This is a genomic window from Paraburkholderia fungorum (assembly GCF_900099835.1).
Lineage (GTDB): Bacteria > Pseudomonadota > Gammaproteobacteria > Burkholderiales > Burkholderiaceae > Paraburkholderia > Paraburkholderia fungorum_A.
The window spans coordinates 1325849-1428910 of sequence record NZ_FNKP01000003.1 but is presented as its reverse complement, the minus strand read 5'-3'; the positions used below and the strand labels follow the sequence as shown (position 1 = coordinate 1428910).

Below are 103062 nucleotides of genomic sequence, written 5' to 3'. Positions count from 1 at the left end.
TTGCCGAGCGCCTTAAGGCGAAGCGCGGGGGGCGTCATCGTGTTGTCCGCGCTCGCCGGCGAGAGGCCGTTCACGTCACTCGGCTGCATGTTGATCCACGCTCGCCCGGTCGATCACCTGGACGCCCGTATCGGTGTGCGAGTCAGGCATCTTCGCGCCGGTGAAGATCTGGTTCAGCACGACCACGGCGTCATGACCCTGACGCTGCGGGTTCTGTGAGATCGTCGCCGTCAATGCACCGCCCTTGATCAGATCTTTGGTTTGCGGCAACAGGTCCGAGCCGACCACCGGAATCTTGCCCGCCAGGCCGTTGCGTTGCAGATACTGGCCGATGGCCGGGAAGCTGCAGCAATCCAGCGAAACGATGCCGGTGACATCCTGATGCGCGAGCATCGCGTTTTCGATCGCAGCGTAGATCTGCTGCGGCTCGTTACTCGTATTCACCAGTCCGACGATGGCGATGTTCGGATATTTTGCGAGCGACTGGCGCAGCCCCTTCTCGCGATCCTTCGACCATTCGGCCGCTGCATCGACGGTGAACACCAGCACCTTGCCCTTCTGACCCATGTGCTTGACCAGCGTGTCGCCCATCACCACGCCCGAATAGGCGAGGTCCTGTCCGACGAAACTCAGCCGATGCGAGGCAGGATTGTCCGTATTGAACGTGACGACCGGGATGCCTGCGGCAATCGCCTTGTTGATCACAGGCGCGAGCGCATCGGTCGACGACGACGATACCGCGATACCGTCCACGCCCTTGGTGATCCAGTTCTCCAGTTCCGCGACCTGCTTCTCGGCGCCGCCGCCGACCGGTCCCGTGAAGACCGCGTTGACGTTGAGTTCCTTCGCCGCCAACCCGACGCCCTTGCGCATCGGAGCCGCGACCGACAGCGCCGGATCGTGATACGAAACCACGAAGGTCGGCTTGGTTTTGGCCGCCGCCTGCGCCTTGATGGCGGGCGCAAGCTGGAAGTTCGCGTCGGGCGTCGCCGCGCTCGCGCCGGCCGACATCAGGGTCATCGCTGCTGAAAGCAGCACTGCGCACTTCGATACGAATGTCATGGTGTCTCCTCGTTGGATCAGGATTTCATTTCTTTGATGAAGTGACGCCGCCGATCAGAGCAGCGACCAATACGACGACGCCGATCAGCGTCGTTTGCCAGAAAGGTGTGACGCCGAGCAGGATCAGGCCGTCACGCACGACCCCGATCAGCAGCACGCCGAGCAGCGTTCCTACAACCGACCCTTCGCCGCCGCCGAGCCGGGTTCCGCCGATGATCACGGCGGCGATGACGTCGAGTTCGAGGCCGGAACCCGTGACGGCCTGGACGTTCTCGAGAAAGCCGAGGTTGATCGTGCCCGCGAAGGCCGCGAGCAGCCCGGCCAATGCGAAGGCGAGGATCTTGGTCCGCGCCACTGGCACGCCGACGATCTTCGCGGCGCGCGCATTGCCGCCCACCGCAAAAATATGGAACCCGAAGGTGGTGCGGTGGAGCAGTGCGTAGCCAATCGCCGCAATGACGATCAGCACCAGCACCTGATTCGACAGATGGCCGATCAGGCTGCCTTGCGCGAGCGCCTTGATGATCGGCGAGATCGACTGATCGGTCGGCAGCGACACCGACATGCCGTTGCTCATCACGAGCGTCGCGCCGCGGATCAGATACAGCGTGCCGAGCGTCGTGATGAACGACGGAATGCGTCCGACCACCGTGATGGCCCCGTTGAGCATGCCGAACACCACGCCCAGCAATAAGGTCACAACAATCGCCACCGGCTCGGGCACACCGTGGACGAGCATCATGCCGGCCGCCATGCCGGAAAAGCCGTACAGGGAGCCAACCGAAAGATCGACTTCGGAGATGATCAGCACATAGGTCGCGCCGATTGCCAGCACGCCCAGCAGGGAGATCTGCCTGAGCAGGTTGAGAATGTTGATGCTGGTCAGAAAGACGGGACTGGCGAACGCGAACAGCACGCACAGGCAGATCACTGCTGCCAGTACACCCGCCTCCCGGGATGCCAGAAAGCTCCTGAACGCGCTCGATATGGGCGAGCGGGCTACTCCATTGCTGGTCGCGTACATCATGTCTCCTGTTTTTTTGGAATCTGTTTCCGGCGGACCGGTATGTCTGTCTGTGTGCGCGCAGCACTGCGACAGCAGGTCGTGCCAATGCCGTCATCTCCTGCCGTCCGCAAAAATGGCAGCGCAAACATTCAATGCAAATGTTATCGCAAACAATTTGCCGTGGTCAACGGTTTGTTGAATTCTGAGCCGCGTGGCGAAGGCGCCCGACGGGTTCGTTGGGCGTGAACGTTTTTGGGCTGCCGGTAAGAGCCGGTGAAGGCTCCGCCCTCTCTCCCTCACTCATCAAAAAGCCCCCCACCAGGGAAAACCTTGCCCTATTTCGCATCGCAACTTCGTTGACTAACTTTCGAGTCGAAACTAAACTCCTTCGAAACGAAAGTAACGCAACCGAAGAGCGGAGACATGCTGGCAAGCAAGAGTTCACTGAAAAGACGGCTGCAGATTGTCGAGATGGTGCGCAAGCGCGGCGAAGTGACCGTTGAAGAACTGAGCCAGGCGTTCGACGTGTCCAGCGTGACGATCCGCAGCGATCTGACGTATCTCGAAGAGCAGCGCTATCTGGTGCGCTCGTTCGGCAAGGCGCGTTACCTCGCGCAGCGTGCCGACGAAAGCGTGCTGACGCCGCTCTCCGATTTCGCAACGCGCAAGGCAGGAGAGATGTCGGTCGCGAGGCTTGCTTCGGATTCGGTCGGCGACTATGCGTCGGTGATGCTCGGCGCAGGCGACATCGTCCACAAGCTGCTGCCCCTGCTGTCGGATCGCGCCAACCTCGCGCTGCTGCTCAACGACATCGCGATGGCACAAACGGCTCAACGCTTCATCCATTGCGAGTTGCAATTGACCGGCGGCCATCTCGACCAGAACAACACCGTGCTGACCGGGCCGGACGCCGAACGCTCGGTCAAGACACGTTCGCTCGATCTTTGCATTCTTGAAGCGACCGGTCTCGACGTAGACGGCAATCTGCTCTGCGCGGACCCGGGCCTCGCGCGCGTCTTCCAGGCCGCAGTCGCTACTGCGACCCGCTGCATCGTGGTCGCGTGGCAACCGCGCCTGTCCGAACGCGACGGCCACGTGTTCTGCAATCTCGCGGACCTCGACGGCGTCGTGATCGATGACGGCATCGACCCACCGACCATGGACCTGTTTCCCAACAAGCAACTCGACTTGTATCGACGAGAAAACGGAATTCTCGAATTCCGTCGAGCCACGCACTAATCCAATCAAAGGAAGAGACATGACAAAGCGCACTTCATTCACGGCAATGCTGTCCGCCATCGCAGGCGCCACGTTGATCGCGGCTTCGCCCGCGGCTCATGCGGCCGACGTGAAAATCGGCGTGTCGCTGCTGACCCAGCAGCATCCGTTTTACGTCGCGCTGGCTGACGCGATGAAGCAGGAAGCGGCCAAGGATCACGCGCAACTCGATATTTCGATTGCGAACCAGGATCTGAGCAAGCAGATTGCCGACGTCCAGGACTTCGTGACGCGCAAGGTCGATGTGATCGTGCTCTCGCCCGTCGATTCGAAGGGCGTCAAGGCCGCCGTGCTGACTGCCGAACACGCAGGCATCCCGGTGATCACCGTCGATATTCAGGCGCAAGGCGTTGAAGTCGCCTCGCACATCGCGACGGACAACTACGCCGGCGGCCAGAGCGCGGGGCAGTTGATGTGCAAGGTGCTGGGCGGCAAGGGCAAGGTCGGCATCATCGACTATCCGACCATCCAGTCGGTGATCGATCGGGTGAACGGCTTCAAGAAGGCGCTCGGCGGCTGTCCGGGGGTGCAGGTCGTGGCGGTGCAGCCGGGCATCACGCGCGCAGACGCGCTGAGCGCCGCGCAGAACATGTTGCAGGCGCATCCCGATCTCGACGGCATTTTCGGTTTCGGAGACGATGCGGCGATGGCCGCGGCGGTAGCCGGCAAGTCGGCGGGCAATCACGTCAAGATCATCGGCTTCGACGGCATGCCCGAAGCACGCGCCGCCGTCGACAAGAATCCGAACTTCGTCGGTGTGATCCGTCAGTATCCGGAAAGGATGGGAGCGCTCGCGGTCGATACCGCAGTCAAGGTCGCGGGTAAGCAGACGGTCGCGAAGACGATTCCGGTGACGCCCGGCGTCTACCTGCATGAAAACGCCAAAGAAGCCGCAAAATGAGCGTTCGCGCTGACGCAAACCGGCCCGGTCCGGGCCGGCCATCATCGCCGAGCGGCGTGGCGGACGCGATCCCTGGCGCCGCTAGCCTGCGTCCCGAAGCGGTCGCACCGCTGCTCGAACTGCGCGGAATCGCGAAGTCGTTCGGGCCGGTCGAGGCGATCAAGGATGTGTCGCTCAAGCTCCGGCGCGGCCGCGTGCACACACTGCTCGGCGAGAACGGCGCGGGCAAGTCCACGCTGATGAAAATCCTCGCGGGTGTCTACCAGCCGACGCGCGGCGAACTGCTGCTCGACGGCCAACCCGTTGTGTTCAGCCGCCCCGCCGACGCACAGCATGCGGGCGTGTCGATCATCTATCAGGAACTCAGCCTCGCCGCGAACCTGAGCGTCGCGGAGAACATCTTCGCGGGCCACGAGCCGCGGCGTTTCGGCGTCGTCGATTTCCGTGAATTGACGCGCCGCACGCATGAACTGCTCGTCGAACTCGGCATCCCGATCGACCCGGCTGCGTCCGTGTCGAAGCTGTCGATGGCGCAGCGGCAACTGGTCGAAATCGCCAAGGCGCTCAGCCGCGATGCCGATCTCGTGATCATGGACGAACCGACCTCGTCGCTATCCGATCGCGACGCCGATCTGCTGTTCGACATCGTGATGAAGCTGAAGGCGCGCGGCAAGGCGATCGTCTACATCTCGCACCGGATGGACGAAATCATGCGCATCTCCGACGATATTTCGGTCATGCGCGACGGTCGCTACATCGCCACCGAAAACAAAACCGACACGACCATCGGCGCGCTGATCACGTTGATGGTCGGCCGCGAAATGAGCGACGTCTATCCGCGCCGGGCCACGCCCTACCTGCGCGGCGGGAAAGCGCTGCTCGACGTGCGCGGACTGACGCTCGACACGAAATTCAACGACATCTCGTTCGACGTGCATCCGGGCGAAATAGTCGGCTTCTTCGGCCTGATCGGCGCGGGCCGCTCCGACGTGATGAACGCGCTGTTCGGCATCGGGCGCCCGTCTGGCGAGATCGTGATGGACGGCAAACGTCTGAAGTTGCGCTCGCCGGAAAACGCCATCTCCGCCGGCATCGCCTTCGTCACCGAAGACCGCAAACATCAAGGTCTCGTGTTGATGCACTCGATCGCGCAAAACGTGACGATGGCGAGTTTCGAGCGCAAAGGCTCACGTTTCGGCATCCTGCGCAGCCGCTTCGAAAACGACGAAACGGCCAGTGCGATCACGCAGATGAATATCAAGGCGCACGGTCCGTATCAACGCGTCGGAGACCTCAGCGGCGGCAATCAGCAAAAAGTCGTGTTCTCGAAATGGCTCGCGCTGAAGCCGAAACTGCTGATCCTCGACGAGCCGACACGCGGCGTCGATGTCGGCGCCAAATTCGAAATCTATCGCGTGATTCGTGAACTTGCCGCAGCGGGCACCGCCATCGTGCTGGTGTCGTCCGAATTGCCCGAGGCACTCGCGATGAGCGACCGCCTCGTGGTCATGCGCGAAAAGCGGATCGTCAAACAGTTCGACACGGCCGGGCTCACGCCCGAAACCGTCATGTCGTATGCAACGGGAGCCATGCAGTCATGAAATCCACTTCTCTTCAGGCGGAGCCGCAAACCGGCAAGGATGGCGACGGCAAGCGAAGCCCGTCGGCGGGCCGCGGCGCGCTGTCGCGACTCCTGCGCCAATACGGCGGCATCGTCTGCGGTCTGATCGCGCTGTGCGTGCTGTTTGCATTGCTATCGTCGAATTTCCTCGCGCTGAACAATCTGCTGAACATCGTGATGCAGGTGTCGATCATCGCGATTCTCGGCTTCGGCATGACCTATGTGCTGCTGCTCGGCGACATCGACCTGTCGGTCGGCGCGGTGATGGCGCTGGTCGGCGGGATCGCCGCGTTCGCCATGCAGCACGGCTTGCATCCGGCGCTCGCGGTGCTCGCCGCGATGCTGGCAGGGCTGGTGCTCGGCTGGATCAACGGCGCGTTGTCCGCGATGCTGACCATCCCGTCGTTCATCGTGACGGTCGCGACGATGGGCGTGTTCCGCGGCTTCGCATATATCACGTCGAACGGTCTGCCGATTTCCGTCGACGACGACCGCTTCGCCGCGCTCGGCAACGGCACACTGCTCGGCATCGCGTTTCCGATCTGGGTGCTCGCGGCGTTACTGCTGATCAATCACTTCGTTCTGTCGCGCACCGTGTTCGGACGCAAAGCCTATCTGGCAGGCGGCAACCGCGAAGCCGCGCTGTATTCGGGCATTAACGTCAGCCGCCTGCGGATCGGCATTTTCATGATTTCGGGGCTGATGGCGAGCATCGGCGGCGTGCTGATGACGTCCCGCCTCTACTCCGCGCAACCGAACGCCGGGATGGGCTACGAACTCGACGCGATTGCTGCGGCCGTGCTCGGCGGCACCAGCCTGAGCGGCGGCTACGGAACCATCATGGGCACGCTGATCGGTGCGTTGATCATCGGCGTGATCAATAACGGCATGAACCTGCTGAGCGTCCCCTATTTCTACCAACTCATCGTGAAAGGCGTCGTGATTCTCGTCGCCGTCTGCATCGATGTTCAAACGAAGAAGCGCCATGCCTGATCTGAAAAAAACTTCCGCTAGAACGGACGGTGCCATCCTGACAATGGGCGAGATTCTCGTCGAAATCATGGCGACCGAACGTGGCCAGTCGTTTCGCCAGCCAGGCACGCTGATCGGACCGTATGCGAGCGGCGCGCCGGCCATTTTCATCGACCAGGTCGCGCACATGGGCAGCCGCTGCGCGATGATCGGCTGTGTCGGTGCCGACGATTTCGGTACGCTGAACGTCGAACGCCTGCGCCACGACGGTGTCGACGTGTCCGGCATTGCCGTGATCAAGGACGCGACGACCGGCAGCGCGTTCGTCACCTATCGGGAAGACGGTGAACGCGACTTCATCTTCAACATCACGAACAGCGCGTCGGCACGCTTTTCGGTGGCGAATATCCGCGACGAACAGTTGAAAGACTGCAGCCATTTTCATGTGATGGGCTCGTCGCTGTTCTCGTTCAGGATCATCGAAGCGATGAAAAAGATGATCGAGACGGTCAAGGGACAAGGCGGGACAGTCAGCTTCGATCCGAACATCCGCAAGGAAATGCTAAGGATTCCCGAGATGCGCGAGGCACTCGATTTCATCCTCGACTACACCGACGTGTTCCTGCCGAGCGGCCACGAAGTGACGCTGCTGGCAAGCGCGAGTTCGGAGCGCGCGGCGATCGACGAATTGCTCGAGCGCGGCGTGCGGGAAGTCGTCGTCAAGCGCGGCAAGGACGGTTGCAGCTATTACGACGGCACACGCGAGATTCACCTGCCCGCATTCGTGGTCGACGAAATCGATCCGACCGGTGCGGGCGACTGCTTCGGCGCGACCTATATCGCGTGCTGGTCGCAGGGAATGAGCATCGAACAGTCGTTGCGCTACGCGTGCGCGAGCGGCGCGCGTGCAGTCACCGTACGCGGTCCGATGGAAGGCACCGCGACTCTGGCGGAACTCGATGAATTCATCGCGAAAACGGAGATTCACCATGTCTGACATCGTCTCCCGTCTGTCGAACGGACATCCGGCCGCTGCATCGTTGAAGGGCATTTATTCGATCTGTTCTGCGCACCCCTGGGTGCTCGCGGCCGCGATGGAACAGGCACGCGAGGACGGCACACCGCTGCTCGTCGAATCGACGTCGAACCAGGTTGACCAGTTCGGCGGCTATACCGGCATGAAGCCCGCCGACTTCGTTCGCTTTGTCCACAGCATCGCCGACGACACCGGCTTTGCGCGCGAGCACCTGATTCTCGGCGGCGACCACCTCGGCCCTAACGCGTGGCGCCACCTTCCTGCCGACGAAGCGATGACGCGCGCCGATACGTTGATCGACGCGTACGTGTCCGCCGGTTTCACGAAGATTCACCTCGATACCAGCATGGCCTGCGGCGGCGATCCAGAACGGCTGTCCGACAGCGTGGTCGCCGAACGGGCGTCGCGTTTGTGTGCGGTCGCCGAGGCCGCCGCAGCGCGGTTGGGCAATGGCCGCCCGCCGGTCTACGTGGTCGGCACCGAAGTGCCGGTGCCGGGCGGTGCGAGCGAAACGCTCAATACCGTCGATGTGACCAGCCGCCTCGCGGCGCTCGAAACAGTCGCGGTACACCGCGACGCGTGGCGCGCGCGCCAGCTCGACGACGCATGGCAACGCGTGATTGCGCTAGTGGTGCAGCCAGGCGTCGAATTCGATCATACGAAGGTGATCGACTACCGGCCGGAACTCGCGACCGGTTTGTCGGAGGCGCTGAAGGACCTGCCCGGCATGGTCTTCGAAGCACATTCGACCGATTATCAGAAACCCGAAGCGCTCGATGCATTGGTACGAGACGGCTTCGCGATCCTGAAAGTGGGCCCGGGCGTCACCTTCGCGCTGCGCGAGGCGCTGTATGCGCTCGCCGATATCGAAGCCGCGCTGTTGCCCGATCTGCTGCCTGACAGCGAGCGCTCGGGGCTGCGTGACGTGGTTGAAGCGGTGATGCTGCGTCGTCCGGGAAACTGGGAAAAGTACTATCACGGCGACGCGCGTACGACGCGCCTGCTGCGCACGTATAGCTACAGCGATCGCGTGCGTTACTACTGGGCCGATCCTGAAATCGATGCAGCCGCGCACAAGCTGCTGAGCAATCTAGCCAGCGTGACGATCCCTGAAAACCTGCTGAGCCAGTTCCTGCCGACCCAGTATTGGGAAGTGCGACGCGGTGCTATCGACGGCTCGCCCGAGAGCATTGTGCGCAGTAAGGTGCGCGAAGTAATCCGCGCGTATGCGAAGGCTTGCGGCGTAAAGCCGGTGTGACATCGCGGAAGAGCGGGCACCGTCTTCGGTCACCGCGAGAGGGTTTGTTTTGTCCTTTGGACGGTGCAACCACTGCACCGTCCGCACGGTGGCGGACCCTCCCTTACTTCTGCCGAACGGGTGTGTGGCGAAGCGGTGAAAAGCGGGGTCGGCCAATGACAGTTAGTTGCGTATCAGTATGCTTCGCCCCGATCGTATGAATCCCTTCGAAGCCGGCGGACTACTGCTCAACTGAAGCCATCGCCAACCCCGGCGCTCCAATCCGCCCGCTCAGGCTCTTCAATCCAAACGTCGCTGCAAGCGTCAATGCGGCGCACGCCACCATGAAGTAGCCCGGCGCAGCGGCATCGCCCGTGCGTGCAATCAGCCATGTACCGACAAGCGGTGCGGTCCCGCTAAAGATTGTGAAGCTCAGATTGAATGCCAGCGCTACACCGCTAAAGCGCACGCGCGTCGGAAACATATCGGCGATGATGCAAGCAAAAGTGCCGTTGATTAAAGCCGCGCCCAGCCCACCGAGAAACATCAGCGCAATCAGATCGATCCGGTGGCCGGCAGCCGCGTGATAAAACGGCATGGTCAGCACAATCAGCAACAATGCACCGGCACGCATCAGATGACGCCGCGCCACGCTATCCCCGAGCCGTCCAACCAGCAGAATTCCGATTGACGCCGTCGCCAGCGCAACGTTCTGACCCAGCGCGACCTGCCGCGGATCGTAGTGCAACACCTTGTCGAGATAGGCCGGCATGTGGGCGAACAGCAAGCCGTTATAAGCCGCCGTCGCCGCCGTCGTCAAAACGCCGATCAACACCGGACGCCAATAGTCGCGCATCAGTTCGGCAAAGGGATGCTTTGCGGCCATGCCTTTCATCTGCGCGAATTCCGGCGTCTCTTCGAGCTTTCGACGCAACCAGAACCCCAGCAAGCCGATCATCCCGCCGAAGATAAACGCAATCCGCCAACCGTAGGCGGCTACATCGTCGGGGGTGAGAAGCGCGTGGACGCCGAGGTTCACAGCCGCTGCCAGCAGCACGCCAGAGTTCACGCAAAAGAACACGATCCCGCAGACAAAGCCGGCCCGGCGCGGCACGGTTTCGACCACGTAGGTAATCGAGCCCGGCAATTCGCCGCCGAGACAGAAGCCCTGAATCAGCCGCAGCAGCACCATCGCCACGGTCGCCGCAATGCCCCAACTGGCGTAGGTGGGAACGAGGCCCATGCCGATCGTCGACAGCGACACGACGATCACCGAGACGATGAACACGCGCCGCCGTCCGTAGCGATCGCCGAACCAGCTCAGCACGGCGCCGCCAATCGGCCGCGACAGATAACCGATAGCGAACACGGCGAACGACAGCAACAACGCCATGGTCGGATCGAGCATCGAAAAAAACGCGCGCCCGATGAACTGCGCAAACACGCCGTAGACGACAAAGTCGTAAAACTCCAGCGCGCCGCCCAGACTCGCGAGAATGATCAGCCGCCACTGGCTCGTGCTCAGGCGGTCGAAAGGGACGCTGCGCGCCGTGGTGGTTTCGAGGGTTGGCATCATGTCTCCTGACGCATGGCTTATAGGAGCGGCCCGGCGCGCACGCCATGCCGTGCGGCGGCTGGTACAGGTTTAACTAGCCGGTTGCAGCGATACCGTATCGGGTCACTACGCTTCGAGCGGCACGCGCACGATCTGCGAAATATCCTCGTCGCCGAGCCCCTGCTCCACCGCTCGCGCGAGCCACAGCCGCACCAGCGACGCAACCGGCAGACTCACGCGCGAGTCATCCGCGAGCGCTTCGACTGCGTCGAGATCCTTGAGCATCGTGCGGATGGTCCCGGATGCGCGAACGGGCGGCTCGATCATTCTCGGCATCAGCGTTTGCAGCAGCACCGAGTCGGCCCATCCGCCCTGCAATGCGGCAGGTATCCGCGTAACGTCGATGCCCGCGTGTTGCGCAAGGCGTGTCGCCTCGGCGAGAGCCGCGATGGTCGTCATCACGATGGTCTGGTTGGCGAGCTTGGTGGCCTGTCCCGCGCCGCTGTCGCCCATCCGGGTCACACGAGCTGCGTACGCGGCGATCACCGGTGTCGCTGCGTCGAACGCGTTTGCCGAGCCGCCCGCCATCACGGCCAGCGTGCCGGCGGCCGCGCCTGCCGTGCCGCCGGAAACCGGCGCGTCGATCCAGTGGCCGCCTGTGCGCGCGTGCCAGCGTTGGGCCAACGCAATCGTCTGCGACGGCGACAGTGTGGAATGGTCGACCAGCGTGGTGCCGTCGCGTGCGCCGGTGGCGAGTCCGTCAGCGCCGAACACGACGGCTTCGACCGCGTCGGCGTTGGCGAGACATAGCATCACCATGTCGGCGGCCCTGGCGACTTCGGCGGGTGTGCGGCAGGCGACGCACCGTGGCGCAGCCCCGACGTCGGCTGACGATTCCTCCGCCAGCGCCGTCGCCTTCTCATGCGAGCGATTCCACACACGCACGCTGTGCCCCGCGTCGATGAGACGGCGTGTCATCGGCAGCCCCATCAGACCGAGACCGCAAAAGCCGATCGGGCGCGCGCTCACGCGACGGCTCCGTCGTCGCCGTGAGTCGGCGCATCGTAGGGCCAGTCGAGCGCGCCGGAATGCGTGACTGCGCCGAGATGCGCGGGCCGCACCAGCGCTTCGTATTTCTCCAGCACGCCCGCGAGTCGACGCTTCGGGCGCGCGGGCAACTCCGCGCGGCGTTGCGCGAGCTGCTCGTCGGAGAGATCGACACGCAAGCTGCCGCTGCGCGCATCGATGTGAATCAGATCGCCGTCGCGCAGCAACGCAATCGGTCCGCCCATCGCGGCTTCCGGTCCCACATAGCCGATGCACATGCCGCGCGTCGCGCCGGAAAACCGGCCATCGGTCAGCAGCGCGACTTTCTCGCCCATGCCCTGCCCATAGATCGCCGCCGTCACGCTGAGCATCTCGCGCATGCCGGGGCCGCCTTTCGGCCCTTCGTTGCGAATCACGAGCACTTCGCCCTCGCGATAGTCGCGGGCAGCGACCACCGCCATGCAGTCTTCTTCGCATTCGAAGATCCGCGCCTTGCCCGAGAAGGTCAGCCATTTGAGTCCGGCGATTTTCAGACACGCGCCATCCGGTGCGAGATTGCCGCGCAGGATCACGAGGCCGCCGTTCTCGCCGAGCGGTTCGTCGCACGACCGCACCACGGTCCCGTCCGGGCCGGCGTAGTCACGTAACGCCTGCTCCAGTGTGATGCCTTCGAGAGTGGGAACGTCGCCGTGCAGAAAGCCGCCTGCCAGCAACGCATTGAGCACCGCCGGCACACCGCCCGCGTGATGCAGGTCCTGCGCAAGATAGCGGCCACCAGGCTGCAGATCGCCGATCAATGGAATGCGTGCGAACACGCGCTGCACATCGTCGAGCGTGAAGCGGATGCCGGCTTCATGAGCGATCGCCGGAATGTGCAGCGCGGCGTTGGTCGAACCGCCGGTCGCGGCGACTGCGGCACAGGCGTTTTCCAGGCTTTTGAGCGTCACCAGATCGCGTGGCAGCGGGCCACCCTCCTTCAGCGTGCGCATCACCGTTTCGCCCGCGCGCCGCGCAATCGCGATCCGCTCGCTATAGACGGCCGGCACCATCGCCGAGCCAAGCGGCGCGAGGCCGAGCGTCTCGGCGACCATCGCCATGGTATTCGCGGTGAACTGCCCGGGACACGAACCGGCAGTGGGTGTGCACTGCTTCTCGATTGCATCGAGTTGCGCGCGGGTCATGTCGCCGCGTTGCGCGGTGCCGACCGCCTCGATGGTGGTGAGGATGGTTGCCTGGCGTTGCAGCCCCGTGCCCGCGCCGCCCGGGATCTGCCCCGGCGCGACGCCCGGCAGCATCGCGCCGCCGAACAGAAACACGCCGGGCACGTTGACGCGAACCATGCCCATCAGGATGCCGGGCAAGGTCTTGTCGCAACCCGCAACTCCGACCAGCGCATCGTACGCATGCGCGCGCACGAACAACTCGACGCTGTCCGCGACGACCTCACGCGACACGAGGCTCATGCGCATCCCCGCATGATTCATCGAGGTGCCGTCGGATACCGAGATGGCGGAGCCGCGAATCGGCACGCCGCCGCCCGCAGCGACGCCGAGCCGCGCATTGTCGGACACCTGGTTCAACGACATCGAACATGGCGTGTTCTCGCCGAACGTATCGACGATCGCCACAAACGGCTTCTGCATCGACTCGTCGTCGAGCCCGGTCGCGCGCAGAAACGCACGGTGCGGCGCGCGCGTCACGCCGTCGGTCACCATGCGGGAACGGTGTTTATGGAGATTGGTCATGGATGGGGTTTTCGTTTTCATTTAAGGGGACTCGCTCGCGGCCGAGGTCGCTGTGGCGACGGCTGGCGATGACTCGCGGCAAGCTCTGATCGTCATGCGCGCGGGCTGCATTTATCCGCCGTTCAGCAGCAGGCCGTTTTCCGCCGCTATCACCTGGCCGGTGATAGCCGGTGCCTGGGTCGCGAGAAACCATGCAAGCGCAGCGATTTCGGCGGGCTGCGACACACGTTTGAGCGGCGCCTGTTCGGTCATCCGGGACAGCACGCCGTCGTAGGCGTCGGCGTCGAGCACGCGCAGCAGCAGGCCGTCGTCGACGAGGCCGGGCGCGATCGCATTGACGCGAATGCGCGGCGCGAGATTGCGCGCGAGCGACAACGTCAGCGTATTCACCGCGCCTTTCGACGCCGCATAGGCAATCGACGACCCGGTTCCGTTCAGCCCCGCCAGCGACGACACATTGACGACGCTGGTGCTGCGCTCGGTGCTCGCCGATTCGCGCAACAGCGGAACGGCCGCGCGGGTCATCTGGTAAAGACCGATCAGATTCACGCGATAAACGCGCTCGAATTCGATGTCGTCGATCTGATCGAACGCGTTGTGCGGGATCACGCGCGTGGTGCCGGCGCAATTGATCAACGTATCGATTCTCTGCCAGCGGCTCGCGACCGCATCGACCGCGCGGAGGCAATCCGCGTCGTTGCCCACGTCGGCGTCGAACACCAGGGTCTGCGCGCCCGCGTCGCGACATGCGGCCTCGACGCCCGCTGCCGCATCACGTGTGCTGTCGTCGAAATTGCCGATTGCGACCGACCACCCCGCCTGCGCGAAGCGCAACGCGCAAGCCGCGCCGATGCCGGAAGCCGCCCCCGTGATCACGCAGACAGGCGTGCTCGATTGTGTCATTTGAACGTCCCTTCAGAGCGTTGAGAAGTGCGATGAAACGGAATAACCATCACGATCGCTGCGCCGATCAGCAGCGCGGCGGCGATCGCCAGCATGCCGGGAAGCAGCTTGCCGCCGCTCAGATCCGCCAGCCAGCCGACGATGAACGGACTGACGAAGCCCGCCAGATTGCCGGTGCAATTGATGACCGCAAGACCCGCAGCGGCACCCGCGCCGCCGAGCAGCGCAGTGGGAATGCCCCAGAACACGGGCGCGATCGAGTTGATACCGATGGCCGCGACCACCAGGGCGAGCACCGCGACGGCCACGTTGGCGGCAAACAGCACCGACGCGAGCAGGCCGAGCGCGCCGATCACGCAACAGAGCGCGACATGCACGCGCCGCTCGTTGCTGCGATCGGCATGGCGTGCGATCCAGATCATCGCGACGACGCTGATCAGCGACGGCACCGCCGACAGCAAGCCGATATTGCCGATGCTCGCCACGCCGCTCGCCTTGATGATGGTGGGCACCCAGAAGGCCAGCCCGTAGTTGCCCATCGCGATGCAGAAATACAGCAGGCCCAGCAACCAGACCTTGGGATTCGCGAATGCGCCGCGCGCGGTGGTTTCGCTGCGGGTCGCCGCGTCGCGCGCGAGGTCGGCGGCAATGCGGGATTTCTCTTCCGCATTCAGCCAGCGGACGTCGGCTATGTTGTCGGTCAGCACGAAGAAAGCTGCGATACCGACGACCAGAGAACCAAGCCCTTCGATCAGAAACAGCCAGCGCCAGCCCGCGATCCCGTAGACACCGGCGAAATGCGCCATCAACCAGCCCGACAGCGGTCCGCCAATCGCGCCCGACACGGGGATCGCCGCCATGAACAGCGCAATGATTTGCGAGCGACGCTGCGCCGGAAACCAGTTCGACAGATACAGCACGACGCCGGGAAAGAACCCGGCTTCAGCGACGCCCAGCAGAAAGCGCAGCACGTAAAACGACGTGGCGCCGCTGACGAACACCGTGAGACTCGACACGATGGCCCAGCTGACCATGATCCGCGCGATCCAGCGACGCGCGCCGACCCGATGGAGGATCAGATTGCTGGGCACTTCGAAGATGAAATAGCCGAGGAAAAAAATCCCGGCGCCCGCACCGTAGACCGTCTCGCTCAGCGACAGGTCGCTCAGCATTTGCAGCTTCGCGAAACTGACGTTCACGCGGTCGATATACGCGACCACGAACGCCAGAAAAAGGAAAGGCACGATGCGCCGCGTGGGCTTTGTGTAAAGCGCGGCGTGCGCCGGCCCGTCGAGTTCATGACCGAAGGCAACGCCGTTGCCGTATGAATCAGCGTTCATCTCTGTGTCCTGTTCGTGCCGCTGGCACGAAGTCTCCTGAGCATCTCGCGTTGCACCGGAGCCGATGCAGCGGACGCTATCTTGTGGGTATGCAAAGCCTGCGCCGCCTGGTTCCGGCGGCGGCCGGATCGGGCGGCGCTCAAGCGGCTTACCATCCCGGCGATTAAAGATTAACGACGTGGCGGTCATTGCCGCAAATCACGAATTCGGCGAAAGTTATAACTCCACGGTTATGTCATCCGCCGATTTTGGGGAAAACCCTGTGATGTCCAGCAACGATCCGATTGAGCGATTCTTCCGCAACGGACTGAAATTGCCGCATCTGCGGATACTCGTGAGCCTCGCGGATCTCGGCCAGGTCACGCGGGTAGCGGCGGCCTTTCACGTCACACAGCCGGCCATTTCGAAGCAGATCGCGGAGATCGAAGACGCGCTCGGCGTGACGGTGGTCAGCCGGGTCGGCAACGCGCTCGAGTTGACCGGCATCGGTCAGGTGATCGTGTCGTGCGGAAGAGAAGTGTTGCGCCAGATCGAACTGGCACGGCGCGACGTCAGCGCGCTCGCGTCCGGTACGGCGGGACATGTCCGGGTCGGCGCGGTCGTCACGATTCCCGAGCCACTGATTGCGCACTCGGTGCAGCTGTTTATCCGGCGCGCGCCGTCCGCATCGCTATCGTTTGCCGAAACCACGCTCGACCGTCTGATGCGGATGATGGACGACGGCGACCTCGACATCGCGCTCGGTCGCAACCGGATTGCCCCCGGCAACGGGGTTCAGTCGACACTCACGCAGGAGGTCCTGCATCGCGAGCCGTTCGTGTTCGTGGCAGGCACCCATCATCCGTTGGGCGACCCCGATCGCCCGGCCACGTGGGCCGATTTGAAGGGATGCCGCTGGATCACGCCGATGCAAAGTTCGCCGGCGTACGCCACGCTGGTCGAGACGCTTGCGTCGCACGATCTCTCGCCTGACCGGGGCGCGGTTGAATCGAGTTCGCTCGCGTTGAACGTCGCGCTGATTCGCAGCGGCGACTTCATTTCGATCCTGCCGATGTCGGTAGCACGGCCCCAGGTGATACGCGGCAACATGCGCGTGTTGCCGCTACCGCCGCTGCAACCGCTCGGCGAGGTCGTCGCCTATTGGCGCGCGGACTCGACCACCCCGGCGGCGGAACTGTTCAGTGCGTGTCTGAGGGAAGTGTCCAGCGACCTGCTCGGGGAGCAGGTGCCCGACGGGTACGGCGACGAGGGGTATGCGTGAGCACGGCCACCAGGCTATATCGCAGGGGAGTCGATCCGCGCAGGCGTCAACTACGCGTGGCCTTTTTACGGCCCCGTCCGGAGCCGCCGTTCCGAAAGGCTAAGGTGCCAGGCCCAGCTCGGCATCAATAGCCGCCACCAGGCGAGGATCGTCAGACACGATATCGGGCGAAAAGCGACCGACAACCCGACCATCACGGCTCACCAGAAATTTCTCGAAATTCCACAGCACATCAGGCGCCGTATTGGGTTCGATACCGTAACTCTTCAGTCTTTCGCGGAACGGACCATCACCTGTCGCGGCAGGCTGACTGTTCGTCAGCGAGCTGTACAACGGATGCTGGTCACCACCGACCACGGAAATCTTCGAGAACAGAGGGAAGGTCACGTCGTAGCTCGTGCTACAGAACGCCCGGATTTCTTCGTCGCTGCCCGGCTCCTGTTCCTTGAAATTGTTGGCCGGAAAGCCGAGCACCTCAAGACCTTGTGTACGCTTGTCCTGATAGAGCTTCTCCAGCCCTTCGTACTGCGGCGTCAGCCCGCACCTGGAAGCAACGTTCACTACCAGCAGTACCTTTCCCTCAAACTGTTTCAACGTCAGTGCCGTACCTTCGATCGACGTCAAAGGTATGTCGTACAGGTTTTGACTCATAGCTCACATTCTCGGTTGATCAAGGGGAACATCTTCATTGACGCTTCGCGCAAATCGACGGGATGATGAAGTCGGCATGTCACGTCAACACTACTTCGATCGAAACGCCCCTCACGATACCTCGCTTTCCAAAAACCGGCAGAACTCGCGATCAGATCGACGTATCGCGTCAATTTCTCTCCGGTACGTACGATCGCCGCCTGTTCAATTGGCAACCCGCTCGAAAAATGTACGACTTCAGGGAAGCCTGTTGTGATTGACCTGCTCGACCGCGATGCGCAATCTCGCCCCCCTAAAGAAAACTTCATTTTTCGGCTAGATAGATCCGCCTGCTACTTCGCTACGCTATGGCTTGCCGTCTCGCAGCGGGCCGGTTGACCGAAACGTCGTGCGCATCGGCACATTGATGAGCCGCGCGCAAAGATGGATACGACGCGTGCCCGATGCCGATCCGCACGAACGACGCGCCTGAAAGATGATGGATCTTGGGCCACAACGCCCGGACCTTCGCATATCTCCTCACATTGCCCTCACGCCCGCGCTCAAGCCGCGTGACGGGCTTCAGCGACTGCCGTCCATCCGTCCTGGTCAAAGACAGGATGCACTCTCGCCGCGCGACGGGGCGGCTCAATATCCAGACACATGAAAAGGAATGTCAGACAATGAATATGCGCAAGACAATTATTTCGATGTCGATTTTGCTGGGCATCCAGGCGCTCGCGGTATCCGCACCCGCATCGGCTGCGACCAGCGCGCCGGCTGCAGCAGTCACCCAGCAGCACGCTGTGCCGGTCACCATCCGTCACGTCGTGATTGGCGAAGGCGCACCGAAGATCATCGTTCCAACCACGGCTTCGACAGCAGACGAAGTGCTAGCTCAGGCTCGGGCGATTGGTAGCAACCCCGCTGTCGATATCATCGAATATCGCATTGATTACCTGAATTTCGACACCGATGCCGCGCAAGTGGCCGCACTGGGAAAGCAGGTCCTCGCCGCGGCCAACGGCAAGCCGCTTATCCTGACCTTCCGCACCAAATCGGAAGGCGGCTCGAAGGAAATCACCGATAAGGAATACGGAGACCTGTACCTGGCTCTGATCAAGGCGCACTTCATCGATATTCTCGACGTGGAAATGTTCCGCCAACCCTCCGTCGTGCGCGAAGTAGTCGACGCCGCGCACGCGGCTGGAATCAAGGTCGTGATGTCCAGCCACGACTTCAGGAAGACACCTTCGACAGAGGAGATCGTGTCCCGCCTGCGCAAGCAGGACAAGATGGGCGCGGACATCCTGAAGATCGCTGTGATGCCGCATAACGTTGCCGATGTGCTCAAGCTGCTCACCGCAACGGAGCAGATTCGGGACCGCTATTCCCGCAAGCCGCTATTGACGATGTCGATGGGCGGATTGGGTGCGGTATCGCGCTTCTCTGGCCAGGTGTTCGGCTCCGATCTCACTTTCGGCATGATCGGTGAAGCCTCGGCGCCGGGCCAGGTGGATGCCAAAGCGCTGCGTCAGGTACTCGACACCATCAACGGCGCGGTCAGCGGCAAGTAACCATGTGGCGAGCCGCTCGGGGTCGGCTTTGGCCCGATGAGATATCTGCTTCGGCCACGCATATCTACTGCACACTGGATTAGCAGAACCAGCCGCCAGGTTTCAGCGGCGGCCAATCGCTTCTTCCGCGTACTGTCCGTCGATATGCGATCGTCAAAGATGGACGCGTCCCACTCTGACCATTTGCGGCAATGCCAATGGATTACTGGTCGTAGTACTCGTGACGTGCTGCGTGATGTTGAACAATTGTCCGCGCAGCCGGATATCCTGTGACGATGCCCCCACGAGGATCTCAAAGGGCGCTGCGTCTGAGACCCATGCGGTGCGGCTGGTATCGTAGTACGCCAGCGACCGCTGATTCAGATACACGGTGACGCGCTGCGTTTCCCCGGGCTGAAGAAATACTTTTGCAAAACCTTTGAGTTCTTTAATAGGGCGAGGCACTGGAGCACCCTGCTCGCCAACATAAACCTGGGCTGCCTCGGACCCGGCAACCTGGCCCGTATTGGTCACGTTAAACGACACCGCAATACGGTTATCGGCTGATGCGACTTGCGGAGAGATCCTCAGCCCCGAGTAAGAAAACGTCGTGTAGGACAATCCGAAACCGAATGGAAAGAGTGGCGTGCGATTGTTCTTCTCGAATCCACGATATCCAACGAAAATGTCCTCGGTGTAGGTCATCGCATCGAAGTCGAGAGAATTTGAGTACTGCGGGTAGTTCGGATAAGTCGGGTTGTCAGTGATACTGCGCTCGATAGTGATAGGCAACTTACCGGAGGGGTTCACGTCGCCAAAGAGAATTTCGGCCAACGCCTGTCCTCCGTTCTCTCCTGGGTACCACGCATGAAGTGCGCCGCCGACCTGCCCTATCCACGAATGCATGTCGAGACCTGTGCCACCGTGCACTACCGCAATAGTCTTCGGATTGACGTTAGAAAGGTTGGATATCAACTCGTCCTGAAACTCTGGAAGCGTGAACGGATGGTCAAAGCCCTCACCTTCATATTCGTAGCTGTTCCCGACAGCGACAATAACCGCGTCATAGCTGCTTAGGTTGGGAGGGGGCACGAGAGAAGCCCAACTCAATTGCGCTCCGAGGAACCCTCCAAATACGCCAACGTACCCAGACCGTGGAGAGTAATCGAATTGCACCGTGTACTTCTGGCCCGCTTGCAGCAAGACCCGAGCGCTTGACGGAATAGTGGGCGGAATTGAATTTCCAGGCAGTGGATTGCCGTCTCCATTGGAGAGAACTAGCTGCCCATTGACGTAAAGACGAACTGCGCCGTCTGCTCTTGCCTTGAAAACGTGCGCTCCCGTGACTGTCGGTGTTACGACACCGATCCAACGCGCAGACGCGGGGGTTGACGTGCTTCCTCCGCTGCCATACGTGGTGGCGGGTCCGGTAGCAGTCCCCGTTGCACTGCCTGTCACGCTGCCCGTACCTGTGCCGCTTCCTGGCCCGGTCGTGGTAGTACTTCCGCTGCCTGTCGATGCACCGGCCGTCACCAGATTGATGTTCGGTTCGATGCGAGTCAGCACGGGACTTCCGCTCCAGGTCGCATTGCTGAAATACTGCGCCTGAACGCCTGCTGTCCCACTGGTGGTAGTCCATACGCTGCGCGACGGGTCCAGCGTCATGGCATCGATCAGGTCGACCCGCGCACCGCCGGCAATCTGTTGCAGACCGCTTAGCTCGCTGATATAGACGGGCGAGATAATGTTTGCACTGCCATATCCAGTAGGCGGTTGACCCGTCGCCAGCTCGCCAATCACGGCAACACTTTTGACGCTGCTGCGGCTGAGAGGCAGCAGGTTTCCGGAGTTCTTGAGTAACACGATTCCTTCTCGCGCCACGTCGAGCGCAGCGCGTTCGGCAAACGGAGGATGCGACACGTTTGTCGCTGCGGGCACGCCATTGTTGAACCCGTAGGCAACCACGCGACCGAGGATGCGGCTTACCTTGTCATCTATAAGGCTTTGCGTTATCTGGCCGCTCGAGATATAGGGACTCAATGCCTCTGGCGCGAAAAGCGATGCTGACGGACGCTCCATGTCCACGCCGGCAAGCGCGGCGGGCAGCGTATGTTTCAATGCGGCGTAGTCGGACTCGACGAATCCTCTAAAGCCCCATTCGTTTTTGAGCACCTGTTGAATGACGTGGCTATTCTCGCAGACCGGATCGGCACCGTTAAGCCCCTGGAACCCGCACATCACGACGGCTACGTTCGCATTTTTCACGGACGATTCGAATGGGACCAGATAGATTTCGCGCAGCGCGCGCTCACTGACGGTCTCCATCAAACTGAAGCGGTTGACCTCCTGTTCATTGGCGAGGTAGTGCTTTGCGTCTGCCCAGACTCCTTGCGACTGAATGCCGTTGATTTCCGCTGCGGCCAGCACTGCGCCGAGATAAGGATCCTCTCCCGAGACATACTCGAACGAACGGCCCGCATAAGGTGTGCGATACATATCCATGCCAGGACCGGCTATTTGCTGGAAGCCGCTCAAGCGCGTCTCCAGCCCGAGGGCGACGCCCACTTCCTTAGCGCGATCAGAGTTAAACGTCGATGCAAGCGCAGGACCGGCCGGATAGGCAACCCCCGGCGGCGTCGCTAACCGCACGCCAAGTCCCGCGTCACTCGCCTTGATTTGCGGCAGGCCCAAGCTCGGTACGGGCTTCACATCCCAGGCGCCAGTACCGCTGATGTAGTCCACTTTCTGCGCCGATGACATCTGGCTGAGTAGCGACTGGACAATGACACTCACCTGAGCTTCGGTCGATGGCGTAAGTGGTGGCGCGGAGTAAGCAACGACAACACCAGCACCAAGAAGGATCGCAACTGCATATCGAATACTCATGGCGCCACCCGCTTCGGTTGCGGTCGCTTCAGATCATCGACGTGTCGAGATCGTGTCGACCAATGTCCAACTGACAATAGTCCCAAACGCAGAAATGGAAAGATTCGTAACACATGGTTACACAGACGAACTATCATTTTCTTGTACGTCTGTAACACTCCGAACTAATGCATTCGACGGAATTAAATTCAGCAGATAAAGAACTCCGAAGGAATGCTATGTTTAGTTAATTGTGTTTGTTTTTTATAACCATCAAGTGCAGTGAGGTGGCAGCTATGATTGCCAATCGTCTCCTGAAAATATTGAGTTGTGGCTCGGCAGGTGTGATGGTTGCAGTGGGCAGCGCAGTGTTTGTCACAGGCTGCGACGGAAGCGGAAGTTCCACGCCACAAGCGGTTGCGAACACGAGTGCTCAGTCCGCGCAGGCGACCTCCGACGACGGCGCCGCGGAGACGCCCTCCCAGGCTCAATTGACGTCACCCGTGAGTCAAGCCCCGGTCGCTCGTCAAACTCAGGTCACCGTTCCCGTGCAGAATCAGATGCCGCCACGACGGCAGGTGCAAAATTAAAAGGTGCTGCATCGAGCTATCCGAAACTTTATCGGCAATCTTCTCCTCGGCAGAAGGCGGTTCGTCATTCCATGCTCCGAATGGAAGCGGTTCTCGTATTGCATGCAGATCGCCCTTTTCGTTTCATGATGAAATGGATCACGGATACTACTTAGGATGACGTGGCAACGATAAAGTCTGAGAATTAGTCTTCAATTAAATAAGCCACTGAGAATTAATCCTGTTCGCGGCAGCAGACATCTTCCCTCCTCCGCTATCGCCAAGATGATCTGGTAAGTCTGGACCGATCAAGTATCTCCGCATGAGACAAAACTCGCGACTCACCCGATTTCCGTAACGAAGCTCTCGCAACTGCGCAGGAAGGCAAGATCGCGCTGGACTTGCATATCAATCTTCCGCCTCCACGCGACGCCGACAGCGCCTCCTTCATTCGCACAAAAGATGGGCTGCTCGCGCATCTTGGCGTGACGCCGAACGGTACGCGGCCGGTACCCAACGACGCCCAAGCGAAGGTCCCCGCATAGCAGCCTGTACGGTGCTCGTAGCGCGTGCCTGCTCTCCAGCGTCGCCGCGGTATCGTCGAAGTCGCAGATTTCCTCGTCGATCAGTTGCCCCGCTGCATCACACAAACCCGCTTGCGGCTTCACTCACGAAAGCGCCCCCTCTACCGCCTGTTGCGCGTCCCGGAAACGGGTCGGCGGCACCTCGTGATATCGCCGCCACACGCGTCGGAAATCGCGCACCGACGCGAAGCCCGACTGTTCCGCCACCTGCTCGATCGTCAGATTCGGGCTGCCCAGCAACTGCTGCGCGCGGGCGACACGCAGGCTCTGCTGATAGGAAAGTATCGAAATGCCCGCATGCTCGCTGAAGAGGCGGCTCAGATGCCGCGAACTGACATAGGCGGCATCGGCGAGTTCGGCCACGCTCCAGGTTCGCGTCAAGTCTCGCGCGATGATGTCCTGCGCGCGATGCACGGCCGGATGCATGTGATTGCGATGCGCGAGCCACGGCGACAACTGCGTCTCGTTGCCTGCGCGCCGCTGATAAACAACCTGACGGCGCGCAACCTCGGCGGCGACTTCCGCGCTGGCGTAATGCTCGATCAGATGCAGCGCCAGATCGATTCCCGCCGTGATACCGGCGCTCGTCAGCACAGCGTCGTCGTCGACGAACAGACAGTCGTCCTGCACGCGCGCCGATGGCTCCTCGCGCCGCAGCGAATCGACCAGCGCGAAGTGCGTCGTGCAGCGGCGCCCGGCAAGATGGCCCGCACGCGCGAGCAGAAACGCACCCGAGCAGATGCTGGCCATCCGCGTGTCCTCGCGCGGCGCCGTGCGCAGCCAGTGTGTGACCGCATCGAACGGCGCGCTGATGCCCGGCTCCGGCGATTCCGTCGTGCCGACCACCATCACGAGACTGCGCGGGGGCAAACCAGCGGGCAGCGCTTCGAGCCCGTCGATGAACGTGCCGATCGACGTCGCGACCCGCGCGAGCGGACCGCAGTGATGAAGCTCGAACGGCGCGCCGCAATCGACGGCCATCCGCAGCGCTTCAGCCGGCCCAGCGTAGTCGAGCATCAGCACGGGCGGCGTCAGCACAAACCACACGGAAATCGACGCTTTCATGCCGACCGCTGCGCTTGCCACGTGTCCAGAACATTCGCGACGCTAGCGATGCGCGCAAAGCGATCCTGCAGCACCAGTTCCGTATGTGCCTTGATCTCGGCGGGCGAATATTCGCGGCCGGTGCCGGCGTGAATCATCGGGAACGTCAAGGTGGCATCGGTGACGTAGTCGACCGAGTAGCCGATGTCGGAGGCAACACGCGTCGTGGTCTCGCAGCACTGTTCGGTGCGGATACCCGTGATCACGAGATGATCGATCTGGCGACGGCGAAGCCACAGGTCAAGTCCGGTATCGGTGAATGCGTTGTGCGTGTGCTTTTCGAAGACGACGTCGGGACCGTCGGGCAGCCAGTCCAGCGGCCTCACGAAGCCGGAGTCCTTTTTGAACGGGCCGGCCTTACCGAGATGAAATACGTGGACGACCGCGACGCCCGCCTCTCGCGCGCCACGTTCGAGGTCCAGCACAGCGGCTTTGAAAGCGGGCAGATCGACATCCGACCAGTTGGGCATCTGGCGAAACGATTCCTGCACGTCGATAACGATGAGAGCGGACCGGCGCGGTGTAGCTTCGGACATTTTTGACCTCCTCCATGTAAGAAGCTTTGATCTTATCGGCCCTACAGTATCAGTACGAGAGCATTTACGGTCACGTTGAGGACAAAATCGGCCAAACACCGGTGCCGAGGATTGCAATACTGCAAGACGAAGACACGGACGTAGACCTCTGAAGTGAACGCGAAACCCCGCATCCTCCGCCGATCTGCGTCGCTCGACAAACAAACATAATCGATAACGACAGCAGCGGCAGGCTGACGAAACGCGGGCGTGATCTGCATTCGCGGCGGGCAGAAAGAAATGGAAATCAAACTTTCGACAGATGCTCATCAGATATCGATCGAAGAAACTGTTCGTTCGCCATTAACTCGCAACTGGATACGATTCGAACTTTGGTGGAGCGAAACCAGTGGCAATACACATTCTCGATGGCGGCATGGGCCGCGAATTACTGCGAATCGGCGCGCCGTTTCAACAGCCGGAGTGGTCCGCACTTGCATTAATCGAAGCGCCGCATTACGTGCGCACCGCGCATGATTCGTTCGTCAGTGCCGGCGCGGACGTCATCACGACCAACTCGTATGCGGTCGTGCCGTTCCACATCGGCGACACGCGTTTTGCAGAAGAGGGGCAACGGCTCGCTGCACTCGCCGGTCAGTTGGCGCGCGATGCCGCCAACGCGGTCAGCCGGCCGGTACAGGTGGCGGGATCGCTGCCGCCGGTGTTCGGCTCGTATCGCCCCGATCTGTTCGACGCCAAAGCAGCCGAACCGCTGCTGCGCAAGCTGGTCGACGGCCTGTCGCCGTATGTCGATCTCTGGCTCGGCGAAACGCTTGGTTCGACGGCCGAAGCGCGCGCCGCGCACAAGGCCCTGAACGGCGATCCGCGTCCGCTCTGGCTGTCGTTCACACTGGACGACACCGTCGACATCGATGCGATCGTCGACGGCAGGCAGGCTCCGACGCTACGTTCCGGCGAAAGCATCGACACCGCATTCGACGTCGCCGCATCGCTCGGCGCGAGCGCCTTCCTGTTCAATTGCAGCCAGGCGGAAATCATGGAAGCAGCGGTACGCCGCGCTCGCGCAGCGCGCGATGCGAGCGGCGCGAGCCATGCTGCAATCGCGCTTGGCGTCTACGCGAACACGTTCGAACCGGAGCGTCAGCGCGGCGCCGCGAACGCAGGTTTGAGCGCGCTGCGCGAAGACCTGAAACCCGACGGTTATGCGGCCTTTGCGCGCCGCTGGGCCAATGCGGGCGCGTCGATCATCGGCGGATGCTGTGGCATCGGGCCCGAGCATATTGCAGTGCTGTCCTCGGCCGTACGCCGCGAATTCGGCTGATTCAAAACGCGCCGCAGCCTCTTCTTCCACTTTCCAATCAAGCACACCATGCATCCTGCTCACCCGGGCGACACGCCGATGTCCGCCGAAAAACGCGCGCGCCGCCGTTTCCTGCAACGCGCCGGCTCGACCGCCGCCGCATTGTCCGCGACCTCGCTGCTGGCACCGCGCGCGTTCGCGGCCGACACACCGAAACGTGGCGGCCACCTGATACTCGGACTCGATTCGGCGTCGAGCAGCGACCGGATCGATCCCGCGTTCTATTTCGAAGAGTTCATGTACAACATCGGCCGGCAGCTATTCAATACGCTGACCGACCTGAACGACGACGGCTCGTTGCGCCCGGGCCTCGCGCAAAGCTGGGATAGCCGCGACAACGCGCAAACGTGGATCATCAGGCTGCGCAGCGGCGTGCAATTCCATAACGGCAAAACGCTCGAACCCGCCGACGTGGTCTACTCGCTCAATCATCATCGAGGCAAGGATTCGCAGTCGGCCGCGAAAGCCTATCTGGACCCGGTGAAGGACATCGCGATCACGGGTCCGCTCGAGCTCACGTTCAAGCTCGATTCGCCGAATGTCGATTTCCCCTATCTGCTCGGCGACGTGCATTTCGGCATCACGCCGAACGGCGCGGATTTCGACAAGGGCATCGGCACCGGCGCCTTCATCCTCGAAAAATTCCAGCCGGGCGTGCGGGTGCTGACCAAACGCAATCCGAACTACTGGGACACGAATCGCGGCTTCGTCGATTCCGTCGAAACGGTCGCCTATAACGACAGCGCCGCGCGCGTTGCAGCGCTGCTGAGCGGCTCGGTGCATCTGATCAATCGTGTCGAGCCGCGCCTCGCCAAACGCATCGACTCGGTGCCGTCGGTTCATCTTTATCGTGCCCGCGACACCAACAACATCCTGTTCCCGATGCTCGCGGACCAGGCTCCGTTCAATAACAACGACGTTCGTACGGCACTCAAATACGCGATCGATCGCGAGCAGTTGCGCACGTCGCTGCTCGGCGGCTACGGCTCGGTCGCCAACGACAACCCACTGTTTCCGTCGAACCGCTTCTACACGACGGACGTGCCGAAGCACGGCTACGATCCCGACAAGGCGAAGTTCTACTGGAACAAATCCGGCGCGACGCAGCCGATCGTGCTGAGCGCAGCCGACGGCGCAACATTCGGCGGAGCGGTATCCGCGGCCGAGCTTTACCAGAGTTCCGCGAGCAAGGCGCAGATTCCGTTCAAGGTGAACCGCGTGCCCGCCGACGGCTACTGGACCCAGGTGTGGATGAAGGCCCCGTTCTGCGCATCGTCGTGGGCCAACCGTCCGACTGCGGACGCGTATCTGTCGATGATCTGCGTGTCGGGCGCGCCGTGGAACGAATCGCACTGGAAGGACCCGGCGTTCGACAAACTCGTTGCAGCCGCCCGCTCCGAAAGTAACGACGCGCGACGCAAGCAGATTTATCACGACATTCAGGTGCTGTATGCGCAACAGGGTGCGTCGGTGATCCCGTTGTATCAGGACTCGCTGCGGGCAACGCGCTCGAGCCTGAAGGGCTTCGCCGACATCCCCGGCGAAGTGGGTTCGCGCGCCGCCGAGAAAGTATGGTTCGCCAGTTGAGCGACAGCCTCGCAACGCCCGCGCAAAACGCGCGCCGATCGCCGCTGCTGCGGCTCTTTGCACGCCGCGTCATGCAGGGCATCGCGACGTTGTTCGTCGCGGTGACGTTGATCTTCGCGGGCACGAATCTGCTGCCCGGCAATATCGCCGCGACGATCCTCGGACAAAGCGCGACGCCTTCCGCCGTCGCCGCGATGCAGCGCGAACTGGGCCTCGACGAGCCGCTGCTGTCGCGCTACGGCCGCTGGCTCGGCGGCCTCGCTCACGGCGACTTCGGCGACAGTTACACCACGCGCGTGCCAGTCGTTCAGGCGATTGCGCCGCGCCTCGGCTACACATTGCTGCTCGCTGCGAGCGCTGCGGCGATCGCGGTGCCGCTGTCGCTCGTGCTCGGCATGCTGGCCGTTCTCAATCGCGGCGGCTGGCTCGATCGCGCGATTCTCGCGGGATCGCGGCTGTCGGTTGCACTTCCGGAATTCTTCGTCGGCTATCTGCTGATCGCACTGTTTTCGGTGCTGCTGCCGTGGTTGCCGAGCAGTGCTGCCGATGCGGGCTCCGGCACACTCAGCGGCTGGTTGACGAGCCTCGCGCTACCTTGCGCGACACTCGTGCTCGCGATTCTCGGCCATATGACCAGCATGACACGCGCGGCCTTGAGCGACGTGATGGCGACGCCGTTCGTCGAAATGGCGCAACTCAAGGGCCTCGCGCCGCATCGTGTGATCTTCCGGCATGCGCTGCCGAACGCGGTCGCGCCGATTGTCAGCATCATCGCGCTGAATCTCGCTTATCTGACCGTGGGCGCCGTGGTCGTCGAGACCATCTTCGTTTATCCGGGGCTGGGGCAGTACATGGTCGATAGCGTCGTCAAGCGCGACGTTCCCGCCGTGCAGGCCTGCGGCGTGATCTTCGGCGCGCTGTATGTCGGGCTCAATCTGCTGGCCGATCTGGTCGCGATCGCCGCCAATCCGCGCCTGAGGTATCCGCGATGAAGCGCACGCCTTATCTGTCGCTCGCGTTCCTGCTGCTGTGCGCGTTGCTCGCGCTGGGCGCGCCGTGGCTCGCGCGGCATGGCGTGAACGAAATCGTCGGCGGCAATTGGGACGGACCGTCGGCGCTCGCGTGGTTCGGCACCGATAACATCGGCCGCGATGCATGGTCGCGGCTCGTTTATGGCGCGCGCAACACGATCGGGCTTGGGCTGCTATCGACGCTGCTCGCGTTCGCGAGCGGCGGCCTGCTCGGGATGCTGGCCGGCGTCGCCGGCGGCTGGCTCGACACCGGTCTGTCTTGCAGCAACGACGTGTTGATGTCGATTCCCTCGCTAATCTTCGCGCTGGTGGTGCTCGCGGTCACGCCGCCCGGCGCGCTCACCGTATGCCTCGTGGTCGCCGCGCTCGAAGGGATCCGGATCTTTCGAGTCACACGGGCGCTTGCCGCGGACGTGGCCGTGCTCGATTACATCGAAGTCGCGCGCTTGCGGGGCGAAGGCATCGCCGTTCTGATCTTTCGCGAGGTGCTGCCGAATATCGCGCGGCCGCTGGTCGCGGAGTTCGGCTTGCGCCTCGTGTTTGCGATCCTGCTGATCTCGACGCTGTCGTTTCTCGGACTCGGCTTGCAGCCGCCCGCCACCGATTGGGGCAGCCTCGCGAAAGAAAACAAGGACGGCGTGCTGTTCGGCGTCTGGGCCGCGATGATTCCCGGCGCGTCGATCGGCTTGTTGAGCCTGAGCATCAATGCAGTGCTCGACTGGCTCGCGCATCGAGGAAAAGCAGCATGAGTGCATTCGTTCTGGAAGCAAGGCAACTCACGATCGACGCGCCTGCACAGATTCAGACTGACGAGGCGGGCAGATCGACGACCGTCACGCGCCGGGTTCTCGACAACGTGTCCTTCGCGCTTGCGCGCAACAGCGTGCTCGGTGTGATCGGCGAATCGGGCGCGGGCAAATCGACGCTCGGACTCGCCGCGCTAGGCCATTTGCGCGGCGGCCTCGCGGTGTCGGCGGGACAGATCGAACTGTGCGGCGAGAACGTGCTTGCGCTGTCCGCGCGAAGCAAGGCTGCGTTGCGCGGACAGCGGATCGCGTATGTCGCGCAATCGGCGGCGGCAGCTTTTACGCCGTCGACGCGCCTGCTCGATCAGGTGATCGAAACCGCCGTCGTGCGCCGGTTGATGACGCGCAGGCAAGCTGTCGCGCGAGCCATCGAACTGTTTGCGCTGCTCGGCTTGCCTGATCCTCAGCGCTTCGGCGAGCGCTATCCGCATCAGGTTTCGGGCGGGCAGTTGCAAAGGGCAATGACCGCGATGGCGCTCTGCCCCGCGCCGGACGTGATCGTATTCGACGAGCCGACCACGGCGCTCGATGCGGACACCCGCGATCAGGTGCTGGCGACGATCGCGCACGCGTTGCGGGCGACTGAAACGGCGGCGATCTATATCAGCCACGATCTGCCGGTCGTCGCGCGAATTGCTGATCGACTGCTGGTCTTGCGCGACGGACGCACTGTCGAATATGGACCAGCGCAGGAGATCGTCGATACCCCGCGCGAAGCGTACACACGGCGTCTGCTCGACGCAGCGCGTCTGGGCCGTCGAGCGCCGAAGCCGGCAGCGGACCAGCCACCGGCGCTGGCCGTCGACGGCGTCAGCGCACGTTATCGAAGCGGAGCGCAAGTGCTCGATAACGTCTCGTTCGAGATTCCAGCCGGCCACACGCTGGCGGTCGTCGGCCGCTCGGGGTCCGGCAAGTCGAGTCTTGCGCGCGTCGTCACAGGCCTGTTGAGTACCGAACGTGGGCATATAAGCGTCGACGGTCAACGCTTGCCCGCGGACTTCCGCGAACGTAGCCGCGAACAGTTGCGCGTCGTGCAACTGATTCATCAATTGCCGGACGTAGCGTTGAATCCCGCGCACACGATTCGTGAAGCGATTGGCCGGCCGCTGACGTTTTACTTCGGTTTGCGCGGCGTCGAACGCGAGCGCCGGATCGTCGCGCTTGCCGGGCAGGTTGAATTGAGCGCGGACCTTCTGGACCGCTATCCGCATCAGCTGTCGGGCGGCCAGAAACAACGAGTCTGCATTGCGCGTGCGTTTGCGGCAGAGCCGAAGGTGCTGGTCTGCGATGAACCGACGTCGGCGCTGGACCCGCTGATTGCGCAAAGTGTGCTGCGCCTCTTTTCGACTTTGCAACGAACGTCGGGTATCGCGATGCTGTTCATCACGCACGATCCGCAAACCGTGCAGGCAATGGCGGATGCGGTGCTGTCGATTGAAGGCGGACGGGCGGCTTATGCGAAATTACGGAAGGAGAAGTTGGAGAGTGCGGTGTAGCTTTCGACGCTGCGGATGTGAGCAGCTCGCCGCGCATTGCTTGCAATGCAAGCGTCCAAAGCACGGCTCATGGAATCCCTCTGATCAACTGACTCTCCCGCGGCGATTTTCCCCGGATCAATGGGAATAAAAATAGGCAATAGAGTTAGAGCCAACGTATATTCGGCTTAGAACCGGCCGAGTGCCAATACACACAAGAGATGCGCTTCGCCCGGCTGCCCAGTGCACGTCTGGCTGAATGCACGCGCGCTACTGACCGCGCCGCCGAAATAACACTATTAAATCCCCATGCAGAGTACTGACGGCATATCACCTGAACGGGAGAATGTCGTACACTCACTTTAATTAAATACTTCAGGCTAAGTTCTTACCTACTCTTACTGTCAGAGAGAGGCTTGCCTGATTTGCAGATCTTGCTGCGGTTCCCGCTCACAGTAAAACAAATGAAAGCGAGGGTATAGCTATGGGGAACGGAATGGACTTGCGTCGAGAGGTGCGTACCCCGATGTTGTTCCCTCCGCTACTTCTGAATAAAGATGGCCGGGGCCTCGCCCGTGTGGCGGATCTGAGTCCACATGGCGCACTTCTTTATGCAAGGAGCGGCGTTTTTTCGCATGGCGAGACGGTATCAGGGTGGTTGCATTCGCCTCCAATCGACGACGATGAGATAGTCCTTGCCGTCGGTGTCAACGTTCGCTGGGTCTCGGTAGATCGGGAAAGAGGATGGACTCGTGTGGGCTGCGAGTTGCATCGCCTGGATCAACGCTCGCTAACCGGACTCTGGCGGCTGATCGAGAAGGCTTCACCCTAGTTGACTGGCAACCTCGTATTCGCCCCGTAACCAGTTGCATTTTTTCTGCTGCGGTTTCGAACCGCACAGATCAGTAACGATCTGGCTAGCGGCGTCGAGCGTCTGAACGCGGCAGATTACGCCCCGATGCCGATTCATTCGGCTCTCGACTCGCGTGCGACCCACGACAGACCTTCAGCGTTCTCATAACCGTACAGTCACGAACTGGTCCGGCAAAACCGCAGTGATCGCAATGTGAGAGGACGCAAGAATCCGTCGCTACTACCGGCTTATAGCAGGCGGCTCATCTGTCTCGCCAAGATGTCGTTCGTAATAGACCAGATCATGCCAGGCGCCATGGAGGTACATGCTCCTTCTGGCCTTTCCAAATGCCACGAACTCGTTTCGCTCCAATACGCGCATCGATGCGAAGTTCTGTGGCCGGACAATTGCCTCTACTCGCGACAACTTTAATTCGCTCGCAGCGATCTCCATCGCCAGCTTCACCGCTTGAGATGCGTAGCCTAGTCCTGCAAAGCGCTTGCCGATGCGGTATCCAAGCGTTGCTTTGTTGAAATAAGGCCTCGTCACGGTAGTGAGGTTCACTCTACCGATAATCGTGCCCTCCAGGCGGATGAAGTATTGGTAAGCTCGATCGCCTTCCGCATCTGCCATAGCTGATCCAATCGCTTCGCGCACCGCAATGGCGTCGTAGTACTCGTTGGGACGAGCATTTATCCATTCTTCGAAGTAAGAGCGATTCTCCATCTCGAACGCGAGTAGCTCATGCGCATCGCTCAATGCTGGATGGCAGATTTGTATCATTGGCACCTGAGAGTTGTAGTGTCTCGTTGATTGTATCGCCGGTTGAATTCCGAACGCGAACGGCACGCGAAAAAGGACATCGGCCTATAGATTCGGAGCGGCCTTTGAGGCGTAGAAGCCCTTAGAGGCACTCCTCCGCATCGCGCTGACAGATCTTGCAGAAAAAGAATCTCTTACTGTGAAAACCTGATCATGCTGGAGCGAGTCAACGTAACGTTTTTGCTCACGCCAGCAGGAGCATTGGCGAGAATCCACGCGGTCGAGAGTTCGCCGAACGGGTCTTTGCTCGACATGCCGTCAACTGGGACCACTACCTTGAAGCCGCGCACCGCCGCTTCGCTGGCGGTGTACAACACTGCGCCATGTGCCATCGTGCCGGTAACGATCACGGTTTGAATACCCTTGTTCTTCAGAGCCGTTTCAAGCTCGGTGTTGAAGAACTTGTCCACGCCGGATTGCACGACCGTCTCACCACCATTGGCTGCGATAACTGGCGGCACAGCCGCCAGTGTGCCCGTGCTGGTGAGGCTGTAGACGATCATCAGGTTCGCCTCGCGCGACTTGCTCAACAGATTGGCGATATAAGGCAGTGAGGCATCACAGGTGGGACGCTCTTTGCTGTTGCAGGTGCTGGTGTCGAAATCGAGCAGCAATAGCGCGGTATGACCTGGATCGGTAACGGTGACAGTCTTCAACTCTGGAGGCGGGGGCATCGGGACTGACTTCCACGACGCGATGATGTCGGCTTGTGCCACACCGCAAAAGGGTAAAGCAAGCAGCAGTGCACACAGTGCTCTTCGAACGTTATGCATAAACTCTCCGATATAACCTGCGTGATGTGGGCATCCACGGCGCGTCGGCTTCAGGGCGCGCCGCCGTCGTGCCGTCGTGGCCGAATAATTCTATCGTACGCATTAGTTTGGGGTATTTAGATTACACACGACTAGGTTCAGCTTATTGACCTATTGACATGGACCCGCCGGTCGCTGATGACCAACTGTCTGACGATCTGAACGTTAGGTGTTCAGCATTTTTTTTCTCTATGGGGCAAGCGCCGCAGGCGGCTGTCCACACCCTTGCGTTGTGGACAGCTCAGTTGTGCACATGGGGAACTTCAACCGTTAGTCGTCGGGACAACTGTTCGAATTGGTCCTGAACGAGAGAGTTACCGGCCCCCAAATAAACGACAAGATCCGCATCCTGCCGCGCTAGTGATTAGCAGAATAGATGCGAAATTTAACGCGCTCCGTTCAATCGATGCGCGCCACGCACAATGGGTCGACGAAGCGCTGGTGCGGATCGACGAAGAGGTGTTCCACCCTGCGTGGGACGGGTTCATCCAACTGTCGGAGATTCGCAATTGAGCGCCGACCCCAGCAGCCTGAAACTCATGGTGGATTCTTCCTCCAAAATTCCGTGCGATGCTGGACACAAGCGAATCCGTCCGAAAGCGAGAGTAGACCGCGTCGAATTCCGCGATACGCCCATGAATCTGGGCTCGCAGCAGGTGGCCTATTGGATCGGCTGTCTCGATCTCCCACCTTGTCCCCGTCGCCGCGAAACTGAATATAGCCATCTGATTCACGACGTCGAAAGAATCGACGCAACCGAGGAAGTTATTTCAGGAGATACAGCAGCAAGCGTTGGCCACTGATACAGGGCCACAGCGCCACGCATTGGCGCCTGCCTCGTCGCACAGACTGTGCGCCCCCGGAACCAGAAAGTAATCGAGACCACGAGCGTGCCAGTTGCAAGCGTCGCATCGGGCAGGCGGCCGACACCGCGCATAGTATCTGTCATGAGATCGCATGTAACCGCATCTGCATCGCCTGGAGCAGCCTTAGTGAAGTCCTTGTAGATCAGCGAGACATTTGCGAGATTCCACGTCCTCACGCGCGCCACCAGGTACGGAAGCGGCGACACTTCAATTCCATGAACTTCGGCCGCCGGGAATGCTCGCGCCAAGGCTACGACCAAGGTTCCCCACCCACTCCCGAGGTCGTATATCTTTGCGCGATCCTTTAGCCCGGCTTGTCGCAGCAGGGCGATCACATCCGCGGCTTCACTAGTGCTCGACGGCAATGATGGCACGCCTGTATAGGCTTGAAACACCAGCAGCGAAGCCGCTGAAATCACTACAAAAAGGATGGCGAACAGAGAGAGCCATGTCGACATGTTAGATGTTCCAAAACTCGTCACCGACAGCACACCGTCGGAACAAAAGAATGCAAATCGCGATGTCGGCTAGCCGGATTGGCGTCTATCAACGACGAAATAATCACTGTTTGGCGACACCCGCGCGGGGACGGCCCTTGACCGGGCGTCGTCGGAAATCGCGCCTGCCTTGGCTTCGCCGACCCGCATAGTTGAAGGAACGGTCACGCCGTTCCTGGCAGCAGTGACTTCCGCCAGGATCGACAACGCTATTTCGGGAGGCGTTCGGCTTCCGATATAGAGGCCCGCAGGCCCTCGCAGACGTGCAAGCTGGGGCTCAGTTACGTCAAACTCCTTCAGCCTTTCACGGCGAGCCGCGTTGTTGCGCCGCGAACCAAGGGCCCCTACGTAAAACGCCGGTGTCTTTAGCGCCTCCATCAACGCGAGATCATCAAGCTTGGGATCGTGCGTGAGTGTCATCACGGCCGAGCGCGTGTCGGGCCTCATACTCTGAACTGTATCGTCGGGCATGGTGTGAACGAGCGTGGTTCCGGGTACATCCCAAGTAGACGTATATTCCACACGCGGGTTGCACACGGTAATCTGGTAATCGAGGCCGGTCGCGATCTGGCAAAGATAGCGTGACAGCTGACCGGCCCCGATCACCAGCATCCGGTGCTGTGGCCCATGCACAGTCGACAGATGGTGTCCATCAAAAGAAAGACTATCCTTTGCCGTCGCCGCTCGAAGCTTTACGACGCCCGTAGTCATCGATAAGGTGCGCAGCAGAAGTTGCCCGTTCTGGATCGCAGTCCGCACGTTTTCGATCTTGCTGTTGGAACCCAACGGCTCCAGCACGAGTTCTATGGTCCCACCACACGGCAGGCCAAACCGATGGGCTTCCTCAGCGCTAAGCCCGTAACGGACCAGTTCTGGAGCTTTCCATTGCGACGCGTCAGATGCAGCGAGGCGCACGATGAGGTCGTCCTCGATGCAGCCTCCTGACACGGAACCGACAACGATGCCATCGTCACGCACAGCAAGCATGGCGCCCTCGGGACGAGGCGACGAACCCCACGTTTTCACTACGGTGACGAGCATCACGCGGTGGCCCGTTTTCAGCCACCGGGCGGCGGCCTCAAGCACCTCCAGATCGACTGTCTGCATCATTCACGCCTCTACGGTTCTTGATACGGCTCGTCGATCGCGATGCGACGCGATGCCGACGCCGCGCTCCGATGGCCTATTCACACCGAGACTCAGACGGATGTGGCAGGAATGCCATCCATCAACTTGTCCAGGGTAATCGGCAAGCTGCGGATCCGCTTTCCCGTCGCATGAAAAACGGCATTCGCGACAGCTGCTGCCAGCCCCGTCACGCCAATCTCCCCGATACCGCGTGCACCGAATTCACTCAGGTGATAGTCCGGGTAATCGAGCAGGATCACATCGATTTCAGGCTGGTCCGCATGAACCGGCACGACGTACTCGGCATAGTTGTTATTGGCCGGCAGCCCGCTGCGCGGATCAAATTCCGCAGCCTCGAACATCGCCATGCCGATACCCATCACGATGCCGCCTTCGACCTGATTGCGCGCCGCCAATGGATTCACAACCTTGCCCACATCGATCGCACTCACCACCCGCGCGACCCGCAGGCGGGAGATCCCCGGGTCCCAGCGCACCTCGACGAAATGCACCCCGAACGAGCGAAACGAATATTTCGACATGTCCGCGCCGTCGCTGTGGAAATATCCCTCCGCCCGTGCGAGCCGCTGGCTCGTGAGAATATCGGCGAACGTCACTGATTTTCCGTTCGCGGACAACGTTCCGTTGCTGACCTGCAGCGCATCCGGCTTTGTTCCCGCGAATGCAGCAGAGTCGGCAGTCGCATACTGCCTGATGCGTTTGAGCGCTTCGCGCGTGGCGCCAGCAATTGCAGACATTGCACTGGCAGTCGCCCACGAACCGCCCGACACCGGCCCAGCAGGAAACGAAGAACTGCCAAGCTCCACTTCCACTTTGTCGAGCGGCAATCCCGTCAACTCGCTGACGGTTTGCGCAACGATCGTGTACGTACCTGTGCCGATATCCTGAAGCCCACATTGCGCAAGCGCCGTGCCGTCCGAGCGGAGTGTCACGCGCGCTTCGGTCGCCCCCCACTTCGCCTCCGTACAAGTCTTTGTGCGCAACCGTACAAGTTCCCACAATTTCGACTGCGTACGCTTCGTGACAAGCGGTGCAGCACGGCGTACATGGGGTCGCCGTCCGCGCGCGCCGCACTGGACAGGAGTTCCCGGATGCTGACCACGATCATCGCAACAATGCGCCGGTGGCGCGAACTGGCCGCCGCTGCGGCGTGCCTGCTGGCCATCGTCTTGCCGGAACACGCGCATGCAGCCTCAGCTGCCGTACCCGCCGAATGCAAAGCGCTGCAGGCGAAATATCCGCAGTTCAAGGGCAAGACGCTGACCAATGCGATCAACCCGCACACGCCCGGCTACGAAGCGCTGGACCCGAACGATCCGAGCAAATACGTCGGTTTCGATATCGACCTCGGTGAAACGATCGGCTCGTGCCTCGGCTTTACGATGGCGTACAAGCCGGTGACTTTCGCCGCGCTGCTCACGACGCTGCAAAGCGGGCAAGCCGACATCGTGATCTCCGATATCTATGCAACCGAAGACCGCGCGAAGGCCGCCGACTTCATCACCTACTCGAAGGTGTTCGACGGCGTGCTCGTCGCAAAGGGCAACCCGAAGAAGATCAGCGGGATCAATGCATCGCTGTGCGGCACAACGGCAGCCGAAAACACCGGCTACGTGGAGGTGCCGCTGATCCAGGCGCTCGCGCCAAGCTGCAAGGCACAGGGTAAGCCGGAAGCTACCGTGCAGCTATACGACAACAACGCGAACTGCATTCAGGCGATTCTCGCGGGCCGCGCCGACACCTACATCAACGACGTGAACACGGTCGATCAGGCGGTGAAGGCGTATCCGGACAAGCTCGAGAAGGCTACCGCGGTGACGCTGCCGTACTTCGTCGGCATCGGAGTGCCGAAGGATAAGCCCGAGTTTCGCGCCGCCGTCATGGCCGCACTGGTCGCGATCCAGAAAGCCGGCACTGAGAAGGAATTGCTGAAGAAGTGGTCGCTTGGCGTCGAGAACGAGGCGACACCGCAGCTGATCGTCTCGAAGTAATCAGTATCGGAACGCGCGCCTGCGATGGAACTCTTCCTGCATTACCTGACCATGCCCTATCTGCTGAAGGGTATTGGTTTCACGATTTCGGTGACGTTATTGGGACTGGCCGGCGGCCTCGTGGTCGGGCTGGTGCTCGCGGCGATGCAGTTGTCGCGCGTCGGCCCGCTCGCCGCCGTCGCGCGCGCCTACACGGTGATCTTTCGCGGCACCCCGCTGATCCTGCAACTCGTGTTCGCATACGACGCGCTGCCGCACATCGGGCTGAAGCTGTCGGCGATCGGCGCGGCGGGTCTCGCGCTGGCTGCGAACGAAGGGCCGTTCATCGCCGAAATCCTGCGGGCGGGCGTACTCGGTGTGGAGCGTGGCCAGGTGCTCGCGGGTCAGGCGCTCGGCATGGGTCCGCTCGTGCTGATGCGCCGGATCATCGCCCCGCAGGCAATCCGTTCGATCGTGCCCGCACTCGGCAACGAGTCGGTGAGCGCGCTGAAGAATTCGTCACTGGCGTCAGTGATCGCGGTCGACGAACTGACGCTGCGCAGCACACAACTCGCATCGTCGACTTTCGATTTCTTCTCGATCTTCTTCTCGTCCGGGCTGATGTATCTGGTGCTGACCGGCCTGATCGCGGCACTGCAGCTCGCCGCCGAGCGGGCGCTCGATCTCGATCGCAGTGCTGCGGCCAGTCCGGCTCGCGGTGGTCGCTCGCGCTGGTCGCCGTGGCGGCGCGGCGCAGTCGTGCCGGTGAGCGGCGCACCGGAGCCGGCTGCCACACAGGCTGAGATCGCCGCGACGCTCGACACGCTCGAGCCGCCGCCACGGCATCTCGTGCGCAGCGAAGAAGATCGCGCGGCGCGCTACGAGTCGTTCGCGACGCAACGCGCGGCAGTACAGGTGACGGGCCTTGCGAAACGCTACGGCGCGCAAACCGTGCTCGCCGGTTTCGATCTGTCGGTGCGTGCGGGCGAAGTGGTCGTCGTGCTGGGTCCGAGTGGCTCGGGCAAAAGTACGCTGCTGCGCTGTATCAACCATCTCGAGTCATGGGACGAAGGCAGGATTCGCATCGACGACAAGCGCATCGGTTATCGCGTCGACGGCAATCCGATGACTCCAGGCGAGCTTGCCGCCGAACGCGCGAGCGCGGGTGTCGGCATGGTGTTCCAGCATTTCAACCTGTTCGCGCATCTGAGCGCGCTGGAGAACGTCGCGGGACCGCTGCGCTGGGTGCATGGCGTCGCGCCCGCCGAAGCGGAACGCCGCGCACGCGAACTGCTGGCGCGCGTCGGTTTGAGCCATCGCGCGGAGGCATTGCCTCGCCATCTGTCGGGCGGGCAGCAGCAGCGTGTCGCGATTGCGCGCGCGCTCGCACCGAACCCGCGCGTGCTGTTACTCGACGAACCGACGTCCGCGCTCGATCCCGAACTGGTCGGCGAAGTGCTCGACGTGATACAGCGGCTCGCGGTCGAAGACGGCCTGACGATGATCATCTCCACGCATCAACTGCGCTTCGCCGATCAGGTCGCCGATCGCGTCGTCTTCATGAGCGGCGGCAAGGTGGTCGAAGAAGGCCCCGCGCACACGATGCTCACAGCACCGAAGCACCCGTTGACGCGGCGATTCCTGTCGGTGATGGGCGCCGACAATCGACTCGAACTCGCGTCATAGCACGAACTCAACACTGAAAAGGTGCACATCACATGAAGCATCACACGCTTGCCGTGTCGCCGGATACGGTGCACTGGGGCTATTTCAGCAAGGCCGTTGTCCCGGCGCTGACGCTGCGCTCGGGCGATCGCGCGACCATCGAAACGCTCACGCATCACGCGAACGACGACCACGAGCGGATGATCGCAGGCGACCCCGGCGCGGAAAGTGTGTTCCATTGGACCCGCGAACATAAGGCGGTGCCCCGCCGTGGCGCGGGACCGGACACCGGTCCGTTCAAGCTCGGCTCGGGCGAAGGCGTGGGCGTGCATCTGCTGACCGGACCGGTCGCGATCGAAGGCGCCGAACCCGGAGACGTGCTCGAAGTGCGGATTCTCGACGTACGCCCCCGTCCGAGTTGCAACGCGTGCTACCGTGGCCGCTGCTTCGGCTCGAATGTGGCTGCATCGTGGGGCTTCCAGTATCACGATCTGATCGAGGAACCGAAGCCGCGCGAAGTCGTGACTATTTTCGAACTGGACACCAGCGGCGAGCCGTATGCGCGCGCGGTGTACAACTATGTGTGGACGCCGCAGACCGATCCGGATGGCGTCGTGCATCCGACGATCGACTATCCTGGCGTGCGCGTCGACCATACGCTCGTGAAAAAGCGCGAATCGGTCTTGCCCAACGTGAAGGTGCCCGCGCGCCTGCACTTTGGCACGATGGGCGTCGCGCCGGCCGAGTCCGAGTTCGTCAGCTCGATTCCGCCAAGCTACACGGGCGGCAATATCGACGACTGGCGCGTCGGCAAGGGCGCGCGCATGTATTACCCGGTGGCCGTGGCAGGCGCGTATTTCTCAGTCGGCGATCCGCACGCTGCTCAAGGCGACAGCGAACTGGGCGGCACGGCGATCGAAACCTCGCTGACCGGCGATTTCGAGTTCGTTCTGCACAAAGCCGCCGATCTGGGCGGCACGATTCTGGAAGGTCTCACGCATCCAATGCTCGAAACCGACGAGCAATGGTCGATGTACGGCTTCACGTTCCCCAACTACCTCGCCGAGCTGGGACCGAACGCACAACTCGAGGTCGCGCAGCATGCCAGTCTCGACAAGGCAATGCGCGACGCCTTCCGCAAGCTGCGCCGCTTCCTGATGACGGTCCACAAATTGAGCGAAGACGAGGCGATTGCACTCATGTCGGTCGCCGCGGACTTCGGCGTGACGCAGGTCGTGGACGGCAACTGGGGCGTGCATGGATCGATCCGCAAGGCGATGTTCGGCGGATAAGCGCCGTGTACGTTGTGCGGCACGCAACACGCGGCGCAGCCGCAGCGCGCCGCGATGGTGCGCGCGCGCCTCGACAACGTGCAGGGCCGTCACCCACCTTCCGGTGTGCAGTGCGAGATGCGCCGCCACACGAATACGAATGCAATGACGCGATGGTGGCGCAAAGCTTGCTTTGAGCTTACCCCGACGATACAGAACGCATGCGCACAGGCGCGTGCGATATCACGGGGACCGGGTTGGACCAGCCACGCTTTACGACCGAGTCGTATCCAGAAGCCGAACAGCATCGCGCGTGGCGCGAAGCGTTGGCGCGCCTCGGCCTCGCGACGACGGCGACGACGCGCAACCGGCATGGTCTGCGTGGCACGCTGAAAACGCAGACTTCGATTGGCGGCTACGAGTTCACGCTCGTGACGTCCATTGCGCAAACCATCGAACTGAACGCGCATGCATGCGACAGTCTCTTTGTGATGCTCAATCTCGAAGGCGTAGCAGGGTTGCAGACGGATCGCGGCACGCTGTCGCTTGCGGTTCACGATCTCGTCTATCTGCCGTCGCGCGAACGTGTGTCGGTCAGCTTCGAGACAGATTTTCGCGCGTTCGTCGTGCGGGTGCCGCGTGCGGCGGCCGGCGCTCGCCTGCTCGCGCCCGCATCGGTGCGATTCGGACGCATCGCGGGCGACAGCGGGATCGGGCATGTCTTCGCTGGCTTTCTCACATCGATCGCCGGGAGTTTAGATACGCTTTCCATGAGCGAATTGCGTCCGCTCGAACTCGCGCTCGCGGAGTTTCTGCTGGCGAGTCATTCTTCGCATCAGGGCGATGAAAGTTTGCGTGCGCTGACGCCCGCGCAATCGGCAATCTTCGTACGCGTCTGTCGACAGATCGATTCGCGTCTCGGCGCATCCGATCTCAGCCTGGCGACGATCGCGCGCGAAGAGCGCGTGTCCGTGCGCTACCTGCAGAAACTGTTCGAGACCGTGGGGCAAAACTTTTCTTCCTATATCCGGCTGCGACGACTCGAGCGCTGCCGGGCGGAACTGGTGGATCCGCTGTACGAAAAGATGTCGATCTCCAACATCTGCTTTCGCTGGGGGTTCAACGATCCCGCGCATTTCAGCCGTGCATTCCGCGAGCAGTATCAGATGACACCGCGCGCGTTCCGCCATGAAGCAAGCCTCGAACTCGCGCGCAATCTCGTCCGCAAGGTATCGCGTGGATCGCCGCTCAATGCGCAAAGCGTGCTGACGCCTCATGCGCGTAGCGCGGAGGTTCTGCCCGAAGCGGTGACGTCCGGCGCGCCGTATGCCGACGACGAAACCGGTGCGCCCGACGCTGCGCGACCCCGCACGCGCAGCGCATCGGCGCGTGGACGGCCACGTCATCACCTGCTACGCGTCAACGCGAATACCGTGCACTGGGGCTACTTTTCGCACGATCTGAAACCCGTGCTGGAAGTGGACAGTGGTGACACGGTGACGATCGAAACACTCACACAACATGCAGCGGACGACTGGTCGCGGATGATTGCCGGCGATCCGGGTGCGGAGAGCGTCTTTCACTGGACCGCCGATCGCAAGAATGTCAATCGCCGCGGTGCCGGTCCGATCGACGCATCGATCTACGGACGCGGCGCGGGCGAAGGTTTCGGCGTGCATATCTGCACCGGCCCGATAGCCGTGCGGGGCGCAGAACCGGGCGATGTGCTCGAAGTCCGCATTCTCGACGTGTATCCGCGGCGCTGTGCGAATCCACATTTCGCGGGCAAGGTGTTCGGTAGCAACGCCGCAGCGTGGTGGGGCTTTCACTATCGGGAACTGTTGACGGAACCGAAGCCTCGTGAGGTCGTCACGATCTACGAACTCGACGAGGAGGACCGTTCACGCACTTTCGCACGTGCGGTCTATAACTACCGCTGGGTGCCGCAGCGCGATCCGTTCGGTGTCATGCACGAGACGATCGACTACCCGGGCGTGCCCGTCGATCACGCGACGGTGAACAAACAGTTTGGCATTCTGAAGGACGTGCGCATTCCAGTGCGCCCGCATTTCGGGCTGATCGCGGTCGCGCCGCAGCAGAATGGACTGATCGATTCGATTCCGCCATCGGCGTTCGGCGGCAACCTGGACAACTGGCGCGTGGCGCGCGGGGCAAGCGTGTTTCTGCCGGTGGGCGTGGCGGGCGCGCTGCTATCGGTCGGCGATCCGCACGCGTCGCAAGGCGATTCGGAGTTATGTGGAACAGCCATCGAATGCTCGTTGACTGGCGACTTCCAGCTGATTCTTCACAAAAAGGATGCACTCGAAGGTAAGCCGTATGCAGATCTCTCCTTCCCGCTTGTCGAAACGGCCGACGAGTGGGTGCTGCACGGATTCAGCCACGAGAACTACCTCGCGGAGTTCGGGGCGCAGGCCCAAAGCAAGGTCTACGAAAAGTCGACGCTCGATCAGGCGATGCGCGACGCGTTCATCAAGACGCGCCGCTTTCTGATGACCACCAAAGGCCTTACCGAAGACGAAGCGATCTCGCTGATTTCGGTGGCCATCGACTTCGGCGTCACGCAGGTGGTGGACGGCAACTGGGGAGTGCATGCAATCGTGCGCAAGGAGCTTTTCGAATAGCACCCGCGCGACCCGCAATTGCGATATCCAGATTGCCGCTAGCCCTATCCTCTCAATGCGATCAACTCAAGTGGCGTCCACACGACGGCGGGCGATAAAGTCGATTTCGACGAGAGCGTCGTAAGCCAGGCCAGTTACGCCGACGCAGGTACGCGCGGGCAGTCGGCCCGGCGCGAAATAGCGTTGATATGCCGCATTGAAGGCGGCATAGTCTTCGCTGAAACGCGTGAGATAAGCCCGCGCGACCAAGACGTCGCCGAAATCGAGGCCGAGTCCCGCGAGAACGGTCTGCAGGTTGGCCATGACATTGGCCGTCTGGGCTTCGATCCCTTCGGGCAACACGCCCGGCGCGCCGGGACTGTCGGGCATCTGCCCCGTCACGAACACAAAACCGTCGGCTTCCGTCGCGTGGCTGAACGGCGCAACCGGCGTGGGACCACCGGCGATCATATGAAAAGCAATAGATGAATTGGACATCGACAAGCTCCAGAGGGGAAGAGGTCTACCCTTTGCAAGCTCTATGCCAATTCCGTCGAGAGGATGAACGGTTGTATAAGCTCTTGGCGATTACAGACTACCCGTCATCCAATTTTTCACGAGGGCCCACGTGCGCTTCATAGCCGAGCGCCATTTGATCGGATTGGGGAGCAGCCCGTCCCGTCGCATCCAACGCCCGGCTCCTGGCCGAGTCTGGGCCGTTGGCGAATGCTCCATATCGACCCACTAGCGACGGTGGCCTTTGCCGAAAACGGACATCCCACACTGAAACCGCGCGAAAGCTTCAACAATATCCAGTTCGAAGGGCAGTTTCCCAATCAGGCCGCCCGTTCAGTGCGGCTACATTCGCAGCCTCATTCCAGTCATATTCGACGGCACGAAACACGACGTCCCATCCCGGCCCCTTCCTCGTGACGAGGGCATAACGAGCGTGTGGGGACCCCATTTCCATACGATGTGGAAACGGGAGACTGTCTTCGTACGCTTGCAGCCCAACGCTGCCGGGATTTACGATCAGGCGCCCGTCATCGAGTCTCATCGATCTTTGCAGATGCGTGTGCCCACAGAGAATCAGTGTTGCGTTGGTGTCGCCAGCGCGGCTTTCGACCTCATCTACCGTTGCCACCCGGCAACCGTTTTCTGTCACAGTATCGAGGAAGTAGCTCAAATCGCTTTCCGGCGTGCCGTGCACAAGCAACACGTCTTCGCCAAGTTTCAGTGTTGTGGGCAAGTCGCGTATCCAGGCCAGTTGATCGTCCCGCAGAGAGCGGCGGGCAAAGCTGTCCGACAAGCCCATTCGAGACGGATCGCTGGAAAGGAGTTGTCTTTCATGGTTCCCCCTGATCGTGGGCAGCCCAAGAAGCTTCAACCGATCGGCCGTTTGACATGGATAGAGGGCGCCGGAAAAAATATCGCCGAGATTGACGATCACGTCAGCTCCCTCCCGATGGGCGTCATCCAACACAGCATCTAATGCCGCCAGGTTGCCGTGAATGTCGGAAAGGGCTGCGATTTTCATAGGGCTGAACGATTCATTGAGTCCGTGATCAATGCATTGTCGGCGATTCAGGATGACGTGTCGACTGGCTGGAACTGGCCGAACCCGGAAATCCGCTCCGCTTGATGCCGTATGGATCGAGTTGCCTTGCGAACTTCCGCACGCGACCCGTCGTCATAGAGAAGGATAGTCGCCGTTGTCAGCAATGCACGCCGATGCCGTATCGGTGCGCAAGCAGTTCGCCATCCCGACCGGCTCTCGCATCCAGCGTTTGCTTCAGTCTGATCAAGTTACGTCCGCAGGTCGCCAAGGCATTCCGCTACGCGATAGATCGCCGCTTCAAGCGTATCGGCCTCGACGACCGCGCACCATCTGCCATCACACACCCGAGGATGCGCGGCCAAAGGAGTCAGCAGGTGATCCGACGTGAGCAGAAGCGCGCGCTCCCAAGCTCGTAGACACTCAACAGTTAGCGCCTTCGGGAACGTCCCTTTTTCCCACTGCATTAGCGTGGGACGAAATGCATCACACGCCCGCGCGACTGCCGATACCGAAAGACGTAGCTCCTCGCGCAATCGACTCGCATGAAGACCAGGGGAAATGCCACGCCCCCTCCAAACGAAGGACACCGTCGAAATTGAGGCCCAGCTTGGGACCAACCCGCCACCGAAGTCGGACCGCAGTCGCTCGCAGAGAATGTTGTGGCTGTATCGAACCGGCTGGTCGCGCAACGTCAGGCGGCACGGTGCCTGTCCGCCGATAAAGTCAGCCAGTTCTCTGGCCGTCTGCTGGGACTTGTGGGCGTACCACTACAAGGTACAGACCGACTTCAGCCGTCCTGGCAAGCCCATCGACAACAGCTTGATCCAACTGTTCAATCTCTCGTTGCGCGACGAATGCCTGAACACTGGATCGAGTCTCTGACGGCGGCGAAACGCAAGATTGACGCATGACGGCGGACCTGCAATGAAAGTCGGCCTCACATCGCACTCAATGACCTGACACCGGGCGAATTCGCCCGGTAGCACAGCCTTCGGTCTATAACCGAAGGCTCATGAAGGACACGACACTAACATTGCAATAGGCCTGGGAAACTGAAGCGAATCAGCCCCAAACGGCCTAGCCGCCCCCAAGCTGTCCAACTTTGCGGGATCAGTTCATCCCGGCCAAGGAAAACGGGGGCCACTTCTAGCGGAGAACCCCCTTGCGATTAGCGCGACATCATGTTCATCGCGACGTTATGCATCACCCACAGCGTCCCGCCGATCAGGATCACCGCAGTCAATACCGTAAAGCCGAATGCCGTAACGTTCCATCGCTGTGCGGACGAACTATTCATGTGCAGGAAGAACACCAGGTGTACGACGATCTGAACGAGCGCGAGGCCGGCGATCGCGAGCAGCGCATGATTGCCAGTCAGCACGCCGTTCGTCGCGAGGACGAACGCGGCGGCCGTCAGGATCACCGACAGCACGAAACCGACGATATAGCTGCCGACGCTGCCGTGGCTCTCGCCTGCATGAGAAGCAAGGTGTTGTGCCATTTAGATCACACTCGCAAGATAGACAAAGGTGAACACGCAGATCCAGATGACGTCCAGAAAATGCCAGAACATGCTCAGGCAGGTTAGACGTCGCAGCTCGCGCTCGCCGAGCGCCGGCGCGCGGATGGCCTGCACGGCCAACACCACCATCCAGATCAGGCCGAACGTCACGTGCAGCCCGTGTGTCGCGACCAGCGTAAAGAACGACGACAGAAACGCACTGCGTCCAGGACCCGCGCCTTCTCCGATCAGATGCGCGAATTCGCGCAGTTCCATCACGAGAAACGACGCTCCCAGCAGGAACGTCACGAGCAGCCAACCGAGCAACGCGCCCTTCTTGCCCTTGTGCGCGCCGAGCATCGCAAAGCCATACGTGATGCTGCTCAACAGCAGCGCCGCGGTTTCGAGCGCGACGCCGGGGATATCGAACAGATCCTTCCCGGTGGGACCGCCCGCAAACTGATGGCTCATCACCGCGAACACCGCGAACAGCGACGCGAACACAATGCAATCGGTCATCAGGTAGACCCAGAAACCGAACACCGACTGCGAGGGGACGTGGTCCGCGTCATGATGATGCGGATCGGCAACTAAAGTAGTTTGTAGCATCACGCGTTCTCCAGTTCGGTCTCGGTGCGTGCGGCATGCCGCTCTTCGATCTGCCGGACCTCTTCGGCCGAAATGTAGTAGCCGTCGTTCTCGCGGAAGCTATACCCGATCAGCGTCGCGAATACCCCTACAATGCCGACGATCGCGAGCCACCAGATATGCCACACCGCTGCAAACCCGAGCACGAGGCTGAACACCGCAATAAAGAAGCCCGCGCTGGTATTCGACGGCATATGGATGTCGCGGTACACCGGCGCCTTCTGCCGATGCGTGCCGCGCTCCTTCATGTCGGCGAACGCGTCGAGAGTATGCACTTGCGGAATGATCGCGAAGTTGTACGGCGGCGGCGGCGAGCTGGTCGACCATTCGAGGGTGCGGCCGTCCCACGGATCGCCGCTGAAGGCGCGATTTTCCGGCTTGTTGCGATCGCGGATACTAACGATCAGTTGCAGCACCTGAAACACGACGCCGATTGCGATCAGCGCGGCACCCAACGCGGCGACGATCATGAAGGGCTGCCATGCGGGATTGTCATAGTGATTCAGACGACGCGTGGCCCCCATGAAACCCAGCACGTACAGCGGCATGAACGCAAAGTAGAAGCCGACGAACCAGAACCAGAACGCACGCTTGCCGAGTTTTTCGTTGAGCTTGAAACCGAATACTTTCGGGAACCAGAACACGAAACCGGCCAGATAGCCGAACACCACGCCGCCGATGATCACGTTATGGAAGTGAGCAACGAGGAACAGCGAGTTGTGCAGTACGAAGTCCGCACCGGGAATCGCCATCATCACGCCGGTCATGCCGCCGATCACGAAGGTGACCATGAAGCCGATCGTCCACAAGACAGGCGCGGTGAATTGCAGACGGCCCTTGTAGATCGTGAACAGCCAGTTGAACACCTTCACACCAGTCGGGATGGCGATCACCATCGTCGCTATACCGAAGAACGCATTGACGTCGGCGCCCGAGCCCATCGTGAAGAAGTGGTGCAGCCAGACCAGCAGCGACAGAACCATGATCGCGCACGACGCATAGACCATCGTCTTGTAGCCGAACAACGGCTTCTTCGCGAACGTCGCTACCACTTCCGAATAGATGCCGAACGCGGGCAGCACGAGGATGTACACCTCGGGGTGGCCCCAGGCCCAGATCAGGTTCAGGTACAGCATCGCGTTGCCGCCGGCGTCATTCGTGAAGAAGTGCATGCCGAGGTAACGGTCGAGACCGAGCAGCGCCAGCGTCAGCGCGAGGATTGGGAACGTGGCCATGATCAGCACGTTCGAGCACAGCGCGGTCCACGTGAACACGGGTAGCTTCATCCACGTCATGCCCGGCGCGCGCAGCTTGACGATGGTGACGAAGAAGTTGATGCCGGTGAGCAGCGTGCCGACCCCCGAGAGCTGCAGACTCCACAGGTAGTAGTCCATGCCGACGCCCGGACTGAACTGCAACTCCGACAGCGGCGGATACGCGAGCCAGCCGACCTGCGCGAATTCGCCGATCACAAGCGAGATGTTGATCAGGACCGCGCTGATCGCCGTCATCCAGAAGCTCAAAGAATTGAGGAACGGGAATGCGACGTCGCGCGTGCCGATCTGCAACGGCACTATCAGATTGAACAGACCGACCATGAACGCCATCGCCATGAAGAAGATCATGATGACGCCGTGCGCCGTGAAGATCTGGTCATAGTGATGCGGCGGCAGATAGCCGGGCGAGTCCATCGCCAGCGCGAGCTGCGTGCGCATCATCACCGCGTCGGCGAACCCGCGCACCAGCATGATGAGCGCCACCACGATGTACATGACGCCGATGCGCTTGTGATCGACTGATGTGAGCCATTCGGCCCACAGGTAACGCCATTTGCCGAAATAGGTAATCAGACCCAGTACCGACAAGCCGACCACGGCGATCACTGCCGCCGTGATCATGATGATCGGCTCGTGATACGGAATCGAGTCGAGTGAAAGTTTTCCGAACATACCTTACCCCTTCACTGCGCAAATGGCGTCTTTGGGATCCATGACGTGGCCATTGTTGTAGCGAGCGATGATGTTATGAAACAGCTTCGGGTCGACCGACGAGAAATAGCCGACCGTCGCCTTCTCTTCCGGCTCCGACATGACGCTGTAGCGATTCATGTCGAGGTTGTCCTTCGATGCACGAACCTGCGCTACCCAGGCGGCGAAATCGGCCGGTGACTTCGCCAGCGCGCGGAACTTCATGTCGGAAAAGCCCTTGCCGCTGAAATTCGCCGACATGCCGGCAAAGTCGCCGGGCTCGTTTGCGTCCAGATGCAGACGCGTTTGCATCCCTGCCATCGCGTAGACCTGCGTGCCGAGTTGCGGAATGAAGAACGAATTCATCACAGAGTCCGACGTGATCGTGAAATTGACCGGCGTGTCGACCGGGAACGCGAGCTGGTTGACGGTCGCAATGCCCAGGTCCGGGTAAATGAACAGCCATTTCCAATCGAGCGCCACGACCTCGACGTTGATCGGTTTCACTTCGGATGCGAGCGGCTTGTACGGATCCAGCTCGTGTGTCGTTTTCCACGTCAGAATGGCGAGGAACAGAATGATCAGGCTCGGAATCGTCCAGATCACCACTTCGATGAGGGTCGAGTGCGCCCATTTGGGCCGGTACTCGGCCTCTGTATTGCTCGCCCGGTAACGCCACGCAAACAGCAACGTGAGCAGGATCACCGGAATCACCACGATCAGCATTGCCCACGTGGACGTTGCGATCAACTGCTTCTCGGCCATGCCTATACTGCCCTTCGGATCGAGCAGTTCCAGCTTGCACCCCGATAACATCATCAACGGTGCGAAGCGAATCAGGCTCGATGCCCTATGAAGGATCCGCTTCTTCATTTCCCTGGCCTCCACATCGCTCTCCTTCTTTAGATCAGGTGGTCAAACCCCAACAACGACCGAATCTTAGGGGCTCGGCTAAGGAATCGACTTTGCGGATAATCAAGGAATCAGGGTCAAGCGAATCGGCTGCGACATTGCGCCGCAGCACACTTGATAAAGGCCCAGGAAATCAACAAGGCGAAGAGCGGGCCGAGCCCGACAGCGATATGGAGAAGTGGCGACGCACAGGAACAACAGTTAAATACTGTTTCGCAGTGTCAGGGAAACAATGCGTGCGCTTCGTTTGCGCAGGCGCAAACTCTCGCGAAAATGGCTCTTTCGTTGTAGGGCGTTACGGCAGTATCGTGCGCATTTCATTTACAACGAGAACGCGACCGGGCATCGACCGTCGATCCATCCAGATGTCCGCTCCGATTGCGGCGCCCGTTCGGGCCGCGCTGCCGCTCCGCGCGGCGCTGCGGAGAAACTCCGGCGGGACCACGGCGGCGGCTCGCTGCGTTGGCGATCCATGAACACCACCACGCTCGATGCCCGCAGCGGCACGCCACTGTCCCAATACGTCGCGCTGACCAAGCCGCGTGTCACCTGCCTCGCGGTGTTTTGCGCTGTGATCGGCATGTTCCTCGCGACGCCCGGCTTGGTGCCATGGCCAGTTCTGCTCGGCGGCACCGTAGGCATCTGGCTGCTGTCGGCCGCGGCATTCGCGCTGAACTGCCTGATCGAACAGAAGATCGACGCGAAGATGGCGCGCACCGCACGGCGTCCCTCGGCGCGCGGCGAAATCTCGCGGCTGCGCATCCTGACGTTCGCGTTCGTGCTTGGCGCGCTCGGTGTCTGGACCCTCTGCACGTTCACCAATGCATTGACGATGTGGCTCACGCTTGCCACCTTCATCGGCTATGCGGTGATCTACACGATCTTCCTGAAACCAGCGACGCCGCAGAACATCGTGATAGGCGGCGCCTCGGGCGCGATGCCGCCGGCGCTCGGCTGGGCCGCCGTCACCGGTCACGTGCCCGGCGACGCGTGGATCCTCGTGCTGATCATTTTCGTGTGGACGCCCCCGCATTTCTGGGCGCTGGCGCTGTACCGGCGCAAGGAATACGCGAAATCCGGGCTGCCGATGCTGCCGAATACGCACGGCGAGGCGTACACGCGTCTGCACATTCTGCTGTATTCAATCGTGCTGTTCCCCGTTACGCTGCTGCCGTTCATCTCGGGGATGAGCGACGTGCTGTATCTGGTAGTCGCGGTGTCGCTCGGCGCGGTGTTCGTCGGCTATGCGTGGAAGCTCTACACGCGCTATTCCGATGCGTTCGCGCGCAAGGCGTTCCAGCATTCGATCATCTACCTCGCGCTGCTGTTTGCCGCGCTGCTGGTCGACCACTACGCGCGAATCAGGATCGCAGACTGGCTGGTGTAGGCGGAGTAAGCGCGATCGCACCAGTAGTGCGGACGCAAAAGAGCTTTGCCGTAGTAAGGCTCGAGGGGCACTCGATATTGATATGCGAAGTATTGCTTATGCTGCAAGGTAATAGAATTGATCGGCGGCGGACGAGTGGTTTTTTCGGGGGCGCACTGCATCTGCCCTCTGGCGATCATATGCATCAGTTCGATGCGGACCAGCAAGATCCGCGCACAGCGGAACCTCTTGAAGCCCAACATGGGCCGCGTGCGTCGCTTGATTGCCAGATGGTCCTGCTCGACTACGTTGTTGAGATATCTGACGGGCGGATATTGATGGGCTTCACGATCGGCACTGATTGCTTCGGGAGCCGCGAGATTGGCACCGCTTTTGTCAATGGTTACCGTTTCGGACACTCAATTACGAGTGATCGCCTTCTCAAAGTAACGCCAGGTCGCAGGGCGCTCCGATGGGCGCGCAGCAGAAAGTCAACGGTATTAGTGTCCTTGTCGACGACACGGAAAAGATGCGGCCATTCCCCCTTGACCCGGAAGTACGTCTCGTCCAGGCGCCAGCTCTTGCCAACCAGTCGTTTGCGTAGGCGAAACGCTTTCTCCAGTACCGGCAGCTTGATGGCCCTGATCGACCGAGACTCAGTGCTTCGCCATCATCTCCTTCAGATCATGCAGGTTCAGCAGATAGGTAAACTATCAGCGCACGCAAGTCAGGATCACATCGAGCGGAGATAGAACGCACTGGCAGCGACGATACCTAGCCGGAACCCGATGGCAAACCCTGTCGTCCGCGCGATCGGGTTTGCCGTGAAAACACGACTCACCATACGACTATAAAGATAATCCTGAACCGATAGACACAACTTTGCTTGCCGTTTAGACACACCTTTCCTTGCGTGAGCGCACCAAAATCCATCGCAAGTTCTCAAAATTCCGCGCTATTAGGATAAGTATTCTTGGCAATATAGCTGTTATATATGCTCAAACCACATGTGGAAGCGATCATGCAGCGAGATTTTCCGATAATTCGACACCTCTTATCACTTGGCTCAACGGAAATTGAACTTCGACCGAGTCGTACGGGGAAATGAAACTTGTGCGCGATGTTGTTGAAAAATTAGCCCCTAACTTTTTTGTTAGCTTATGCAAAAATGAACCTGCGTCGCACGCATTCACCTGTCAATCGTAAGACGTCATCGGGAAGCTTCCGTGAAGACCTGGCAGCGATTTTCATACGACACCCGCCGGACCCTGTCTGGACCGGCAACGGTGAGGTCTCTCCTTTGCGCATCGCAAGGAATCCAAAATGAATCCCGGCATTATTGCCCCTCCGCGAGGCGTTCCTGACCAAGTCGAACGCACTACACCCCCAGCGTAAGGCTCCTTGGAATGACGCCGCCCATTTTGAAAACGTGGCTTGCAGAGCCCGGTCACCCTGAATTGCTGACTGCCGAGCAGATAAATGAGAAACGGAACACTCATCTCCCGACACTTCGCAGCAAGTAAGCGACTGGAAGCATGACGGCTGCATCTACAGTGTAAAAATAAACAACCACGAGTACTTCCCGGCTTATCAATTCGATTCGTGTTGTGAGCCGCTACTCGTCGTTCGCGAGATTCTTGCTGAGCTCGCTCCGCTCGCCGATTCCGGAAAGATTGCCGCATGGTTTCACTTCCCAAATGGCTGGATCAGCGATGATGAAGGACTTCCGGTTTCGCCAAAGGATGCGCTGAACCGCCCTGGCGACGTTACTACCGCGGCGAGGCGGAATCGAACCACCTACATAGCGTGAGAAGTAATCGAATCGCCGGTCAATCTCACGCCAGACGAATACAGAGTCACGCGGCCCGACGGCTTGGAGAGAAAAATGTGATGTCCCACGGCCGCGCGCTGAAATCCGATATCAGCGTTGCCTGTTGAGAAAATCGAAACAGTCGCGCGCAATACCGGGGCAGCGATAATGGAGGATTATCACCGCTCCTCTCTCACATCTGTCATAAGCCGAGTGGTCGACCTCTTCCGATCGCCTTGGTGGTAACGGATGGCCGCTTATGCACGGGGCGAATGAGTCATATCGACCCACGTCAGCCGTTCGGTGCTGAGCAATTCAAACGGCTGGTTCCGAAGTACAGCAGCCGCCCGTTCCATCTCATTTCTCTCATGAATGTTGGCGTACCGAGTTCAACCTCAAATTGCGCTTCGACGCTTCACTTCGTAACGGCAAGTCTGGGGATAAACAGGCTTGCGCTTTCAGCGAATAACCATGAATCATCTCTCGCCCAGATGGCTCCGGACGGGTTTAGGTAGGGTTACATGCTGAGCCTACTCATCCAGGGATGGATCCTTCATGCAAGCCAAGTACTTGCTGTGGGACTCCTGGAGGTTCACAGTTTCCGGATGTGGGCCGTGCAGTACCGAATAAAACGGGCGCAGTTCGCGTTCGTAACATGTCTCCGCTTTCTTCCTCGAGATACCGACCATGTTGTATACGCAGGAACCGTTTCTTTTTCGTAGCATATCGGGAATCGTGTTCTCGTCGGCTGCATAAAGCTGGTCCAGAAATGTGCGAAAAAGAGCGCTCTTCAAAAGCTCGTCGGGCAGTAGTTGCTTCTGCGCATCCAACGTCATTCCCCCCGCCCGCTCCCTTGCCAATTCAAACTCCAGTTCGGCGCCGCCCATACACGTGGCTAGTTGCGAATAAAGTGGGTCGAGGTAATACGGATGGCTCGCGGGCGTGTTTTCAGCGAAAACTTGCAGAGGCATAAGCGCCGGACAGATTGCCGCCACAAACAAGATTGACAATCCGGTTACGATTCTCGCAACTCGCATATGACACTGTCGGTTGCATAGCAGATGCATTTGGATGTCCAATTTTCTTTCTAACTGCTAGATAACGGCCCGGGGTAACGAAACTTAATAGATCGACTGCTTCGGCGGAGGACACGACGATCGCAACCGTCGAGGGAAGGTCTGTAATCAGAGTGAAGCAGACGCTCGAACGTCTGCGTGAGAGCGTGGGCAACGTCCGCTCCTGGCCGATTGATGTATCCCCCTCGTGCACATCGAGCTGGAGTTGAGCAATCGCGATGTCAGTCCTTATCGACGAAGGCTTCGACCTGGCAATCCGAACAGGGGATCTGGGCGATGCCGATCTGATTGCGAAACCGTTGACCGTGTATCGGCATCGAGCGAATGACTGCAGAGCCTACAAACCCGCATTGGTGTCCACGTGTTCCACGAGAAAATCCAGAAACGCACGCACGCGCAACGGCATATAGCCACCCTGGCCGACATAGACCGCATGAATATCCTCAACGTCGCCAGGATTGCAGTCTTCAAGAACCGGCAGCAGCGAGCCGTCAGTAATATCGCGCTGTACCTGAAACGCCGCCACACGAGCCAGGCCCAGACCAGCCAGAGCCAGCCGACGTAAAGCTTCGCCATCACTGGCGTGCGCGTTACCGGACACGGGCACCTGGATGTCCTTTCCCTCATGCCTCAGCGGCCATCCCGAACTGGCTCGCACATAGTTTGCGCCAAGGCGATTGTGCGCGAGCAATTGTTCCGGTGTAACAGGCATACCGTGGCGCTCGAAGTAGCCCGGTGCACCGACGATCAGCATGCGAGTGTCGCCCAGCTTGCGCGCGACGAGGTTCGAACTCTTGAGCGGACCGGCGCGAACGGCGACATCGGTACGCTGCTCGATGATGTCGATCACTTCGTCGGTCAGCACGATGTCGAGCGTCACGTCGGGATGCAACTCCAGGAATTTTGGCGTCAGCGGCAGCAGGAAGTGATGGCCGAAAGGTACATTGGCATTCACGCGCAGGCGGCCGTGAGGGGCAGTGTGATCGCTCGCACAGCGCTCGGCTTCTTCCAGATCGGACAGGATACGCACGCCGCGTTCATAGAATGCGCAGCCCTCGGGCGTCAGTTGCAACTGGCGGGTGGAGCGGTTCACGAGGCGCGCGCCAAGACGTTGCTCCAGACGTGCGATTAGTTTGCTGACCGCGGAAGGCGTCATCCCGCAAGCCCGTGCGGCGGCGGAGAAGCCTCCCGATTCGATGACCCGTACAAACACTTCCAGTTCGCCAGATCGGTTGATTTCCAGTCGAGCCATTGCATTCCCTCAGTGAATTGAATTCACAGATCCTTGTCCTCTCGCTAGTCTATGCCAGTCTGTTCTTTGAATTCATCATTAACCGACACATGGCTATTGAATTCACTGACATGACGATACTCATAAAATCGCCCGCCAAGGCTTCGGCTGCGCTGGTCGTCGCACTGGCAACTGGCTGTGCCACGATCACCGCCCCTGCGGTGGCGCAACCATCGACTTGGGTTGCGACCTGGCAAGCCAGCCCGCAGCCTGTCTGGGGATCGGACTTCCTGTTTCCTGCCAATATCCCGGAGGTATTGCGGGACCAGACTTTGCGCCAGGTGGCTCGCATCAGCGTGGGCGGTCAACGCTTGCGCATCGTGCTCAGCAACGCCTATGGCAGTCAGCCGGTGGCCGTTGGTCGGGCCACGGTTGCGTGGGCCGGGAAGCAGGATGCAGTAACGGACGGCAACGTGCGGACGGTGACGTTCGGCGGCCGGGAGACGGCGAGCATTGCGCCAGGCGCGTCGTTAGTCAGCGATCCGGTGGCGCTGCCAGTGTCAGCGTTGGCGCAGGCGATGGTGAGCCTCTATCTCCCGGATACAACCCCGATGACTACGTTCCACTGGGACGGCCGGCAGACCGCCTGGATCGTGCCGGGAGATCAGAGTTCAGCCTTGGCGCTGACGAAGACAGGCGGAGTTATGCAGAGCACCACGGCTCGGCCACTACTGACGGGAATCGACGTCGAGACGGAAAGTGCTGCGCGGGCCGTGATTGTGATCGGCGATTCGATTACGGACGGCGCAGCGGCTAGCCTGAACCAGGATAGTCGCTGGCCAGATTTCCTTGCCGCTCGTCTGGCGCCCTACGGTGTCGCTGTTGTCAACGCCGGCATCTCCGGTGCTCGCCTGCTTTCCGACGGTATGGGCGTCAACGCTCTGGCGCGGCTGAACCGGGACGTCCTGACGCAACCTGGGGCCAGCAGTGTCATCGTCATGTTGGGAATCAACGATATTGCGTGGCCAGGCACCGCGTTCGCGCGCACGGCCCGCAGGCCTGCGCTGGATGATCTGACCGCGGGGTATCGCCAGTTGATTGAGCAGGCGCATCGACGTGGCCTTCGTGTGATCGGCGCAACGCTCACACCGTTCGAAGGAGCACTGCCTGGCACGCCGCTGGACAACTACTACGACACCGATAAGGACGCACTGCGCCAGCGCGTAAACGACTGGATTCGCCATAGCGGAGTATTCGATGCGGTGATCGATTTTGATGCGGCGTTGCGCGATCCCGTTCATCCGGCGCGACTGGCCGAGCGTTACGATTCCGGCGACCACCTGCATCCCGGCGATGCAGGCAACCGGAAGATGGCTGAGTTTGTCGATTTGGGCGCTTTGGTGCCACGATGAGTCGCCCCCTGCGGACTTAAGCCGTGCTAAAGCGTTCCGCAAGTTCGTCAGCGGCGTGCGCAAATCGCTCAACCAGGAAGTCGATCAACAGCCGCACTCGGGGCACCGTGTACCGCGTACGATGTAGAACCGCATAGACGCCCTGTTCGGGAAGAATAAAGTTGGGCAGCAGAACCTTGAGCGATCCGTCGCGCAAGTCGGCGGCAGCGTCCCAAATCGTCTTGCGCGTAATCCCGTGCCCGGCCAGCGCCCAGCGGCGTACAAGCGCGCCATCGTTAGTTTCCCAGGCGCGATCCATTGCGACCGAATATGTCCACCGCTGCTCGCCGCGCGCGAAATGAAACTCGTTGAGTGGCCCATTGTTGGTGACGAGCACGATGAATTCGTGCCCCGCAAGATCGTCGGGTGTGCCCGGCTCACCGTTGCGCGCAAGGTAGTCTGGCGATGCGCACAGGACGCGCCAATTCGGCGCAAGCTGGCGTGCGATCAGGCCGGACGACGTGTCCGGGACGCCGAAGCGGATTGCCAGGTCAATATCGTCTTGAACCAGGTTGGACAGGGAGTCGGTCAAGGTCAGTGCTATCCGGACCTGTGGATGTGTACACGTGAACTCATCCAGCCAGTCGCTAAGCAGGTTGCGCCCGAAGTCAGTAGACGCCGAAATCCGCAGTTTCCCCTGCACGGACGTTCGACCGATCTCGAGTGCAACTTCGGCATCGGCAAGTGCCTGCAATGCGATCTGGCAATGCTGGAGGTAGACGCGGCCCTCGTCGGTTAGACGCAATTGCCGCGTTGTGCGGTCAAATAGTCTGGTCCGCAGCACGGCTTCCAGTTTGCCCAGTCGCGCACTTGCCGCAGCGGGCGACAGGCCGAGCTTGCGCCCCGCGGCAGAAAGGCTGCCAAGCGTCGAAGCTTCCACAAAGAGCTGCAAGTCACCGAGTCGGTCCGTTGCCATATTTAATCTGGATTTGAATATATTTCAAAAACAAGGCCAATTATCAAATCTAGCAGATTCCCGCATCCTACGAGCCTCTGAGATCGTTCTTTGAGGTCATAGTGAATCCTGTCGATACCCGTCCTGCTGTAGCCCGCGCGCCTCTCGAACCCACCGATGCCTTACCTCTGGCTGGCTTGCTCGCATTAACGGCAGCAAGTGCTATTGCCACGGCCAACGAAAGCGTGCCTGCCGGCTTACTTCCGCAACTTGCTGAGGGTTTCGGCGTAACTGAGGCGTGGGCTGGGCAGCTCGTGACGGCGTGTGCGCTCGGCTCCGGCCTCGCCGCGATCCCGCTCAGTGCAGCTTTGCGCGGCTGGCCACGGAGGCGCGTGCTGATGCTCGTGCTTGCTGGATTTTTCGTTTGCAATGCAGTCACTGCTGTATCGACTTCGTTCGCGCTGACATTGGTAGTGCGCTTTGCCGTCGGGCTTGCGACCGGTCTTGCATGGAGTCTGCTCGCGACCTACGCGCGCCGCATGGTCGCGCCGAAACAACAGGGGCGAGCGCTGGCGATTGCCATGATGGGAATACCTGTCGCGCTCTCGTTGGGTGTGCCACTGAGTGCGTTTCTCGGGCCGCTGCTTGGCTGGCGCTTCATCTTCGCGGGCATGACTGCAGGGAGTGTCGTGCTGATGGCGTGGTCGCGCCGGATTCTGCCTGATTTTAGCGGGCAGAACTATCGGCAACCTCTACAGCTTCGCCGGACGCTGGGCATCCCAGGCGTGCGTCCTGTCCTGTTCGTGCTCATGACGTGGATAGTGCCGCATTACATCCTCTTCACTTACATCGCGCCGTTTCTCGCGTCCCGCTTACCTGGCACCCGACTCGACACGATGCTGCTGCTATTCGGCGTTGCCTCCTTGATCGGCATCGGAGTTGTCGGTGCGCTTGTCGACCGGTGGTTGCGCGCGCTGGTGCTCCTCGGGCTCGGCACTTTTGCCGCAGTTGCATTTACGTTCGGCCTTTGTGGAAGTTCCGCCGTCGCGATCAGCCTCGGTGTCGCCGCATGGGGATTTTGCTTCGGCGGCCAGCCGACTCTGCTGCAGACCGCACTCGCCGACGCAGCCGGAGATTCGGCCGATGTCGCGCAAGCGATGCTCGTTACCGTATTCAATCTGAGCTACGCGGGTAGCGGTGCCCTCGGCGGGGTATTACTCGCCACCGCTGGCATAAGCGTGATTCCATGGGTTACGTTCGGCGTGTTGCTGCTCGGCCTCGCGATTGCATGGAGCGCAAAGACACACGGGTTTGTGGCGAGACCCAAGCGACTCAAACCCTGACACCTCCTGATTGGCGTACCAACTGGGCCACTTCTCCGATATGTTCCTTTACGCAATGCTCGCCTCGCGCGGACCACTGTTCACCTGACATCGGGCCGCTTAATACGCCGATAAAACTCACTCCAGCGGCCCGCGCTGCATCGGCATCGACGCAATGGTCACCAACATACATAGCCGATGCTGCTGGCACGCGCAGATGGGTCAATGCCAGGGCAATCGCGTCGGGGTGTGGTTTGTGGCGCTGCACGTCCTCGCCCCCGACGATCACATCGACAAGCGGCCGCAACCGCGCGGCATCCAGGATCGACTCGATGCGATAGCGGAATTTATTCGACACGATTGCCACTTTTATGCCGTGGCCCCGCAACTGCTCGAACAGTCCAGGAACTTCACGATAGATCTTTGTCGATGGCACCATGACTTCATCGGCACGCTTGACAAATAGACGTGCAAATTCTTCAGCACGCTCTATTTCTGCGTTTGCTGTCAACGTCTGAAACATCCCCTGCAAGGATAGGCCAATGACCGAGTGGATACTCGAACGCTCGACTTCCGTGACGCCCATCATTCGAAACGCGTAGTGAGTACATTCCACGATTCCCACGGATGAGTCGGCCAACGTCATATCGAAGTCAAACATGACGGCTTTGAATTGTTGGCTCTCCATTCAGAGGCTCCTGTTTTTTAGGTTGAATAGCTACTCATCAGACAGAATTTCGTGCGTAACGTTATCGACCACGACGGGGCTTTCAAAATAAGAGACCGAAGGATCGGCACCATACGTTTCCCGCGCCCGTGCCTTCCAGCTTTTCGTATACATCGCATCGGCTTCCGCTCGGGAGTTCCATAGGTAGACACCACCACCTGCGGTTCCGTCCTCCGAAATAACATAGTATTTACGCAAAAGACCTGTTACATCCTGATACTTCGGGGCTGCCTTGAGGAAGAGGCTTCGTGCTTCATCCCGCGTAATGGGCGTAGGGAACTGAAACGAAGTAATAACCGTGATCATCGGAACACTCCTTTCGAGGTGAAGGTGCAGAAAATCCTGTTTCGCATTTCTAAAATACAGGATGTACGTTGGTGAATACTCCCGCGATGCTCAAACGAATTTGCGTTTCCATGACGATCCCCTTCCAGTTGGAGGGAGATCCAGTGCGCCGTCAGACAGAGGGCGCTGCACGACCCTGAAGGGACGGTGAGCTTTCTCCAATGCGGACGTCGAGGGTAAGTTTTCACATCTCAGCGTCGTGCACCTCGCGACCAAGCACAAGACTCAGCCGAGCACAGAGCACAGTGAGCCAACCACTCCATAAACTCGACTCAACCCGGCCACAGAAAAGGAGACCGCCAGGCTCCGCCGAAGCCCAAATATATCGAGTGTCACCTTCGCGACCATACCAGTAAGCGCAATCAGGGTCGGCTATCCAGCCGTCCAATGTCTTATATACGGCCGCCACTTTTAGCCCGACTCCAACCTGTATTTCCAACGTCTCGTTCGGACTGACGTGCACGGTCGTCATCTCGGCGGCCGGAACATCGAGATAAATTAAGCAATCGATAAACGCATCCATGTTGCGCCCGTAAAACGCAGAGAAGCCGAGGGCTTGCGCAAAAGACAGAGTGAAACGACTGTGGAATTCGTTGAGGTACTGAATGCCTACGTTCGCTGGTACAACGAGAAGCGGATCAAGGGCTCCCTTGGTTATCTCAGCTCCATCGAGTACCGTGAAAGTCTCGGGCTAACGACATAAATCAGTCCAATAAAATGGCAGCATCCCCAGTGGGTCAGTTCTGCGTGAACATCAACAGGCGATGGCTCCCGGCAGCGAGAGAGATTTCGAGGGAAGGTCTACACCAGCGGACCTTACGCGGTTAGCGATCTGTCCTTCGACTGTGGCGTCGACGAATCGGATCAAGTGTACGGAAAGTCAGTAAGCGTATTCTTTCCCCGCCTGCCCCGCTTCTCTACGAGTTCGTCTACCGCAGGGTGGCCGGTGTCCGCTCCATCTCGATCGACTGAACCGCTCGGGAACTTCTGAATGTCCTCCATCATGGATATCCAGTCGCCACTGGTCGTCCGCATGGTCATGGCCCTTCTCCACATCATCGTATCGGACGTTCTGTGCTATCTATCCGATATTTTTCGGCGATGCATGTTCCCGCTTCGCGTCCTTGTGCCTGTATGATAGTTTCCGCTGCTCTGACGGTAGCCAAACAAAAGCACATGGCTCCCTGGACAACACAGCCGTCCCCCTCGTAACCCGGGCCTATTTCACCTCGCGGCCGTCGACACCCTGACTCCCGCTAATACCGCAATCGCGTATGTCTTCCAAGGATTTCATTGCGTCTATCGGTCGTGTTGTCGGCAAAGCGAATGTGCTGACGAGCCCGACTAAAACGAGAAGGTATCGGACCGGCTTCCGGTATGGCGGCGGCGACGCACTTGCCGTCATTCTTCCAGGCACGCTTCTGGAGATGTGGCGAGTTCTTCAAGCTTGCCACGCCGAGAAATTTGTGATCATTTGCCAGGCGGCCAATACCGGGCTCACAGGTGGTTCCACACCTGTGCCGGAGGGCTATGGCGGCCGGCCGGTAGTCATTATCAATGCCATGCGCTTGAGCCGGCTGAAGCTAATCGCAGACGGTAAGCAAATCATCTCCCAACCAGGCGTCACGCTGAATCAGCTCGAGAAAGCACTGCGCCCGCTGGGCCGCGAACCTCATTCGGTGATCGGCTCCAGTTGCATCGGCGCATCGGTCACGGGTGGTATCTGCAATAACTCAGGCGGCTCGCTGATCCAGCGCGGGCCGGCCTACACGCAGTTGGCGCTGTATGCGCAAATCGACGAGAACGCGCAACTTCGACTGGTCAATCACCTGGGAATCGATCTCGGGTCCACACCGGAAGAAATCCTCGGACGTCTCGATGCAGGAGAAATCCCTGCAGAGCACATCCGGTTCGACGCCGACCGCCATGCCTCCGACCACGAGTACAGCCAGCATGTGCGCGATGTAGAGTCCAGTTCTCCAGCCCGCTATAACGGCGACCCCCGCCGTCTTTACGAAGCATCGGGCTCCGCCGGAAAACTTGCCGTCTTCGCAGTGCGACTGGATACGTTCGCGGCCGATAAGGAAGCTCAGGTCTTCTACATAGGCAGCAATGACCCGGCTGAACTGGAGTCACTGCGCAGAGACATTCTCACCGGCTTCAAATCACTGCCGATTGCGGGCGAATACATGCATCGTTCCGCCTACGATCTGAGTAAAAAGTACGGCAAGGACCTCTTCCTGTTTATTCAAAAGTACGGAACGGACAAGATCCCACTGGCATTCGGCGTGAAGAGCCGGTTTGACGGCATATGTGAGAAATTCGGCCTTAAAGGAACCCTCAGTGATCACCTGCTTCAATTCGCAATGCGGTTTTTCCCGGACCACATGCCGCGGCGGCTGAACGAATTCCGCGACAAGTATGAGCACCATCTTCTGTTAAAAATGGGCGGCGACGGAATTGAGGAAGCCCGCAATTATCTGAAGACCCGCTTTCCAAGCCAACACGGAAGCTATATCGAATGCAACGATAAAGAGGGCGGCGCAGCCTTCCTCAATCGTTTCGCTGTTGGCGGCGGCGTCACCCGATACCGGGCCGTGCACTCGCGTACCGTCGAAGATATTCTCGCGCTCGATATCGCCCTCCCCCGCAATACACAAGATTGGTTCGAGCGGCTACCGCCGACCATCGCCTCGAAAATTGAGTACACCATGTACTGCGGCCACTTCTTCTGCCACGTTCTGCACCAGGAGTATCTGGTGAAAAAGGGCGAAGATTGCGAGGCGCTTAAGAAAGAGATTCTCGAACGACTGGACCGCCTGGGTGCGAAATATCCTGCAGAGCATAACGTCGGACAGATTTACGCGGCGTCTTGCGAGCAGGAAGAATTTTTCCGCAGGATGGATCCCACGAACTCGTTCAATCCAGGAGTCGGCAAGACCTCACTTAGATACGCGTGGGCGAACTACCGTGAATAACAGGATTTTAGTGGTTCCGTTTCATCACGCAATACATAACATAGCGAATACTGTCGGGAAGCCATTCCGGCGCTCGTCGACAGATTTCGCTTAGCTCTTACGCCAGTTTGCTCGACGACAGTTCAGAGGCGAAACCTCGCTACATCCGGCTCGACTGCCCCGCTCGCAACGCGAAGCCGTGCCCCTTCTGCGAGTCGCCTGGCTTTGTTCGTGTCGGGCAGTGATCTGAACCTGGCCCGGGCGGCTATGTCTGGCCGCCTGACGAGCGTTCGGCGGACATGCATCGGACGGCGGTAGCACCAGAATCGATGCCATCTGCCTGGCCAACACCCGGAACCGGATCGTCCTGGAAGCGGCAACGGCGACCCTACGACACCGCGTTTGTCATTGAGCGATCACGGTCGCAACTCACGGTCGGCACAATGCTAAAGCTACAGAATCCCACGAAGCTGCCGATAACCCGTTAAGCATGTAGAGCTTATCGTTGAGCAAAGGTAGGACAAACGGTTACCGCCCACACTTCGCGATAATGACGCGCACAACGCATCCGCTGCACAGATCCAGCCGCCGACGGACGAGATGGAAAATAGAATGAAGCACTCAGGTGCCGTGCACGACGGACAGGCAACCCGTCTGGATAGACTGGCCGAATCGGAAATCAACCGTACCGGTTTCCGACTGACATTTCCGATAGCTCTCGAAAGCCGCTATTGGCTCGACATCGCTTACGAGCGGCTTCAGGAACTGCGCTTTATCGCCCTTTGGGGCATCTCCGGCTACTTCGTCCTCGGCGTGTTGCTGAATCTGACCATCATTCAGAGCCCGGACTGGAAGGGTGTAGCGATCCAGTTGGTGGGGGCAAGCGTCGCCTGCCTCGCGATCATCCAACTGTTTCTGCGCGATTCGGTCGCGGCAGCGCAGCGCGAACTTGCTCTCCTCGCCTGCTGCCTGATCTGCACCCTCGCTGCGATTGTCGTCGTCGCAGCCAAGCCATCGCCCGTCACGTTGCGCGATTTTCTGCTGGCCATCCCGCCGGCTAGTTTCGTGCTGATTTTCGTCCGTTTGCGCTTTCACCAGGCAGCGATTTTTTTCGTCGCCAACCTCAGCGTGTACGCGCTTTCCCTGCTCGCTCATCCGGAAATCAATCGCAGCGACGCGTCATTCCTGATGGGCTTCATGACGACACTGCTACTTCCGGCGCTCGTAGGCGCTCATGCTTTCGAGCGCGCGTTACGTCGAATTTATTTGCATCGATTGATGGAACACATGCGCAACGACAGTCTCGCATCGCAGAACGCCGCGCTTACCGGCCTTTCGTACACTGATCCTCTCACCGGCGTCGCGAACCGGCGCCGGCTCGACGAGGCGCTATCCGAAATGACGACAAAGGCCGATTCAGGCGGCATGTTGCTGCTGATCGATATCGACAAGTTCAAGGTTTTCAACGACCGCTTTGGTCATCTCGCGGGCGATGCGTGTTTGTGTCACGTCGCGCGGTGTCTGTCGTCCGCGTTGCAGAGCGAGGACCTGCTCGCCCGCTTTGGCGGCGAGGAGTTTGCCGTGTTGCTGTCTGGTGTGTCGATGGACGATGCGACACGAACCGCCGAACGGCTACGCGAAGCGGTCCACGGACTGCGCTTTCCTGCACAGGGCCAGCACGCCAGCGTGACAATCAGCGTTGGCATCGCCGGGCGAACCGGCCTCACCACGCCGCAAGCGCTGATCGGAGCCGCAGACACGGCGCTGTATGCCGCGAAACATGCCGGACGAAACCGGGTGGAGATCGCGTTGCCGGGACTGGAATCCTGGAGCATTCAGTCTTCCTAGCGACGATCGCCTGGCAATCGCCGGTTCCGACAACGTTGCGAATGACGGACCCTTGAAGGCACCTTTCGGCGGATCGGCCATATTGGACACAATACTGGCCACCGGCTCAATCAGCCGGCCTTAGCTGACATCGGGACGGACTGATTGCTACTTCAGCAATGTGGCTGACTGCAATCGGAAGTCTGGCATGGCGGCCGATTGCCGTTTTGTCAATCAGCGAACTCACCCTATCGACCCATACGGGACGGTCAAGACCGCAGAGAGCAAACGTTCGCGATGTCGTCAGCTGCGTGTGGACAGCATATGAAGCTTGCGCAGGAAGTTTTTCCTTTGTCCCACTTGCGAAAAAAAATTACGGCAGCGTAGGCGCTCATTGAGTCATCGGAGTCACCACTCATGCCCTTACCCGGTAGGCTTCACCACATTGAGCTAAACGTCTCTTCACTAAAAGTCTCGCTAAAATTCTGGAAGCCACTTCTCGAGCGATTTGCATATGTCGAATACCAGGCTTGGGACAGTGGCCGGAGTTACAAACTCGATGACACATGTATTGTTTTTGTTCAAACCAGCGAGTCGCTGTCGGTGGACGGACACGATCGTAGACGCGTCGGATTGAATCATCTTGCATTCTCTGCTGCCTCACGCCAGCAGGTCGATGAGATAACGCTTTGGATAGCCGTTCGGTTTTTGCTTCTACCTCGGCCGGTTGTGTTCGGTCGGCAGTCTCCAGTGCTTCCAGATAGCGCTGAATGTTCTGCTCGATTTGTTCCTGACGCTTTGCGACCTTGTTAGGTGTGAAGTTGTTATCGCGGCTGTTGACCGCTTTGAACTTGCTGCCGTCGATGGCCACAACTGCTTGCGTGAAGAGTTTCAGGTCACGGCATATCACCACGAGGCGCCGACATACATTGCGGATACGCGTTATTGCACGTGCAGCGGCCGCCACAATTCACGGACCACTTTGCCGGCAAATTTCATGGCCCACCTTATATCCAATCGATCTACTGGTGGTCGCGCGGGCTGATCGGACAGCAAAGGAGGTCCTCGATTTCCTTGTTTTCCCCAAAGGTAGTCTCGGTCCACATAAGCTGACCATCCTTACTGAAGAAAGCCGCTCAAGACTGAACATGTTTCGGCATCTGAACCTAAAGATCCTGCTGGCGCTCGCCGAACGTAGTCCACTTGAGGCATTCAATGCACACTGAACAATCCCGGGCAGTAAGCATCCCTTTGGAACGTATCAGAATTTTGAATCCGAGGGCTCGTAACAGACGAAAGCACCAGGAGATAGTGGAGAGCATCGGCGCGGTTGGCCTGAAGCGGCCTATTACCGTGAGCAGGCGTGAAGATATCGAACGGCATAAGTGTCTCCTAACGTCATCGAGATATCACCACGAGTTGGACTGAGCTGCCTGTGTCAGTCCGTCTCGTACACGACGGATATCTAGTCACGTGCAGCACGCGCGCACAGTTTTCGCCCGATCATCCTGAATTTGACCCGAAGACTCATCGGTGACGTAGTGGGAGTCCTCAGGAAACGCTAAACAAATGGTCTCCCGTAAGTCAGGGGAGCCGGTGCGTCCCGCCTCTAAATGGTCATTGATTTTCCGAGTCACCTGCTATTCTCACACCGAAGCCTTCTTTAGCATTGCAACGTCTGCAATCTCCGTGACGGAGGATGTATGCCGCTAGTGTCACCCATCCGACTCTTCGCAACACGCCGTTACGACCGTCATGTCTTCCGGTCGTGGCCGTCGCTCGAAAATTGAACGCAGCGGATCGTGGCGAACCGCTCCCCCCTGGCATCGCGAACGCTACAAGGCCACGCCGGACTTGCCATTGCCGCATCCTGCATGTGCTGGACCGTGTGCGTTCACTCTGCGTGGGCGCAGGCGTGGCGAGACGTCGCCCCGCCGTCGACGCCGCGAACATCGCCGCCCTCCTCGCTCAATCCGCCCGCAGCAGCGCAGGATCGTTCCACGCAGATTGCCGTCGCCTCGCTAGCCGGACTGATGTTCGACGCCGAGAATCCCGCGACGCCTAGGCCGACTTCGTCGCCCGCGTCTCCCCGCATCGCCGCCGAAGGCTTACCCCTGCTCGATGCAACATTTCTGCAAACGTTCGAGCCGGACCTGGACAAGCCGCTCACCTTCGGCCGGCTCGCCGACATCCGGCGCGCGGTGGTCGAGCGTTATCGCAAGGCGGGCAAACCGCTCGTCGATGTGTACGTGCCCGAGCAGGATGTCAGCTCGGGTGTCGTGCATATCGCCGTCGTCGAATTCCGCCTGGGCAAAGTCCGCGCCAGCGGCAACCGTTATTTCTCGGACCGGCTGCTCACGGGCGAAATGCCGCTTCGGTCCGGCGCGCCCATTCCGCAATCGGCGATATCGGCAGGATTGGCGGTGCTCAACGCCAACCCTTATCGGCACATCGACGTCGTTTTCGCTCCCGGCGATGTCGCCGATTCGACCGACGTGATTCTGCAAACGCAGGACCGTCTGCCGCTACGCGTGAATGCGGGCTATGACAACGCAGGCGTGCCCGACCTCGGCCGTGATCGCTTCTTCGCAGGAATCGACTACGGCAATCTGTTCGGACTCGATCAGCACATCGCTTACCAATTCACTGCCAGCAACGATTTTTTCAGCGGCAATCCCGCAATCGAAGGCCGTCCGGACCATGCGCGCTTCACCGCGCACGCGCTCAACTACATCGCGCCGCTGCCATGGGGCGACAGCATCGAACTGTTCGGGGTATACGCGCAAAGCACGCCGCGTCTGCCCGACAGTTACGGACAGACGGGCATTTCCGCGCAACTCAGTGTCCGCTACGACTGGCGTCTTCCGGGTACAACCGACACCCAGCAAATGATCCAGGTCGGCTACGACTACAAGCGCAGCAACAACGATCTGGAATTCGGCGGCTCGCAGGTGTTCGGTTCGAACACCCACATCCACCAGTTTCTGTGGATCTACACAATCAGCAAGCCTGTCGATGCAGGACCGGAGAGCGCGTCGGCCACGCTCGTCGCCAGCCCGGGCGGCCTCGGCGACGCCAACGACGACGAGGCCTTCGCTGCGTCACGAGCAGGAGCCGCCGCCCGCTATGTCTATCTGCAACTGGCGGCGCAGCGGGCCTTCGCGCTCGGCGGCGGCTTCACGCTGAACACACACGGCGCGTTTCAATGGACGCCCGACACGTTATTGCCGAGCGAAGAAATGGGCCTGGGCGGCGAGTCCAGTGTGCGCGGCTACACACCCTATGTGGTGCTGGGCGACCGCGGCTGGAATCTGCAGACCGAGTTGCGCACACCGGCGTGGCCGTTCGGCACGAGCAATGCATTGGCGCAGCCCTTCGTGTTCGTCGACGCGGGACATGTTTGGAATCGTATCGCTCAACCCACTGAGATCAGCAACGGTTCGCTGGTCAGTGTCGGCGCGGGCGTACGCTTCCAGTGGTCGCGTTTCGTCGAATTTCGCTGCACCTATGGCGTGCCGTTGAGAGCGCCGACACCGGGTGGATCGAAAGCGCCCATGGTGTTGCTGTACGTGTCGATCGGCAGCTAGCCGGACTGCGGCGCACACAGCGAAACGCGCCACATCCCCCCGCAATCGCCAAAACCTGGCGCAAAAAGACGGGGTTATAAGGCTTCGCCCGGCCTGCACGTCTGGTAAGCTGAAATGCTCTCTACCCATCGATCCAGCGGGATCTTCTGCAATCGGTGGCTTGCCATCCGGCAAGGATGGCGCAGTCAAGACAAGGAGGCATGTATGTCTTGTCAGTTGTCCTTCCAATCCCTTCCCCATAATCCCGCCAACCGTCGCCGCAACTCACCGGGCCTGATGTTTATCGGCTTGTCACTTGCCGGGCTGATGCCGGCATCCATTGCTTTTGCCAGCGGCGTTCTGCCTCAAGGCGGTCATTATGTCAGCGGTCAGGGCTCGATCGCGGCCAGCGGCAATAACGTTATCGTGACGCAGCCCGGTTCGAGTCGCGGCGTAATCGACTGGCGCAATTTCTCGATCGGCAGCAACAACACCGTCACGTTCGACAACGGCTCGGGCGCAACGCTCAACCGTGTCACGGGTATGTCACCTTCGGCCATTCTCGGCCGGCTCAGCGCAACCGGCAGCGTGTATCTGATCAACCCGCAGGGCATCGTCGTGGGACCGTCCGGTGTGATCAGCACAGGCGGACGTTTTGTCGCGTCCACGCTCGACGTCTGCAACTGCGCGTTCATGAACGGCGATACGCTCACGCTGTCCGGTCAATCGAATGCGGCCGTCATCAACCTTGGCAAAATCAGTTCGAGCGGCGGCGATGTGTTCCTTGTTGCACGGCGCGCAGTCGTCAACACCGGCACGGTAAGCGCGCCGAACGGCACCGCTGAATTCGCGGTTGGCCAGCAGGTATTGCTGCAGGATTCGTCGAGCAGCCGGCAGGTGTTCGTGCAGACAGGCAGTAATGGCAGCATCGCCGATACAGGCACGGTGCGCGCTGCCCAGATCAATCTCGAAGCCGCGGACGGCAACATCTATGCGCTCGCGGGGGGCGGCTCCCGCCTGCGCGCAAGCGGTACGGCCACTCGCGACGGCCACGTCTGGCTGGTCGCGGACGGCGGTCTCGTCGACCAACGCGGCAAGATCGTGGCAAGCAACGCGGACGGCAGCGGGGGCACCGTCGATACGCAAGCCGCGCGCCTCGCATTCGGCGATCGTGCGGTCGTCACGGCAGCCCAATGGAACCTGTCGACGCCTGCTTTCACGATCGACCCTTCCGCAGCTGGCGCGTTGCAACGCAGCCTGAATGCGGGCACGTCCGTCGCCGCAACGGCCAGCGGCGCCAACGGTGCGACAGGCGACCTCGATGTGGCAGCCAGCCTGCGGTGGAACGGGCCGGCATCGCTCACGCTCGCTGCGTATCACGATGTTTCGGTCGCCAGCGGGACGACGCTCGCGAATCAGGGCACCGGCAATCTGAATATGCGCGCGGACGCGACGGCCATCGACAACGGCAGCAGCGTGGTGAACAACGGCACTATCGACTGGTCGGCGAGCACGGGTAACGTGAGCGCTTTCTACGACATGAACGGAACGTACAGCGCGGGTTCTCAACTGGCCAACGCAGCATGGGTGCCCGGCGCGTACAGCGGGCTCGTCACCCAGATCACCGCCTACAAGCTGGTCAATTCGTTGACCGACCTGAAGAACGTTGCGCTGGATCTCGGCGGCAACTATGCGCTCGGTGCCGACATCGACGCGAGTGCGAGCAGCAACGGTTCTTACGTGCCGCTCGGCAACGCCGTGACGCCATTTACCGGTCAGTTCGACGGCGAGGGCCACACCATCAATGCGCTGACGCTGGAGGCCTGGACGCCATCCACACCATACGATCCGCAACTGATCGGCATGTTCGGCAGCATCGGCGGCAAGGGGGTCGTGCGGAATCTGAACCTGAACGGCACCGGAGCCAACAACGATCTCAATCCGCTGTTCGGCGGTTTGTACGCTGACATGGGCATGCTGGCCGGCGAGAACGCTGGAACGGTCGTTCGTGTCAACGTGTCGGGCACGTTGAGCGGCGGCAACTTCAGCATCGTGGACGAAGGCGTGGCAGGCGGCCTGACGGGCGACAATACCGGCACGATCTTGCGCTCGTCGAGCAGCGTCGCGGCCACGACGGGTGGCACGCTGGGTGGCCTCGCGGGCGCGAACGAAGGGAGCATCTCGCAATCGTTCGCCACCGGCGCGCTGGTGTCGTCGGGCTATATCAACGAAGGCGCGGGCGGGTTGGTCGGCATCAACTTCGGCTCGATCAGCCAATCTTATGCGACCGGACCCACAACGCTGTCCGGTTACTGTCGTGGTGCGGCCGGCACGCCGTGCGGTGGCGCCGCGCTGGTTGCGATCAACAACGGGACCATCAGCCAGTCGTTCGCCACCGGTCTCGTGACGCAGCCGTTCTATGAGCCGATAGGTGTGGCCAGAACCAATACCGGAACCATCGCCAATGATGTCTATTGGAATCAGGATACGACTGGTGCAACGGTCGGTGTGGTGTACGGCACGACGATTCCCGCCGCGAACGGGCTCACCAGCGCACAGATGAGCACGCCGGCTTCGTTCCAGGGGTACGACTTCAGTTCTGCGGGCGTGTGGGCCATGCCTGCGGGCGCCACGCATCCGGTTCTGAGGTGGCAGCTCACGCGGTGAGTGCATCGGCCGTGCATTTTTTATGTGCCGCCTCCCCGTCTATCGACGGAGGCGGCACGGCGTTTGCCTCTTCTCGATCGGGCGCGGATTCGCGCGGGCTTTTCGCGCATACCGACATCGATAATCGCAACCTCCGGACGCAGCTCCTTCATCAAAGGTAGCGCGTCTCGCCCGTTGTCTGCTGTAGTGACCCCGTGACCTTCGAGCTCAAGCAACACAGCCAGTGCCTGAAGGGCATCACGGTTGTCATCCACGAGTAACAGTCGCACCGTGGTCGTTACCAGACTGGTCCCGGCGATATTGAGAGCGTCATCTGCCGACGCTCTCAATATCGGCAACCTCAGCGTCGCAGAAATGCCACGTCCAGGGATCCGCGCGTCTGACCGTAGAATACGATCGCGCCAGCTATTCCCACCTGGTCAGTTCTCGATCGTTTGGTCGCCAAGCAGGTGACTTGCGCCCTGTCGATCTTGATCACGAGCAGATTGCAGATGTTGTCTCGAAGGTCACCGGTCACAACGTTGTCTATGCAGTCTTATCGCTCAAGCGGTGCCGGGGGGCCGAAGTAATCCGACCTTTCCGAATTCGTGACTCAGTATTTCGAGGAAGTAGCAGTGGACTATTAGAACAGCGTTTTTTCAGGAACGAGCGATGTGGATGCTCGAATCATCTGAATTCCGCCTCGCTGAACTCCTCGCGGACTTTGATGCTTGCGCTACCGTTTTGGAGATGTTTTGGCGTGACGGAATACGTACACCGTCACGCATATAGTTGATGCCGCCGCGACTGAAAATGTGGAGCAAAAGACGCGGCAATGAACGATTGGCTTGAAAGTGCTCGACGGCGCGACTGAAATAGCGCTGGAACGTTGGTATCAGCAGCGCGCCGACTATGCTTGCCGCAGTGGCTGTAACCAGAAAGAGACGAAAGTCACTGAGCAACCCGCCTTCCAGATGCTGAGCTATATCAAGCTCGACCCGTTTGGCGATGAACGGCCCTTGAAACGAGTTCGCCGTTCGGGAGACAAGGGCGATGATCCCGAACAAAGAGAACGACACGGCGATACGCCGCGTGCGAACGCCTGCGATCCGTACCGCATAGGCCAGCGTCGCGATGACGTGAATTACGAATGTAAGTCCGCAGATGATGAAAAGCTGGTTGTCCATGCTATCGCGACGAGGTTGGGCAAGTGTTGGAGTCTACCGGAGCCCGTCCCCGTTCCGATTGTCATCAAACTGACGGTCGATGTCGAACGTCCGACCGATCCTTGCCGTACTCGGTCTCGTGCATTTTTCATTGAATCGATTCGCTGCTCATACCAAAAGACCGTGGTGGTGCAACTGCTAGTGAAACACGATCGCGCCGTTCTCCGCACACTTCTTGAAGGCCTTCATCCAATTACCATAGGACTCTAAAAAATTGGCATCCGGCACTTGTTCAGCCTGACTACGGTACCGGACGAAATCACGGTAGACCTTTCGGCACACGTCTGGACCAATAACGCCTTCTGCATCCGAGAAGTCGATCAACTCCCAAAACGGGCCGCCTTCCAGTTTCCATACGGTCTCGTCGTATCTCACTTCGACCGCGTTGTCCCGCCTGGAAAGCGTCGGCTCGTATCCGGCCAGCTTTGCCAGTTCATTGCGCCAGATGTTGTAGCCGCTATACGAGCCCGCTCTGAAGTCGAAAGAGGATTTGAACTGGTAGACCTTTTCAGCCTCAAGTCCGCGAAAACGCTCAGGGAAATCCACCGGAGACAGAATGACTTGATTCTCTCCTTGCGGCCTACCCTCCGATGACACGACTGGTGATTTGACTTCCGTCAATTCGCTATATGCAGTGACGTCTAGCCCAGCGTGCGCGATGGGGATAAAGAGTAACGAAAACGGGAAGAAAAGAATTCGCTTCATAGTTCAATCGATTTGACGAGGTCCGCCAAGTGTCCTTAACGACATTATCGGCACGGCAGGTACATTTTTGAATCGCTTGAGATGGTTATCGGATGATCAACGATTTGAGCGCGCCCGCCGAAAGACCGCTTCGGCCGTTACGAGCTTTCAGAGACCAGCAGCTCACCATCGAACCAGACATCCTCGTAGTCCGGCGCAAGCAATACACGCCATCCCGGCGGCAGTGCCAAGTAAGGGACAATGTTCGGACAGCGCTCGATCAAGTGGGCGACATGAAGCGGCTGATAGAAGTCAGCGTCCGGTGAGTGCTCGCCACCGTAAATATACCAACCAGACGTACCGTTTTCCGGGGTTAGCCGAACCGCGTGAAGCGGCACGTTCTCAAGAGATCCAAGCGCGATCCCTACCTTCTGGCTCGCCTCGGGCGGCATGTATTCTGCACCGAATCGGTGGCAAACGTTTCTTTGATCATTGGACATGGTCGCGCAATATGCTTAGCTCGTCGTGATTGTCGCCGATCCTGCGAGGTTTGCTGGATGTCCCAAGTTGGCCGTCTTCGCCTGCTGCCGAGGTCGATCCCCGCCGGTTGCCGGATTGTCGCTCTTACGGCCGCTGTTATGCACGAGAACTGGCTCTCAATTGCGGCCGGCCTCATTCCACCTTAACCTGTCACCCAACTCTCAAACCCGGAACTGCACGATGCAAGCACATCCTCTGCGCCTCTATCCCGGCGACGATCTCCGAGTCGCCCTCGAAGGCGTGCTGCCTCACCTCAAGGTGCAAGCGGCCTTCGTTATCCAAGGCATCGGAAGTCTCAGCGTTGCCCAGCTTCGATTTGCCGGGGATCAGAATCTGACTCAACTGTGCGACGATCTGGAAATCCTGACGCTCGCGGGGTCCATATCAACTAATGGAGCGCATTTGCACATGTCGGTTTCCGATCCACACGGTCGTGTGTGCGGTGGTCATGTTGGACACGGTTGCACCGTCCGTACAACAGCGGAGATTTTGTTGGCGCTTCTTCCTGAACATTGCTTCTCCCGTGAGCACGACTTAAGTTCAGGGTTCATGGAACTGGTGATACGAAATGAACCACGTTGAAGTAGATTCGACGTACCCGTCTGGACGCGCTGACGAATGAGGTTTTCGACCCGTTACGGTCTGTCAACTCGATGCGACATTTGTGGCGGCTTTCCAGATACAACGGCAGTTCATCGATTCGCGACGGTGAATTCGAAGCGACGCGGCCGCCTAGCGAGGGAGACTGCGGAAGCACGGCTGTTTTGCGATGTGCGTGAGACGCTGCTTTAAGCTTCCATGTCCCGGGCTTCGTGAAGAATCCATTTCGCAAATGCCTGTAATGGCTCTCCACTCAACTCGAGCGGCTCAGGAAGAACAAGGCAGAAGTTTTTGGTGATCGCTTTGCCGTCCGGCCAAGGCGCGACCAAACGACCCTGTTCAAGCTCTGCCTCGATGTAAAGACGCGGCACCAATGCGACACCCAGGCCGGCCAGCGCCGCCTCGATCAGCATCGAATGGAGGTCGTAACGTGCGCCAACCGCCGAGTTGGTCAGCACGATGCCGGCCTCCTGGGCATAAAGTTGCCACGCGTCCGGATTTTGTCGCCGGTGAAGGCGAGGCAACTCATCCAGCGATATGTTCGAAACGGCCTCGGCGAGCAGCGCCGGACTACAGACCGGCACCAACACCTCCTCCAGCAGACGATGCAGATGCATCCCCGCCCAGGCCGGATGCTCGAAATGGATTGCCGCGTCGAAACCGCTACCAGCAAGAATGAACGGTTCCATGCATTCGGCAATGTGTACGGTGATGTTCGGATGCTTATGTTGAAAGCTTTTCAGTCGAGGGATAAGCCAGCGGGTGGCGAAGGTCGGAATGGCGGCAATATCAATGCTCGCGCCCTCAATGGGTTGCCCCATCAGATACAGGCTGTCCCGTTCCAGCCGATCCAGGATCTCGCGAACCTGCACCGCGTATCGCGTGCCGTTGGGCGCAAGCCGAACCCGGTTTCCAACGCGCTCGAACAGCGCGACACCCAAAAACTCCTCCAGGCGTCCAATCTGACGACTGATGGCACCCTCGGTCAGCGCTAGTTCGTCGGCCGCGCGGGCGAAGCTGCCGTGTCGAGCTGCGGCCTCAAAGGCCAACAGCGCGGAATTGCTTGGAATCTTACGTCGCATCGAAGTCTTGCCGGTGGTATGCGTTGGATGCCAGCTTGAGCAAACGTCAATGAAGGCTGACTTTATATCGCTATATACGGGAAAAACATCAGATTAGCATTACGTTACTGCAATGAACATGAATCGATTGCAGCAATATGCCCAGTCGCAACGAAGGACAATCTGATGATCTACACCGTAGAATGCAGCTTCGCCGATCCCACCAGCGAAGCCGAATGGAACGACTTCTACAGCCTTGAAAAGCTGCCCGCCCTCATTTCGGTGACCGGCTTTCATACGTCGCAGCGCTTCAAGTCGATCAGCGACGGCTGCCCGGTCTACCTGGCCGTTCACACGATCGACGGTCTCGATGTTCTGACAGGCGACGAATATCGCCAGAAAGGCGGCGGCAATTTCGCGAAGTGGCAGCAACATATCATCGACTGGCACCGGAATCTCTACAGCGATATCGGACTTGCGCCGGCGGTCAACGCAGACGAACTCCTCGCGCTTTGTGCAAACGGCCCCGAACCTCTGATCCAGATGGGCCTCACCCCGTTGGGGATGCAAGCCGTTGCGCTGGAGAAGTTTCCGAAACGCCGCTGGCTCGCAAAATTGCCTCGGCAAGCCGTCCAGCTTGTCGGGAGAATGTCTGAAGACGTCCACCTCTATTCGCCGATGACGGAGCAACTGACAAGCTCCCGAAGCGCTTCGGCAGAACAGGTGAAATAGATCCGCGATGCCCAACGTAACGATAAATATCCCGGCGGAGCACATGCCGCCTCATGAGAAGCTCGCTGAGCTGTCCCGCGACTGCGTCGAACTCTGCGCAGGTGTCCTTCAAGCGGCGCCCGAAAACGTTCATGTCATCTATGTCGAGGTTCGGCATGGGCACGGATATCCCGTCTTCGCGGAAATCCAATATCGCGTCGAAACGTTTCGCACGCCGGCAGTCATGGACCAGTTCATGGAAGCGTTGGACGATGCCATCGCGCGTTGCACCGGTGTCACGGCGCGCATCCGTTGTTTTGGTTATCCCGCGTCGAATATTCACGCCCGAAATTAGAAAGTCCTCCGGAGACGCATCATGTCCACCTTTGCTTTTCCAAGTCAGCAAGCCGGGGATTTCACGATCACCGCGATCAGCGACGGCTACCTCACCGCGAGCCTGGAATTCCTGTCGAATATCGACCCGTCCGAGGCCTCCAGAATGCAAAGCGATGCAGCGCAGAAGGAGCCCTCCGCTGTGCATATCAACTGCTACCTGGTACGAGGAGCGGGCCGCACAATTCTTATCGACGGCGGGGCCGGAGGCATCAAGCAATGGGGCGGCCGTCTGAAAACCAACTTATCGCTTGCCGGCGTCGAACCAGCCGAGATCGACACGATCCTGCTCACACACGCCCATCCCGACCATGTCGGAGGACTGGTGGACATAGCCGGACAGATTGCCTTTCCGAATGCGGAGCTTGTTACTCATCAGCGAGAGGTCGCATTCTGGCGGGATGACGGAAATCTGAGTCGTGCCAGCGAGCGTGCGCGCGGTAACTTTGCGATAGCGCGTCAGGTGTTCGACGGCTACCGCGACAAGCTTCGCACTTTCGATGAGGGGGAAGTCCTTCCCGGTATTAGCGCGATGCCGCTGCGGGGGCACACAGATGGACACTCCGGATATCTTCTCGAATCCCATAATCAGGGCGTGCTTGTATGGGGAGATATCGTTCATTTTCCTCATATCCAGGTTCAACGGCCCGACGTATCGATTGCATTCGATCAAGACCCTTCCCAGGCAGCAGATACACGATCACGGCTTCTGGACCTAGTCAGCTCGGAGGGACTTTTGATCGCCGGTATGCATTTGGGGGAACTAGGCTTCGCGCGAATCAAGCGAACGAGCGGGAGCTACGGTCTGCATTACGAGACCGAAGCATGAGGCCGATAACAAAAGCGATTATGTCTGATACCAAGCCGGCACTCTGCGCTGGAGCAACTACGAACACTGCGAGGCCGTGACAACAGCGTTGGCCGCTTCGTGGTTTTTGAGGCACATTCCAACGGCACTAACAAAGCGGCCGCTTGGGCCGACGAAGGCGCATTGTGTCTTTGTCAAACGGACGGCCGCTTACAGGCTGAAGCCAACGCCTGACCGTCCAGCCGACGACGCATGTGAACGGCGGGTTGGTGGCCGCACACTGCATCTTGCATCGGCACGTCCGCGAGCTGTTGCGGACGACCGCCCCTAGGGGACCCGGAACGGACTCGCACGTCGTTTGCTAGCTGCCATTGATGGCCCCACGCAGGTCATGGCATCGCTTTGAAAGCCTATGCAAGAGAGCCAAAGAGAGAATGTTAATATCGTCCCGATATCAAGCCGAAAGAGCAGTGAATATTACCAACGGGGGCGACGACCATGGACGATGCCGATACTAAAAACAAGACGCTAACGATCCCGCGCACATCGGGAAAAGCGTTGTCTGTGCTTGTCGTGTTAATGGTTTGTTTTTTGGTGATTTTCGCGCTCCGAGCAGGCCATTTTCTTTCCGTCACGGCGACCACTGTTGCTGCCGCAGTATGTAGCGTGGTTTGGCTGCTGGGACTGCTTTCAAGTGAAGTATGTGTGTTCACAAGTCATCCACGGTCAATGCGCATCGAGCGATGGATCGTAGATGCCCGGGTACACGCAAAACTGATCGATATCGATGCGGTACGCTGGATTCGATCACGTTGGACCATACAGGGTCTAACGCTGGAACTCGGAGTTGAAAACTCCTGGGACACAATCGAGGTTCAGACGACTTACATGTCGACACAGGAATTTGCACTCGCGCGTGGCGAACAAGAGTCGAGAGTTAATGAACTTCGCGCTTCTATTGCGCAGTTGCTCAATATCAAAGATGCAGGATGGGAGAAATATCCGACTCAACGAGCTTCGTCCTAATGCTCAGCTTTTTGCCGTATCCAAGTGAGAAAGAAGCATTCTGTGCAGTGCTCAAAGCCTCGAACGTCGGCTTTCGAGTTCGCAACCCGATGACCGCATGTGGCCGGTGCTAGACCGTTACTAACCTTCCGATCCGCAGGGTCATCGTGACGTCGTCAACAGAGCGCCCGAATATCCGAAACCTGTCCATCCGTCGTCCGACTTCGACGAAACTCAAAGAGCGGTAAAGTTCAATCGCGGCATAGTTGTCGCTGAACACGGAAAGGTCTATCCATTCGATGCCATTGCGCATAGCGAAATCTATAGCCTCTTTCATCAACCGCCGCCCTAAGCCCTTGCGGTAAAAACTCTCCTCGACTCCAATGCCAAGGCTTGCACGATGTAACTCCGTCGATATGCCCGATCCGGATAAATCGAGATGTGCTATGAAGCGCGAGTCGGGACATTCCACTGCCCACGCTCGCAACCATGTCGGCTGAGCCAAAGGGTTTGCCAAGCCCTTTTCAAAACGTGCGCGTCGCTCGGGTGATTTGAAGTCAACGGATTCGATTGCAGAGAAAAACGGACGACCATCGCGTCCTGATTCAGCGATCTGCCGGTTCATATGCTCCGCCCGACGTTCGAAATCAGAGACCGTCAAAGGAACAATTGCTGTCATCCCAATTCCTTGGTGATTTTGCACTTGCGGGATTGTCACCGATTTGGGCGAACAAAGGGAATGGCCGGTGTTGGCGGAACCTGACCAGTACCCACACCACGTCCTGAACCGCCACTTCGCGGAACAACCCATCATCGACCACGCTTGACGCGGGCCATGGTCTTCCCACCCTTCGTGGAGGGACGACGCTTGCCAAAGAGCTCGACCAGCCGTGTCTCGCATTCGGAAAACGAGTACCCGCGTCGCTGCGAGATCATGAACGTGAGGGGGCGCATGTGCCATGCGCGCCGTCGGAGTTCGACCAGCGTTCCCGTCGCCAGGTCTTCCGCGACCAGATGATGCGGCATGTGCCCCCAGCACAGGCCTGCCTTCAGCAAATCGTGCTTCGCGCCGAGGTCGTTCACGAGCCACTGGCGCTCACTGGCGACCCCCTGTTGTGTCTTTTCCGCATCGGGTTGATTGTCGGTGACGACAAGCTGAATGTGCCGGCCGAATTCCTCGCGAGGGACCGGCCCTGCAATGGCGGCTAGCGGATGCGATGGCGCACAGACCGTCACCATTTGCGCGTCACATAGATGCAGCCTTTCTATCGCACCTGAGCCCAGTTCCGGCACATCCGCGATCGTCACCGCCAACGCGCACGCGCCGTCGAGAAGCAGACGCTCGCCTCCCTGCATCGTTGTCATGCGCAGATTGATGGCGATCGTCGGAAAGTCCGCCTGAAGCGTAAGCAGAGATTCGATCAGAAGCGCACGCGGGAAATAGGTATCGACGGCAATCGAGACCTGCGGCACACCGGCTTCGGCAATCGACACCGCGCGCATCTTCATTTCCTCGGTGCGGGAGATCACGCCGCGCGCATCGGGCAGGAGGCTGCGGCCCGCAGGAGTCAGCGTCGCTTTGCGCGTGTTGCGCTCGAACAGCAAGACGTCAAAGGCAGTTTCGAGCGCGTTGACTGCGTGACTGATGGCCGACTGCGCACGCATCAATTCGCGCGCAGCCCCGGAAAAGCTGCCTTGGTCGCACACGGCAACAAAAGCCCGAAGTTGATTGATCGTAACGTTGTCGAGCATGGCTATCTAAAAAGTAGATGGGATTGATAGATATTCAGTCAATTGTCTTCATCAATCAAGCGTTCCAGAATCGAGGTTCTCACTTTGTTTTGAAGGACGCATCACATGAACAGGTTAAATGGAAAGACTGCCGTAATCACCGGCGGCGCGACCGGCATCGGCCGCGCGGCGGCAAAGCGCTTCATCGACGAGGGCGCGTTCGTATTTATCTTCGGCCGCCGGCAAGCAGCGCTCGATGCGGCCGTGGCCGACCTCGGGCCGAAAGCCCGCGCGGTGAAGGGCTCGGTCTCCGATCTGGCGGATCTCGATCGACTGTACGCGGCGGTAAAGGCCGAACGTGGGACCCTCGACATCGTCTTCGCCAATGCCGGGGCGGGAAGCATGCTTCCGCTCGGGAAGATTACCGCTGAACACATCGACGAAACCTTCGACACCAACGTGAAGGGCACCATTTTCACGGTCCAGAAAGCGCTGCCGCTGATGAGCCAGGGCGGTTCGATCATCCTGACCGGATCGAGCGCCGGCACGACCGGCGCCCCGGCAATGAGCGCCTACAGCGCGAGCAAGGCGGCGGTGCGCAACCTCGCCCGGAGCTGGGCGGAAGACCTGAAGGGCAGCGGCATCCGGGTCAACGTGCTGTCACCCGGGGCGACCGCGACCGAACTCGCGAAGGAGGCGCTAGGCGAGGAAGGCCAGAAGGTCTTCGCCTCGATGACTCCGCTCCTGCGCATGGCTGACCCGGCGGAGATCGGGGCGGTGGCGGCCTTTCTCGCATCGTCGGACAGCAGCTTCATGACAGCCAGCGAGGTTGCCGTTGACGGCGGTCTGGCGCAACTTTGAGGAGAGCAATCAAATGGCACACTCACTAAAGGGCAAAACCGCTCTCGTTACCGGAGCATCGCGTGGCATCGGCCGCGCCATCGCCGAACGTCTTGCAAAGGACGGTGCGACGGTCGCACTGAGCTACAACGCCAGTCAATCGGCAGCAGACGAGGCAGTCGCGGCAATCGAGAAAGCCGGAGGCGCTGCGTTCGCGATCCATGCAGATCTCGTTGATCCGGCGAGCGTCCCGGCCCTGTTCGAGAAACTCGACGACGAATTTACCCGGCGCAACGGAAGCAAAGCCCTCGACATTCTGGTCAACAACGCCGGCAATTCTGGCTGGGTCGGCTTCAGGGACGCGACACCGGACAGTTGGGACACCCTGATGGCGGTGTACGCCCGCGCACCTTTCTTCATCGTTCAGGCCGCTCTGGATCGTCTCGCCGATGGTGGACGCATCATCAACATCTCTTCTGCTGCCGCCACGAAGCCCGTCACGGCAGCACCCGTCTACTCGATGGCCAAAGCGGCCATCAACAACCTGACCCACACGCTCGCGGCCGAGCTGGGGCCGCGCGGAATTACTGCGAACGCTGTCGCGCCGGGCTACACGCGGACGGACGCGAACGCCGCCTTCCGGGAGAATCCCGAGCTCGTGAAGGCAGTCGAGGCCGAAATCGCGCTGGGACGCTTCGGCGAACCTTCAGAAATCGCCGCCGTCGTGGCGTTCCTGGCTTCCGACGATGGTCACTGGGTGACCGGCCAGACGATTGAAGCGAGCGGCGGCTACAAGCTCTGACCGCGCAGGAAAACCAAAGGAGAATCTCATGAGCTACGCAATCATCGGTTTCGGCAAGATCGGCCAGGCTCTGGCCAAGGCGTTTGCCCGCAGCGGCATCGAAGTATCCGTTGCAACCACGCGTGACCCGGCGAGCTTTGCATCCGATGCGGCCGCGATCGGGCCCACGATCATTCCCACAACTCTGACGGAAGCCGTCAAAGCGGAAGTCGTCTTTCTGGCTGTCCGTTTCGAGTCGCACCCGGAGGTCGCAAAGACGCTGACCGACTGGAAAGGGAAGATCATCATCGACGCAATGAACACGCAAGCCCCGCTTGAGGAGCTGGACGGGCATCCATCCTCGGCGGTCGTCGCGAAGGCGTTCACCGGTGCCGATCTGGTCAAAGGGTTCAACCATCTGGTCGCGGCCGTCCTTGGCCAGGACCCGGCCGTACACGGTGGCCGGAGAGTCGTGTTTCTCTCGAGCGACGACAACCGCGCCGCAACGGAAGTTGGTGCGCTTGCGGCAAGACTCGGTTTCGCGCCAGTCGAACTTGGCGGGATTTCTGAAGGCGGGCTGCTCGTTCATGCTCGCGGAACTAGCTGGGGGCAACTGATCTTCAAGGACTTGATCAAGTTCGACCGATGAATAACAGCTGCCGGGAATATCCGCCAGGTCGAATGGCCGATTACCCGGCACAACCGAAGTTTGACCGTCCCAACGGGAAGGCTCAGGAATGACGCATCGTCGCTGCAACTTGACGGACTCACCATGAGCAGAGTTCGCGCGACTGCCGATGTTCGTAGTTCAGCTGCCGCGCGACAGCGACGCACCGCTTTCCAGTCGTTCGGAATGCGATGCGGGCGAGTGTCGGGTTTCGGAAGGAGGTGAATGAGTGTTGACGGCCCTTTAGGGACGCTGACGCTACTCAACAACGGTCATCAGATCATAGGAGCCAGACAAGCGCCTACCTGTCGTTCTTGGCACTCCCCGATAGTTGGTATTGCGCTCACAGACTACAGCGGATATCCGAACATGCCGAGCGATTGCCGGGCGGCATGACCGGCGGCAATGAGCGCTTCCGCAACGCTCGCCCGGTCTGGTAAGCCATTGCAATAATGCATTTATCTTTGAAAAAAAATTCCAAGGTGCTGCGGCGAGAATAGGACTCGAAGGAACGTACACACCAACACGGTTTGACAGACAACATCAACATGAAACGGCCGATGAAATCCTCAAAGACTTGCCCGACGCGACACCCGCGAAGCAACATTTTTCTGGGGTTTTATGTATTCGTTGCCACTGCAGTGGCTATCCACTTCTTTGTTAATACATCAGAGAAATTGTTCGTGATTTTCATCACGACATCCACGCTCATTTATGGTCTTATCGGTTGGGGCGGCCATGTGATCTCTAAATATCGTCGACGGGACTAAGGCCGCGGTTAAGGATCAAAACCGCATAGCGGTGGCCCGACCGAGGTGTAGTCGTGATTGTTGAGCCGCGATGGCCCTAGGATATCGAGATGATAGAGGCAATCAGGCCGTCATTGTCAACATTGAAGCCGCAGTGACGAACGTCTCAAACTGGCCGATAGGATGAGGTTCCCAGCGCCTGCTTATCGATGCTCCAGATCGAAAATCTGAATCTGGCTGGGTGACCGGTTTGGAGAAACCTATCTGACCGAAGTGGATCGGGAGGGTGAGTTCGCAAATGCAGGATGCTGCCGTTGAATTGGTCGCTGTGGCCAGCGTCAGCATTCCGCCACATTGCTGACGCACAAGCGGCACGCCCCAGTGACCGCAATGGCCGAATAGGGAATCGTCCCCTGAAAAGTTCGCCGAGGTTCCGGCGCCGCCAACCTCAGAATCATCGACCTATTCCACGGACATTGCTCGAACGCCTGAAACCCTTTTCTGGCAAGCCTTTTCGTCATGTCCCTACTCCGCCAACTAACGGGTTCTATCGACCAAACCATTCAGATACCTGATGATCGAGCGGCCGAATACGGATGACCGCGTCATACCTTTCAACGAAGGTTCGCGTGGGATGTCCGATTCGCGGGGCCAAAACCGCCCGAGCCAGATCTTTCGCAGGGTTCTCATACGTTCCGAAGTTCTTGCGTCGCTCTCGCAAGGTCTCTGGAAGGCGGCAAGCCGAACAGACGGGCATATTCCCGGCTGAACTGATTAGGGCTTTCGTAGCCCACCCCGAATGCGATCGACGTCGCGCTTCCCTGCCCTGAGATCAGTTGCGACCGCGCGTGCAACAACCGGATTCGCTTCTGATACTGCAACGGACTTAACGCCGTCACTGCCTTGAAATGGCGATGAAACGCCGACACGCTCAATGCCGCCATTTCGGCCAGCGCATCCACCCTGATCGGCTCGGTAAAGTTGCGTCGTATCCAGTTGATTGCGACACCGATCCGCGCAAGCGCCGTGTCCGGCGAGGCGATGTCTCGCAGCATCCAGCCGAGCGGCCCCTGAAGCACCCGGAACAGAATCTCCCGCTCGTAAGCCGGTGCGAGCACTGCGATCTCGTCCGGCCGCTCCATCAGCCGGAGCATGCGAATCCAGGCGTCGAGAAGCTCGCCATTAACCGGCGCAACCGAGAACCCCGAACCGAACAGCGTGCTGCAGACCTGCGCGGGCAAATCGCGGATAAGCGCCGCGACGATAGCGGAGTCGAGAGTCAGGCTGACCGCAAGATACGGTTCGCCAGTCGCGGCCGGATGGACGGACCCGACGGCCGGCAGATCGACAGACATGACGAAGTAGGTCGCCGGGTCATAGCGAAAGGTCCGGTCGCCGACCGTCATCGTTTTGGATCCCGTCAGGATCAGGTTGACCATTGGATCGTAGACAGCGGCGAGCTGGTGCTCGGGGATTTCACCCTGGACCATCGCGATACGCGGAATGCCGGTTTCCGTGCGCCTGTTCTCGGCCCCGGAAGCCAGTGCTCTCAGTTCTTGCAGTTGCTTGTCCATCGTCCGACCCTAACAGGGGCCACCTGGGTAAGCAAGGAGAAAGCAGAAATAGGCAAGTTTCGAGGAGGATCGGGTGAGTGCATGGTGATCGATATCCGTAGTCTCCTGTTACACCATACATAGCAGGAGAGATGCATGAAGATCGTCATCGTGACCGGAAGCAGTCGCGGCATTGGGGCCAGCACCGCACTCGGATGCGCGAAACGCGGGATGGGCGTGGTCGTCACTTACAACACCAACCCGGACGAAGTCGGCGGCGTCATCGCCAGCCTGCTGTCCTAAGAGAACCGCTGGATCAACGCCCAGAACATCGAAGTGGCCGGCGGCTACATCATCTAATAAAGGAGAAGGAATCATGCTCGACCACGTCTTTCTATCTGTGAGCGATATCGACCGCTCGATTGCGTTCTACGAGAAGACGCTTGCACCGCTCGGCATCGTCCATGCGCTCGACTACGACGGCAGTCAAGGCCCTGCCGGTCATCCCGATCTCAAGGGTTTCGGCGCGAACGGCCGCGTGTTCTTCTGGCTGCGTGAAGGTACGGTCGAAGGCCGCGCAGCCCATGTCGGTTTCGTCGCCAATGGCCAGCGCGAGGTCGATGCGGCCTTCACGGCAGCGATCTCGGCAGGCGCCACCGAAGTCCATCCGCCCGGTCCGCAGCTTCACTACGACCCTCGCTACTACGCGGCTCAGGTTCGCGACCCCGACGGCTACACCCTCGAATTCGTCTACAAGGAATGGCAGCACTGACATGAAGAAGCTCATGATTTACGGCGCGACGGGCTACACCGGCCGTATGGCGGCCGAACACGCCGCGACAGCGGGCACCCCGCTTATCCTTGCAGGACGCAACGAAACCACGCTTGCAGCGCTCGCGGCGACGCTCGATGTCGAGTACCGGGTCTTCGCACTCGACGACACCACGGTGATTGATCGGTCACTGGACGACGTCGGCGTTCTCCTCAACTGCGCGGGTCCGTTCATCCGGACCGCCGAAGTGATGATGAAAGCCGGTATCCGCAATGGTGTCCATTATCTCGACGTCGCCGCGGAACTTGACGGCTATCGTCAGGCGGAAGTGCTCGACGTCGAGGCCGTAATTGCTGGCGTCATGCTCCTGCCGGGCAGCGGAGGCAGCGTCGCGATGCTCGGCTGCCTTGCCGGACACGCGGTTGCGAGAACGAAGAATCCCTCGGGTATCAAGGTGGCCCTGCATGTCTCAGGTGGTCTGTCCCGAGGCTCGGCCGTCAGCGCCCAGGAAAGCGTCACCGCCGAAACTCTGGCGCGTGCCGACGGAAAGCTGGTTGTCCGGTCAGCCGGAACCATCTGCAAACTCGACTTCGGCAAGGGTGCCGTCGACTGCTTTCAGGTGACGCTTCCCGATCTCATCACCCTCTGGCGGTCGACAAAGGTTCCGGACATTGAGACCTTCGTCCACGTGACGGGCGACGGATTTCCGCAAGGAGATCTCTCGACGCTTCCAGACGGACCGAGCGAGCAGGAACGGTTGGCCAATCGGTATCAGGCCGTGGTCGAGGTCACTGACTCCGACGGCACGGTCGTCCGATCGGTTCTCGATACGGTCAATGGCTACACGTTCACGGCGACCGCTGCCGCCGAGGCAGGCCGGCGCGTGCTGTCCGGCGAGGTCCGTCCGGGTTTCCAGACCCCCGCGCTGCTGTTTGGCAACGGCTTCGCGAGGTCAATCGCCGACACCACCATCACCGACCTGTAAGGAACCGCCCATGCAGAAGCTCGTCGATACATTCATCCAGGCCGCTAACGCTTTCGACGTCGAGAGCGCGCTGATCCTTTTCACGTCCGACGCCGTCATTGACGATGTTTCGGTTGGCGATGCCTTTGTCGGCACTGAAGGTATTCGCCTTTACCTCGAACAGTTCTTCGTTGGTTATAAAACCACCAGCAAGCTTTTGTCGTTTGAGCGGCTGGACAACTCCAACGCGCTCGTTCGCCTCGATTTTACCGGCGACTTTGGTCACGAGATCGGGACGCTCAAGATCACTGCCGACGCTAAAGGCCTCATCGAGCGCATCGACGCCGATCTCGATTAAGCGTCGCAGCGCAACACCTGGCGCATGCAAACGCGCCGATGCCGGGGACGGCTTCACTTTGCAAGCCTCCGGAACAGCAAGGACAACTCCCATGACCCTATCGACATCACTAATCAGCGAGACCGCAGACAAGCTTGCGGTCATCGATGCCCTCTATCGTTTTACCGCCGGCATCGATCTTCGTGACGAAAGCCTTTTATCGTCCTCTCTCGCAGAGAACGCGATATCGGACTTCCGTCCGGCTGCTGCTAAAGCCGGGTTCGACTATCCGGTCATCGAGGGCAGAGACGTTATCGTCGCGGCTTTGACCACCTCCCTTGCGACACTGGATACGACGCACTCTGTGACAAACCCGCGTGTCACTATCGACGGCGATCAAGCACACCTGGACGCGCTCGTGGAAGCCCAGCACGTCCCACGGAACGATCACACGCGCCATTATCTGATGAAGAATCGCTACGACGTCGAGTTGGCGAGAGAGGGAGACATCTGGGTCATCACGCGGAATACGGTCGACAACGTCTGGCGCTCCGGAGATCCTGCTGTTCTTTCTGTCGTATAGGGCGGCGCCCCGACCCGTTTGATTCGTTAGGTGACCTAGATGGCTCAGTCGCTTTTAGCGGTATCGCAATCCGCTGGTTGATCGCCGGTGGAAGCTCGCCACACGTGAAAGCTGATTGACTCATCGACTCGCAAATCCGAGCGAGTAGCGTGCTCTCACGCCGCTTATCAAGCGCATTTGTGAAGCCGAACCACGCCAATGGCCTCATTACGTCCAAGGTCGATTCTTGACAAACCCGTGACAGCGCAGGCGGATCGACGATAACGCAGGACTTGCGTGCGGGCAACGCGGTCGAGCACTACGGCAGTTTTATTGTAGCGTTCCGACTCGCGACAGCCTCAGCGAGCCATCGCCCGAACCCGCCGGGACGCGGCACGCATACGCCGGCATTTCTGCTTCGCCAACCATTGGAGTGATTCCTGAAGAACTCCAGCCGGAACCTCGTTGAATGTCGAACTGCGAATCAGGGATTCACTCGCGGCAATGTCATTGAACTGGCCCAGCTTATTTTGCACGGACGTCAATGCCTTGATGTCGCGTCCGCGACTATCGTTGAGAACGGGCTGAAAGAATTCGAGCAGATACCTGAGCTTCTTGCCAGCCTTGCGGACGTCGTGCAGATCTTCCTCGTGAGTAGGCTCGCCACGTGCCGCACGCTTACTGCGCTTTTGCAGCGTGCGTCGCGCCAGTCGGACGCGCTTTTTAGCGAATGCCCGAATGGGCAGATCACTGCAACACGACTGCAGCGTGGTTTGCGCGCCAAGCAGAACAGCGTGCAGAAACGCCTCAATATCGGCACTTTTGATCAAGGCCTGGCTATCCGCGACCGCCTGCGCACGCTTCTGCCTGACCGCATCCATGAGCGGTTCGAGCGAGGCTCCCGACTCCTGCGCGGCACTCAGGAGATCGCCGACGATGTCCCAGTCACGCGTGCCGCCTGCCACCGCAGCGAGACGTCTGAATTCTTCGACGGCCTCCGCAGTCACCTCTGCTCCAAGATAAGGGGAGTAGGCCCAGTACAGAGCACGCAGCTTTCTGAAAGCGACGCGAAGTTGATGAAAACCCTCGGCATCGCTTTTCGCGGATAACGCTCTTGCGCTTTGCACCGCCTCGGCAATCACCGGCGTCGCCAGTAACGAGAAGGTGCCGGCAACGGATTCCGTTTCGGCAAGTGACGAAGCGGCCGGTCGCCGCAATACTTTCAGTCGGGTGTTTGGTCGTGGCAGGCGCCAGTCACTATCCAGATCCATTTCAACCCCAAGGTCGGACGAGAACATGTTTCGCTCAGACCTTATCACACCGCCCTTTTCCATCCGCCTCTTTTGTGACGAATTAATGAAGCATGCGGTTATATCTGGCCGCGCCGAACATTAAAGATCCGGCGCGGCGACTGCGCTTAATCAGAGGCAGACAGCCAGAAGGTCAATTCCGCGTCCGGCTTTTTTCCTGACGCAGGGAAGTACTTGTTCTGCCAATTGTCGTTTGGCTGAAGCCCTTGCCAGCTATCTTTGGTTCCGTACTGCGCAAGCAGATATCGCCAACGATAGTGGTCGTACACATCGAGAACATGGACGGTGTAAGCGCGCGCGAGGCTCTGATTTCCCTTGATGACAAGGAAATTCTCATCGTTGGTGAACGACGCCTTGTACCCGAGATTGTGGCTGCCCACCACCACCGTGCAGTTTTTCGGGTCGAACGGATCGATGACCACGATCTTGTCGTGAATGACCGCGTGACCCGCATTAAGCAGTTCCTTTTCCCACATGCCAAAGGTGTCGTCGATCGCGGTGGCCGGGATGACCTGTGCAGGATCATCGGGCTTCCGGTTGTTGTCGTGCAGATCAATGACGAAGTTACCCGCACGTTCGACGTTGGTCAGCGCGCCGCGTATAAACAGATTGGGATTGGCGACGAGAGCCTCGGCCGCCGCCTCGATAACGCTCGGCTTACCCGGATCAAAACACAGGAACAGGACGGCATGTTTTGCCGCCTTGATCAGCTCCTCGACGGCAGCCATATCGACCGGTGCAGTGGGATTTTTGGGCTTGTTTTTCTGCAACGTGTTCGGTGAATACCAGACGGTCGCTTCCGCCGCTCCGGGGACATCGACTTTGACCGGCGTTTCATTGTCGGTGCGGAAGGTTTTTCCCTGCAACGCGTGTGCGTCGCCATTGGCGTCGTCGGTATCCTGCTTCAGTCTGTCCCAGTAATCCGAATAGGCCTGTGCGACGCTTGGCGAACGGATGATCAGGCTGTTATTCGTTTGCGCGCAAAGTCCAGTGGACGTCCAGTTGGTCGAGCCGGTCAGCACGGCGGCGGGCTTGCCCTTGCCGTCAAGGTAAAGGACGAACTTGTTATGACCGATATGGCTGCCATCAGGCAGGATTCGATCAAGGATATCGACGCCGGATTGATGCAGAGACTTTCTCGCCGGCTTGTTTTCTTTATCGGAGTCACCGCTGTCGCTATCGAAAGTGTTCGACAGGATGAGGTGCAGCCGCTTGTTGCCGATCAGGTACGACTCCAGTTCTTCGTCATTCAACTCGTAGAGAGCGGCATAACAATTCCCGCCTTCCTTATTCGCTTCGATTAGCAGTGCGGGCAACGCAGTCAAGAGATCGCTCGCGAGAGATTTGCGCAGCGCGTCTTTCGGGTCGGCTATCCGTTTTAACAGCGCGCCTTTATCGGGCGCTCCCGTACGTTTGCTAACGGGCACTTCGTGAGTGAGTGCCTGGGTGGCGAGAATTCCCCGGTTGAAATAAGCCTTCAATGAAGATTCCGCGCCGGTGGGGCCGTGGTCTTCGGATAGCGTCACGGGATTTGAGAAGAGCGGCCGCACGTCCGGATACGGAGTGAGCGTGGGAACACCCTTGGCGTCGAAACTTCCCTTCAGCGGAATGATCTGGTAGATGTACGGCCCCGGCGACGCGAGATCCGTCACATACAGGTCTTTCCAGAAGAGTTTCTGGATGGGCGCCTGCGCGGTGGTCCGGCCGCCCTTGCCTGCGGCAGGATCTCCTGGAAAACTCGCCATGGCGGGTAACGACTCGCCCTGCGCTTCGTCGTTGGCGGTGTTCGCTGAACTGGCTGGAATGCGCCGAACGTCGCAACCCACGCAATCCTTGAGCTTATCCGCGAACGTCCAGGCAATCAGAATCACATCATTATTCGAAAACGCGATGCATTTCGTCGACATGTCTCTCTCCGTGTGAAGGCGCGCGAGGCGGGCTGCCCGATAAAGGGCAACCTCGCGAGAGTAGGCGACGAAAACGTCAGTTTTGAGGCAAGGCGCTCGCCTGGCTTGAACGATGCCGAGATTGCAGCCTGGATGATGAATCGTTGTGACGAAAGCGGTGACGGTTCGCAAGAGCCAGCGTCTGCTCTGGAGCTCCTGCGTGAAGGGGGCATGCAATTCAGGCAGACCAGACACAGCACGGGCACGGTGGCAGGCGTAAATAACAAGCCCGCCAAGCCCGAATTTCACCGACTTTCAAACCATACACGTCGTAAAGCCACCGACTTCCGGCCTCTCAAAACCCATCCCGTGACACCCAACTCTTATATAAGATATAAGACGTTTGACACATACTACCTATCCCCATTAAAATTTAGCCGATAGCACTCCCCGGCACAGCCACGGCGGGCCGGGAAGCCCTCCCCCAAAACGCCAACACAGCCGGTTCCTCATGCTTGAAAACTTTCGCGCTCACGTAGCCACACGGGCGGCGCTCGGTATTCCTTCCCTGCCGCTGACCGCACAGCAAACCGCCGACCTGGTGGAACTCCTCAACAACCCGCCCGCAGGCGAAGAGCAGACCCTGCTCGACCTGATCACCAACCGCGTGCCCGCCGGGGTCGACGAGGCCGCCCGCGTGAAGGCCGGCTTCCTCGCTGCCGTCGCGCAGGGCAAATCCCCCTGCACACTGATCTCGCGCGCTCGCGCCACGGAACTGCTCGGCACCATGCTTGGCGGTTACAACATCCAGCCGCTGATCGAACTGCTGTCTGACGCGGAAGTGGGCACGGTTGCCGCCGAAGCGCTGAAGAAAACCTTGCTGATGTTCGACGCGTTCCACGACGTCAAGGAACTCGCCGACAAGGGCAACGCCAACGCACAGGCCGTGTTGAAAAGCTGGGCCGACGCCGAATGGTTCACGAGCCGCCCGGAAGTGCCGCAAAGCCTGACCATCACCGTGTTCAAGGTGACGGGCGAAACCAACACCGACGACCTCTCGCCGGCACCGGACGCGACCACCCGCCCGGATATCCCGTTGCACGCGCTGGCCATGCTGAAGAACGCGCGTCCGGGCATCACGCCCGAAGAAGACGGCAAGCGCGGACCGGTCAAGTTCATCGAATCGCTGAAAGAAAAGGGCCATCTGGTCGCCTACGTCGGCGACGTGGTCGGCACGGGCTCGTCGCGCAAGTCGGCCACCAACTCGGTGCTGTGGTTCACGGGCGAAGACATCCCCTTCATCCCGAACAAGCGCTTCGGCGGTGTGTGCCTCGGCGGCAAGATCGCGCCGATCTTCTACAACACCATGGAAGACGCGGGCGCGCTGCCCATCGAACTCGACGTGTCGCAAATGGAAATGGGCGACGTGGTCGAACTGCGTCCCTACGAAGGCAAGGCACTGAAAAACGGCGCGGTCATCGCCGAATTCCAGGTCAAGTCCGACGTGCTGTTCGACGAAGTGCGCGCTGGCGGCCGGATTCCCCTCATCATCGGCCGTGGCCTGACTGCCAAGGCACGTGAAGCGCTCGGCCTGGCTCCGTCCACCCTGTTCCGCCTGCCGCAACAGCCGGCAAGCAGCGCCAAGGGCTTCTCGCTCGCGCAGAAGATGGTCGGCCGTGCATGCGGCCTGCCGGAAGGCCAGGGCGTGCGCCCGGGCACCTACTGCGAACCGAAGATGACCTCGGTCGGCTCGCAGGACACCACCGGCCCGATGACCCGCGACGAACTGAAAGACCTGGCGTGCCTCGGCTTCTCCGCCGACCTCGTCATGCAGTCGTTCTGCCACACCGCCGCTTATCCGAAGCCGGTCGACGTCAAGACGCACCAGACGCTGCCGAACTTCATCAGCAATCGTGGCGGCATCGCGCTGCGTCCGGGCGACGGCGTGATCCACTCGTGGCTGAACCGCATGCTGCTGCCCGACACGGTCGGCACCGGCGGCGATTCGCACACGCGCTTCCCGATCGGCATCAGCTTCCCCGCGGGTTCGGGTCTGGTCGCGTTCGCCGCAGCCACCGGCACGATGCCGCTGGATATGCCGGAATCGGTGCTGGTTCGCTTCAAGGGCAAGATGCAGCCGGGCGTCACGCTGCGCGACCTCGTCAACGCGATCCCGCTCTACGCGATCAAGCAAGGCACGCTGACGGTCGCCAAGCAGGGCAAGAAGAACATTTTCTCGGGCCGCGTTCTGGAAATCGAAGGTCTGCCCGATCTGAAGGTCGAGCAGGCATTCGAGCTGTCCGATGCATCCGCCGAGCGTTCGGCTGCGGGTTGCACGGTGCACCTGAACAAGGAACCGATCATCGAGTACCTGAACAGCAACGTCACGCTGCTCAAGTGGATGATCGCGCAGGGTTATCAGGACCCGCGTAGCCTCCAGCGCCGCATCAAGGCAATGGAAGCTTGGCTCGCCGACCCGCAACTGCTGTCGCCGGACGCGGACGCCGAGTACGCCGCCGTCATCGAGATCGACCTCGCCGACATCCACGAGCCGATCGTTGCCTGCCCGAACGACCCGGACGACGTGAAGACGCTGTCCGACGTCGCCGGTGCCAAGATCGACGAAGTGTTCATCGGTTCGTGCATGACCAACATCGGTCACTTCCGCGCCGCGTCGAAGCTGCTGGAAGGCAAGCGCGACATTCCGGTCAAGCTGTGGGTCGCGCCGCCGACCAAGATGGATCAGAAGCAACTGACCGAAGAGGGCCACTACGGCGTGTTCGGCACGGCCGGTGCGCGCACCGAAATGCCGGGCTGCTCGCTGTGCATGGGCAACCAGGCACAGGTGCGCGAAGGCGCGACGGTCATGTCCACGTCGACCCGTAACTTCCCGAACCGTCTGGGCAAGAACACGAACGTGTATCTCGGCTCGGCCGAACTGGCCGCCATCTGCTCGCGTCTGGGCAAGATTCCGACCAAAGAGGAATACATGGCCGACATGGGCGTGCTGACCGCGAGTAGCGATCAAATCTACCAATACATGAACTTCGACCAGATCGAAGACTTCAAGGACGTGGCAGATACCGTCGCCATGTAAATGTATGGCGAGCCATGGCGCACTGCGCGTTATGGCTCACGAAAAAAAGCGCTGCAGGTGTCGAACCTGCAGCGCTTTTTTTATGAAAATCGAATCGGTCAACCCAACATCCCTCCCAGCTGCCCGGTACGCAGGATTGGTCGTGCCCGCTTACGCGGACCGCCGCATGCCAGTCGCGTTATCTTCCGTAAATTGCTAAGCACCTCAGCAACCCGTTCATATCGATAGCGGGATTAGTTGGTTTCAGCATCGCCCTCATGTTGTTTAGAGTCGTCGGGCAAGCCTCCCGGCCTTCCCTGATTCACGACATGAAGACATGAAAAACCTACACGACACACTGAGACACACCCTCCTCGCGCTGCTGGCTGTTTCCGCCTTCGGTGCCCAGGTCTCTGCCCACGCGCAGGACGACACAGCGGACAAAAACGTGCCCTCGCTCAAGGGCAAACGGATCGGCATCACGGCTGCGGGCACCGATCACTACTGGGACCTAAAGGCCTATCAAGGCGCGGTCGACGAAGTCAAACGCCTGGGCGGCACGCCGATCGCGCTTGATGCCGGCCGTAACGACAACCGACAGATTGCGCAGATCCAGACGCTGATCGCGCAGAAGCCGGACGCAATCGTCGAACAGCTCGGCACGGCCAGTGTGCTGGAGCCGTGGTTGCAGAAAATCCGCCAGGCGGGCATACCGCTCTTCACGATCGATACCGCGTCGCCGTCGAGCCTGAACGACACCACGTCGGACAACTTCTTCATTGGCGAACAGCTGGCGCTGAAGCTCGTCAACGACATCCACGGCGAAGGCAACATCCTCGTCTTCAACGGCTTCTACGGGGTACCCGTTTGCGCGATCCGCTATGACCAGCTGAAGGCGGTATTGAAGTACTACCCGAAGGTTCACATCATCGAACCCGAACTGCGCGACGTCATTCCAAACACGGTGCAGAGCGCGTATGCGCAGGTCAGCCAGCTGCTCGCGAAGTATCCGAAGGGTCAGGTTTCGGCGATCTGGGCGGCCTGGGACGTGCCACAGGTCGGCGCAACGCAAGCGGTAGACGCCGCGCATCGCTCCGAAATCAAAACCTACGCGGTGGACGGCAGTCCCGATGTGGTCAACCTGGTCAAGGACCAGAAGTCGAGCGCTGCGGCCGTCGTCGCGCAACAGCCCGCATTGATCGGCAAGACCGCCGTCGACAATGTCGCGCGTTATCTGGCGGGTCAGAAAGATTTGCCGCCGTACACGTACGTGCCGTCGATTCTCGTCACGAAAGACAATGCCGGCTCCATTCAGCAGACCCTCGGACAAGTCGCGCAGAACGGCGTTGTCGCAGCGAAATGACAGCGGACGTGGCCGCCCCTGCCCTCGCGCTGCGCGATATCGTCAAGGAGTTCAACGGCGTACCCGCACTTCGGGGCGCGTCGCTGGCGGTTGAACGCGGCACGGTGCACGGTCTGATCGGGCAGAACGGTGCCGGTAAATCGACGCTGATCAAGATTCTCGCCGGGCTGCACTCAGCCGATAGCGGCGCGATCGCGGTTGACGGCGTGGACGTGAGTCTGACCGGCGGCGCGTCGCGCGACGCACTTTCGCAGATCGGCTTCATCCATCAGGAGCGCCTGCTGCCCGCCACGTTCACCGTGGCCGAGGCGCTGCTGATCGGCAGCGAGCCGACACTCGGCAATGGCGGCAAGCGTGGCAGCCGCTTCGGCCGGCACCGCTCCGCTGCCGGCATCCTCGATGTGCGCCGGATGCAACGTGAGGCGCGCGCCGCGATCGCCACGCACTTCGACATCGATCTTGCACCCAACCGGTTGATCGCCGAGTTGAGCGTCGCCGAGCAGCAGATCGTGCAGATTTGCCGTGCGCTGATGCGCGAACCGCGCATTCTGGTTTTCGATGAACCCACGGCGGCGCTCGTCAATCGCGAAGTCGGACGATTACTTCAGACCATCGACCACCTGCGTCAACGTGGCCTGACGATTCTCTACGTCTCCCATCACCTGAATGAGATCGCGGCGATCTGCGATCGCGTCACGGTGTTGCGCGACGGCAAGGATGTCGCCCATGTCGACGCCCGCACGACATCGACCGAAACGCTGGTCAACGCCATGATCGGCGTCGAACTGGCCAGGCGCACCGCACGGCCCGCACGAACCGTCGGCAGGCCGTTGCTGTCGGTACAGGGGCTCAGCGCGGACAACCGCTTCGAACAGGTGTCGTTCGAGTTGCGGCGCGGTGAAATCGTGGGCGTGACGGGCCTGCTCGGCTCTGGCGGCAAGCAACTCGTGCGCAGCCTGTTCGGTCTGGAGCGAAATGTACGCGGCGAGATCGCCATCGACCGCAAACCGCTTCGCCTGCGACGGCCTGCCGATGCAGTGCGAGCCGGTATCGCCTTTGTTCCCGAGGACCGTCGCGCACATGGCGTCGCTCCGTCGCTGAGTGTGCGCGAAAACATCACGCTGCCGAATCTTGCGCGGTTCAGCCGCTTCGGACTGATCGGCAGAAGCAATGAGCGCGCCGCCGTGCGTCAGATGATCGACGCGCTCAATATACGCACGCCCGGCGCGGAAGCACCCGTGCGTCATCTATCAGGCGGCAACCAGCAGAAGGTGGCGTTGGCGAAATGGCTGATACGCGGATCGAGTCACGCGGCACCGGTTTATCTGCTCGACGAGCCGACCGTGGGCGTCGACATCGGTGCGAAGGCCGAGATTTATCGACTGCTCGACAGGCTTGCGAATGAGGGCGCGGCTGTCCTGCTGTTTTCGAGCGACCTGATCGAGCTACTCGAGGTGACCGACCGGGTTCTGGTGATGACGCGCGGACGCATCGTCAAGGAACTGATCTCGCGAGAGGCCGACAGTCAGGACGTGCTTGCCTGGGCCACGGGCGCACGTAGTGCCACGCCCCCCGACATAACGCCAACCACCGGACTACCTTTGCCCAAGGAAACCGCAGCATGAGCAACGCGCTCGACAGTGCCTCCCCACGCCCCCGTCTCGCACTGCCGGCGGGATGGTTCGGCGCGCAGTTCTGGCTACGCGGAGGTGCCGTGCTGGCCTTTGCGGTGGTGTTCTTTTCGTTCGCCGCGAGTTCGCCGCTGTTTCTGAGCGTGAGCAATCTGGCGAACGTGATGCAGCAATCGGTTGTCGTCGGCATTCTCGGCTTTGGGCTGACAGCGGTGCTGATTGGCGGCGGTGCGGACCCGATCAAGGGCGGGCTCGATCTGTCTATCGCGGCGAACATGGGCTGGTGCGCCGCAGTCTATGCGGTGACGCTGCGCCACGGTCTGCCCGAAAGCGCGGCGCTCGCGCTCACCGTCGCGGCCGGTGCGGCCCTCGGCGTGCTGAACGCTTTTGCCGTCATCGTGCTCGGCATCTTTCCGCTACTCGCCACGCTGACCACGATGAATATCGCCGCAGGGCTCGAACTCGTCCTCACGCAGAACACCTCCGTTCCTGTTGCGTCGCCGGTGATGGCGTTCCTGCTGGACAGCGACCGGTTCAACGTGCCGCATCTCGCTTACGCCCTGGTCATCGTCGCCGCGCTTTTTACCACGCTGATTCACTACACGCCGTTCGGCTTGCGACTTCGCGCTACCGGTGCGCATCGCGACGCGGCCCGGGCGGCGGGGATCGCGACCCGACGCTATGTCGGGGCAAGCTACGTCCTCAGCGGAGTGGCGGCCGCGCTCGCGGCGCTGGCATCGTCGGCGTTGTTGAGCGGTAGTTCGCCGGGCGCTGGCGAGAACCTGCTGGCGGTCGTTGCCGCCGCACTGCTGGGTGTCGTGTTCTCGCGGCGGCTCGTACCCACTATTCCGGGCACCCTACTCGCCGTGCTGTTTATCGGCATCATCAACAACGGCTTTCAACTCGACAATGTGTCGAGCTATTGGGTCAACGGCGTCGAGGGCGCGCTGATTCTGTTCGTCGTCGCGACCACCGCTGTGATCCGTCGAAGCCACACCGGGAACCATGCGAATGATTGAACGGATTGCCCATCTGCAACGCTACGCGCTGATAATCGCGTTGCTTGCCGTAGTCGCCTTCTTCGCGGTGGTCGCACCGGGTTTTGCACGCGCCGCCAATCTCGCGGATGTCCTGCTCAACAACTTCGCGCTACTGGCGATTGCCTCGCTTGGGATGACACTGGCCTTATCGATTGGTGCGATCGATCTGTCACTAGGCACGTCGATCGACGTTGCCAGTCTCGTGTTCGTCTTGCTGAGCGCACATCAGACGAGTCTGCCCCTCGCCCTCGTTGGCGGCCTCGCGGCTGCGCTCACAGTCGGCGCATTGAACAGCGTGCTGATTGCGAGCCTAGGGATTGCGCCGTTCCTCGCGACGCTCGGCACGCTGTTCATCGGACAGACGGTCCAGCAACTCGCCACCGATGGCGGACAACCCGTCTATCTGTTGAACGTACCGCTGTCGCCCTATTTCAGCGAACTGGCTCACGGCGCACTTTGGGGAGTACCCGTGCCGTTATGCGTCGTCGCGCTGCTCGCGGTCGGGGTCCACGTGGTGTTGGCCCGCTCGGTGTTCGGGCGGCACGCGAGCGCACTCGGCGAGCAGCCGGGCGTCGCGCGTTACTCGGGACTCCCGGTGGGCGCGATCATTTCGTGGACCTTTATCGCCAGTGCGTTGATCTATGGGGTAGTCGGCGTGCTGTTGTCGTCGACGGTGAAGGCGTACGTGCCTCAGGCGGGAAACGGGTTTCTGCTCAACGCGATTGGCGCGACGTTCATCGGCACGACGCTTTCTCCGACGCGGCGACCCGGTGTCACCGGCACGCTGCTGGGAGTCCTGCTGATCAGCCTCGTTGCCAACGGCTTGTTGCTGATCGGATGGAATTTTTATTGGCAACAGGTCGCCACCGGCGTGCTGATTTTCGCGGTGCTCGCGCTGAGCTTCGTACAGCGCGGCGGCCGGTACGCGTGAAGCGCGGGAGCTTGCCGTCGAGCCACGACGAGAGCTTCAGTCGGGTAGGGATTCCACACGAAATGGAACAACAGGCGCTGACAATCACCCGAGATAGGAGAGGTGTGTCGCTTCTCTTCTATTTGGCTTTCGATTTCCGCCGCACAACTGTCGTGCATGCTCCACGGGGGCATTAGCCCATCACAGTAAATTGCCTCTCTTGCGCTACGTGAGAGAGCAACCGTGTGCCATCTCTCTTGCGGAACCGCATACAAAACGTATACTTGCGGTATAACTTCCGCGAGGCAGCGTGGCTAATTCCTCTTCCCCAAACCCCGAGAAATTGGGCGACCTGGCGTATCACGCATTGCGCCGCATGATTCTCGATAAAGCGTTGCGCAGCGGCGGTCCTGTCGTCGAAGGGCGTCTTGCCGAAGAACTCAACATCTCTCGCACGCCAATGCGCGAAGCGTTGCTGCGCCTCGAAGGCGAAGGGCTGCTAGTCCGTGCGGGTGCCCGCTCGTACTCCGTGCGCTTTGTCAGCGCGCAGGAGTACTTTCAGGCAATGAAAGTTCGCGAGTTACTGGAGGCGGAAGCGATTGGTCTCGCCATCGGCAAGATCGAGAAAAAGGTCGTTCAGCAATTGATCAAGAAGATCAAGGCGCTGGGCAACGGCCAGCAGGAACAGACCCACTGGCAACTGGACGACCAGGTGCATAGCATGATGGCGCGCGCGAGCGGCAATGACGTGCTGGCGCATATGATCGATCTGGTGCGCACCAATAGCCGTCTGTTCGAACTGGTGACACCGTTCAATCGTATCGAAGAAGATCGTGCCGAACATCTGGCCATTCTCGAAGCCTATCTGGCGGACGACGCCGAAGCATCTCGCGCGGCCGTCCGTCAACACTTGCAGAATCTACGCCGGTTCGTACTCGAACGCCTCGCAGAAGGTACCTACAGTTAGGGCAGTTTCAGTAATCCGGGCACGTTCATCGAACTCGTTAGTGCCGCAATATCTTGCCGACGAACTCTCGTGTCCTCGCCTCCTGAGGCGCATCGAATATCTGCTGCGGCGTGCCGGATTCAATCACATGACCGCCCGCCATAAACACGACTTTTGACGAGACTTCCCGAACAAAACTCATTTCGTGCGACACGATAAACATCGTGATGCCGTCGGATGCGAGTTGCCGGATCGTATCCAGCACTTCGTTCACGAGTTCGGGGTCGAGCGCGGCCGTCACCTCGTCGAGGAACAACACCTTCGGTTTCAACGCTAGCGCGCGGGCAATCGCCACCCGTTGTTGCTGCCCGCCCGACAATTCGTCGGGGTACGCATGCAGGCGATGAGCAAGACCGACTCGCGTCAGCAGATCAATGGCGTTCTTCTCGACTTCCTGACGCGGCCAACCCTTTATCTTCGTCGGCGTAATCATGACGTTGTCGAGCACCGTCATGTTCTGGAAAAGGTTGTACTGCTGGAATACGATCGCGATATCCGAGCGCAATGCGCGAAGCGCAGCTTTGTTCGCGTAGTTCACGGCTTCGCCATTCAGACGTACGTTTCCATGTTCCGGCGGCAGCAACCCCATCAGCACGCGCAGCAGCGTGCTCTTACCCGATCCGGACGGACCAATCAGGCTGACGATCTCGCCCTTCTCCACCGAGAGGTTGATCCGTTCGAGGACGGTATGCGGTCCATAGGACGCTTTCAGGTCAACGATTTCGAGTTGCGGCAAGTTTCTTCTCCATGCGCTTACCCAAGCGCGACAACGGATACGACATCAGGAAATACAACACCAGGATCGCGCCATACACGAGTGTCGCGGAAAACCCCTTGTTGCTTAACACCTTGCCGGCAGACGTCAGCTCCATCACACCAATTTGCGATGCGAGCGCGGTGTCCTTGATGAACATCACAAAAAACCCGAAGGTGGGCGGCACAATGACACGCCATGCTTGCGGCACGATCACAAAACGCAGCGTTTCGAGGTAACTGAAATTGAGCGTGCTCGCCGCCTCCCACTGGTTGACATGCACCGACTCCAGCCCGCTGCGGATAATCTCGCCAAGATACGCCGACGCGATCAGGCAGACGCTGATCAACGCGACGCTGAACGTAGAGAGATTGGCGTTGAGCGACTGGGTGGCAAAGAACACCAGCATCAGCGTGACAAGGAACGGTATGCGGCGGAACACGAGGCAATACGCGAACACGATGGCGCGCACCGGCGCCATCGCGCGCGAACGCGTGACCCGCAGTATCGCGACCACGAAACCCGAGACGAAACCTGCAAGGCAGCCGATTGCCGACAGTACGAAAGTGGCGACGAGTCCTTCCAGCAGCAACAGCAGGTTGTAGTACGAAAACAGATGCGTCAGTTGAGTCATCATCGAACCGGCCATCAAAACACCTTTATCTTCGCGCGGCACACGTGACGGCCGAACATCGCGAGTGCGAAGGTCGCCAGTATCGTGATGCCGATATACATCACGGCGGCCACACTGAACGCCTCGACAGACAGATACGTCTGCGATGCAATATTGCTGGTACGCCCAGTCAATTCCTCGACGCCGAAAATCGATGCCATCGACGTGCCAAGCGTCATCACGATGAACTGGTTGGACAACGGCGGAAACATCACTTTCATCACGTGCGGAAAGATCACGTGACGCACGATTTGAGGTGTCGAAAAGCCGAGCACTTCGGCTGCCTCGATTTCCGCCCAGCGTACCGAGGCGAAGCCCGCGCGCTGAATCTCGCACAGATAAGCGCCGGCATTGAAAGTCGCACCGATCAGAACGGCCGTGAACGGCGACAATGTAATGCCGATTTCAGGCAGACCGAAAAACAGAAAAAAGATCTGTACCAGCTGCGGCGTATTGGTTGCAAAGGTCACATACGCAGTCACCAGACGACGCAGGAACGTCGGTCCATAGCGCAGGATCGACGCGCACAGGAGGCCGATGAGCATGCCGAAAATGAATGCGAGCACCGCAATCTGAAGACTGAGCCATGCACCGCCGAGCAGATAAGGCCACTGCTCGAGGATCGGCCCGAATTGAAGCGTCATCGAATCCGCACTCCCTGAAACGAATGGCGCGGTGCCGCCGCTTTATCGCCGAAGCAGCAGCGCACCACGCTCGATTGAATTATTGTGCAGCGACGGTCGGCGGCGCAGCGGTCGGGTCGTAAAGCATCGGGCTGCCGAACCACTTCTTCCAGCTCGCCGCCACATACCCGTCTTTTTGCAGCGTGCCGATTTCCTTATTCAACCGCTCGGTCAACGCCGTGTTGCCCTTCTTGATGCCGATGCAGTCGTAATCCACTTCGATCGGTGCATCGACCACCCGCCATTTCGTCTGATAGTTCTTCGTGTAGCTCAACATGAAGTCCAGCACATCGATCAGCGCATCGGCGCGACCCTGCGCAATGGCACGCACAGCGTCCGGGTAGTTGTCGAGCAACAGCAGCTGCGCCTTCGGCAGCTTGTCCTGAATCAGCTTGATCGGCGTCGTGCCGCGCACCTGCACGAGACGCACCGATGCATCGTTCAACGCCATATAGTCTTTATACGGTTTGTCCTGCGTGGTCAGCACGCCCAGCACTTCCGTATTCACCGGATCGGTGAAGTCGATCACTTTCAGACGATCGGCGTTACGGGTCATCCCGCCCATGACCGCATCGATCTTGTCGGCCATCAGGAAAGGCACGCGGTCGTTCGAACCGACCGGCACGATTTCGAGCTTTACGCCGAGCGAATCGGCGATCTTGCGTGCAATCGCGACATCGAACCCGTCGATATTGTTCTTTGCATCGTAGGTGCCGAGCGGCGGCAGGTTCGGGTTGATACCGAACACGATCTTCTTCGACGCAATGATTTCGTCCAGGGTCCGCGCGCTGGCATCGATTGAGCCGAGCAGCGCACATGCCGCGAGACCGGCTGCGAGCAGGCGGCTCAACATGATCGAGGGTTTCATACTATGACTCCGTGAGAGGGCGTGATGATGAAGTGACTACTCCGGCGAGGTATTCGCAGTGCCTCGTTTTTTTGGCGATTTTGCGTATACGTATCGTATACGTTAGCATCAAAACATCGCCTAAATTAGTTGTCAAGCGAGCCTGGCAACACTGCCGGCAACGAAGCCCAAGAGGACGCAATGCGTATTCACGATCCCCACCGCACGGCTGCGGTCGAGCTGTTTCTTGATGGCCGGCGCTATTGCGCACACCCAGGCGAGAGCGTCGCAGCCGCCCTGTTCGCCGCAGGCGTCAAGACCTTGCGTGTCAGCCCGCGTTTGAATCAGCCGCGCGGTATGTACTGTTTGATGGGTTCCTGTCAGGAGTGTCTGGTGATGGTCAACGGCAGCAGAGTGCTGGCGTGTCAAACGTCGGTTGTAAACGGCATGCGTATAGAAACCGTCCCGGAGACAGGCATCGATGTCTGACATGATGTCCTC

The 103062-nt window shown here is 60.1% G+C and carries 87 protein-coding genes and 5 pseudogenes (1 of these 92 running past the window's edge); 48 read left to right on the top strand and 44 right to left on the bottom strand.

Annotated features, from left to right (window positions below):
• Positions 1 to 75: 75 nt before the first annotated feature.
• A complete protein-coding gene (locus BLS41_RS35565) occupies positions 76 to 1062 on the bottom strand; it encodes a sugar ABC transporter substrate-binding protein (protein WP_074773047.1) in 987 nt (328 codons plus the stop codon).
• Positions 1063 to 1087: 25 nt separating this feature from the next.
• A complete protein-coding gene (locus BLS41_RS35560) occupies positions 1088 to 2086 on the bottom strand; it encodes an ABC transporter permease (protein ID WP_171910386.1) in 999 nt (332 codons plus the stop codon).
• A 405-nt stretch (positions 2087 to 2491) separates the two neighbouring features.
• On the opposite strand from BLS41_RS35560, the gene BLS41_RS35555 reads away from it, so the two are divergent.
• Genes BLS41_RS35555 through BLS41_RS35530 form a run of 6 tightly spaced genes read left to right on the top strand, consistent with a single transcriptional unit; the run spans position 2492 to position 9134 of the window.
• Complete coding sequence (locus tag BLS41_RS35555; protein WP_074773041.1) at positions 2492 to 3307, top strand: DeoR/GlpR family DNA-binding transcription regulator; 816 nt, start codon at positions 2492 to 2494, stop codon at positions 3305 to 3307.
• A 19-nt stretch (positions 3308 to 3326) separates the two neighbouring features.
• Positions 3327 to 4247 (top strand): substrate-binding domain-containing protein, encoded by a 921-nt coding sequence (locus tag BLS41_RS35550; RefSeq protein WP_074773038.1) that lies wholly within the window; start codon positions 3327 to 3329, stop codon positions 4245 to 4247.
• Positions 4244 to 5848, top strand: coding sequence for a sugar ABC transporter ATP-binding protein (locus BLS41_RS35545; protein ID WP_083380248.1), 1605 nt, complete (start codon positions 4244 to 4246; stop codon positions 5846 to 5848). Before BLS41_RS35550 ends, BLS41_RS35545 begins: the two co-directional genes overlap by 4 nt.
• Positions 5845 to 6861: an ABC transporter permease gene (locus BLS41_RS35540; RefSeq protein ID WP_074773035.1), complete on the top strand. Its 1017-nt coding sequence runs from the start codon at positions 5845 to 5847 to the stop codon at positions 6859 to 6861. Before BLS41_RS35545 ends, BLS41_RS35540 begins: the two co-directional genes overlap by 4 nt.
• Positions 6854 to 7837, top strand: a complete 984-nt coding sequence (locus BLS41_RS35535) for a tagatose kinase (protein WP_074773032.1) — start codon at positions 6854 to 6856, stop codon at positions 7835 to 7837. The genes BLS41_RS35540 and BLS41_RS35535 overlap by 8 nt, the downstream gene beginning before the upstream one ends.
• A complete protein-coding gene (locus BLS41_RS35530) occupies positions 7830 to 9134 on the top strand; it encodes a D-tagatose-bisphosphate aldolase, class II, non-catalytic subunit (protein WP_074773028.1) in 1305 nt (434 codons plus the stop codon). The genes BLS41_RS35535 and BLS41_RS35530 overlap by 8 nt, the downstream gene beginning before the upstream one ends.
• Positions 9135 to 9354: 220 nt before the next feature.
• On the opposite strand, the gene BLS41_RS35525 is transcribed toward BLS41_RS35530, so the two are convergent.
• The 5 genes from BLS41_RS35525 to BLS41_RS35505 form a co-directional block, all read right to left on the bottom strand.
• Positions 9355 to 10686: an MFS transporter gene (locus BLS41_RS35525; protein WP_074773025.1), complete on the bottom strand. Its 1332-nt coding sequence runs from the start codon at positions 10684 to 10686 to the stop codon at positions 9355 to 9357.
• Between the two features lie 108 nt (positions 10687 to 10794).
• A complete protein-coding gene (locus BLS41_RS35520; RefSeq protein ID WP_074773022.1) occupies positions 10795 to 11697 on the bottom strand; it encodes an NAD(P)-dependent oxidoreductase in 903 nt (300 codons plus the stop codon).
• Positions 11694 to 13460, bottom strand: coding sequence for a dihydroxy-acid dehydratase (gene ilvD, locus BLS41_RS35515; RefSeq protein WP_074773019.1), 1767 nt, complete (start codon positions 13458 to 13460; stop codon positions 11694 to 11696). Before ilvD ends, BLS41_RS35520 begins: the two co-directional genes overlap by 4 nt.
• 111 nt (positions 13461 to 13571) lie before the next feature.
• Positions 13572 to 14363, bottom strand: a complete 792-nt coding sequence (locus BLS41_RS35510) for an SDR family NAD(P)-dependent oxidoreductase (protein ID WP_074773016.1) — start codon at positions 14361 to 14363, stop codon at positions 13572 to 13574.
• Positions 14360 to 15703: an MFS transporter gene (locus BLS41_RS35505; protein ID WP_074773013.1), complete on the bottom strand. Its 1344-nt coding sequence runs from the start codon at positions 15701 to 15703 to the stop codon at positions 14360 to 14362. The genes BLS41_RS35510 and BLS41_RS35505 overlap by 4 nt, the downstream gene beginning before the upstream one ends.
• Before the next feature lie 265 nt (positions 15704 to 15968).
• Between BLS41_RS35505 and BLS41_RS35500 the strand changes: the two genes are divergently transcribed.
• Complete coding sequence (locus BLS41_RS35500) at positions 15969 to 16964, top strand: LysR family transcriptional regulator (protein WP_083380278.1); 996 nt, start codon at positions 15969 to 15971, stop codon at positions 16962 to 16964.
• Between the two features lie 99 nt (positions 16965 to 17063).
• On the opposite strand, the gene BLS41_RS35495 is transcribed toward BLS41_RS35500, so the two are convergent.
• Positions 17064 to 17615, bottom strand: coding sequence for a glutathione peroxidase (locus tag BLS41_RS35495; RefSeq protein ID WP_074773010.1), 552 nt, complete (start codon positions 17613 to 17615; stop codon positions 17064 to 17066).
• A gap of 662 nt (positions 17616 to 18277) precedes the next feature.
• On the opposite strand from BLS41_RS35495, the gene aroD reads away from it, so the two are divergent.
• On the top strand, positions 18278 to 19171 hold the full coding sequence (gene aroD / locus BLS41_RS35490) for a type I 3-dehydroquinate dehydratase (RefSeq protein WP_074773007.1): 894 nt from the start codon (positions 18278 to 18280) through the stop codon (positions 19169 to 19171).
• Between the two features lie 153 nt (positions 19172 to 19324).
• Here the strand turns inward: aroD and BLS41_RS35485 are convergent, their stop codons facing one another.
• From BLS41_RS35485 to BLS41_RS35470, 3 genes are all read right to left on the bottom strand, one after another.
• Positions 19325 to 22036, bottom strand: coding sequence for a beta-glucosidase (locus tag BLS41_RS35485; RefSeq protein WP_074773004.1), 2712 nt, complete (start codon positions 22034 to 22036; stop codon positions 19325 to 19327).
• Positions 22037 to 23252: 1216 nt separating this feature from the next.
• Positions 23253 to 24233, bottom strand: coding sequence for a GlxA family transcriptional regulator (locus tag BLS41_RS35475; RefSeq protein WP_074772996.1), 981 nt, complete (start codon positions 24231 to 24233; stop codon positions 23253 to 23255).
• Positions 24230 to 24808: a cysteine hydrolase family protein gene (locus BLS41_RS35470; RefSeq protein ID WP_074772993.1), complete on the bottom strand. Its 579-nt coding sequence runs from the start codon at positions 24806 to 24808 to the stop codon at positions 24230 to 24232. The genes BLS41_RS35475 and BLS41_RS35470 overlap by 4 nt, the downstream gene beginning before the upstream one ends.
• A 388-nt stretch (positions 24809 to 25196) precedes the next feature.
• Between BLS41_RS35470 and BLS41_RS35460 the strand changes: the two genes are divergently transcribed.
• The 6 genes from BLS41_RS35460 (at position 25197) to BLS41_RS40205 (ending at position 31899) form a co-directional block, all read left to right on the top strand.
• Positions 25197 to 26129 (top strand): homocysteine S-methyltransferase family protein, encoded by a 933-nt coding sequence (locus BLS41_RS35460; protein WP_253189887.1) that lies wholly within the window; start codon positions 25197 to 25199, stop codon positions 26127 to 26129.
• Between the two features lie 48 nt (positions 26130 to 26177).
• Positions 26178 to 27755, top strand: a complete 1578-nt coding sequence (locus BLS41_RS35455; RefSeq protein ID WP_216350643.1) for an ABC transporter substrate-binding protein — start codon at positions 26178 to 26180, stop codon at positions 27753 to 27755.
• Positions 27740 to 28747, top strand: a complete 1008-nt coding sequence (locus BLS41_RS35450; protein ID WP_074772980.1) for an ABC transporter permease — start codon at positions 27740 to 27742, stop codon at positions 28745 to 28747. The genes BLS41_RS35455 and BLS41_RS35450 overlap by 16 nt, the downstream gene beginning before the upstream one ends.
• A complete protein-coding gene (locus BLS41_RS35445; RefSeq protein WP_074772977.1) occupies positions 28744 to 29535 on the top strand; it encodes an ABC transporter permease in 792 nt (263 codons plus the stop codon). The genes BLS41_RS35450 and BLS41_RS35445 overlap by 4 nt, the downstream gene beginning before the upstream one ends.
• Positions 29532 to 31088 (top strand): ABC transporter ATP-binding protein, encoded by a 1557-nt coding sequence (locus tag BLS41_RS38165; protein WP_083380247.1) that lies wholly within the window; start codon positions 29532 to 29534, stop codon positions 31086 to 31088. The genes BLS41_RS35445 and BLS41_RS38165 overlap by 4 nt, the downstream gene beginning before the upstream one ends.
• A gap of 463 nt (positions 31089 to 31551) precedes the next feature.
• Positions 31552 to 31899, top strand: a complete 348-nt coding sequence (locus BLS41_RS40205) for a PilZ domain-containing protein (protein ID WP_074772974.1) — start codon at positions 31552 to 31554, stop codon at positions 31897 to 31899.
• A gap of 261 nt (positions 31900 to 32160) precedes the next feature.
• Here the strand turns inward: BLS41_RS40205 and BLS41_RS35420 are convergent, their stop codons facing one another.
• The 5 genes from BLS41_RS35420 to BLS41_RS35400 form a co-directional block, all read right to left on the bottom strand.
• Positions 32161 to 32703: a GNAT family N-acetyltransferase gene (locus BLS41_RS35420; RefSeq protein ID WP_074772971.1), complete on the bottom strand. Its 543-nt coding sequence runs from the start codon at positions 32701 to 32703 to the stop codon at positions 32161 to 32163.
• 173 nt (positions 32704 to 32876) lie between these two features.
• Complete coding sequence (locus tag BLS41_RS35415) at positions 32877 to 33416, bottom strand: cysteine hydrolase family protein (protein WP_216350641.1); 540 nt, start codon at positions 33414 to 33416, stop codon at positions 32877 to 32879.
• 868 nt (positions 33417 to 34284) lie between these two features.
• Positions 34285 to 34878 carry an SAM-dependent methyltransferase gene (locus BLS41_RS35410; RefSeq protein ID WP_074772964.1) on the bottom strand — a complete coding sequence of 198 codons (594 nt, stop codon included), beginning with the start codon at positions 34876 to 34878 and terminating at the stop codon, positions 34285 to 34287.
• A gap of 69 nt (positions 34879 to 34947) precedes the next feature.
• Positions 34948 to 36024, bottom strand: a complete 1077-nt coding sequence (locus tag BLS41_RS35405) for an XdhC family protein (RefSeq protein WP_083380277.1) — start codon at positions 36022 to 36024, stop codon at positions 34948 to 34950.
• Between the two features lie 92 nt (positions 36025 to 36116).
• On the bottom strand, positions 36117 to 36998 hold the full coding sequence (locus BLS41_RS35400; protein ID WP_253189886.1) for a xanthine dehydrogenase family protein molybdopterin-binding subunit: 882 nt from the start codon (positions 36996 to 36998) through the stop codon (positions 36117 to 36119).
• 159 nt (positions 36999 to 37157) lie between these two features.
• On the opposite strand from BLS41_RS35400, the gene BLS41_RS35395 reads away from it, so the two are divergent.
• The 4 genes and pseudogenes from BLS41_RS35395 (at position 37158) to BLS41_RS35380 (ending at position 43614) form a co-directional block, all read left to right on the top strand.
• Positions 37158 to 38057 (top strand): ABC transporter substrate-binding protein, encoded by a 900-nt coding sequence (locus BLS41_RS35395; protein WP_083380246.1) that lies wholly within the window; start codon positions 37158 to 37160, stop codon positions 38055 to 38057.
• Positions 38058 to 38081: 24 nt separating this feature from the next.
• Positions 38082 to 39722, top strand: coding sequence for an amino acid ABC transporter permease/ATP-binding protein (locus BLS41_RS35390; RefSeq protein ID WP_074772961.1), 1641 nt, complete (start codon positions 38082 to 38084; stop codon positions 39720 to 39722).
• Positions 39723 to 39757: 35 nt separating this feature from the next.
• A pseudogene (locus BLS41_RS35385) lies at positions 39758 to 40993 on the top strand (acetamidase/formamidase family protein); the annotation flags it as partial.
• Between the two features lie 305 nt (positions 40994 to 41298).
• Positions 41299 to 43614: an acetamidase/formamidase family protein gene (locus BLS41_RS35380; RefSeq protein WP_436972078.1), complete on the top strand. Its 2316-nt coding sequence runs from the start codon at positions 41299 to 41301 to the stop codon at positions 43612 to 43614.
• A gap of 66 nt (positions 43615 to 43680) precedes the next feature.
• On the opposite strand, the gene BLS41_RS35375 is transcribed toward BLS41_RS35380, so the two are convergent.
• Together BLS41_RS35375 and BLS41_RS35370 are read right to left on the bottom strand one after the other, a co-directional pair.
• Positions 43681 to 44091, bottom strand: a complete 411-nt coding sequence (locus BLS41_RS35375; protein WP_143026469.1) for a RidA family protein — start codon at positions 44089 to 44091, stop codon at positions 43681 to 43683.
• A 304-nt stretch (positions 44092 to 44395) separates the two neighbouring features.
• A complete protein-coding gene (locus BLS41_RS35370; protein ID WP_074772955.1) occupies positions 44396 to 45130 on the bottom strand; it encodes a metallophosphoesterase family protein in 735 nt (244 codons plus the stop codon).
• A gap of 641 nt (positions 45131 to 45771) precedes the next feature.
• Between BLS41_RS35370 and BLS41_RS39815 the strand changes: the two are divergent.
• Positions 45772 to 46134 (top strand): annotated as a pseudogene (locus tag BLS41_RS39815) (integrase core domain-containing protein); the annotation flags it as partial.
• Between the two features lie 185 nt (positions 46135 to 46319).
• Here BLS41_RS39815 and cyoD read toward each other — a convergent pair.
• Genes cyoD through cyoA form a run of 4 tightly spaced genes read right to left on the bottom strand, consistent with a single transcriptional unit; the run spans position 46320 to position 50140 of the window.
• Positions 46320 to 46652, bottom strand: coding sequence for a cytochrome o ubiquinol oxidase subunit IV (cyoD, locus tag BLS41_RS35360; RefSeq protein WP_074772949.1), 333 nt, complete (start codon positions 46650 to 46652; stop codon positions 46320 to 46322).
• Complete coding sequence (cyoC, locus tag BLS41_RS35355) at positions 46653 to 47261, bottom strand: cytochrome o ubiquinol oxidase subunit III (RefSeq protein ID WP_074772946.1); 609 nt, start codon at positions 47259 to 47261, stop codon at positions 46653 to 46655.
• Positions 47261 to 49249, bottom strand: a complete 1989-nt coding sequence (gene cyoB, locus BLS41_RS35350) for a cytochrome o ubiquinol oxidase subunit I (protein ID WP_074772943.1) — start codon at positions 49247 to 49249, stop codon at positions 47261 to 47263. Before cyoB ends, cyoC begins: the two co-directional genes overlap by 1 nt.
• A 3-nt stretch (positions 49250 to 49252) precedes the next feature.
• Positions 49253 to 50140 (bottom strand): ubiquinol oxidase subunit II, encoded by an 888-nt coding sequence (gene cyoA / locus BLS41_RS35345; protein ID WP_074772940.1) that lies wholly within the window; start codon positions 50138 to 50140, stop codon positions 49253 to 49255.
• 511 nt (positions 50141 to 50651) lie between these two features.
• On the opposite strand from cyoA, the gene cyoE reads away from it, so the two are divergent.
• The gene (cyoE, locus tag BLS41_RS35340; RefSeq protein WP_074772937.1) at positions 50652 to 51566 is read left to right on the top strand and encodes a heme o synthase; all 915 of its coding nucleotides are present in this window, start codon (positions 50652 to 50654) and stop codon (positions 51564 to 51566) included.
• Between the two features lie 96 nt (positions 51567 to 51662).
• Here cyoE and BLS41_RS35335 read toward each other — a convergent pair.
• The 3 genes and pseudogenes from BLS41_RS35335 to BLS41_RS35325 all read right to left on the bottom strand — a co-directional run bounded on the left by BLS41_RS35335 (position 51663) and on the right by BLS41_RS35325 (position 55683).
• A pseudogene (locus BLS41_RS35335) lies at positions 51663 to 52282 on the bottom strand (IS6 family transposase).
• A gap of 1603 nt (positions 52283 to 53885) precedes the next feature.
• The gene (locus BLS41_RS35330; RefSeq protein ID WP_171910384.1) at positions 53886 to 54356 is read right to left on the bottom strand and encodes a hypothetical protein; all 471 of its coding nucleotides are present in this window, start codon (positions 54354 to 54356) and stop codon (positions 53886 to 53888) included.
• A 412-nt stretch (positions 54357 to 54768) separates the two neighbouring features.
• A complete protein-coding gene (locus BLS41_RS35325; protein WP_074772931.1) occupies positions 54769 to 55683 on the bottom strand; it encodes a LysR family transcriptional regulator in 915 nt (304 codons plus the stop codon).
• An 89-nt stretch (positions 55684 to 55772) separates the two neighbouring features.
• Between BLS41_RS35325 and BLS41_RS35320 the strand changes: the two genes are divergently transcribed.
• Positions 55773 to 57074, top strand: a complete 1302-nt coding sequence (locus BLS41_RS35320) for an SGNH/GDSL hydrolase family protein (RefSeq protein WP_074772928.1) — start codon at positions 55773 to 55775, stop codon at positions 57072 to 57074.
• A 16-nt stretch (positions 57075 to 57090) separates the two neighbouring features.
• Here the strand turns inward: BLS41_RS35320 and BLS41_RS35315 are convergent, their stop codons facing one another.
• The gene (locus BLS41_RS35315; RefSeq protein ID WP_074772925.1) at positions 57091 to 58029 is read right to left on the bottom strand and encodes a LysR family transcriptional regulator; all 939 of its coding nucleotides are present in this window, start codon (positions 58027 to 58029) and stop codon (positions 57091 to 57093) included.
• A 176-nt stretch (positions 58030 to 58205) separates the two neighbouring features.
• Between BLS41_RS35315 and BLS41_RS35310 the strand changes: the two genes are divergently transcribed.
• On the top strand, positions 58206 to 59351 hold the full coding sequence (locus BLS41_RS35310; RefSeq protein ID WP_290439548.1) for an MFS transporter: 1146 nt from the start codon (positions 58206 to 58208) through the stop codon (positions 59349 to 59351).
• Here BLS41_RS35310 and BLS41_RS35305 read toward each other — a convergent pair.
• From BLS41_RS35305 to BLS41_RS39810, 3 genes are all read right to left on the bottom strand, one after another.
• Positions 59341 to 60018, bottom strand: a complete 678-nt coding sequence (locus tag BLS41_RS35305) for an HAD family hydrolase (RefSeq protein WP_074772919.1) — start codon at positions 60016 to 60018, stop codon at positions 59341 to 59343. The genes BLS41_RS35310 and BLS41_RS35305 overlap by 11 nt on opposite strands.
• A 30-nt stretch (positions 60019 to 60048) precedes the next feature.
• A complete protein-coding gene (locus BLS41_RS35300; protein WP_074772916.1) occupies positions 60049 to 60363 on the bottom strand; it encodes a YdhR family protein in 315 nt (104 codons plus the stop codon).
• A 223-nt stretch (positions 60364 to 60586) separates the two neighbouring features.
• Positions 60587 to 60973 carry a barstar family protein gene (locus BLS41_RS39810; protein WP_253189908.1) on the bottom strand — a complete coding sequence of 129 codons (387 nt, stop codon included), beginning with the start codon at positions 60971 to 60973 and terminating at the stop codon, positions 60587 to 60589.
• Between the two features lie 6 nt (positions 60974 to 60979).
• Here BLS41_RS39810 and BLS41_RS35290 point away from each other — a divergent pair.
• The 3 genes and pseudogenes from BLS41_RS35290 to BLS41_RS35280 form a co-directional block, all read left to right on the top strand.
• Positions 60980 to 61105 (top strand): annotated as a pseudogene (locus BLS41_RS35290) (IS3 family transposase); the annotation flags it as partial.
• A 571-nt stretch (positions 61106 to 61676) separates the two neighbouring features.
• Entirely contained in the window at positions 61677 to 63380 is a 1704-nt protein-coding gene (dld, locus tag BLS41_RS35285) for a D-lactate dehydrogenase (RefSeq protein WP_074772913.1), read from the top strand.
• A gap of 591 nt (positions 63381 to 63971) precedes the next feature.
• Positions 63972 to 65207 (top strand): GGDEF domain-containing protein, encoded by a 1236-nt coding sequence (locus BLS41_RS35280; protein WP_074772910.1) that lies wholly within the window; start codon positions 63972 to 63974, stop codon positions 65205 to 65207.
• Positions 65208 to 65601: 394 nt separating this feature from the next.
• On the opposite strand, the gene BLS41_RS40330 is transcribed toward BLS41_RS35280, so the two are convergent.
• Positions 65602 to 66057 carry a hypothetical protein gene (locus tag BLS41_RS40330; RefSeq protein ID WP_436972079.1) on the bottom strand — a complete coding sequence of 152 codons (456 nt, stop codon included), beginning with the start codon at positions 66055 to 66057 and terminating at the stop codon, positions 65602 to 65604.
• A 1003-nt stretch (positions 66058 to 67060) separates the two neighbouring features.
• Between BLS41_RS40330 and BLS41_RS35265 the strand changes: the two genes are divergently transcribed.
• Together BLS41_RS35265 and BLS41_RS35260 are read left to right on the top strand one after the other, a co-directional pair.
• The gene (locus BLS41_RS35265) at positions 67061 to 68773 is read left to right on the top strand and encodes a ShlB/FhaC/HecB family hemolysin secretion/activation protein (protein WP_074772904.1); all 1713 of its coding nucleotides are present in this window, start codon (positions 67061 to 67063) and stop codon (positions 68771 to 68773) included.
• A 204-nt stretch (positions 68774 to 68977) separates the two neighbouring features.
• The gene (locus tag BLS41_RS35260; protein ID WP_083380244.1) at positions 68978 to 71419 is read left to right on the top strand and encodes a two-partner secretion domain-containing protein; all 2442 of its coding nucleotides are present in this window, start codon (positions 68978 to 68980) and stop codon (positions 71417 to 71419) included.
• A 20-nt stretch (positions 71420 to 71439) separates the two neighbouring features.
• Here BLS41_RS35260 and BLS41_RS39805 read toward each other — a convergent pair whose 3' ends face one another.
• From BLS41_RS39805 to BLS41_RS35240, 4 genes and pseudogenes are all read right to left on the bottom strand, one after another.
• Positions 71440 to 71673 (bottom strand): response regulator, encoded by a 234-nt coding sequence (locus BLS41_RS39805; RefSeq protein WP_290439545.1) that lies wholly within the window; start codon positions 71671 to 71673, stop codon positions 71440 to 71442.
• Positions 71674 to 72141: 468 nt separating this feature from the next.
• Positions 72142 to 72585: pseudogene (locus BLS41_RS35250) on the bottom strand (lipid II flippase family protein); the annotation flags it as partial.
• A gap of 177 nt (positions 72586 to 72762) precedes the next feature.
• Positions 72763 to 73329 (bottom strand): hypothetical protein, encoded by a 567-nt coding sequence (locus tag BLS41_RS35245; protein WP_074772895.1) that lies wholly within the window; start codon positions 73327 to 73329, stop codon positions 72763 to 72765.
• Positions 73330 to 73466: 137 nt separating this feature from the next.
• On the bottom strand, positions 73467 to 73808 hold the full coding sequence (locus tag BLS41_RS35240) for an immunity protein Imm33 domain-containing protein (RefSeq protein ID WP_074772892.1): 342 nt from the start codon (positions 73806 to 73808) through the stop codon (positions 73467 to 73469).
• A 220-nt stretch (positions 73809 to 74028) separates the two neighbouring features.
• Between BLS41_RS35240 and BLS41_RS35235 the strand changes: the two genes are divergently transcribed.
• Positions 74029 to 74430, top strand: coding sequence for a PPC domain-containing DNA-binding protein (locus BLS41_RS35235; RefSeq protein WP_074772889.1), 402 nt, complete (start codon positions 74029 to 74031; stop codon positions 74428 to 74430).
• A 206-nt stretch (positions 74431 to 74636) separates the two neighbouring features.
• On the opposite strand, the gene BLS41_RS35230 is transcribed toward BLS41_RS35235, so the two are convergent.
• Positions 74637 to 75530: a LysR substrate-binding domain-containing protein gene (locus BLS41_RS35230; RefSeq protein WP_074772886.1), complete on the bottom strand. Its 894-nt coding sequence runs from the start codon at positions 75528 to 75530 to the stop codon at positions 74637 to 74639.
• A gap of 165 nt (positions 75531 to 75695) precedes the next feature.
• Here BLS41_RS35230 and BLS41_RS35225 point away from each other — a divergent pair, with 165 nt between their 5' ends.
• The 4 genes from BLS41_RS35225 to BLS41_RS35210 all read left to right on the top strand — a co-directional run bounded on the left by BLS41_RS35225 (position 75696) and on the right by BLS41_RS35210 (position 78447).
• The gene (locus BLS41_RS35225) at positions 75696 to 76241 is read left to right on the top strand and encodes a sugar ABC transporter (protein ID WP_074772883.1); all 546 of its coding nucleotides are present in this window, start codon (positions 75696 to 75698) and stop codon (positions 76239 to 76241) included.
• A gap of 7 nt (positions 76242 to 76248) precedes the next feature.
• A complete protein-coding gene (locus BLS41_RS35220; RefSeq protein ID WP_074772880.1) occupies positions 76249 to 76575 on the top strand; it encodes a tautomerase family protein in 327 nt (108 codons plus the stop codon).
• Positions 76576 to 76596: 21 nt separating this feature from the next.
• Entirely contained in the window at positions 76597 to 77442 is an 846-nt protein-coding gene (locus BLS41_RS35215) for an MBL fold metallo-hydrolase (protein ID WP_074772877.1), read from the top strand.
• 477 nt (positions 77443 to 77919) lie between these two features.
• Positions 77920 to 78447, top strand: coding sequence for a hypothetical protein (locus BLS41_RS35210; protein WP_074772873.1), 528 nt, complete (start codon positions 77920 to 77922; stop codon positions 78445 to 78447).
• Positions 78448 to 78556: 109 nt separating this feature from the next.
• On the opposite strand, the gene BLS41_RS35205 is transcribed toward BLS41_RS35210, so the two are convergent.
• Both BLS41_RS35205 and BLS41_RS35200 read right to left on the bottom strand, forming a co-directional pair.
• Positions 78557 to 79105 (bottom strand): GNAT family N-acetyltransferase, encoded by a 549-nt coding sequence (locus tag BLS41_RS35205; RefSeq protein ID WP_074772869.1) that lies wholly within the window; start codon positions 79103 to 79105, stop codon positions 78557 to 78559.
• Positions 79106 to 79236: 131 nt separating this feature from the next.
• Positions 79237 to 80178, bottom strand: a complete 942-nt coding sequence (locus BLS41_RS35200; RefSeq protein ID WP_074772866.1) for a LysR family transcriptional regulator — start codon at positions 80176 to 80178, stop codon at positions 79237 to 79239.
• Positions 80179 to 80283: 105 nt separating this feature from the next.
• Between BLS41_RS35200 and BLS41_RS35195 the strand changes: the two genes are divergently transcribed.
• The 3 genes from BLS41_RS35195 to BLS41_RS35185 are packed head-to-tail and all read left to right on the top strand — an operon-like array spanning position 80284 to position 82427.
• Entirely contained in the window at positions 80284 to 81018 is a 735-nt protein-coding gene (locus BLS41_RS35195; protein ID WP_074772863.1) for an SDR family NAD(P)-dependent oxidoreductase, read from the top strand.
• Positions 81019 to 81031: 13 nt separating this feature from the next.
• Positions 81032 to 81799 carry an SDR family NAD(P)-dependent oxidoreductase gene (locus tag BLS41_RS35190; RefSeq protein WP_074772859.1) on the top strand — a complete coding sequence of 256 codons (768 nt, stop codon included), beginning with the start codon at positions 81032 to 81034 and terminating at the stop codon, positions 81797 to 81799.
• Positions 81771 to 82427, top strand: a complete 657-nt coding sequence (locus BLS41_RS35185; protein ID WP_436972072.1) for an NADPH-dependent F420 reductase — start codon at positions 81771 to 81773, stop codon at positions 82425 to 82427. Before BLS41_RS35190 ends, BLS41_RS35185 begins: the two co-directional genes overlap by 29 nt.
• A gap of 1453 nt (positions 82428 to 83880) precedes the next feature.
• Here BLS41_RS35185 and BLS41_RS35180 read toward each other — a convergent pair.
• A complete protein-coding gene (locus tag BLS41_RS35180; RefSeq protein ID WP_074772852.1) occupies positions 83881 to 84768 on the bottom strand; it encodes an AraC family transcriptional regulator in 888 nt (295 codons plus the stop codon).
• 135 nt (positions 84769 to 84903) lie between these two features.
• Between BLS41_RS35180 and BLS41_RS39290 the strand changes: the two genes are divergently transcribed.
• The 5 genes from BLS41_RS39290 to BLS41_RS35155 all read left to right on the top strand — a co-directional run bounded on the left by BLS41_RS39290 (position 84904) and on the right by BLS41_RS35155 (position 87403).
• Positions 84904 to 85050 carry an SDR family NAD(P)-dependent oxidoreductase gene (locus BLS41_RS39290; RefSeq protein ID WP_216350640.1) on the top strand — a complete coding sequence of 49 codons (147 nt, stop codon included), beginning with the start codon at positions 84904 to 84906 and terminating at the stop codon, positions 85048 to 85050.
• A gap of 73 nt (positions 85051 to 85123) precedes the next feature.
• Positions 85124 to 85519, top strand: a complete 396-nt coding sequence (locus BLS41_RS35170; RefSeq protein WP_074772850.1) for a VOC family protein — start codon at positions 85124 to 85126, stop codon at positions 85517 to 85519.
• A 1-nt stretch (position 85520) separates the two neighbouring features.
• Entirely contained in the window at positions 85521 to 86504 is a 984-nt protein-coding gene (locus tag BLS41_RS35165; RefSeq protein ID WP_074772846.1) for a saccharopine dehydrogenase NADP-binding domain-containing protein, read from the top strand.
• Between the two features lie 10 nt (positions 86505 to 86514).
• Positions 86515 to 86841, top strand: coding sequence for a Cif family virulence factor (locus BLS41_RS35160; protein WP_074772843.1), 327 nt, complete (start codon positions 86515 to 86517; stop codon positions 86839 to 86841).
• A 91-nt stretch (positions 86842 to 86932) separates the two neighbouring features.
• Positions 86933 to 87403, top strand: coding sequence for a nuclear transport factor 2 family protein (locus BLS41_RS35155; protein WP_074772839.1), 471 nt, complete (start codon positions 86933 to 86935; stop codon positions 87401 to 87403).
• A gap of 338 nt (positions 87404 to 87741) precedes the next feature.
• Here BLS41_RS35155 and BLS41_RS35150 read toward each other — a convergent pair whose 3' ends face one another.
• Both BLS41_RS35150 and BLS41_RS35145 read right to left on the bottom strand, forming a co-directional pair.
• Entirely contained in the window at positions 87742 to 88653 is a 912-nt protein-coding gene (locus BLS41_RS35150; protein ID WP_074772836.1) for a CHAD domain-containing protein, read from the bottom strand.
• A 146-nt stretch (positions 88654 to 88799) separates the two neighbouring features.
• On the bottom strand, positions 88800 to 90599 hold the full coding sequence (locus BLS41_RS35145) for a phospholipase D-like domain-containing protein (protein ID WP_074772833.1): 1800 nt from the start codon (positions 90597 to 90599) through the stop codon (positions 88800 to 88802).
• A 490-nt stretch (positions 90600 to 91089) separates the two neighbouring features.
• Here BLS41_RS35145 and acnB point away from each other — a divergent pair, with 490 nt between their 5' ends.
• The 6 genes from acnB to BLS41_RS35115 all read left to right on the top strand — a co-directional run bounded on the left by acnB (position 91090) and on the right by BLS41_RS35115 (position 99565).
• Positions 91090 to 93675: a bifunctional aconitate hydratase 2/2-methylisocitrate dehydratase gene (acnB, locus tag BLS41_RS35140; protein ID WP_074772830.1), complete on the top strand. Its 2586-nt coding sequence runs from the start codon at positions 91090 to 91092 to the stop codon at positions 93673 to 93675.
• A gap of 316 nt (positions 93676 to 93991) precedes the next feature.
• Positions 93992 to 95017 (top strand): sugar ABC transporter substrate-binding protein, encoded by a 1026-nt coding sequence (locus BLS41_RS35135; protein WP_074772827.1) that lies wholly within the window; start codon positions 93992 to 93994, stop codon positions 95015 to 95017.
• Positions 95014 to 96642: a sugar ABC transporter ATP-binding protein gene (locus tag BLS41_RS35130; RefSeq protein WP_074772824.1), complete on the top strand. Its 1629-nt coding sequence runs from the start codon at positions 95014 to 95016 to the stop codon at positions 96640 to 96642. Before BLS41_RS35135 ends, BLS41_RS35130 begins: the two co-directional genes overlap by 4 nt.
• On the top strand, positions 96639 to 97667 hold the full coding sequence (locus BLS41_RS35125; RefSeq protein WP_074772819.1) for an ABC transporter permease: 1029 nt from the start codon (positions 96639 to 96641) through the stop codon (positions 97665 to 97667). The genes BLS41_RS35130 and BLS41_RS35125 overlap by 4 nt, the downstream gene beginning before the upstream one ends.
• Positions 97660 to 98619 carry an ABC transporter permease gene (locus BLS41_RS35120; protein ID WP_074772815.1) on the top strand — a complete coding sequence of 320 codons (960 nt, stop codon included), beginning with the start codon at positions 97660 to 97662 and terminating at the stop codon, positions 98617 to 98619. The genes BLS41_RS35125 and BLS41_RS35120 overlap by 8 nt, the downstream gene beginning before the upstream one ends.
• Before the next feature lie 289 nt (positions 98620 to 98908).
• Positions 98909 to 99565, top strand: coding sequence for a GntR family transcriptional regulator (locus tag BLS41_RS35115; RefSeq protein ID WP_074772810.1), 657 nt, complete (start codon positions 98909 to 98911; stop codon positions 99563 to 99565).
• Positions 99566 to 99602: 37 nt separating this feature from the next.
• Here BLS41_RS35115 and BLS41_RS35110 read toward each other — a convergent pair whose 3' ends face one another.
• From BLS41_RS35110 to BLS41_RS35095, 4 genes are all read right to left on the bottom strand, one after another.
• The gene (locus tag BLS41_RS35110; protein WP_074772807.1) at positions 99603 to 100340 is read right to left on the bottom strand and encodes an amino acid ABC transporter ATP-binding protein; all 738 of its coding nucleotides are present in this window, start codon (positions 100338 to 100340) and stop codon (positions 99603 to 99605) included.
• Positions 100318 to 100995: an amino acid ABC transporter permease gene (locus BLS41_RS35105; protein ID WP_253189885.1), complete on the bottom strand. Its 678-nt coding sequence runs from the start codon at positions 100993 to 100995 to the stop codon at positions 100318 to 100320. The genes BLS41_RS35110 and BLS41_RS35105 overlap by 23 nt, the downstream gene beginning before the upstream one ends.
• 11 nt (positions 100996 to 101006) lie before the next feature.
• Entirely contained in the window at positions 101007 to 101675 is a 669-nt protein-coding gene (locus BLS41_RS35100; protein WP_074772801.1) for an amino acid ABC transporter permease, read from the bottom strand.
• A gap of 79 nt (positions 101676 to 101754) precedes the next feature.
• Positions 101755 to 102582, bottom strand: a complete 828-nt coding sequence (locus tag BLS41_RS35095) for a transporter substrate-binding domain-containing protein (RefSeq protein ID WP_074772798.1) — start codon at positions 102580 to 102582, stop codon at positions 101755 to 101757.
• Between the two features lie 180 nt (positions 102583 to 102762).
• Between BLS41_RS35095 and BLS41_RS35090 the strand changes: the two genes are divergently transcribed.
• Both BLS41_RS35090 and BLS41_RS35085 read left to right on the top strand, forming a co-directional pair.
• Complete coding sequence (locus BLS41_RS35090) at positions 102763 to 103050, top strand: (2Fe-2S)-binding protein (protein ID WP_074772795.1); 288 nt, start codon at positions 102763 to 102765, stop codon at positions 103048 to 103050.
• Position 103051: 1 nt separating this feature from the next.
• Positions 103052 to 103062, top strand: partial view of an FAD/NAD(P)-dependent oxidoreductase gene (locus BLS41_RS35085; protein WP_253189884.1) — the beginning only. The gene runs 1414 nt beyond the window's last position; only the first 11 of its 1425 coding nucleotides appear in the window; it begins with the start codon at positions 103052 to 103054; its stop codon lies off the right edge, out of view.

What these genes read in the sequence shown, in the direction of transcription:
- BLS41_RS35565 (WP_074773047.1), bottom strand. Translation starts at nt 1,062, where the DNA reads ATGACATTCGTATCGAAGTGCGCAGTGCTGCTTTCAGCAGCGATGACC.
- BLS41_RS35560 (WP_171910386.1), bottom strand. Translation starts at nt 2,086, where the DNA reads ATGTACGCGACCAGCAATGGAGTAGCCCGCTCGCCCATATCGAGCGCG.
- BLS41_RS35555 (WP_074773041.1), top strand. Translation starts at nt 2,492, where the DNA reads ATGCTGGCAAGCAAGAGTTCACTGAAAAGACGGCTGCAGATTGTCGAG.
- BLS41_RS35550 (WP_074773038.1), top strand. Translation starts at nt 3,327, where the DNA reads ATGACAAAGCGCACTTCATTCACGGCAATGCTGTCCGCCATCGCAGGC.
- BLS41_RS35545 (WP_083380248.1), top strand. Translation starts at nt 4,244, where the DNA reads ATGAGCGTTCGCGCTGACGCAAACCGGCCCGGTCCGGGCCGGCCATCA.
- BLS41_RS35540 (WP_074773035.1), top strand. Translation starts at nt 5,845, where the DNA reads ATGAAATCCACTTCTCTTCAGGCGGAGCCGCAAACCGGCAAGGATGGC.
- BLS41_RS35535 (WP_074773032.1), top strand. Translation starts at nt 6,854, where the DNA reads ATGCCTGATCTGAAAAAAACTTCCGCTAGAACGGACGGTGCCATCCTG.
- BLS41_RS35530 (WP_074773028.1), top strand. Translation starts at nt 7,830, where the DNA reads ATGTCTGACATCGTCTCCCGTCTGTCGAACGGACATCCGGCCGCTGCA.
- BLS41_RS35525 (WP_074773025.1), bottom strand. Translation starts at nt 10,686, where the DNA reads ATGCCAACCCTCGAAACCACCACGGCGCGCAGCGTCCCTTTCGACCGC.
- ilvD (WP_074773019.1), bottom strand. Translation starts at nt 13,460, where the DNA reads ATGACCAATCTCCATAAACACCGTTCCCGCATGGTGACCGACGGCGTG.
- BLS41_RS35510 (WP_074773016.1), bottom strand. Translation starts at nt 14,363, where the DNA reads ATGACACAATCGAGCACGCCTGTCTGCGTGATCACGGGGGCGGCTTCC.
- BLS41_RS35505 (WP_074773013.1), bottom strand. Translation starts at nt 15,703, where the DNA reads ATGAACGCTGATTCATACGGCAACGGCGTTGCCTTCGGTCATGAACTC.
- BLS41_RS35500 (WP_083380278.1), top strand. Translation starts at nt 15,969, where the DNA reads ATGTCCAGCAACGATCCGATTGAGCGATTCTTCCGCAACGGACTGAAA.
- BLS41_RS35495 (WP_074773010.1), bottom strand. Translation starts at nt 17,615, where the DNA reads ATGAGTCAAAACCTGTACGACATACCTTTGACGTCGATCGAAGGTACG.
- aroD (WP_074773007.1), top strand. Translation starts at nt 18,278, where the DNA reads ATGAATATGCGCAAGACAATTATTTCGATGTCGATTTTGCTGGGCATC.
- BLS41_RS35485 (WP_074773004.1), bottom strand. Translation starts at nt 22,036, where the DNA reads ATGAGTATTCGATATGCAGTTGCGATCCTTCTTGGTGCTGGTGTTGTC.
- BLS41_RS35475 (WP_074772996.1), bottom strand. Translation starts at nt 24,233, where the DNA reads ATGAAAGCGTCGATTTCCGTGTGGTTTGTGCTGACGCCGCCCGTGCTG.
- BLS41_RS35470 (WP_074772993.1), bottom strand. Translation starts at nt 24,808, where the DNA reads ATGTCCGAAGCTACACCGCGCCGGTCCGCTCTCATCGTTATCGACGTG.
- BLS41_RS35455 (WP_216350643.1), top strand. Translation starts at nt 26,178, where the DNA reads ATGCATCCTGCTCACCCGGGCGACACGCCGATGTCCGCCGAAAAACGC.
- BLS41_RS35450 (WP_074772980.1), top strand. Translation starts at nt 27,740, where the DNA reads ATGGTTCGCCAGTTGAGCGACAGCCTCGCAACGCCCGCGCAAAACGCG.
- BLS41_RS35445 (WP_074772977.1), top strand. Translation starts at nt 28,744, where the DNA reads ATGAAGCGCACGCCTTATCTGTCGCTCGCGTTCCTGCTGCTGTGCGCG.
- BLS41_RS38165 (WP_083380247.1), top strand. Translation starts at nt 29,532, where the DNA reads ATGAGTGCATTCGTTCTGGAAGCAAGGCAACTCACGATCGACGCGCCT.
- BLS41_RS40205 (WP_074772974.1), top strand. Translation starts at nt 31,552, where the DNA reads ATGGGGAACGGAATGGACTTGCGTCGAGAGGTGCGTACCCCGATGTTG.
- BLS41_RS35420 (WP_074772971.1), bottom strand. Translation starts at nt 32,703, where the DNA reads ATGATACAAATCTGCCATCCAGCATTGAGCGATGCGCATGAGCTACTC.
- BLS41_RS35415 (WP_216350641.1), bottom strand. Translation starts at nt 33,416, where the DNA reads ATGCCCCCGCCTCCAGAGTTGAAGACTGTCACCGTTACCGATCCAGGT.
- BLS41_RS35410 (WP_074772964.1), bottom strand. Translation starts at nt 34,878, where the DNA reads ATGTCGACATGGCTCTCTCTGTTCGCCATCCTTTTTGTAGTGATTTCA.
- BLS41_RS35405 (WP_083380277.1), bottom strand. Translation starts at nt 36,024, where the DNA reads ATGCAGACAGTCGATCTGGAGGTGCTTGAGGCCGCCGCCCGGTGGCTG.
- BLS41_RS35395 (WP_083380246.1), top strand. Translation starts at nt 37,158, where the DNA reads ATGCTGACCACGATCATCGCAACAATGCGCCGGTGGCGCGAACTGGCC.
- BLS41_RS35390 (WP_074772961.1), top strand. Translation starts at nt 38,082, where the DNA reads ATGGAACTCTTCCTGCATTACCTGACCATGCCCTATCTGCTGAAGGGT.
- BLS41_RS35375 (WP_143026469.1), bottom strand. Translation starts at nt 44,091, where the DNA reads ATGTCCAATTCATCTATTGCTTTTCATATGATCGCCGGTGGTCCCACG.
- BLS41_RS35370 (WP_074772955.1), bottom strand. Translation starts at nt 45,130, where the DNA reads ATGAAAATCGCAGCCCTTTCCGACATTCACGGCAACCTGGCGGCATTA.
- cyoD (WP_074772949.1), bottom strand. Translation starts at nt 46,652, where the DNA reads ATGGCACAACACCTTGCTTCTCATGCAGGCGAGAGCCACGGCAGCGTC.
- cyoC (WP_074772946.1), bottom strand. Translation starts at nt 47,261, where the DNA reads ATGCTACAAACTACTTTAGTTGCCGATCCGCATCATCATGACGCGGAC.
- cyoB (WP_074772943.1), bottom strand. Translation starts at nt 49,249, where the DNA reads ATGTTCGGAAAACTTTCACTCGACTCGATTCCGTATCACGAGCCGATC.
- cyoA (WP_074772940.1), bottom strand. Translation starts at nt 50,140, where the DNA reads ATGAAGAAGCGGATCCTTCATAGGGCATCGAGCCTGATTCGCTTCGCA.
- cyoE (WP_074772937.1), top strand. Translation starts at nt 50,652, where the DNA reads ATGAACACCACCACGCTCGATGCCCGCAGCGGCACGCCACTGTCCCAA.
- BLS41_RS35325 (WP_074772931.1), bottom strand. Translation starts at nt 55,683, where the DNA reads ATGGCTCGACTGGAAATCAACCGATCTGGCGAACTGGAAGTGTTTGTA.
- BLS41_RS35320 (WP_074772928.1), top strand. Translation starts at nt 55,773, where the DNA reads ATGGCTATTGAATTCACTGACATGACGATACTCATAAAATCGCCCGCC.
- BLS41_RS35315 (WP_074772925.1), bottom strand. Translation starts at nt 58,029, where the DNA reads ATGGCAACGGACCGACTCGGTGACTTGCAGCTCTTTGTGGAAGCTTCG.
- BLS41_RS35305 (WP_074772919.1), bottom strand. Translation starts at nt 60,018, where the DNA reads ATGGAGAGCCAACAATTCAAAGCCGTCATGTTTGACTTCGATATGACG.
- BLS41_RS35300 (WP_074772916.1), bottom strand. Translation starts at nt 60,363, where the DNA reads ATGATCACGGTTATTACTTCGTTTCAGTTCCCTACGCCCATTACGCGG.
- dld (WP_074772913.1), top strand. Translation starts at nt 61,677, where the DNA reads ATGTCTTCCAAGGATTTCATTGCGTCTATCGGTCGTGTTGTCGGCAAA.
- BLS41_RS35280 (WP_074772910.1), top strand. Translation starts at nt 63,972, where the DNA reads ATGAAGCACTCAGGTGCCGTGCACGACGGACAGGCAACCCGTCTGGAT.
- BLS41_RS35265 (WP_074772904.1), top strand. Translation starts at nt 67,061, where the DNA reads ATGTGCTGGACCGTGTGCGTTCACTCTGCGTGGGCGCAGGCGTGGCGA.
- BLS41_RS35260 (WP_083380244.1), top strand. Translation starts at nt 68,978, where the DNA reads ATGTCTTGTCAGTTGTCCTTCCAATCCCTTCCCCATAATCCCGCCAAC.
- BLS41_RS35245 (WP_074772895.1), bottom strand. Translation starts at nt 73,329, where the DNA reads ATGAAGCGAATTCTTTTCTTCCCGTTTTCGTTACTCTTTATCCCCATC.
- BLS41_RS35240 (WP_074772892.1), bottom strand. Translation starts at nt 73,808, where the DNA reads ATGTCCAATGATCAAAGAAACGTTTGCCACCGATTCGGTGCAGAATAC.
- BLS41_RS35235 (WP_074772889.1), top strand. Translation starts at nt 74,029, where the DNA reads ATGCAAGCACATCCTCTGCGCCTCTATCCCGGCGACGATCTCCGAGTC.
- BLS41_RS35230 (WP_074772886.1), bottom strand. Translation starts at nt 75,530, where the DNA reads ATGCGACGTAAGATTCCAAGCAATTCCGCGCTGTTGGCCTTTGAGGCC.
- BLS41_RS35225 (WP_074772883.1), top strand. Translation starts at nt 75,696, where the DNA reads ATGATCTACACCGTAGAATGCAGCTTCGCCGATCCCACCAGCGAAGCC.
- BLS41_RS35220 (WP_074772880.1), top strand. Translation starts at nt 76,249, where the DNA reads ATGCCCAACGTAACGATAAATATCCCGGCGGAGCACATGCCGCCTCAT.
- BLS41_RS35215 (WP_074772877.1), top strand. Translation starts at nt 76,597, where the DNA reads ATGTCCACCTTTGCTTTTCCAAGTCAGCAAGCCGGGGATTTCACGATC.
- BLS41_RS35210 (WP_074772873.1), top strand. Translation starts at nt 77,920, where the DNA reads ATGGACGATGCCGATACTAAAAACAAGACGCTAACGATCCCGCGCACA.
- BLS41_RS35205 (WP_074772869.1), bottom strand. Translation starts at nt 79,105, where the DNA reads ATGACAGCAATTGTTCCTTTGACGGTCTCTGATTTCGAACGTCGGGCG.
- BLS41_RS35200 (WP_074772866.1), bottom strand. Translation starts at nt 80,178, where the DNA reads ATGCTCGACAACGTTACGATCAATCAACTTCGGGCTTTTGTTGCCGTG.
- BLS41_RS35195 (WP_074772863.1), top strand. Translation starts at nt 80,284, where the DNA reads ATGAACAGGTTAAATGGAAAGACTGCCGTAATCACCGGCGGCGCGACC.
- BLS41_RS35190 (WP_074772859.1), top strand. Translation starts at nt 81,032, where the DNA reads ATGGCACACTCACTAAAGGGCAAAACCGCTCTCGTTACCGGAGCATCG.
- BLS41_RS35180 (WP_074772852.1), bottom strand. Translation starts at nt 84,768, where the DNA reads ATGGACAAGCAACTGCAAGAACTGAGAGCACTGGCTTCCGGGGCCGAG.
- BLS41_RS39290 (WP_216350640.1), top strand. Translation starts at nt 84,904, where the DNA reads ATGAAGATCGTCATCGTGACCGGAAGCAGTCGCGGCATTGGGGCCAGC.
- BLS41_RS35170 (WP_074772850.1), top strand. Translation starts at nt 85,124, where the DNA reads ATGCTCGACCACGTCTTTCTATCTGTGAGCGATATCGACCGCTCGATT.
- BLS41_RS35165 (WP_074772846.1), top strand. Translation starts at nt 85,521, where the DNA reads ATGAAGAAGCTCATGATTTACGGCGCGACGGGCTACACCGGCCGTATG.
- BLS41_RS35160 (WP_074772843.1), top strand. Translation starts at nt 86,515, where the DNA reads ATGCAGAAGCTCGTCGATACATTCATCCAGGCCGCTAACGCTTTCGAC.
- BLS41_RS35155 (WP_074772839.1), top strand. Translation starts at nt 86,933, where the DNA reads ATGACCCTATCGACATCACTAATCAGCGAGACCGCAGACAAGCTTGCG.
- BLS41_RS35150 (WP_074772836.1), bottom strand. Translation starts at nt 88,653, where the DNA reads ATGGATCTGGATAGTGACTGGCGCCTGCCACGACCAAACACCCGACTG.
- BLS41_RS35145 (WP_074772833.1), bottom strand. Translation starts at nt 90,599, where the DNA reads ATGTCGACGAAATGCATCGCGTTTTCGAATAATGATGTGATTCTGATT.
- acnB (WP_074772830.1), top strand. Translation starts at nt 91,090, where the DNA reads ATGCTTGAAAACTTTCGCGCTCACGTAGCCACACGGGCGGCGCTCGGT.
- BLS41_RS35135 (WP_074772827.1), top strand. Translation starts at nt 93,992, where the DNA reads ATGAAAAACCTACACGACACACTGAGACACACCCTCCTCGCGCTGCTG.
- BLS41_RS35130 (WP_074772824.1), top strand. Translation starts at nt 95,014, where the DNA reads ATGACAGCGGACGTGGCCGCCCCTGCCCTCGCGCTGCGCGATATCGTC.
- BLS41_RS35125 (WP_074772819.1), top strand. Translation starts at nt 96,639, where the DNA reads ATGAGCAACGCGCTCGACAGTGCCTCCCCACGCCCCCGTCTCGCACTG.
- BLS41_RS35120 (WP_074772815.1), top strand. Translation starts at nt 97,660, where the DNA reads ATGATTGAACGGATTGCCCATCTGCAACGCTACGCGCTGATAATCGCG.
- BLS41_RS35105 (WP_253189885.1), bottom strand. Translation starts at nt 100,995, where the DNA reads ATGATGACTCAACTGACGCATCTGTTTTCGTACTACAACCTGCTGTTG.
- BLS41_RS35100 (WP_074772801.1), bottom strand. Translation starts at nt 101,675, where the DNA reads ATGACGCTTCAATTCGGGCCGATCCTCGAGCAGTGGCCTTATCTGCTC.
- BLS41_RS35095 (WP_074772798.1), bottom strand. Translation starts at nt 102,582, where the DNA reads ATGAAACCCTCGATCATGTTGAGCCGCCTGCTCGCAGCCGGTCTCGCG.
- BLS41_RS35090 (WP_074772795.1), top strand. Translation starts at nt 102,763, where the DNA reads ATGCGTATTCACGATCCCCACCGCACGGCTGCGGTCGAGCTGTTTCTT.